The organism is Pseudomonas sp. GW456-12-10-14-LB2 (assembly GCF_002884345.1).
GTDB lineage: Bacteria > Pseudomonadota > Gammaproteobacteria > Pseudomonadales > Pseudomonadaceae > Aquipseudomonas > Aquipseudomonas paraglycinae.
Map to the genome: position 1 here is coordinate 1 of NZ_POHV01000014.1, position 110959 is coordinate 110959.

The window sequence follows — 110959 nt, forward strand, 5'->3', positions numbered from 1 at the left end:
GGCAGTTTCGGCGGGGGCGGGTCCTCCGGCGGCTGGTGATAACAATAATGAGCAGGCACTTCACGACATGGCATTACTGACTGAACACGAACAACGCAAGGTCGCCGAGGCCATCGCCCGGGTCGAGCGCGACACCGACGCCGAACTGGTGACGGTGCTCGCGGCCCGCGCCGACGACTACGCGTACATCCCGCTGCTGTGGGCCAGTCTGCTGGCGCTGGTGGTGCCGGGGATCGTGCATTACCTGACGGGCTGGCTGACGATGCACAGCCTGTTGCTGGTGCAGTGGGTCAGTTTTGTCGTGCTGTGCCTGGTGTTTCGCCTGCCCAAGGTCACCACTCATCTGATCCCGCGCCACGTTCGGCACTGGCGCGCCTCGAACCTGGCGCGTCGGCAGTTTCTCGAACAGAACCTGCATCACACGGTGGGCAGCACCGGCATGCTGATTTTTGTCTGCGAGGCGGAGCGCTACGTGGAAATTCTGGTGGATGAAGGGATTTCCAAAAAGCTGGATAACAAGAGCTGGGACTCGATTGTCGCGGCGTTTACCGAGCAGGTACGGCAGGGGCAGACGTTGCAGGGCTTCGTCACTTGTATCGAGGCGTGCGGCGAGTTGCTCAAGGTGCATGTGCCAGTGACGCAGGTCAGGAATGAGTTGCCCAATCGCTTGGTGGTGTTGGGGTAGTTTCGGCAGTGTTGTAAGACTTGATATCGCAGCCCTCACCCCAGCCCTCCCGAAACGTCGGACCGCCCGGAGGGAGAGGGAGCCGATTGGGGGATATTGAGGAGATACACCGACTTGAACGATTGGCGTTGAATCCATAATCGACTCGATATTTCAGGTCGATGGATAGCGAAAGACATCTCGGTCGGCTCCCTCTCCCTCCGGGAGAGGGCTGGGGTGAGGGCCGCTTTTAAACGCCGTTCGGTAAATAAGAGCGTGTCCCCAACCCCCATCCCCCCTAAACTAGCGTCCATTCCCGATTTGCCCGTCCGAGGCCGCTTTTTCCCATGTCCGTTACCGCTCCTTCCGCATCTGCCAAACCGGCGCCCGATCACCACGCCCGGTTCATCGAGCTGCTGCAAACCAGCCTCGAACAGAACGGCTTCATCAAACTGGTGCTGGCCAAGTACGTCGGCGAAGAAGCGGATCTGCAGCGGATCATCATCAAGCCTGTGACGGTCAAGGCGCAGCCGTGCCTGTCGTTCGTTTATCGCTACAAGACCCGCGACATCACCAAGAACCTGCCGCTGGACGAAGCGGTGGCGACGATTGCCGGGCTGCTGCCGGCGGCGTTCAAAAATGCGCATTTGCTGGCGTTGACTGACGAAGCCCAGCTCGAATACAGCAAAAAGGGCAAGAGCTCGCTGTTCATGAGCAAACCCCAGCAATTGCGCGAAGTGCCGTCCGCCGAGCACAACCGCGAGAAAAATCGCTTCCTCGATCTGAACCGGCCGTTCCTCAAGGATCTGGGCGTGACCAACGCCCAGCACGAGCTGATTCCGGCGATGTCGCGCAAGTGGAAGCAGATCAACAAGTTCATCGAAGTCTTCAGCCACGCGCTGACCTCGTCGCCGCTGGCCCTGGACAAACCGGTGCGGGTGGCGGATTTCGGTTCGGGCAAGGGTTATCTGACGTTCGCCATCCATGACTATCTGCGCAACACGTTGAAGGCCGAGGGCGAAGTCACTGGCGTCGAGCTGCGCGAAGAAATGGTCAACCTGTGCAACACCGCCGCCGCGAAGCTGGAACACCCGGGGCTGGTGTTCAAATGCGGTGATGTGCGCAGCGTGGCGCCGAGCGAGCTGGACGTGATGATCGCCCTGCATGCCTGCGACATCGCCACCGACTACGCGATCCACACCGGCATCCGTTCCGGCGCCTCGATCATCATGTGCTCGCCGTGCTGCCACAAACAGATCCGCTTGCAGATCCAGAGCCCGGCGCTGCTCAAGCCGATGCTGCAATACGGCTTGCACCTGGGCCAGCAGGCGGAAATGGTTACCGACAGCTTGCGTGCGCTGTTCCTTGAAGCCTGCGGTTACGAGACCAAGGTGTTCGAGTTCATCTCGCTGGACCACACCAACAAGAACAAGATGATCCTCGCCGTGAAGCGCGCCGAGCCGGTGGACCCGACTCAGCTGCTGGTGAAGATTCAGGAATTGAAAGCGTTCTACCAGATCAGCGAGCACTGCCTCGAAACCCTGCTGCTCGCCGATGGCCTGCTGAAGCTCAAGGCTTGAGCTGAACCCCCGCCGGTAACGTGCCCGGTTGAGCCGGGCGCACCGCGGTCTTGCGCCCGAGCATCACCGTCGCGATCACCCCGCAGGCGAACAGCCAGGTGATCGGCTCCACGTGTTCCCCAAAGAACAGTGCGGAAAACGCGATGGTGAAGAAGATCTGCAGCAACTGGATCTGACTGACCCGGGCAATGCCCCCCATGGCCAGCCCGGCGTACCAGGCGAAGAACCCCAGGAACTGCGAAAACAGCGCGACGTAGCCGAAGGCCCACCAGGTTTTCGCCGACACCGCGCCCTGATGCTGGAAAGCCAGATACAGCACCGGGCCGATCAGCAGCGGCGTCGACAGCACCAGCGCCCAGCAGATCACTTGCCAGCCGCCCATCTGGCGGGCAAGACGCCCGCCCTCGGCATAACCCAGACCGCCTACCGCGATCGCACCCAACATCAACAAATCCCCGGCCTGAATGCTGCCGGCACCGGTGTACAACGCATAACCCAGCACCAGCGCACTGCCCAACGCGGCGCAGGCCCAGAAGGCTTTCGACGGACGTTCATGGGACAGCCACGCGGCGTACAGCGCCACGCACAGCGGCTGCAAACCGTTGACCAGCGCGCCATGGGACGCCGGCAAGGTCTGCATGGCCCACGCCGACAGCACCGGGAAACCGAGAATCACCCCGGCGATCACCAGACTCAGGCCTTTGACTTGCTTCCAGGTCGGCCACTTTTCCCGTCGCCACAACAGTAGCGCCGCCGCCGGAATCGCCGCGAACAACGCACGGCCCAGGCCGTTGAGCAGCGGGTGCAGTTCCTGCACCACGATGCGGGTGAAGGGCAGGGTAAGGCTGAAAATCACCACGCCGAGCAGGCCGAGGGCCATGCCGGTGTTTTCGCGCGAAGACATGAGGGCAACCAGATTCGAGGGTGGCAGGGAGGTGTCTTCATCTAGCCACAAACCACGGCAATCGGCCTGTTACAGCTGAGCGCAGAGTTATCCATACAGTTTGCGAACGCCATCGCGGTCCTTGGGCTACTGTGAATATTCCTGCGCATTCACCAGAGGAGTCCTGTCCATGGCCGCGAAAAAGATTCTGATGCTGGTCGGCGATTACGTCGAAGACTACGAAGTGATGGTGCCGTTCCAGGCCCTGCAAATGGTCGGTCACACCGTGCACGCCGTGTGCCCGGATAAAGCCGCCGGCAAGACCGTGCGCACCGCGATCCACGATTTCGAAGGCGACCAGACCTACAGCGAAAAGCCCGGTCACCAGTTCGCCCTGAACTTCGATTTCGCCAAGGTCGATGCCAAGGATTACGACGCACTGCTGGTGCCCGGTGGGCGTGCGCCGGAATACCTGCGGCTGAATGAAAAAGTCCTCGAACTGGTGCGAGCTTTCGATAAGGCCGGCAAGCCGATTGCCGCTGTCTGTCACGGCGCGCAACTGCTGGCGGCGGCGGGGATTCTCGAAGGTCGCGAGTGCAGCGCCTATCCGGCCTGCGCCCCGGAAGTCCGGCTGGCTGGCGGCACCTACATCGACATCCCGGTCACGGACGGCCATGTCCAGGGCAACCTGGCCACCGCGCCCGCCTGGCCGGCGCACCCGAAATGGCTGGCCGGTTTCCTTGGTTTGCTTGGGACTAAAATCACCCTGTGACACCTCGAAAAGGAGAAAAACAGCATGTCCGGATGGTACGAAATCAGTAAAAGCAGCAACGGCCAGTACAGGTTCGTGCTGAAAGCGGCGAATGCAGAAACCATTCTGACCAGCGAGCTGTACACCACCCGCACGGCCGCCGAAAACGGCATTGCCTCGGTGCAGACCAACAGCCTGCTGGATGACCGCTACGAGAAAAAATCGACGAAGGACGGCCATCCTTACTTCAACCTCAAGGCGGCCAATCACCAGATCATCGGCAGCAGCGAATCCTATTCATCGGACGCGGCGTGTGCCAAAGGCATCGCCAGCGTCAAGACCAACGGGCCGTCCAAAGTGATCAAGGACAAGACACTGCCGGTGCTTTGAATCCAACACAAAACCCTGTGGGAGCAAGCTCGCTCCCACAGGGTTGGTATGTACCTTGAAATCAGCTCAGGCTTTTGAGAATGGCCTGCAACTGATTACGCCCGGCTTCGCTCAGCGGGAACACCGGCAAGCGTGGATCGCCGACTTCCAGGTCGGTCAGTCGCAGACCGGCCTTGATCGTCGCCGGCAAACCGCCCTTGAGGATGAAGTCCAGCAGCGGCAACTGGCGGTAGAACAGCTCCCGCGCCTTGCCGAGATCCCCTGCCAGTGTGGCTTCGTACAAATCCAGGTTGAGCTGCGGGATCAGGTTCGGTGCCGCCGTGCACCAGCCTTTGGCCCCAGCAGCGAAGGCTTCCAGCGCCAGCGGGTTGCAGCCGTTGTAGAACGGCACCCGGCCTTCGCCCAGCAGTTGCAGCTTGTGCATGCGCTGGATGTCGCCGGTGCTCTCCTTGACCATGGTCACGTTTTCCACGCCGTTGACGATACGCAGGATCAGCTCCACCGACATGTCGGTGCCGCTGGTGGCCGGGTTGTTGTAGAGCATGATCGGCACGCCGATGCTGTCGCCGATGGCGCGGTAGTGGGCGAGGATTTCCGCCTCGGTGAGTTTCCAGTAGGACGTCGGCAGCACCATCACCACGTCGGCGCCGTGGGCTTCGGCGAAGCGTGCGCGGCGCACCGCTTTGGCGGTGGTCAGGTCGGACACGCTGACCACGGTCGGCACGCGTTTGGCGACGTGCTTGATGCTGAATTCGGCGACCTGGTCCCACTCCGCATCGCTCAGGTAGGCGCCTTCGCCGGTGCTGCCCAGTGGCGCAATGGCGTGGACGCCGCCGGCGATCAGACGGTCGATGGAGCGGCTGAGGGCCGGCAGGTCAACGCCTTCGCCGTTGGCGCCGAACGGGGTGATGGTGTAGCCGATGATGCCGTGAATATTGGACATGAGAGTGCTCCGCAAGGATGAGGTGTTCAGTTCAGGCAATCGGCGTGCTGACGCAGGTTCTGCCGGGCGTAGTAGTTGAAGGCTGCGGCGTGGCGCTTGGGTTTCGACACCCAGTCATGCGCCTCGCGACCCAGCTCGGGGATGATCGGCTTGATCGTCCCGGCGGCCATTGCCAGCAATTGCAGTTTGGCGGCGCGCTCGATCAGTTGCGCGATGACGCAGGCTTCCTCGATGGTCGTGCCGGTGGACAGTTGACCGTGATGGGAAAGCAGGATCGCCCGTTTGTCGCCCAAGGCCCCGGCAATCAACTCGCCTTCTTCGTTGCCCACCGGCACACCCGGCCAGCCTTCAAGGAACGCGCAATCGTCGTACAGCGGGCACAGGTCCATGTGGGAAATCTGCAGCGGCACTTCCAGCATCGACAGCGCGGCAATGTGCGTCGGGTGAGTGTGGATGATGCAGTTCACGTCCGGCCGGGCGCGGTACACCCAGCTGTGGAAACGGTTGGCCGGGTTGGCCATGCCGTGGCCTTCGAGCACTTCCAGGTCTTCGTTGACCAGCAGCAGATTGCTCGCGGTGATTTCGTCGAAACCCAGGCCCAGTTGCTGAGTGTAGTAAGTGCCCGGCTGCGGGCCACGGGCGGTGATCTGCCCGGCGAGGCCCGAATCGTGGCCGTTCTCGAACAGGATCCGGCAGGTCAGGGCCAGCTTTTGCCGGTCTGTCCACGTATTATCCGCCAGGCTTTTTTGCATCTGGGTCAGCGCTTGCTTGACCAGTTCGTCTTTGGGTAGTGCTAATGTCTTCGCCATATCCGTGTCCTGTGATGGTTGCCATGGATGACACTTAAGAGGCTATATGACACTTTGTGTCATTGGCAAGGACAAATCGTCTTTCCTTTGCTGGATTAATCGCTTCGCATGTCTATCCGTTTGAAATTATTGAGAAAAAAACTTGGCGTAACCCTTGAGGCGCTGGCCGAGAAATCCGGCATGACCAAGAGTTACCTGTCGAAGGTCGAGCGCGGGTTGAACACGCCGTCGATTGCCGCCGCGCTGAAACTGGCCAAGGCGCTGAACGTGAAAGTCGAGGAGCTGTTCTCCGAAGACAACGTCAGCCTCGACAGCTACAGCCTGGTGCGCAGCCACGAACGCCAGTCGCTGGCGGCCAACGACCACAGCCCAGGCTACGCGGTGCTGGCTCATCAGGTCAGCGAGCGCAGCCTGCTGCCGTTTATCATTTACCCGCCGAGCGAATTCACCGACAAAACCTTCAAGGAACACTTGGGCGAGGAGTTTCTGTTCGTCCACGAAGGTCGAGTCGAAGTGGACTTCGTGAACGAACGGGTGCTGCTGGAGCGGGGCGATGCGCTGCACTTCAATGCGCAGAAACCCCATCGCATCCGCTCAGTGGGCGAGGTGCAGGCGCAGTTGCTGGTGGTGGTGCACAGCAGCGAGGAGTGATCAGACCTCGACCGGCACCGACAGCTTCGGATTCCCTAGCGCATGGCTCTTGGAATCAAAGAACCGCAATTCGACACCCGTGCCCTCGAACAGCTTCGCGTAGTGCCGCTTCTGGTGCTGGATGAACGCCGCGCTGCGCGGGTAGATCGAGATCGCCACGGTCTTCGGTTTCGCCAGACGCAGGGCGCGCACGAGGTGGTTGTCCTGCTCGCTGAGGGCGTGGCCGAAGATGCACAGGTTGTCGCCGTGACCGAGTAACTGGTCGTAGCAGAACGACAGGTAATCGGAACTGCGGATGGTCTTGAGCTTGTCGGCGCTCGGCCCTTCGTTGACGAACAGCGGCACGTCGTCGAGCGTCTTGATCGTGTTGTTGATCGCGAAACTGCCGAGCAGCGTGCCCTCGGTGGCGGTCAGTTTGCGCGCGGTGCCGTCCTGATTGCGCACCAGGTGCAGACCGCCGTGCAGGTACAGCAGACGCGGTTTTTCCGTGCTGCTTTCGCACAAATCGAAACTCGCATCGGGGCCGTTGAACAGGTCGTCGATCACCTCGCCCTGATGTTGCAGGGCCCAGTAATTGAGCAGGTCGTAGTTGGTGGTGAACACCGTGCGATAACGCGCCAGTTCGCTGTTCAGGGTCGCCAAAGTCGAGGCTTCGATCAGCCGCCACGGGATGTGCACCGCGTGCACGGTGTTGATCAGCGCTTCCTTGATCGCGTAGTAGCGGTTGCGCGGCGCGGCCGAGCTGACGGCCAAAGCCTTGTTGACCCGGCTGGTGGTTTTCAGCGCGCCGAGCACCTGCTCGAAGCTGCGCGTCTGCATCGCGTCGAACACGCTCAGTTCCGACGGGCTCAGGGGCTTCTCTTCCACCGTGCGGGCGTTTTCGAACAGCGAGTCGTAGCCGAAATCGTCCCACACCGCGCGACTGGCGCCGTTGCCCAGCAGCAGACCGCTGAAGTCGGTAGTGGCGCGCAACGCGTTCCAGTCTTCGAGGGTGGCGTCGACATCCAGAAAATCGCTCATTGCAGGGCACGTCTCAAAACAAAGGGGCAGATGGACGGCGACTTTATCACGAGCGGGCATTGAGCCAGATCAACATCCGCCGTGACCGATCGGTCGATCCTTTGCGCACCCGCCGAATTGCAAGCGTCGATTCGGCCCCAGCCAGGAGACGCGCCATGAGCAGCACCTTTTTCATTCCCGCGGTAAACATCATGGGCAGCGGCTGCCTCGACGAAGCAATGAATGCGATCCGCAACTACGGTTTTCGCAAGGCGCTGATCGTCACCGACGCCGGTCTGGCCAGGGCTGGCGTGGCGACCATGATTGCCGAGAAACTGGCGATGCAGGACATCGATTCAGTGATCTTCGACGGCGCCAAACCGAACCCGAGCATCGCCAACGTTGAGGCCGGGCTGGCGCTGCTCAAGGACAGCCACTGTGATTTCGTGGTGTCCCTCGGCGGCGGCTCGCCACACGACTGCGCCAAGGGCATCGCGTTGTGCGCCACCAACGGCGGGCAGATCCGTGACTACGAAGGCGTCGATCAATCGACCAAGCCGCAACTGCCGCTGATCGCCATCAACACCACCGCCGGCACGGCCAGCGAGATGACCCGGTTCTGCATCATCACCGACGAAACCCGCCACGTGAAAATGGCCATCGTCGACCGCAACGTCACGCCGCTGCTGTCGGTCAACGACCCGGCGCTGATGGTCGCCATGCCGAAAGGCCTGACCGCCGCCACCGGCATGGACGCACTGACCCATGCAATCGAAGCCTACGTTTCCACCGCCGCCAACCCGATCACCGACGCCTGCGCGCTGAAGGCCATGACCCTGATCAGCAACAACCTGCGTCTGGCCGTGCGCGACGGCAGCGACCTGGCCGCGCGGGAAAACATGGCGTACGCGCAGTTCCTCGCGGGCATGGCGTTCAACAATGCGTCCCTTGGCTACGTGCACGCGATGGCGCACCAGTTGGGCGGTTTCTACGATCTGCCTCACGGGGTGTGCAACGCGGTGTTGTTGCCGCATGTGCAGACGTTCAACGCGCTGGTCTGCGCCGACCGCCTCACTGACGTGGCCCACGCCATGGGCGCCGATATTCGCGGGTTCAGTCCGGAGGAGGGCGCAAAAGCCGCGATTGATGCGATCCGTTGTTTGGCTAGAGACGTGGAGATTCCCGGCGGCCTGCGTGATCTGGGCGCCAAGTGCACCGACATCCCGGTGCTCGCCGCCAACGCCCTGAAAGACGCCTGCGGCTTCACCAATCCGCGGGCGGCGGATCAGCGGCAGATCGAGGAGATTTTTCGCAGCGCGTTTTAAGCGGGCAGGCGAACGGGCGTGCCTCTCGTACAGAGCAGCGCGCCCATCGCCAGAATGCAGCACAGCAACGATAGCGGCCACGCTTGCGGACTGGCGAACAGGCTGGCCGCGGCGCCGATCAGCGCCGCCATCAATTGGTGGATAAACCCGCTCAGGGCCATTGCGTAGGCGCCGGCAATCGGCGCGCCATCGTTCGCCCGTGACAGGCTGATCGGATAGTTCAGCGACTGACCGAACACGGCGACGCAGTAAGGCAGCCAAAGCAGCCAGGCCATCGAGCTGGCCAACAGGCTGCCAGCCAGCATCACGCCAGTGCCGGCCATCACCAGCCCAACCCCCAGTGTCATCAACCGGTGCTGACCGGTACGCAGCACAAAGCGATTGACCGCCAGCGCCCCCAGAAAATATGCGGCGCTGATCGGCCAGCCCAGCAACCCATATTCAGTCGTCGACCAGTTGAACGGGCCTTGCAGAATCAACGGCACAGCGCTGTTGAACGCGATGATCACCCCATAACCCAGACCGCCCGCGAGCGCCGGCAGAAGAAACGCCCGATGGATCAGGATCGTTCGGTAGACCGCCCAGGGCGAAGCGGTTGTGGACGCTTCGACGAGTTTCGGAAAATTCAGGCGCGAGACAATCGCGGCCATCAACAGGCTGACCGCACCCAGCAGATAAAAGATCGCCTGCCAGCCCAGCGTCACCTGAATGAGCGAACCGGCGTATTGCCCGATCCCCAGCGCGACAACGAACGAAATCGAAATCCACGACAACGCCTTTGCCAGCAGATCCCCCCGAAAGCTGTCACGAATCAGCACCCGCGCCATCACCGAAATGCCGCTGGCGCCAATCCCCTGAATCAGTCGCAGCAGCAGGAACGATTCCAGCGTCGCACCCAGTGGCAGCGCCAGATTCGCCAGACCATAAATCCCCAGCGCCGCCAGCAGCACCGGTTTGCGGCCGATGCGCTGGGCCAGACTGCCCCAGAGCAGCATCGGCAGCGCCATGCCGATCAGGTACAGCGACAAGCCCCAGGCCACCTGCCGAGCATCGACCTGCAAATGTCCGGCGATCTGCGGCAGCGCCGGCAGGTAAATGCTCATGCCCAACTGGGCGAGGAACACGGTGGAGCAGGTGATAAGCAGAATGAGGCCGGGGTTCATAAGTCGTCCGTGAAGGTTCAGCGGTGGCGATCGCTACCGTGAGTCATTAACAGGTCGGTGATCAAATCACAGAAGTGGTGGATCAGTGTCGATTCCATGTCGGCGCGCAGCGTAACGCGGATCGCGGCTTTGCCCTGGGCTACCACCGGGAAAAACACGGCGCTGGTGAAAAAACCGTGTTCGGCCAGTTCAATGGCGATTCGATTGGCCAGGGCGGCGTCGCCACAGTTGATCAAGCGGATGGCCATGGAGCTGCCGTGCTGTTCGGTGCTCAAGAGGCTGTCGAACAGGCGAATATTGGCCTGGAGCCGAACCTGCAAGGCCCTCAGTTCTGCACTGCGATGCAGCTCGATCGACGCGAGGCCCGCACCAATGGCCGCGCAATTGAGGCTTTGCGACCAGTTGCTCGGCCCGCCGTAACGCTGGATCAATGTCTTCTGCCGCTGATTGCCGAGCATCACCAGACCGCCGCTCGCCCCGAACGATTTGGCCAGCGAAGCGACGATCAGGCAGTCCTCTTCCAGTGCCGGCATTCTTGGCCGTACAAGGCCGGCACCGTTGCTGCCCACCGCCGACAATGCGTGGGAGTCGTCCAGATAAAGAAACAGGCCATAACGTTCTTTCAGATACAGCAGGCCGTCCAGGTTGGCGACGCCGCCCATGCTGTAGGCACCGTCGGCGATATAGGCGACGGTTGTGTGGCGCTGGCACACCGATTCGAGAAAATCCATGTCGTTGTGAGGGCCGGTCAGTACCTGGGTTTCGTCGGCGCAACTGGCTTTCAGGTGATTCATCGAATAGTGGGCCAAGCGGTCGAACACCATCACCGGCGGACGGTTGTGCGTGAACACGCCACTGGCCAGCAGCGGCAGGATCCCGGCGCTCGCGGCGCTGCAGGACAGACTGCTCAGACACACCGCGCCAAACAATTGCGACAGCTCGTTTTCGTACTGATCGAGCAGTGCCAGCTTGCAGCGGTTTTTCGAATTGGCAACGCGCAGTGTCCCGGTTTCACGCAGCGCCGCGATGGCGCCTTCAAGCAGGGCAGGGTGGTGGTCGAGACCCAGATAGGAGGTGGTGCAGAAATGATGAAGTTGGCGCCCGTGCTGATCAAGCAAGTGATTGCAGCCTTTGACCTCGACGTTGAGTGCGGCGATTTTTCCGGCTTCGGCGGCCTCCCAATCGTGGTCTGCCAAAGCGATGACTTTGCGGTAATTGGAGAAAGTGTTGGCGGATTCCGTCAGGTGATTCATAGGCAGCTCTCCTTGAGCAGGGCAATCCATTGGGTGTTGCAAATTGTGTGTGTTGCCAGACTTTTCAGAGAGCTATGCAAGGTCAGAATCGGCTGCGTCCGATAGCATTGACGGCTGTTGGAGATTTACTTGTAGGGCGAAGCCTTGCCGGGCTGTGAAGCGATGAAATGCCCGACAAGTCCGGTGCTAGAGAGCCTACGCTTGAACCCTTATCCAACGGCTGTGGCGCTCTTTTCCAGCGTCGGGGAGAACTGGATCAACGCCACCCCCGCCATCAACAACACCGCGCCGAACAGGCGCGGCAACGTCAGATGTTTCTCCATCAGCCCGAACAGGCCGAAGTGATCCAGCACGATTGACGTGATCATTTGCCCGGCCAAAGCCAGCGCCAGAAATCCCGAAGCCCCCAGCTTCGGCAGCAACACCACCGCCAATGCGACGAAGCACACCCCGAACGCGCCGCCGGTCCACATCCACAACGGCAGCTTGCCGGCGAGGGCCAGCGACGGCAACGGTAGACGCAAGGCGACAATCACCGGCAACAGCACCAGCACGCTCACCACCAGCGAGGTCAGCGTCGCCCACAGCGGATGGCCCAACCCCCGCGCCAGATTGATGTTGATCGGACTCTGAAACGGCACCACCGCCCCGGCGAATACCGCCAGCAGCAGCAAACCGACCCACTGCATCGTTCCCATGATCGTTCTCCGGCAAGGTTTTGCTGGACTCTAGGGTATTCGTCGCGCAGATTTAAATTCTGTTTTGGTATCCGGAACATGCATCGAATGAATGATCTGCGCCGCATCGACCTCAACCTGCTGGTGATCCTCGACGCCTTGCTAAGCGAGCAGCACGTGACCCGCGCCGCCGAGCGCCTGCACCTGAGTCAACCGGCGGTCAGCCACGCGTTGGCGCGTCTGCGCGACTTGCTCGGTGATCCATTGTTGGTGCGTGCCGGTTCCGGGCTGGTGCCCACCGCGCGGGCGCTGGAGCTGGCGGCGCCGCTGGCCGAAATTCTGGCCCAGGTGCAATCGCTGCTGGCGCCGAACACCTTCGATCCGGCCAGTGCCCGTCGGACCTTTCGCCTCGCGATGTCGGACTACGGCGCGGCGATCATACTGCCCGGGCTGATTCGCACCTTGCGCGCGGAAGCGCCGGGCATCGATCTGCAGATCAGCCATGCGAGCCGCGAAGGCATGGTCGAAGGGCTGCTCAACGGCGACATCGACCTCGCCGCCGGCGTACTCCCCGAATTGCCGGGTGAACTGCGCAGCATGCCGCTGTTCAAGGAACGCTACGTGTGTTTGCTCGATCGCCACAGCCTGCCGGCCGACGGCCAGCTCGACCTGCCAACCTATCTCTCCCGTCCCCATGTCTTGCTGGAAATGCGCGGCAGCGGCACCCCGGAAATCGAACGCACCCTGACCGCCTTGCGCGAACGCCGTCGCGTCGCCATCAGCCTGCCGCACTGGAGCGTTGCGCCGCAGTTCATCAGTGGCACGGATCTGATCCTGACCGTCGCTTCGCGGGCGTTGAATGAGGTGGATGACCAATCGCTGATCGTCGTGCCGCCTCCGTTTGAAATTGCACCGTTCACGTTTGTATCGGCGTGGCACAAACGGCGGGGCGGGGATCAGGCGTTGAACTGGTTGAATCGACGGATTGAGCAGGGGATAGTGCGCGGCTGAAAAACATCAAGGAGCGGGGCGTGACAGTGAAGTCTGGGGTCGTTGGTTGGGTGGCGCTGTGTGGGGCGTTGATGGCGGGGCAGGTGTTGGCTGATTGTGTGCCTGCGCCGGTGATCGGTGATCTGGATTTCTCCGTGTGCAAGCAGTGGCCGGCGTATCCGGGGTTGAACATCAGCGCGGATGCGAAATTTGAACGCAGCTCCGTGCCGGGTGGCACCGGCACGAGCGGCACTTATGATTTCAATTTATCGGTCATTAAAAGCGACCAAACGGAACCGGTTGCCACTTATCACCAAGCCTCCGCTTTCTTCTCGGGTGGGGTGGCATTGCGAGATATCTCGCTCGATACCGCACGCTACAAACTCACCCCCGAGGCACGGGCCTTTGGCGTTCGCGTGCAATTCACCAATGCCTCTCGCCTCAACCCGCTTGAGGAAACGCACCTCTCTCTTTATGTGAGAGAGGGCGTTAAATTACGTCCCGTGCTCAGTCAATTAGTGGTTTATGAGTACGGCGGCGAATGGGACGGTGATTGCGCCGGCGAGCGATATGAGACGACCAGAACGGTAGAAATCGCCAAGACCAGCTCCCATGGTTATGCCGATCTGATCATCAAAACCAAGACGACAGGGACGACCAATGTCGTCGAAGGCGATACTTGTGAAGACAAAATCAGTGTCAGTAGTCCTGAACTGACAACCCTTCGCTACGACGGAAAATCGTACGTCTTGCCTAAAGGTTTCAAAGCCATCGAGTGATACAGAGCCAACGCGACTTATTTCAAGGAAGAACAATGCTCACTCCAACTCGACTTTTCATCGCTCTCGGATTGCTGGCCATCACCGGTCCAGCCCAGGCCCAGGTTTCCTGCGTCACCAAGGATTTCAGCGACCAGTCAATGGCACGTTGCAAGGCATGGCCGGCGTTCAAGGATCAGGCGATTGCCCTCAAATCCACCTACGTGCCGGATGCAGGTAGTGACGATGCCGGTGTGTTTGATCTGGATCTGGCGATCATCGACACCAGGAACTGGAAGACGCTGGCGACGTATGCGAAACCCGGTGCCTACAATTCCGATGCCATTCGTTTCACCGATCTGCTGGTCGATACCGCTCGCTATCGCCTGGCCCCGGATGTTCGCGCGTTCGGGCTGCGGTCAAAGTTCTCGCACAATTCAAGCGCCATCCCCTACGAAAAAACCGACCTGACACTCTATGTGCGCGAGGGTAATAAACTGCGCCCGGTACTTGATGGCCTGGTGGTCTACAAGAATAACGGTGAGTGGCTGGAAAACTGTGTGGGTGAAGGTCTGCAAATTCGCCGAACCGTGGAAATAGGCCCGGTCAGCCACAACGGCTATTCCGACCTGATCGTCACCTCAAGCGGCACGGCGATGAAAACCGTCAAGGCCGGCAAGGAATGCGTTTCTCAGGATTCCCCGCTGAAGAAAACCCAAATCACCCTGACCTACGACGGCAAGCAATACACCGTCCCCGAAGACCTCAGAGGTTACTGACCCGATGCTCACCGGCCTCAACCATCTGACCCTCGCCGTCACCGATCTGGATCGCAGCCTCGCGTTCTACCGCGACGTGCTGAAGCTGCGAGTCGAAGCCACGTGGGACGCCGGTGCCTATCTGTCGCTCCCGGGCCTGTGGTTGTGCCTGTCGCTCGATGCGCAACGCCAACCCGAGTCCGCCGCCGATTACACCCACTACGCCTTCAGCCTTGGCGCAGCGGATTTCCCGCTGTTTGTGCAACAGCTTCGCGCCGCCAACGTGGAGGAATGGCGTGACAACCGCAGCGAAGGCGCGTCGTTCTACTTCCTCGACCCGGACGGGCACAAACTCGAAGCCCACGTCGGCGATCTCGCCTCGCGACTGTCCGCGTGTCGGCAAAAGCCTTATGCGGGGATGCGTTTTTTCAACGAGTCGTGAATATTCACAAACCGCTGGGATAGACTGGCGGCCACGTTTTCCGGGACTTGCAGGTTTTCATGACTCCATCGTTGCTAATGGCCGTGCTGGCCTCGGGTTTCATTTACGGCATCACGCCGGGGCCGGGTGTGCTGGCGGTGTTCGGTATCGGCGCTGCGCGAGGACGACGGGCCGGGGCGGGGTTTCTGTGCGGGCATCTGCTGGGCGATGTGATCTGGTGCAGCACCGCGCTGATCGCGATTGTCGGCGCCCGGGAAATCGGCAGTACCGCGTTCGATGTGCTCGGCGTACTCAGCGGCCTGTACCTGTTCTGGCTCGGCTGGCGTGCGGTGCGGGCCAAGCGCAGTAATGGCGAGCAGCCGCAGGGTGCGGCGCGTCAGCCGTTCTGGCACGGTATCCTGTTCGGCCTGACCAACCCCAAGGCTTACCCGGTGGCGGTGGCGACCTTCACTGCGCTGCTGTCGAGCCGCGCCGAACTGCTCAACTGGTCGATGCTGCCGATGCTGATCGCTTTGAGTTTCCTCGGCGGATTGCTCGCCTACGCTATCCTCATTGGCATCGTCGGGGCGCGCCAGGTGCGTACGTTGTACCAGCGCCATGAACTGGCGATCACCCGATTGTGCGGGATCATGTTCATCGGTTTTGCCATCAACGCGCTGGTGCATGCGCTGCCGGGGTTGATGCCGAACAAGGCTTGAAATCGATCGCAGGATGCGAGGTCGGGGTCAGGGACGGTGGATAAGTGCTGCATTGTCCGGACACCTTTTCTGAACCATGAAAAGCCGAAATTCCGCGCCGCTGGCGAGTTACATCGATCTGTTGCTGGACGCCGTTTGCGCGGTCGACAGGCAAGGTCGTTTCGTTTTTGTCAGCGCGGCCTGCGAGCGGATTCTCGGCTACACGCCTGACGAACTGATCGGCCAGTCGATGATTGACTACGTCTACCCGGCCGACCGTGAGCGCACCCTGGCCGCCGCGAGCGACATCATGGGCGGCGAGCCCAAGCACAATTTCGAAAACCGCTACGTACGCAAGGACGGCAGCGTCGTGCACATTCTGTGGTCGGCGCGCTGGTCGGAGGTCGATCAACTGCGCATCGCCGTGGCCCGGGACATCACCGAACGCAAACTCGCCGAATCCCGTCAGGCGGCGTTGTACGCGATCTCCGAAGCGGCGCACGCGGCGGAGGATCTGCTGGCGCTGTTCAAGCGCATCCACCTGATCATCGGCGAGTGGCTGCCGGCGCTGAACTTCTCCGTGGCGCTGTACGACGAACATTGCGCGCAGCTGAATTTTCCCTATCACGTCGACGATGACGAGTTGCAACCGGAACAACCCGGCACCGTCACCGGGCGCCTGTGTGCGGAAGTAATCCGCAGCGGCCAGCCAATCCTGCTGACCCCGGATTGCCCCCACGCGCCGCCGGAGTTCGCCGCGCTGGTGGCCGGACAGCAATCGCCGTGCTGGCTCGGCGTGCCGCTGAGTTCGAAAGACCGCACGATTGGCGCGCTGATCGTCAAAAGCCTGCCCGGCGGCGAGCGTTATACCGAGCGCGACAAGGAACTGCTGCAATACGTCTGCGCCCAGGTCGCCACTGCCATCGAACGCCAGCAACTGCACGCCCGTCTTCGACGCATGGCGCAGTATGACCAACTGACCCAGTTGCCCAACCGCGAACTGCTGCGCGACCGGCTCAAGGCTGCGCTGAACCATGCGCGGGAACGGGCCGGGCACATGGCGCTGCTATACGTCGATCTGGATCGTTTCAAACAGGTCAACGACACCTTTGGCCATGGGGTCGGCGACATGCTGTTGCAGGCGGTGGCCAACCGGCTCAAGGGCTGCGTGCGCGAGACCGACACCGTGGCGCGGATCGGCGGCGACGAGTTCGTGGTGCTGTTGCACAGCGTCCACGCCGCCGACGATGCCGACAGTGTCGCGGAAAAAATCCGACAGGTACTGGTGCAACCCATGCGCCTGGACGGGCACAACCTGCACATCGAGCCGAGCATCGGCGTGGCCCGTTATCCCGAGCATGGCGATGAGGAACAGCAACTGTTTCGTCACGCCGATCAAGTGATGTACGCCGTCAAACGGCAGAATCATAAAAGGCTGGACAGCTGATTGGCGGTTCACCGTTCGTCGCGGCGACGGCAACTTTTCTAAACCTTTGGCAGTCAGGAAATTCTCAATCTAGGCGGGCACCTGCTCGCTTACGATCAATGCCAAGAGGTAGAGAATCATGCCTAACTCAAGAAACTCGAACTCGGGAAACTTCGCCAACGATCGAACGAAGGCGTCTGAAGCCGGTCGCAAAGGTGGGAAAACCACCACCACGACTGTCGACAAAGAGCCAAAAACCGACATGGGCCGCAAGCCTGCTCAGAAATCGAAGTAGTCGGCGAAGGTTGTTTTGATTGAGAGGCGGGGGCGCAAGCTCCCGCTTGAATCTGCACAGAAGGAGGGCGCGACCATGAGCCGGATGGCCACCCGAGTACGCCACATCAGTTTTGTCAGCCTGCTGGGGTTGTTCGCCAGCAGCGCTTTTGCCCAGTCGCCCGCCGACTTCATCAACGAGGCCTCGGCCAAAGGCATGGCCGACATCGAGGCCAGTCGTCTGGCGCACAGCAAGGCTGAATCCAAAGAGGTCAAGGATTACACCATCGTCGTCATCAACGACCGCACCACCGCCAACCAGCACCTGGCGAAAATCGCCAAGAAACTGGATCTCCCGGTGGCGCCACGCGAAGAAGTCGCCGACAAGGCCAAGGCGTTGATGCCGGAAGTCAAAGAAGGCGCCAGTTTCGATCAGGCCTACGCCGCCAGCCAGGTCAAAGCCACGGAAGAAGCCATCGAACAGATCCAGCAGGAAGCCCAGACCACCGACGTGCCGGAGATCAAGGCGTTTGCCGACGAGACCCTTCCGAAACTGCAGAGTCATCTGGAAATGGCCAAGGCCCTGGCCAGTCGCTAAATCCGCAGCAATAAAAAAACGGCGCTCATGGCGCCGTTTTTGCGTTCTTCAACAGTCGTTCAGATCCTGTTTCGGCTTGCTCTTGTCCCCAAGGCCTTCCAGGTCGAACACCTCGTTCTCGCCCATCGCCCGGTAATGCCGGCGCAGCGCTTCCAGCTGCTTGAGATCCAGCGACTCCAGCCCGAGCATCGCGTTCTGCGCCTCCTTGTTCACCCGCAGCAACTCATCGAGTTTCAAATGCAGGATATCGGTGTCGCGGTTCTGGGTGTTCTGGATCAGGAACACCATCAGGAACGTGATGATCGTGGTCGAGGTGTTGATGATCAGTTGCCAGGTGTCGTTGTAATCGAAAATCGGCCCGCTCAACCCCCAGAGCCCGATCAGAATCAACGCCCCCATGAACGTCTTGGGGCTGCCGGCCCAGAGGGCGAGCGTCTGGGAGATTTTTGCGAATTTCATGGCTGTGTTCCTTGTGGGGGCGCTTGAAATTCAGACATCGGAGGGGGGCGGAAAATTCTACTTACAGAGACTTGCTGTCTTTGAAACTTGATTGTTCCAGGTCACGGTTTTGAACGCTTTTGGAAGTGGGAACTTTCTTTGTGTGGGTTTGCGTCTAGGATCAAATGGCAGTCAATTTGCCAGCATGCGAGTGCACGGATAGAAACCCAGTCAGAGGCCGCTCATGGAATTCTTCGAAAAGTTAACCAGTCTTGCCGCCAAAGTCCGGTTGCAGAGCGCTGCAATCCAGACAGAAGAGGCGACAAAAAACGCGTTTGTCATGCCCTTCATCAGTACTGTTCTGGGTTACGACGTATTCGACCCGACAGAGGTGACGCCGGAATTTGTTTGCGATATCGGCACGAAGAAGGGCGAAAAAATCGATTACGCCATCATGAAAGAGGGCGAAGTGCAGATCCTCATCGAGTGCAAGAAAATCGGCGAGCCACTGCACATCAATCACGCCTCGCAGCTGTTCCGTTATTTCCACGTAACCAGCGCTCGAATCTCCATCCTCACCAACGGCCAGGTCTACAAGTTCTTCACTGACCTGGATGCGCCGAACAAGATGGATGAAAAACCCTTCCTTGAACTGGACCTTCTGGACATTGATGAATATTCGGTGCCAGAACTTATCAAGCTCACCAAGTCTGCGTTCGACGTTGATTCGATCATCAACGCGGCGGGTGAGCTGAAGTACGTAAGCCAGATCAAAAAAGTTATCGCCTCGCAAGTCAGCAAGCCGGATGACGATTTCGTCAAAGTGTTTGCTTCGCGAGTCTACGACGGAGTCATTACGCAGAAGGTGCGGGATCAGTTTCACGAACTGACGAGAAAAGCGGTCGTTCAATTTCTCAATGACCAGATCAATGACCGCCTCAAGTCAGCCATGAGTGGTGCGATCCAGCCTGCTCTGGCGTCTATTCCCGCTGCATCTGGTGGGACGGATCCGGTGGATCCCCGTGACGAGTCCGACGATAAGGTTTTGACCACTCTGGAGGAACTGGAGGGGTATCACATTGTTCGGGCGGTCGTTCGATCGATTGTCGATGCCAAACGAATCGTTCAGCGTGACACGCAGAGCTACTTTGGGATCCTGCTCGATGACAACAACCGAAAACCGATCTGTCGTCTGCACTTCAATCGTTCGCAGAAGTACATCGGCATTTTCGACGAGGAGAAAAACGAAACCCGCCATCCTATTAACTCCGTGGATGATATCTACGAGTATTCAGATCAGTTGAAAAAGACCGTGGGCTATTACGACTAGTGTGGGATTTTCCAAAGAACCGGCCATCGGCCGGTTTTTTTATGCAAGCGAAGTCCGCGAAAAAGGTGCTTGCCGCCGTCACGTCTTAAGTCGGATAGGGGATGCGCAGGGAGTCGATGTATCGTAGCGAACCACTGCAAAAGTCCTGACAGGAGAGCGCAATGACCTGGTCCGCCAAGCAATACGTCACTTTCGAAGATGAACGCACCCGCCCGGCCCGCGACCTGCTGGCGGCGATTCCCACGGCCGAGGCGCGTTCCGTGGTTGATATCGGGTGTGGCCCCGGCAACTCGACCGAGTTGTTGGTGGAGCGTTTTCCGGGGGCGAAAGTGCAGGGGCTCGACAGTTCGCCGGACATGATCGACGCCGCGCGCAAGCGTCTGCCGCAGTTGCAGTTCGAGGTGGCGGACATCGATAAATGGGCCGATGAAGGGCCGTTCGATGTGATCTTTGCCAACGCTGTTTTGCAGTGGGTGCCGGATCACGCGACGTTGTTGCCGGCACTGGCGGGCAAGTTGGCGCAGGGTGGCAGTCTGGCGATTCAGATGCCGGACAACCTCAACGAGCCGTCCCATCGGTTGATGCGTGAGGTGGCTGCCAACAGGCCGTGGGCCAGCAAACTGGCCGGTGCGGCGGGGCAGCGGACGGAAATGGCGGATGCCAGTGCTTATTTCTCGATGCTGCGGCCGCATTGCGCGCGGGTCGATGTGTGGCGCACCACCTATCACCATCAGTTGGCGGGCGGGGCTTCCGGCGTTGTCGAGTGGTTCAAGGGTAGCGGTCTGATTCCGTTTCTCAGTCCGTTGACGGAAGCCGAGCGGGCGGACTATCTGGCGCAATATCTGGCGGAGGTTGCGAAGGCTTATCCGGCGCTGGCGGATGGTTCGGTGTTGTTGCCGTTTCCGCGGTTGTTCATTGTCGCCACACGTTGAAATGAAAAAGGGCCGACTTGATCGGCCCTTTCTTTTGGAGTCAGCGTTGTACGGCGACCAGCATCATCATCGGCCGCTCACGCTCTTCAGCGAGCGCCGGTTGCGCGGCCACTTCGGCATCGCTCGGGCCCCATTCATTGACGTGTTGAATCGTGAATCCGGCGCCTATCAACGCGTTGAGTAGCGTGCCGACCGTGCGATGCTGCTTGATCACGCCATCGGCCAGCCAGTTGGTCACCCGCTCGCCCTCCATCTGATAACTGTCCAGCGGCCAGCGCTTGTGGCCCTCGCTGTCGATCAGCCAGCCCGGATTGCGCGGCGCCATGAAGATCGGGTGCTCGATGGAAAACACAAAATGCGCACCGGGTTTAAGCGCCGCGTGCAGTTTGTTAAACAGCCCCGAGAGATCCTTGATGTAGTGCAGGGCCAGTGAGCTGTAGGCCAGATCGTAAGTGCACGCAGGCAAGTCGAGGTGTTCCAGGTCGGCACGTTCGTAGCGGATGTTCGCGGCCGAGGTGGTTTCCTTCGCACGTTCGAGCATTTTCTCCGAAACATCCAGGCCCAGCACTTGGGCAGCGCCGTTTTCGCTGGCCCAGCGGCAGAACCAGCCATAGCCGCAGCCCAGATCCACTACCTGCAAACCGTGCAGGGAGGGCAACAAGGCTTTCAGCACCGGCCATTCCGGCGCGGCATCGAGGCCGCCGATGGAGCGGTTCATCTGGCTGTAGCCCTGGAAAAACTCGGGGTCGTCGTAGATGTTCTGGGTCATGGATTTGATGCTCTTTTGAATTTGATTTGGGTGGCTCGGAGGCCACGGTTTTGAATCCCTCGAAACGTGATGGCGCGTATTCGTCGATGGCCGCGCAGGGGGAGGGTGGTGGGCGATGGGGAAATGCTAGCGGGTCGTGGCGAGTGTGAGAACCGGGGGAGTGTTGGGGATCTGTAAACGCGGTTTTTCGATACGGGATGTTTAAAGAGTTGGCCCTGTTTACTGAACCTTCCCACAAGGTTTTCAGGTTGTCCGTCGGAAGTGCGGACTCTAGCCTGTGAGGGTCGCTGATGAATCGGCGATCGGGATTGGAACCCCGGCGACTTCCCAAAAAAGCAAAAGCAGCTTTCATGACGTATGCTTGCCCGCCTTCATGGTGTGCACTCTTGTTATGGCGGCTGTGCGCGAGAGACTTCGAGTCTGTCGGGTTTTTGGCTTTTTTCGCCCGGGTTCCAACTCGCGTACAGCTGCCACCTCTTCGATTGGAACCGAGTAGGTCAGCTCCACCTATCGACTAGAAAGAAGCCATTATGAAGAAGCCAACCCCGAATCCCCCAGAAGTCGAAACCGACCCAACGTCCCCCTACAGCTCAATCGACTGCAGAAAACTCCACGACGCCGCCAACCGCGCCCTCGATCATTACCTCTGCCCCGGCGCCCATGTCATGGGCACGACCAAACAACCCGAACCGATGTACTTCGCCAACCCGGCCTACGACACCGAATCCCTGCTGGCCAACGCCAGCGAGTCCCTGGGCTCGGCCTGCGAGATGCTCAACAACTTCGCCGCCACCCTCGACCCCACCTACCGCAGAACCGCGATAGGCATTGCGCAGTTGGTGATGCTGGGGGAATTGGCGGTGAATCAGGCGCTGGATCATGTTGAGGTGAAAGGCTGATGCTTTGTTTTGGTGAAAAGGCTGAGCCGGATAAGAGCAAAATATAGTGAAACCTAACGGTATATAGGGACACCCGTTATACGTCGGTAGATTTATGTAGAAACAAGCAATTGTGAAGCTGTCTTAAATCCCGGCGTCGCTGAATCGAACAAGTAACTACGCCGATGCGACGTTTCAGCGGGCAAGAAAAAACCGGTCTTCAAGACCGGTTTTTATTCGCTTCAACGTTGCTGCAAAACCTTGAGCGCCGCCGAGGCCAGGAATCCGGAGCGGCTTTTCTCTTCCGGATGGTGCAACACGTATTCATCGATACGGTTGAGCAAATAGCCGGGCAATGTGATGTTGAGTTTCTGAGCTTTGCCCAGGTATTTGGTCACATCGATATCAACCACCGCCCACGTGCAGCCAGCGTATTTGGGGTTGGCTGCATGCAGTGTGACCTTGTTGGCCGGCGGGATGGGCGAGCCGTCTTCGGCCAGAATCTCGAAATGGCCTTCGATGGCTTCGCGGGCCATCGCCATCGCGTCATCCAGATCATCTCCAGCGGAGAAGCAGCCCGGAATATCCGGCACCTCCACTCCCCAGGCATGTCCTTCATCACCCACTGAAATCGCGATCGGGTAAAGCATGTGTCGTCCTCCACGGCGCAATTGACCTGATGAGTCAGAGCAGCGCCTGCTGCAAAATACTGATGGCCGTTTTCTTGAGCAGATCCTTCTTCGGGTGAGGCACTGTGACCAGACCAGGTTTGGTCGGATGCTTGAAGTGATGATGACTGCCCCTGACCCGCACCAGATACCAACCGTCTGCGACGAGCTGGCCAATTAGAAAACGGCTATTCACAACACCTCCCTGTGGTGCGCTTGGTGGGTACTATACCCACGATTTCTTATCGATCAACACTATAACCACCGAGCGGTCATCATCCTTTGATGGGGGCGGCGGTCACGAAGAAGTCTAGGCGGGGATACTTCAGCAGGATGGGGAGTGTATTGCAGGCCGTTTCCATGAAATCCAATGGGTTGGCGTTAAGGCTCAACAGGTGTGGGTTCTTGGCCAAAGTAAATTTCTGAGGCGGCCTCTAATTCCAATATTTTGTGGTTTATCTCGATTTTGGCGTGATAACCCACAATGAAATGGAGTTAAGAAGTGCAATTAATGTCCGCTCTCGGCGTAGTGAACGGGATTTTCCCTAAATCCCGGACACAAAAAAACCGGCCATCAAGGACGGTTTTTTTGTGTCCGCATCCCCCGTCAAACCACGACGCAGGACGTAAATTCGATTGGAGCGGGTGAAGGGAATCGAACCTTTACTTCGGTCTATTCACTTAGTGTTGTGTAGTTGAGTGAAAACTTGATTAAATATTTTACGATATAAATCAGTACGTTACAGAATCTGTATCGCCCGGCGGAGGCCGTATTGAATGCGCACCTAGGTTCGGATTGAGTTGCGGGCAAAGGGCCGAATATGGTGCTTTGGTATTGGCCTACCCTGATGCAGACCAAGTGATCAATGCGTAACTGGAATCCCTAGCTTTAGGTCAGTGGAGGTCGATTCAGTGAAGGGTTTCGTTACTAGCGTTAGCTGAAAGGCTGCTGGTATAGGCTAACTTGCCAAGAAAGAGGCGTTGTGGCGTGTGTAGAGGAATCGAACGTTTGGGAAAAGGTGTGTGGGTAGGTGGAGGGGATGCGCGATATCCCTCGTATCCGTAACGGCCCGGAGGAATGAGCTATGAAATGGCCACTACATTGATATAGTTTGGTAGCAAATTGACAATCACCTGCCAATGGAATGCTCGATGATTAATAAAATTTCAATAAAAAGCGTTACCAGCTATCCCGATGATAAGTTTGCCGATCTTGGCCCGTTGAAACGTATCAACCTTGTTTACGGCCTCAATGGATCCGGTAAGTCAACCGTTGGGGATTATTTGCAGAATCTTACAGGCAATCAATATCAGAAGTGCCAAGTTGATCCGCCAATCAAGCAAGAGCAAGTTTTTGTATACAATCAAAAGTTTGTCGAGAAGAACTTTCACCAGGAAAGTCATCCTGGTATTTTTACGTTGAATGAAGGAAATATTGACGCAAAAGAAAAAATCGCTGAACTGCAACAGAGCTATGACGTAGCTGCTGACGAAATCGAACGCATAAATAAGAAGCGGACGGGAATCGACGAAGGCAATACTAAAGCTGCTATGGCATATAAGGACGCGCTCTGGGAGATCAGACTTGAATTCGAAAAAGGGGATCTAGGCGCTTGTTTTAAGGGGGCGAGGCAGAAGGAAAACTTCAAGGATCAGTTGGAGAAGATACCGCTGCCGACAGGCGCGATCCGTTCGAAGAAGGAACTGTCTGAAGCGGCAAAGTCAATTAGTTCATCCGATGAACAGTCATTGCCGGCGCTACCTTATATAAATTTCAATGCGGAAGAGTTTGAAGATGATGAGATTCTTGCGAAAATCATTACGCCTTCAGGTGATTCCTATTTGGCTGGCTTGATCCAAAAGCTGGGAAATTCTGATTGGATTAAAAATGCCTTGCCCTATTTGGAACAGTCCGAGAATACATGCCCACTTTGCCAGCAGAAGCTTCCTCATGAGTTTCAAAGCCATGTAAAGTCGTTATTCGACAAAAGCTACGATGAGGAAGTTGATAAGGTCGTTCAGTTAAAAAGTCGATATACCAAAGCGGCTGATGTGTTAGAGCTTGATTTGGAGTCAGCGACTTATCGCGCCTCGGCTATCCAGTCGGATGCCGATTTCATCAAAGCTAAGGGTGAGTTGAAGCGGTTACTCACTATCAATCGAACAAGGCTGGCTGATAAGCTCGGGTCAGTATCTAAATCTGTTTCGTTAGAGTCGACTAATGATGCGCTAGATCGCTTGAATTCTGCAATCAAGGCGCAGAAAGTCAAAGACGACGAATATAATCTCAGATTGACCAAGAAGGATCAGCTGTTTGCTGAGATAACTTCAGAGGTCTGGCAGCTAATGCGTAAGCAGGCTGAAAAAATTATCACAGCCCATAAAGGCGCAGAAAAAATATACTTGAAAAGCGCCGCGGATTTGGATGCCAAGAAAAAAGAGTTAAGCGATCAAAAAGATAAAGATTTCGAGGCCATAGCTGAATGCCAGAATCAGATGACCAATGTTGAGGAGTCGGTTAAGAAAATCAATTCCGCTATTGCGAGTATCGGTATCAGTGGATTTACTCTTAAAAAGATTGATGGGGAAGGAACTAGCTATCGTCTGGTTCGTGAGAGAAGCTCCAACGACGTATATAAGTCCCTGAGTGAAGGTGAGAAGACGCTCATAACCTTTTTGTATTTTCTGGAGCTCTGCGCCGGTAGTGTCGACGCTGACAAGCCTGTGGTGCTCAGCGACAGGGTAATTGTGATCGACGACCCTATTTCCAGCCTGTCGCACAATTATGTCTACGAGGTTGCAGCGCATATTTATCACCGCGTTCTGTGTTCCACTGTAGGATTCAAACAAGTCATCGTTCTTACCCATAATTTGTTTTTCTTCCATGAACTGTTAAAAAATGCACCCAAGGGGGTGACCAAAAAATACGCCTGTTTTAGGATTTCAAAAGGAGCCCATAGTGCGTTTGCCCAGCTAGGGCATGAAGAGATCAAAAATGATTACGAAACCTATTGGCAGGTGATCAGGGACGCACGCGATTCGAAAGTGCATGCTGCGGTGCTTCCCAATATGATGCGTAATATTTTGGAGCACTATTTCGGCTTCATACACAAAAGCGATGACCTGTTGAAAGCGCTTGAGGCACTGGAAAAAGATGATCTCGAATTCAAACCACTCTATCGGTACATAAATAGGCAGTCACATGGCGGCGCGATTAATGTCACTGACTTCGGTGGTTGGGGGGCAGACAAAATGATTGAGAAATTTGAAGGCGTCTTTGCGAAATCCGGATATCCCGAGCATTACGCCGTCATGATGGGCGGCACACCTGTCGAAGAAGACGGCCTTAATGCTGGGGACGCATGACCGCCAATAAGACTGAAACAGCTTCAAGCCCGGCCCAGGCATGTGTGATGGCAATGCGCTGCCAAACTATTCCATTCACTATGGGTCGCTGCTAGGATAGCTTGGCAGCTACCACCAGCGACTCCTTTCCATCCTGCCCGACCCTCCAAACCGCATGAGCTTTGCGCAAGGGGCGCAAAGGCTATCAGCGGCAGTGCTGAGAAAAAATGGAGGGTTTGTCCATGAGCAATCATGAGAAAGTCGTACCTGTACGACAATACGAACGTTTCCGCTTTGGTCGTTGGGAGCAGGTGCGTAAGCACCTTCGTTCCCTGCCACAGCGGTAATGGATGAGTTTGGTGGTAGCTGCTCTATTTCTCGCCTCCCTCTGTGCAACCCCGCCGTATCATGCTCACACATCTGAATGCGGTACTGGCTCACCTTCGACTTTGAAGCCCCAGAGCGCGCCTCACCTCAGTCTGAGTTTTCCCTTCGGCTTTCAGCTTCAGCACTGTAGCCAAGTTCTCCCTAATTGCCGGATTGCCCTTGGATCGGGCCACCAAGCCACCGTCCTACATCTGCTCCTGGAGCAAATCCATTCCGCCTGAAACTTTGAATTGATCCAGTTCCTGCTGTGCAGTTGCAAGGACTTCATCCGCACCACAATCCTTGTTGATCCTGCGCAGCCACTCCAGAGCCTTGTCCGCTTCGCAGCCCTTAGGGGGATCGCCAGGCGCATGGGCATACATGAAGACGCTGTCTAGGCTTGCGTGTGTCTCGTAACAGGAAACGGTGTCAGCAATCGCAGAGTTCACGTATTAGGGGATCGCCTCGGTTTGCATTTGCCTTACTGACATGTAAGTTGAAATTGCACTGGGATTTAAAGGGGACTGACCCTAAAAATATTAAAAAACCGGTCCAAGACCGGTTGGATTCAGGGAGATACTACTGCGGCACAGCAAACACCGCACTGGCACGGGCAACCATTCGATCACCGACATGCAACCCAACAGTGGCAAACGCCAGCTGCCGTCCTTTTTTGGAGTGCTCAACGCGTACCTCAAGCCACTCATTGATCTGCACCGCGCTGAGATAGTCCAGGGTCATACTCGCCGTGATCAATGGCAGGGGAGGGTCGCTGGAGAATGCCATGGCGTAACCCATGCCGACATCCGCCAAAGTCGCCAATACACCGCCATGCAACGTGCCCCGTCCGTTGGCATGTCGTGAGTCTGTCCGCAGACCGATTTCAAGTTGCAAGCCACTGCCTCTGGTATAGATCGGGCCAAGCAAGTCGAGCAGCGGACTGCTGCGGGTCAGCGGAGTGAAGCCCTCGGGGATAGCGGTGTCGTTCATGGTCGATCCCTCTTCCGGTTGGTTACCAGCTTATTTAGCCTGGATACGGAGCGTAGCTTAGAGGGTTTAATCCTGATTTCGCCGTCGGAGAAGGATCATGCGTATGGGGAATTTGCAGCGATAAGCTGATCACGATGGAGCAGTAGGGGCAGGGTTGTTTCGACGGTAGCGATCTTTGGATTTACTAATGAAAACTCAAATCCCGGACACAAAAAAACCGGCCATCAAGGCCGGTTTTTTCTGTTTGCGCATCCCCCGTCAAACCACGACGCAGGACATAAATTCGATTGGAGCGGGTGAAGGGAATCGAACCCTCGTTATCAGCTTGGGAAGCTGGAGTAATGCCATTATACGACACCCGCTCAGAGCGGCTGACTTTGTACCAGACTCGGCCACGGATTTGAAGTTTTCTTTGCACGCGAACTACGGAAAGTCTTGAAACAGAGCCGAAATCGGTCAATCGCGGGCAAGCGCTGCGGGCTGGAGGACGGCTTAATCTCAGCCTCGCAGGCTTACTCGCGACGACACTGTTTCAAATGGCCAATGCATGGTGATCCTGGACAAACTGGTAACGCGTTCGGCTGACCTGTTGCGTCGGTTTCAGGAAACCGAGCAGGGCGTTCTGGCTGTCCCGGCAGGCGGATTTGTGTTCCATGTCGAGGAAGTGCCCGGTGGCCTGCAGGGTGGTGAAGGTGCTCTGCGCGACGTGGTTGCCGAACAGTCGGGCGTCTTCGGCGGCGGTGTATTCGTCCCATTCGCCGTTCAGGAACAGCACCGGTACGTTGATTTTCTTCGCCGCGTTCAAATAGCACTGACGGTCGCTGTGCAGCACGTCGTTGATGTGGAAATGCATCTGCCCGTATTCGTGCTCGGCCAGGCTGCTGACGTGGCGATAGTTGAAGCGCTTGAACAGCGACGGCAGGTGTTTGCCGATGGTGTCGTTGACGAGGTGGCCGACCCGGTCGCCGTCACATTGACCGAGGCATTCGACGCCGCGTTCGAGGTAATCAAGCATGTGCGCGTTGATCACCGGGGAGAACGAGCTGATCACGGCTTTTTCGATGCGCCGAGGCTGATGGGCGAGGGCGACCATGGTCGCGGCGCCACCCCAGGAGAACGACAAAACGTGCTCGGCGGCGAAGTGATCGATCAGCTCCAGCAGGATCAGACCTTCGACTTCTTTCGTCAGATGTTTCTCGTGGCGGTTGTGGACTTTCGACTTGCCCGCGTAGGGCTGGTCGTAGCAGACCACGTTGAATTGCGGGTGCAGATTTTTCACGGTTTGTGCAAACGACGCAGTCGTGGCCATCGAGCCGTTGACCAGGATGATGGTCTTTTCTGCGGCGTCTGCGCGATAGAACTCCGTGTAAACCCGATACTGACCCTGTATATCCAGCACAGCGATTTCTGGCCTCATGTCATAAGACTCCTGGCAAGCAAGCGGGTATGCGCGCAAATGAGATTGCACGAGCTTTGTGACAGGTAGGCATATGCCTGGAATTTTGTGGCCCATGTCGATCCGGTACGGCAGGTCGACGGGTGTTGTTATTGGCGGGCAGTCTGCCGGCTGAGGCGCAGCCCTGATGGGCTGTCTACCGACAAAAAGTTTCTTGGATGTTATGTGTGACTTATCGGTCACAATTTGGCCGACGACCTGATTCAAGCAGGGGGACCCGGATCGCGCAAGTGCCGTTGGTAAATTGTTCGACAACTTCTGCTGAGCGGTCGGCTGCTTAGAACAAATGAATCTCTTCGGTGCGCAAGGCGCGGTACTCGCCCGGTTTTAGCGCGTGATCCAGCGGCAGCGGGCCCATGGATTCGCGGTGCAGGCGCAACACTTTGTTGTTGAAGTGACCGAACATGCGCTTCACCTGATGGTAACGACCTTCGACGATGCTCAGCCGCGCCGTTCGTGGGCCGAGCACTTGCAGCTGCGCCGGTTGGGTGGTCAGGTCTTCGAAGGCGAAGTAGATCCCTTCAGCGAACTTGATCGCATATTCCGGGCCGATCTCCTGTTCGGTCTCGACGTAATAGACCTTCGGCAATTTGGTCTGCGGCTGGGTCAGGCGCCGCGACCAGTTGCCGTCGTTGGTGATCAGCATCAATCCGGTGGTGTTGAAGTCCAGGCGCCCGGCGATGTGCAGGTCGTCCTTGTCCGGCTCGTGGATCAGGTCGAGCACGGTTGGATGTTCGGGATCGCGGGTGGCGCTGACGCAGCCCTGCGGTTTGTTCAGCATGAAGTAGCGCGCCGGTTTGCCGGGTTGCAGTACTTCGTCGTCGACCTCCACGCGGCTGAACTCCAGGACTTCGCTGTGGGGATCGCTGACGACTTTTCCGTCAATGCGCACGCGCTTTTCCGCCAGCAACAGGCGAACCTGCTTGCGGTTGTAGCGGGGCAGGTTACTGAGGAAACGGTCGACACGCATGATCAGCAATCGGCAGGTAGCGGGGCGCGCATCTTACGGGATCGACGGCTTGGCCGCTTGCAGTTGCGCCTCGACTTGGGCGCAACGCGGGCACAGGCAGGACTTGTCACGCAGTTCCGGCGGCAGGGCTTCGAGCACTGCCGGATCGATGGAAACGCCGTAGCACCAGCAGGCACGGTCGGCGGTGCGCGGGTCGGCCAGGGTGCAGTCGTTGCGGGCGCCGCAGGCCGGGCAGAGGTCAGGTGTGTTCTTGGCGTCAGGCATAGGTCGAGTGAGGCATTTCCACGCAGGTGCGGTTACGGCCGGTCTGTTTGGCCCGGTACATCGCATGATCGGCCCGGGACAGCAGACTGTGCAAGGTGTCATCCGGTTGCAGGGTGGTGGCGCCGATGCTGACGGTCAGATTCAGGGTGTGACCGTTGTAGGCATATTCATGCTGTTCGACGTGCTGGCGGATCTTCTCGGCAATCTTCTGACCGGTCTCGCCGTCGGTGTCCTTCAGCAGCACGATAAATTCCTCACCGCCCCAACGGCAGACGATGTCGGAATGTCGCAGGCAGCTTTGTAGGTCCCGGGCGAACCCGATCAACACCTGATCGCCGGCCATGTGCCCGTAGGTGTCGTTCAAGACTTTGAAGTGATCCAGATCCAGCAGCAGCGCGGTCAGCGGTTTCGGCTCACGGTGCGCTTCGTGCAGCGCTTGCACGGCGAGCAGGTCGAAGCCGCGGCGGTTGGGCAGTTCGGTGAGGCTGTCGAGGGTGGCCTGGGCGTGGATTTTTTCCTGATAGCGGCGGATCAAGCGGTTGACCAGGGCCAGCACGATCAGCGTCACCAGCAGGCAGATCAGCAGGTTGAGGTACAGCGACTGGCGGATTTCGCTCAGTGCGCCGTCTTCGCGTTTGTCGACAAACAGGTACCAGTTCAGCTCCGGAATGAACCGCACGTTGAGGAAATGTCCTTGGCCGTGGGTGGAATATTCGTAGCTGCCGCTGTGGGGTTTGGGCAGCTGGCTGACCAGGCTTTTCATGCTCTCGAGGTCGGTCAGGCTTTTCCCAACCCGCGCCCCTTCCGGTCCGCCCTCGGCGCCGGTCAAGACCAGTCGGCCGAAGGTATCGACGAAGTAAACGCTGCGTTGATAGCGCTGTTGATATTTGTCGATCAGCTTGATCACTGCATCCACCGTCAGCCCTACGCCGGCGGCGCCGATGAAGCGATTGTTGTAGTCGTAGACCTTGTAGTTGATGAAGAAGGTCATGTTGTCTTTGTTGGCCAGATCCGGGTCGACGTTGATCTCGTACGGATCCTTCATGTCGCGTACGCGGAAGTACCAGGCGTCGCGCGGTTCGTCGATCTTCACCTGCTTGAGCACACCCTTGGCGTGGTAATAGGTCTGGGTGCTGTTGGAGACGAAAAACGCGGTGTAGGCGCCGTAGTGGGTCATGACCTCGTCGAGGTAGCGGGTCATCTGGTCGCTGTCTTTCTCGCCGTTCACCACCCAGTCGCGCATGAAGGTGTCGCGGGACATCATCGAGGAAATCAGGATCGGTCTGACGAGGTCTTTCTGGATTTCCGAGTACACCGTGTCGGAGGTCAGCGGCAGTTCGGTGTTGACGATGTTGTCGCGGATCGACGCCCGCGAGGCGTAGTAGCTGAGCAGCGAAGTAGCAAGGAAACCTGCGCCGAGCAGGGCGACGAGGGTCAGTACCAGCGAACGTTGGGAGTGAAACGCAGATCTGAGCGGCATTGGCAATTCCGTTGACAGTGACCCGATGGGCAGCATTCTAGTGGCACGGCGGGGAAAAGACTGCGGGATTTGTGCCTGAAATGCGGGGGGATCAGCCGGGCAGGGGTGTCTGGAGAATGGCTTGCTCATCCAGCCCCCTCCCGGAACGAAAGGGGGCCGCTGTTCGGATCAGTTTCCGGTTTGCAGATATGCTCGCCACCCACCCAAATGGCTGATGTCGGTTGCACCCTCCAGGCCGTAGGGTTCGCAGATGAATCCGCTTTCCCAACGGTCATCCGCCAGTTGCACCTTGCCCAGTCCCAGCGGTGCCGGGATGCCGGTCAGGAACGAGCCCAGTTCACTGCTCGGCAACTCCCAGACTTCCACTGCAATGGCCACGCCACCTTCGGCCACGCGCAGCATCCCCGGACGCAACGGTGGGCCGCCGGCCAAGGCATAGAGTTTGTAGTCCTTCGAGCTGTAGGTGGTCTCGATCAGGCGTGCGCCGCGCTGGCGCAGTTGCCAGTTCAGGGCCAGTCCGTCCAGATGCGCGCCGCAGACCACCAGTCGCGCACGGTCATGGCGCGCCGGGTTGTTCGGCGTCGGCAGCGCGGGATCCTGCTGGCGCTGCAAGGCATCGGCAACACCCAGCAAGTACTGATCGGTGAACACCCGGCCAAACAGCGTCACGCCCCACGGCAGCCCGTTGGCCATGAAACCGCTGGGCACGGCGACGGCGGCGTAATCGAGCAGGTTCATGAAGTTGGTGTAGTAGCCCAGTTCGGAATTGCGCAGCACCGTTTCGGCGTCCAGTTCCTCCAGCGTCACCGGACGACCGATGGTGGGCGTGAGCACGCAGTCGAGTTCTTCCAGTGCTTTATCGCAAACGGCTTTCAGCGCTTGCAGGCGATATTGCGCGCGGAACGTCTGCACGCCGCTGACGGCCGGTGCTTTGGCCAGCACCGCGCGGATCACCGGCAGCACTGCTTCGGGATTTTCTTCCATCAACTCGCCGGCCACGCTGTAGCGCTCGGCCACCCACGGCCCTTCATAGAGCAACCGCGCCGCTTCGAGGAACGGCGACAAGTCCAGCTCGACCGCTTCACCGCCCAGAGCTTTCAGACGGTCGATGGCATCGCCGAACAGCCGCGGGCCTTCCTCACAGCCGAAAAACGCCAGGTCTTGCGCACGCGGTACACCGAAGCGAAACGGCCGTGGCGCGCCGAACGCGGTGCCGTCGTTCCATGACGGATTGCTGCGGTTGTATTCGTCCCTCGGATCGAGGCGCGCGGTCAGCGCCAGCAGCTCACTGGCTTCCCGCGCCGTTGCGGTGAACGTGGTGACGCAGTCCAGCGTGCGACAGGCCGGCAGCACGCCGGCGGTGGAAATCAGCCCTTTGCTGGCCTTCAGCCCCACCAGATTGTTCAACGCCGCCGGCACCCGGCCGGAGCCGGCAGTGTCGGTGCCCAACGCGAAACTGGCCACGCCGAGCGCCACGGCCAGCGACGAACCGGCACTCGAACCGCCGGACGGATACTCCGGCAACACGCTGTTCGGGCACACGCCATAGGGCGAACGGCCGCCGTTGAGACCGGTGGCGAACTGGTCGAGATTGGTCTTGCCCAGCGGAATCGCGCCCAGCGCCAGCAGCTGCTCGACGATGGTCGCCGAACGCTCCGGTACGTAGGCGAACGCCGGGCATGCAGCGGTGGTCGGGACACCGGCCAGATCAATGTTGTCCTTGATCGCAAACGGCACGCCATACAACGGCAGGCTGTCGAGGTCGCGATCGTCGAGGGCGGCCAGATACGGTTCCAGTTCTTCGACGCTGAGCAAGTGGATGAACAGGTGAAAGTCCGGGTTCAGCGCGGCGGCTTTTTCCCGCAACGCCAACAGCAATTGCCGGGGTGTGGTGTCGCCATTGCGGTAGGCCTGGCGCAGGGCATCGAGTTGCAGATTCATGGGTTGATCCTTTGGCAAATGGTTTCAGTCGAGTTCCAGCACCACGACCCGTTGTCCGGCACGTACCGCCGATCCCGGCTGCACGCGAATGTCCTGCACCACCCCGGCCATGGGCGCGAGCACGGGGATTTCCATCTTCATCGACTCCAGAATCACCAGCACATCACCGGCCGCCACGCGGCTGCCGACCTCGACCTGCACCTGCCAGAGGTTGCCGGCAATGTGGCTGTCGATACTTTGCTGGCCGCTGGTCAGCGGTGTGTCTTCGCTGCTGTCCGGCACGGCTTCTTCGCTGTCGAAGTGCGCCTGGCCGCTGGCGATCCAGCGTTCGCGCTCCGCCTGGAAGGCGACCTGTTGCTGCGTTCGGAAGGCGTCGATAGTCTCGGCTTCGCGTTGCAGAAAGGCCTGGTAGTCGGCGAGGTTGAGCTGGCTATGTTCGATGTCGAGATCGAAGCGCCCGAGGGGAAAATCCCGGCGGATGCGCAGCAGTTCTTCGGCGCTGACCGGGTAGAAACGGATCTGGTCGAAAAACCGCAGCAGCCACGGTTTGCCGTCGAACGCCGCGACCTCGCGATAGCGGTTCCACATCTGCAAAGTGCGCCCGACAAACTGATAACCGCCCGGGCCTTCCATGCCGTAGACGCACATGTAGGCGCCGCCGATGCCCACCGAGTTCTCGGCGGTCCAGGTGCGCGCCGGGTTGTACTTGGTGGTCACCAGCCGATGGCGCGGGTCGAGCGGCGTGGCGACCGGTGCGCCGAGATACACATCACCGAGGCCCATCACCAGATAGCTCGCGTCGAACACCGTGCGCTGCACCTCGTCGAGGTTCGGCAGGTCGTTGATGCGGCGGATGAACTCCAGATTGCTCGGGCACCACGGCGCGTCCTTGCGCACGGTGGTCATGTATTTCTCGATCGCCAACTGGCAGGCCGGATCGTCCCAGGACAGCGGCAGATGAACGATGCGCGACGGTACTTGCAAGTCCTGGGCGGCGCACACCGCATCCCATTCACCGGCGACGATGCCGAGCAGATCGGCCAGCGGCAATTGTTCGGGCTGGTAGTGGATCTGCAAAGAACGAATGCCCGGTGTCAGGTCGATCACGCCGTGCAGGTTTTTGCCTTCCAGCGCCTGCATCAGGGCATGGGCGCGAAAGCGCAGGACCAGATCCAGTTCCGGCGCGCCGATTTCCAGCAGCAGATGGGTATCGCCGGACACACGCCCGACCAGCCGCTTGTCGTACTGACCCAATTCCAGAACCACAGGCGAAACCAGGGCCTGTGGGAGCTGGCTTGCCAGCGATGAAGTTGACTCGGTGTCTGCTCGGGCCCCATCGCTGGCAAGCCAGCTCCCACAGGTGTCCCAATTGAGGGCGAGATCGCGTGCGGTCTTGAGATCGACGGGCACGAACTGCACTTTGTCCCCGGCCTTGAGTTGACCCAGTTGCCAGAGATCGGCCTCGATCACCGTCACCGGGCACACGAAACCGCCAAGGCTCGGGCCGTCCGGGCCGAGGATCACCGGCATGTCGCCGGTGAAGTCCACGGCGCCAATGGCGTAGGGGTTGTCGTGGATGTTCGAGGGATGCAGCCCGGCCTCGCCGCCGTCGGCGCGCACCCACTCTGGTTTCGGCCCGATCAGGCGCACGCCGGTGCGGCTGGAGTTGAAATGCACTTCCCATTGCGTGGCGAAAAAGGTGCCGATGTAGTTTTCAGTGAAATATTCAGGCGCGCCATGAGGGCCGTAGATGACGCGGATCCGGCGCACGGCAGGTAATTCGCTGACGTGATGGGGCGCCAATGTCTGCCCGGCGCTGCGCTCACTCAAGGCCGGCACATGCAGCACGTCACCGGCGCGCAAGGCCCGCCCGCCATGACCACCGAACTGACCGAGCGTGAAGGTGCTTTTGCTGCCCAGATAATCCGGCACTTGCACGCCGCCGCGCAGGCACAGGTAGCTGCGGGCTCCGGCGCCCGGCAGATTGCCCAGGTGCAATTGACTGCCCGCCGGGATCAGCAGGGCGGTGTTCATCGCCTGCGGCTGGCCGTCGAGCGTCAGGGCAATCGGTGCGCCGGTCACGGCCACCACCGCATCGCAATTGAAGCGCAGCAACGGCCCGCTCATGGTGATCTCCAGCGCCGCCACGCCTTCATCGTTGCCCAGTAAACGATTGCCCAGACGCAACGCGCGACTGTCCATCGGCCCCGAAGGTGGCACGCCGACCGCCCAGTAGCCGAGGCGACCGGGATAGTCCTGGACGCTGGTCTGGGTGCCGGCGCTCAGCACTTCAAACGTGTTGGCCCGGTACACCAGGTCTTCCAGGCAACGGGTCCAGGGCTGACCGCTGGCAAACGGCGTATCGAGCAGAATCTGCCGCAAGTAGTCGCGGTTGGTTTCCACGCCGTACAGCAGGCTGTCGCCGAGGGCCTGATGCAGATCGGCACGCGCCTGTTCGCGGGTCGGCGCCCAGCTGATGAGCTTGGCGATCATCGGATCGAAGTACGGCGGGATCTCACAACCGGCCTCGACCCAAGTGTCGATGCGCAGATGCCGGCCATCGGCGACGGGGAAATCGACCGCTGTCAGCAAGCCTGGGCTGGGCTGGAAATCGCGCCCCGGATCCTCGGCATACAGCCGCGCCTGAATCGCATGCCCCTGCGGTTGCAGGCCTGCGAACAACTCGGCCAGCGGCGGCAAGTCACCGGCCGCCAACTCGATCATCCAGCGCACCAGATCGACGCCCCACACCTGTTCGGTAACGCCGTGTTCGACCTGCAACCGGGTGTTCACTTCGAGAAAATAGAAGCGCTGGGCATCGCTGTCGAAGACGAATTCGACGGTGCCCGCGCTGCGGTAATTCACCGCTTTGGCCAGTTTGATCGCCGCGGCGCACAGCTCATCCGCCATGCCTTCGGGCAGGTTCGGCGCCGGGGTTTCCTCGAGGACTTTCTGGTTGCGCCGCTGCACCGAGCAGTCGCGCACACCGAGGGCGATCACCGCGCCGTGGCCGTCGCCGAACACCTGGACTTCCAGATGCCGCGCACGCTGGATGTACTTCTCGATGAACACCCCGGCGTCGCTGAAGTTGTTCTGGCCGAGGCGCTTCACTGCCTCGAACGACTCGCTCAGTTCGCTGGCGTTACGGCACACACGCATGCCGATGCCGCCGCCACCGGCAGTGCTTTTGAGCATCACCGGATAACCGACCTGCGCGCCGGCAATCAGTGCAGCATCGAGGCTGTCGAGCAGTTCGGTGCCTTCGAGCATCGGCACGCCGTGCTGTTTGGCCAGGGCCCGTGCGGTGTGCTTGAGGCCGAACACTCGCAGTTGCTCCGGTGTCGGGCCGATGAAGGCAATGCCATGGTTTGCGCAGGCTTCGGCGAACGCGGCGTTTTCCGAGAGGAAGCCGTAGCCGGGGTGGATCGCAGTGGCGCCACTGGCTTTGGCGATGGCGAGAATCTTGTCCACGGCCAGATAGGTGCCGGCCGCTGCGCCTTCGCCGAGGCTGTGGGCTTCTTCGGCTTGCAGGATGTGCAGGCTGGCTGCATCGGCTTCGGAGTACACCGCGACGCCTTCGACGTGCAGTTCATGCAAGGTTCGCAGAATGCGGCAGGCAATCGCGCCACGGTTGGCAATCAGGACTTTTTTGAACATGGAGAAACCCCCGGAGCCCGCACAGGGTGCGGGCTCGACTGGGAGGCGGGCCGTCCCGCCGTTTTTGTTCAGACGCCAGGGTCGTCCCCGACGGCGAAATCACTTCACTTTTTCAGGCACTGGCCCGAGCGCGCCTGGCACAGGGCAAACAACCAGCGGCGCAGATGGACGAATTTCAGTTCCATACCAGTAGCTCCGCAGGTGTCGGGTTGTAGGCGTTGCACGGGTTGTTCAGTTGCGGGCAGTTGGAGATCAGCACGATCACGTCCATCTCCGCGCGCAGGTCGACGTATTTGCCGGGGGCGGAAATCCCGTCTTCGAAGGTCAGGCCACCCTCGGCAGTCACCGGCACGTTCATGAAGAAATTGATGTTCGGCCCGATGTCACCTTTGCCCAGACGCCCGTCATGGGCGCAGGCGCGCAGGTAATTGTCGCGGCAGCTGTGCATGTAGCGTTTTTCCAGGGCGTAGCGCACGGTGTTGCTCTCTTGCGCGCAGGCGCCGCCGAGAGTGTCGTGGCGGCCGCAGGTGTCGGCGATTATGGTCAGCATCGGTTTGCCGAGGTTGGAATACAAAACGCTGCCGGTGCTCAGGTAGACGTTGTTTTGTCGGCGCAATGTGCGTTGTACGTCGTAGCGCTCACGGGGATTGGCGGCGCTGTAAAACAAGGTGTCGACCGCCTGATTGCCTTCCAGGTCGAGGATGCGCAGGGTCTGGCCGGCCTTGACCTCCATCAGCCAGGGTTCGCCGGCGGGAATGGTGGCGCGGTACACCGCAGCGTCGGGTTGTTTTTGCGAAGTGGCGATAGCAACTGACATGGCGACGATCCTCAGGCGAACAAACGGTCGGTGTTGATAAAGCCGCGCTCGTTTTCCGGGCGCGAGGTACGGCAGTGCTCGGCGACGCTCGGGTCGGCGTTCATCCAACTCAGCTTCAGCGGTTTGGGGGCGTATTGCGGCGACCGATCCAGCGGATGTTGCAGGGCGGTGAGCACAACCAGGGTGTCCATCGGTGCATACAGTTCGATGTAGTCACCGGCCTGCGAGTGGTCTTCGACGAAGTGCAAACGCCCGCTGTCATCGACGTTGACCCGGCTGAACAGGTTGAGGGTCATCAGCAGGTCGGACAGGCCCAGCCCCCACTTGCCGAGCTCCACTAGCAGGTTGTCGGTGCCGTTGCGAAAGAAGCCGTTGCGCAGTTCCTGATAGCGGCCCTGGCCGTATTTTTCCGCGACTTCCTCGGCGCACAGCACGCCGCCGAGGCTGTCGCTCCAGCCGCAGGTATCCGCCGTGATTGCCGCCAGCACGCGGCCCATGTCCGAGTACAGGCAGTGGCCTGCGGTCAGCTTGGCGGTGTGTTGGCATTTGAGGCTGTCGGGCAGGTTCAGGCGTTCGGTTTTTTCGTTGGCGTTGAGCAAGGTCAGGCTGACGTTGGCACCGCCGCGCAGGTCGGTCAGGCGCAGCAACTGGCCGCGTTTAAGGACGAAGGAACGGTGGCCGCCGCCGGGCAGGGTTTCTTCGGCGAAGGGTGGAAACAGTTGGGTCGAATCAGTCATGGGAGCAGTCCTCTCAGGCAATACGAAGCGTGCCGGCCAACGCGGCGGGCAGGGCGTCGACGGCGGCGCGTTGGGCGCGACGGTCGCTGTTCAAAGGGATGTCGTAGGTGATGCGGGCGCCATAGGCGCCGGGGGCGTGCGGGTCGAGGCGGACCTTGTCGAACACCAGCAGGCGGGTACCGAGGCTGAAACCTTCGGACAGATCATGGGTGACCATGAACACGGTCAGTTGCGTTTCGCGCCACAGCGCCAGCAGCAGCGCGTGCATGTCCTTGCGAATGCCCGGATCGAGCGCGCCGAACGGTTCGTCGAGCAGCAACACCCGCGGTTTCATGATCAGCGCCTGGGCGATCGCCAGCCGCTGTTGCATGCCGCCGGACAGTTGCGCCGGGTACTTGTCCAGCGCATGGCCGAGACCGACTTTTTGCAGCAGCGCCGAGGCCTGCTCGCGGGCGTCTTTTTTCGCGCTGCCGAACAAGCGCCCGAGCAGCGGCGCGCGCGGCAATTCCAGGCCGATCGCAACGTTGTCCAGCACGCTCAGATGCGGGAATACCGAGTAGCGCTGGAACACCACGCCACGGCTGGCATCCGGTTCGCGGGCGAGCGGTTGGCCATCGAGCAGGATTGTGCCGCGACTGGCGGTTTCCTGCCCCAGCAGCAGGCGCAGGAAGGTCGATTTGCCGCAACCCGAAGCACCGACCAGCGTGCAGAACTCGCCCTCGTTGACGTTGAGGTTCAAGCCTTCGAGCACCACTTGGTCGGCGTATTGCTGCCAGACGTTTTTGACCGTGATGAAGCTCATTTGGCCGCCCCCTCATACCAGGGGAATGCGCGCCGGGTCAGGCGCTTGAGGCCCCAATCCATCAGCCAGGCAAGCAGGGTGATCCAGACCACGTACGGCAGGATCACGTCCATCGCCAGGTAACGGCGCACAAGGAAAATCCGGTAGCCCAGACCGTCGGTGGAGGCGATGGCTTCGGCGGCGATCAGGAACAGCCACGCCGAACCGAGCATCAGCCGCAGCGAGATCAGCAGGCGCGGCAACAGTTGTGGCAGAACCACGCGCAGCATCAGGGTCCAGGTCGAGGCGCCGAGGGTCTGCGCCTTGATCAGCAGTTCGACCGGAATGTCCCGCGCGCGCTGCTCCAGATCACGGGCGAGCGCCGGGGTGATACCGATCACGATCAGCATTACCTTCGACAGCTCGCCGAGGCCGAAGACGATGAACAGAATCGGCAGGATCGCCAGCGGCGGCACCATCGACAGCACCGTCAGCATCGGCGACAACGGTGCGCCGAACAGCGGCAGGGTGCCGGCCGCCATGCCCAGGCACAACCCGGCCAGCGCCGCGATGCCGAGGCCGATGGCCAGGCGTCCGAGACTCGATGCGGTGTCCTGCCAGAGCAGGTATTCGCCGGTTCGACTATCGGCATTGAATGCCAGGCGTTTGACCGCATCGCTCATCTGCACCGCACTGGGCAGCAGTTTGTCGTTGGGGTTGTCCGCCAGTCGCTCGGCCGAGCCCATGAAGTAGGCGAACAGCACCAGGGCGAAGGGCAGGATCACCAGCAACAGGCGACTCGGTCGATCCGGGTGACGATTGATCAGGCGCATGGCCAAATCCTCCGTGGCTTACAGCTTGGCGTCGGCGGCCAGCTGCACGTAAGTCGGATCGAAACGCAGCTTGAGATTGCCTGTGTCACCGCTGGTCACGCCGTTGGCGAAGGACATGCCGACGGCACTGGTGTCTTTGGCGCCTTCGCCGAGCAAGCCGTGCTGGAACGAGAACTCGGCAACTTTGCGCATGGTTTCCGGCAGTTGCTTGCTGGTGGCGAACGCCAGGGCTTCTTTCGGCGTGGCGAACAGTTTGGTGGTGTCCAGTTGCGCCTGGAATCCGGCCAGATCGGTGCCCGAAGCTTTGGCCATGTGCTCAAGCGCGGCTTTGCCGGCGGCGTTTCTGGCGTTCATCAAATCGACCACTTCGAACCAGGCGCCGGTCAACGCCTTGCCCAGCGCCGGGTTGTCTTTGAGGGTGGCGCTGTTGACCACCATCATGTCCATGATTTCGCCGGGGATCTGGCTGGAATTGAAGACTTCGGTCACGCCGGGTTTGGCCTTGATGTCCGAGAGCATCGGGTTCCAGGTGGTGACGGCGTTGACCTGCTCGGTGTTGAAGGCGGCGGAAATGTCGGCGTCGGAGGTGTTGACCACTTTCAGGTCTTTCTCGGTCAGGTCCACCGAGTCCAGCGCGCGGGCCAGCAGGTAATGCGAGACCGACAGTTCGACCAGGTTGACGTCCATGCCCTTCAGGTCGGCAACTTTTTTGCCTTCGCCCTTGAGGACGATGCCGTCATTGCCGTTGGAGAAATCGCTCACGATCAGCGCAGTGCTGTCGACGCCACCGGCGGCCGGAATGGTCAGCGCATCCATGTTGGTCATGGTGCAGCCATCGAACTGACCGGCGGTGTATTGATTGATCGATTCGACGTAGTCGTTGAGCTGGACCACGTCGATCTTGATCCCGTATTTCTTCGCCCATTTGTCGACGATGCCCTGGCTGCCGGCGTATTCCCATGGCATCCAGCCGGCATAGATCGTCCAGCAGACGCTGAAGTGGTCTTTCTGCGCGGCGGGGGATTGAGTGCTGATGAGCGCGGCGAACGCGGCGGCGAGCAGGGCGGGCAAACGTAGTCGGGACATGGTGGCTTCTCCAGTTGATCGAGGGCGGACAGGAAGGCAACGCGGCACCGCGAACGGTGGCTTGTCTCCCGGGCTTTTGTCCCGCCGTGTAACCTCAACTGGAGGTCGCCAACTCTCGGACCAGCCACTCGCAGATGCGAGCCGGAACCCTAGTCAGCCATTGCAAATTGTGGTGCCGCGAACCTGTGATGACTCCTGCACGGGTTTGCTAAAGCGAGAGGCGTGCCAAGTCGGGTCGGGCGCTCTGTTACGGGCTTCGTGACGTTGCGGCGGATGGCAAACGCCTGTGGGCGCTTTGTGTTGGTGCGCGGTTGCACCGTCATGCAGCGTCCGCTGCCGCTGATCCGATGCCCCTGAGGGTTGGGCACTCGGTAGCGGTCAGCCAGTCAAATCTGATGTCAGCCGGTCTGTGCCGACTGCTGTCATAGGTCTTTCAGGAGGCCGCCATGCGTATTTCAAAATTGCTGCGTCGGGTGCTGCTGGGAGCAGTGCTCGGTCTAGGGCTGTCCGGTTGTTACTACTACGCCGGCGGCTACGATGTTTACTCCACGCCCTATTACTATCCCGGCTATTACTCGCCCTATTACTACGGTGGTTATTACGGTCCGCGCTACTACGGTGGCGCCCGCTATTACTACGGTGGTCATGGCTATCGCGGCGGCTACGGACGGGGTTATCACGGCGGCGGATACCACGGTGGGCACCACTAATCAGCGGCTGAATGACGGAGTTTCTGCATGAACAAGGTTTCATGAATCACTTGTTTCAAGTTGTTGCAGAAACGCACCGGATGCCGAAAACGCTGTCAGATATTTCGTCAGTCGCCGAATGAAAGACTGACGCCTGCCAGCGTCGCTGGTGTGGCTACCCGCGGTCCAGGAGGCCGCCATGTATCGCCGAATTCTTCTGTTTACCGTGATGCTTTTTTCCCTTGGCGGATGCGTCCCTTATTCCTACGGAGATGGCTACTACAGCTCAGAGGTCTACACATCGCAGGCACCTTCGTATTACAGCGGTGGCACCTATTACAGCGGCGGCAGCACGTATTATTCGGCGCCGCGCTACTACCAGCCAGCACCACGCTATTACCAACCGGCTCCACGCTATTACTCGGCGCCTCGTTACTACCAACCGGCTCCGCGTTACTACGAGAACCGTCGCTGGCACGGTCATGATCGCGGACGCTGGGACGACCACCGTCGCGGCGGCTGGGATGATCGCCGGGGTCGTGGCAACTACGACCGTCACAGTGGACGCGGCGATTACAACCGACACGGCAACCGCTGGTAACCCCCCCCGCAAAAAAGCGGCGCATTGAGCGCCGCTTTTTTTGTGCCCGGATTTCAGTAGCTGGAGAGATCCGCCAACGGATGCCGCCCCTCCCACACCTTGTGAAAGTGCGCCTCGACCACCGCGTCCGGCACCCGGGCGATGTCCGGCCAGTGCCAGTGCGGTTTGTGATCCTTGTCGATCAGCCGCGCCCGAACCCCTTCGCTGAACTCCGGATGCCGGCAGCAATTGAGGCTCAGGGTGTATTCCATCTGAAAGACTTCGGCCAGCGACAAGTGGCGGGCACGAATGATCTGTTCCCAGACCAGATGCGCCGTCAATGGCGAGCCTTCACTCATGGTCTTCGCCGCACGGGCAAACAACAGGTCGCTGCTGTCCCGATGCAGGCTGATGGCTTTCCACGCGCAGGTCACGTCGCTGACATCCAACAGCTCATCAATCTGCCGACGGCGCGGTAACCATTGCGCTTCCGGCATCTGCGCCACGGCTTCCTGCTGCAATGCCTTGAGCAGGCTGTTGAGCTGCATGGCGGTCTGTTCCTGCCAATTCAACTGCAACAAGCCGTCGATCAGTTCCTGCTGCTGTTCGTCGAGCAGGAAGCGGTCGGCCAGATCCAGATCGATCGCATCGCGACCGTTCATGTGCGCGCCGGTCAAGCCAAGGAACAAACCGAGCTTGCCCGGCAGCCGCGACAGAAACCAACTGGCGCCGACATCCGGGTACAGGCCGATGCTGATTTCCGGCATCGCCAGACAACTGCTCGGCGTGACGATCCGGATGCTCGCGCCTTGCAGCAGGCCCATACCTCCGCCGAGCACATATCCATGGCCCCAGCAGATCAACGGTTTCGGGTAAGTGTGCAGGCTGTAATCCAGCCGATATTCAGCGTTGAAGAACTGTGCGGCCAGCGGTGGCACTTCGCCGGGATGGGCTCGGCAGGCTTCCACCAGGCTGCGCACTTCGCCGCCGGCGCAGAAGGCCTTGGCGCCGTTGCCGCGCAGCAGCACGCAGACGATTTGCGGATCCTTGGCCCAGGCGTTCAATTTGTCACTCAGGGCGTGGATCATCGGCAGGGACAGCGCATTGAGCGACTTTTCGGCATCCAGCGTGGCCACGCCGATGCGCGCGCCGTCGGTGCCGGTGAGTTCTTCGAAGTGCAGATTCATCGTGACCTCGATCGGGAATTTGAACGATCAGTATGATCGCTGTGTGGGAAAGTGCCGGATCTGCGTCAGATCAATTGACAAGCGTGGTCGGCTTTCCTAGGGTTCGCCCCATTGTTTTTGCCGGGTATGACCATGACTGCTGACGACCGTATCAAACTCGAACCGAGCTGGAAGGAGGCACTGCGTGCCGAATTCGACCAGCCCTACATGGCAGAGTTGCGCACTTTTCTGCAGCAGGAGCGGGCGGCCGGCAAGGAAATCTATCCGCCGGGCCCGATGATCTTCAATGCGCTGAACTCGACGCCGCTGGACAAGGTGAAAGTGGTCATCCTCGGCCAGGATCCGTACCATGGCCCGGGCCAGGCTCATGGCTTGTGCTTCTCGGTGCAACCGGGCGTGCCGGCGCCGCCGTCGCTGGTCAACATCTATAAAGAGCTGAAGCGCGACCTGAACATCGACATCCCCAACCACGGCTACTTGCAGAGCTGGGCCGATCAGGGCGTGTTGATGCTCAACACCACCATGACCGTCGAACGCGCCAATGCCAACGCGCACAAGGACAAGGGCTGGCAGTTCTTTACGGACCGGATCATTGAGGTGGTCAGCCAGCAGCAACCGCATCTGGTGTTCATGCTTTGGGGCGCTCATGCGCAGAGCAAACAGAAGCTGATCGACGCCACCAAGCATCTGGTGCTGACGTCGGTACATCCGTCGCCGCTGTCGGCCTATCGTGGCTTTCTCGGTTGCGGGCACTTCAGCCGCACCAACAAATTCCTGGAGCAGAACGGCGAAGCGCCGATCGAGTGGCGCCTGCCGTCGGTTGTTTAATTAATCTTCTGAAGTCTCTCGGGTGGTGAGAGCCGCCCGTCGGATTGCTTCATCGACCTGTTATTTCTGACAGTAGATATAAAAGCGAAACCCGCGTTTAGTTATGCAGTCGGCGTCCACAGTCGAGTGCGCTGGTAAACATTGGAGCGGGAGATCGTCATGACAGATTTGAGAATCAAGAATGTAAAGTCCTTTCCGAAGGCGTCGGGAAGTCTTTTTGCAAGAACTACGCGGTTTGATCAAGATGACCCACGAAACGTTATCGACACTCAAGATGTTTTTCTCCACGATGACGACAACTATTTCGCTGCAGGTGGTCGTATCGATATCGATAGATATTTTACGTCGCTTATTTTTAAGCTTCCAAAAGGCCTCGCGAGTGGCAAGCACGCTCTCGGGCCCGGCAGTATTGACGTAGATTTCTTCGTTGATGTGGGTGATGGCGAAGAGCACTACCGAGCGATTAGTGGAGAGATCACGCTCACTGAAGTCGTCGAAGGTACCCGTTATAAAGCCTTGGAGTTTCGATTGACAGGCCGCATCGGCGCGTCTGGTAAAACGGTAGAAGTGATGATGGGGAAATTCGATATTTCCTGATTAGGCTAAGAATACGCTTCAAGTCATGCTCCTCCGGTCTTGAAGCGTATTGGGCGTCTACATGACTTACGGACATTCCCCGTTTCTATTCCAATACTTGAACAACGGTTCCGCCAGAAACAACACGAACAACAACCGCATCACCTGCATCGCCGTCACCAACGGCACTGACAGTTGCAGGGTTTCCGCCGTCAGGCTCATCTCGGCGATCCCGCCGGGCATCATGCCCAGGGTCAGCGATCGCAGATCCAGATGCGTCATTGTGCTCAGCCCCAACGCCGCCAGGGTCGCGATCAACATGGTCAGCGCCGTGCCGATCAACGTGCGTCCCATGAACGATGGTGCGCGGCGGAAGAACTGGCGGTTGAAGTGACATCCCAGGCCGCTGCCGATCAACCACTGGCCAATCTGACTGCCGCCATTGGGCAAACCGATGTGCAGATCCCAGCCGATGCTCACCGCCGCGCTGACCAGCAGCGGGCCGAACAGCCATGGGTTGGGTTGACGCAAACGTTGCCAGAGCCAGGCGAGCAGGCCACCCGCCGGAAAAAGAATCGCCAGCCAGCGCCAGTCGACGCTGCCGGCGTGTGAAATCGGGGTACCGTCACCCAGCAGATACTTGAACGCCGCCGGAACACACAACACCACCACCAGCACCCGTAGACTCTGCCCGGCCGCGACATGGCTGAGCAGCGCGCCGTTGCGGGCGCCGAGGTTGACCATCTCGCCGGAGCCGCCGGGCATGCTGGAGAAAAATGCCGTGGCGCGATCCTCGCCGGTGCGGCGCATCAGCCACACGCCGACCACCGCCGAGAGGCTGGTGACCAGTGCGCCGAAGAAGATCAGGCCGAAGTGGCCGAGTACCTGCTCCATCACCAGCGGGGTGAAGTGCAGGCCGATACCGATGCCGACGATCCACTGGCCGCACTTGCGGCCGCCAGGGATTTCTGTCAATTGCCACGGGGTCAGGCAGCGCACCAGGATGATCGCCAGCAACGAGCCGACCATCCACGGCAGCGGCCAGCCGATCTGGCTGGCGATGTAACCGCCAAGCAGACCGACCAGCGGGGTTCCCCACCATTGCTTCAACGAGGAGCGATCAAACATCGGCAATCGCGTTCCGGGCAGCGGAGCGACGGCGCCAGATGCGCAGCAGCGGGAACGCCAGCATCAGCGCGGTCAGCACCCAGACACCGAAGGTGATCGGGCTCGACCAGAGAATCTCCAGCGCACCGTTGGAAATCGACAGCGCCCGGCGCAGGTTCTGCTCCATCAGGCCGCCGAGGATGAACCCCAGCAGGACTGGCGACAGCGGGAAATCCAGTTTGCGCAGGATGTAGCCGAAGATGCCGATGCCGACCATCAGGAACAGGTCGAACGTGGTTGCATGCACGGCGTACACGCCGATCCCGGTGATGATCGCGATCACCGGCACCAGTGCCCAGTTCGGCACGGCGAGGATGCGGGTGAAGATGCGGATCATCGGGATGTTCAGGATCACCAGCATGATGTTGGCGATGAACAGCGAGGCGATCAGGCCCCAGACGATGTCTGGCTGTTGCTGGAACAGCAGCGGGCCGGGGGTGATGTTGTACAGCGACAGAGCGCCGATCATCACCGCCGTGGTGCCCGAACCCGGAACGCCGAGGGTCAGCATCGGCACCAGCGCGCCGCAAGCGGAGGCGCCGATGGCGGTTTCCGGTGCGGCGAGGCCGCGGGCGTCGCCCTGACCAAACTTGCCGCTGGCGCCGGCGATGCGTTTCTCGGTCATGTAGGCCACGGCGCTGGCGAGGGTCGCACCGGCACCCGGCAACACGCCCATGATGAAACCGAGCAGGCCGCAACGGATGTTCACCACGAACACCGACGCCGCTTCCTTGAAGTTGAACATCATCCGCCCGGTGGCTTTCACCGCTTCCTGGCCGCGATGGGTTTTCTCCAGCAGCAGAAGGATTTCGCTGATCGAGAACAGGCCCAGCACCAGCACCACAAACTGAATGCCGTCAGTCAGGTGAATGTTGTCGCCGGTAAAACGGTACACACCGCTGTTGGCGTCGATGCCGACGCTGGAAAGGAACAGACCGATCAACGCCGCGATAAAGGTTTTCACCGGTCGGTCACCGGCCATGCCGCCGAGACAGACAATCGCGAACACCATCAACACGAAGTATTCCGCCGGACCGAAGGCAATCGCCCATTTCGCCAGTAGCGGGGCGAACAGCACCATGCCGCAGGTGGCGATAAAGGCGCCGATGAACGAACTCCACGCCGACAACGACAACGCCACACCGGCCAGGCCTTTGCGGGCCATCGGGTAACCGTCGAGCGTGGTCATCACGGTGGAGGCTTCGCCCGGAATGTTCAGCAGGATCGAGCTGATCCGGCCGCCGTATTCGCAGCCCAGATACACCGCCGCCAACAGAATCAATGCCGATTCCGGCGGCAGGCCGAGGGCGAATGCGATCGGGATCAGCAACGCCACGCCATTGATCGGGCCCAGGCCCGGCAACAAGCCGACCACGGTGCCGATCAGCGTGCCGGTCAGGGCCGTGACCAGGTTGTACGGACTCAGCGCGACGCCGAAGCCCTGACCCAAATAACCGAGAGTATCCATATCAGTTCTCCAGAACGTCGAGCAGGCCGAGGGGCAGCGGAACGTCCATCACGCGGTCGAACAACACGTACAAACCAATCGCCATCAGCGTCGTGACAATGACGCTGGGCACCCAGCGCCCGCCGTACAGGCGCGCCATCGGGATGCCGATCAGAATGCTGCTGAGGATGAAGCCCAGTGGTTCGAACAAGCCGGCGAACACCAGCAGCAAGGCGACGCAGATTGCGATCTTGGTCAGGGTTTCGCGATCCAGCGGCGGCTCGTCATCGCTGTGTTTGATCGGCGCCGGGCGAAACACCATGTACAGCAGCGCCAGGCTCATCAGGCCCAACATCAACAGAGGGAATGCCCGAGGACCGACCGGTTCGTAGGAAAAAGCCGCCTGATACGGCCACGCCATCAGCGCCAGGCCGGCGCAGGCCAGCAACAGCACTGAGGCAAAAATGCGTTGAATAAGCATGAGGGAACTCCTGCCATGGCCCCGGCGAGAGGGCCATGGACGCTAGACCGAGACGATCACTGAATCAGGCCGAACTCTTTGGCCAGCACCTTGTAGTCCGCCACTTGCTTCTTGACGTAGGTGTCCAGCTCGGGACCGGTCATGGCGAACGGGAAGAGTTCACGCTGATCGCGCAGCTTGGCGAAGTCTTCCGAGGCCAGCAGTTTGTCGAAGGAGTTTTTCCACCAGGCGTAGTCTTCATCGCTGACTTTTGGCCCGAGGTAGAAGCCGCGCACCACCGGCCAGACGATGTCGTAGCCTTGTTCACGCGCGGTAGGAATGTCCTTCATTTCCGGCTCATCCAGGCGTTTTTCGGCAAACACGGCCAGCAGGCGCATGTCGCCGCTCTGGATATGCGGCATGGAGTCGGAGATGTCGGTACTGCCGACCTGAATGTGGCCGCCGAGCAGGGCGGTGGCGATCTCGCCGCCCCCTTCGAGGGCGACGTAACGCAGGTCGCGCGGGTTGATCCCGGCGGCTTTGGCGATCAGTGCCGTCTGCATCCAGTCCTGGCTGCCGACGGTGCCGCCGGAACCGATCACCACAGCGCTCGGATCTTTCTTCAGCGCCTGCACGAGATCATCGAGCGTTTTGTAGGGCGAATCGTTTTTCACCGCGATGGCGCCATAGCTGGTGCCGACCGCCGCCAGCCAGCGCACGTTGGTTTCATCGAACCGACCGAACTTGCCCTGGGCCAGGTTCAACAGCGAACCGCTGGACCACGCCACCAGCGTGCCGGCATCGGCCGGACGCTGCGCCACAACGGCGTTGTACGCCACCGCGCCGACACCGCCGGGCATGTAGGTCACGCGCATCGGTTTGGTCAGCAGTTTTTCGTTGACCAGTGCGCTTTGCGCCAGTTTGCAGGTCAGGTCGAAACCGCCGCCGGGGGAGGCGGGGGCGATGCATTCCGGACGTTTCGGTTCGGCCATCAGTTGGCCGGCGAACAGCACGCAACCGGCGGCGAGGGCGAAACGGCGCAGGGATCGGTTCATGAGTGTCTCCACGGGAGTTGTTGTTTTTGGGGATGTTTCAGGTGCGGCGGTTTCGCGCGCGCAGGCTAACAGGCTCAGACCCGGATGGGTTGAACGCCGCGCAGCCGACGATGGCGCTGACAAGCGAAAACGGGGAAATTCGAGAGGAAGAATGAAACGGGTCAACCTGAAGCTGTGTGGACAGCATGGTGCAGTACCTCGTTATTGTTCTTATTGGCGAAAACGCATCGAGGCGTTTTTCGAGAGCTACGTTTTGAAGCTACGGTGCAAGTACAGGCAAAACGGCGAAGGTCGGCAGTTGGGACCTTCGGTGAAACGACTCTAACGGCCCAACCTTTCGCTAACCTTTCAGTATTCTTTCGCGTGTTTTCGGGCTTCACAGTGGCGGTTGCGGCTGTAAACTCCGCCGCAAAGAATGGCGTCGGCCATCCCTGAATGAGGTAGAGATCCATGCGTGTCCTGCTCGTCGAAGACCATTTGCCGCTGGCCGAAAGCGTCGCCCAGGCGCTCAAGAGCACCGGTCTGACTGTGGATGTCTTGCACGATGGCGTGGCTGCCGACCTTGCCCTGGGTAGCGAGGAGTACGCGGTGGCGATCCTTGATGTCGGCCTGCCGCGCATGGACGGTTTTGAAGTGCTGGCGCGCCTGCGGGCCCGGGGCAAGAACCTGCCGGTGCTGATGCTGACGGCTCGCAGCGATGTCAAGGATCGGGTTCATGGGCTCAATCTCGGTGCTGACGATTATCTGGCCAAACCGTTCGAACTCACCGAACTCGAAGCGCGGGTCAAAGCACTGTTGCGCCGTAGCGTGCTCGGCGGCGAACGCCAGCAGCGTTGCGGCGTGCTGGCCTACGATCTCGATACCCGACGCTTCACCCTCGGTGATGAATTGCTGACGCTGACCTCCCGCGAACAGGCAGTGCTCGAAGCGTTGATTGCCCGTCCGGGTCGGGTGATGAGCAAGGAACAACTGGCTGCGCAGGTGTTCGGTCTCGACGAAGAGGCCAGCCCGGATGCCATCGAAATCTACGTGCACCGCCTGCGCAAGAAACTCGACGGCCATTCGGTGGCCATCGTGACTTTCCGCGGTCTGGGTTATCTGCTGGAAAGCCGCGATGCATAAGCCCAGCAGCCTGCGCTGGCGGTTGTTGTGGAACCTCGCGCTGTTGCTGGTGGTGTTGATGCTCGCCAGCGGATTGAGCGCGTACTGGAACGGTCGCGAAGCTGCCGACACCGCCTACGACCGAACGCTGCTGGCGTCGGCTCGGACCATTGCCGCCGGCCTGTCGCAGCGCGACGGCAGTCTCAGTGCCGACGTGCCTTATGTGGCGCTGGATACCTTCGCTTACGACAGCGCGGGGCGCATCTATTACCAGGTTAACGACATCAACCAGAAGTTGATTTCCGGCTACGAAAACCTGCCGGGCCCGCCGCCGGGCACCCCGAGGACCGACAGCTATCCCGCCCTCGCGCGCTTTTACGACGCGAAGTATCAGGGGCAGAACGTACGTGTGGTGAGTCTGCTCAAGGCGGTCAGTGAGCCGAACATGAACGGCATGGCGGAAATCCGCGTCGCCGAAACCGACGAGGCACGCGTCAGCATGGCCCGCAGTCTGGCCGCCGACACCTTGCTGCGGCTGGGCATGCTGGCGATTGGCGCGTTGTTGCTGGTGTGGTTTGCGGTGAGTGCGGCGCTGCGGCCGATCGAGCGTTTGCGCACGGCAGTGGAAGAGCGTCAGCCCGATGACCTGCGGCCGTTGCCGCTGGTCGAGGTGCAACACGAGTTGTGGCCGCTGGTGCGGGCGCTCAATCACTTTACCGAACGCCTGCGCGGGCAATTCGAGCGGCAGGCGCAATTCATCGCCGATGCGGCCCATGAACTGCGCACGCCACTGGCGGCGCTCAAGGCGCGGCTTGAACTGGGTTTGCGCTCGAACGAGCCGCAGACCTGGCGCGATACGTTGGAGTCTTCAGCGCAAAGCACGGATCGCCTGACCCATCTGGCCAATCAGTTGCTGTCGCTGGCCCGGGTGGAAAACGGCGCCCGGGCGATCGCCGAGGGCGGGGCGCAGTTGCTCGATCTGAGTCAGTTGGCGCGGGAACTGGGCATGGCCATGGCACCGCTGGCTCATGCTCGCGGCGTTGCCTTGGCGCTGGAAGCGGACGAGCCGGTCTGGCTGCGTGGCGAACCGACATTGCTCAACGAGTTGCTGAGCAATCTGGTGGACAACGCGCTGGCGCACACGCCGCCGGGCGGCAACGTGATTCTGCGGGTCACGGCGCCAGCGGTGCTGGAGGTTGAAGACGATGGCCCGGGCATTCCGCTGGAAGAGCGGGATCGGGTGTTCGAACGCTTTTACCGGCGCAACCAGCAGGTGGCCGGTTCCGGGCTGGGGTTGGCGATTGTCGGGGAAATCTGCCGCGCGCATCTGGCGCAGATCAGTCTGCACGATGGCGAGCAGGCAGGTTTGAAAGTGCGGGTGAGTTTTGTCGCCGGTTGATCAGTAGAACATCGACCGCGATTCTTCCAGATCGGCGCACAGCGCCTTGTTTTCCGGATCGATGCCAAGCTTGCGGAATGCCGGCACGCTGAACGGATCGATGCGGGCCAGCGGATGGTCGGTGTCCTTGTGGCAATACAGGCTGGCCACTTGCACGATGTCGACGTAATCGATCTGCTGCGATTCGCGCTTGAGGTCCTGATACAGCCCCGGCAGCTCCACCAGACGCTCCGGAAACTCCCAGACCCGCAGCAGCTTGTCGCCGAGCAACGGATGAATGTGGTCGATCACATGGTTGAGGCTGACCGGATCGGACAGCAACTCGTAGTGGTCTTCGGCATAGGTCAGGATCGGCAGCACGCCGATCTGATGAACCAGTCCACCGAGCGCGGCCTGATCGGGTTTGAGCTGGGTATAGCGACGGCACAGGGCGTAGCTGACCCCCGCGATCTCCAGACTCTTGCGCCAGACTTCGCGCATCTTCTGTTCGACCACGTCGGAGCGGGCGTGGAAGATCTGCTCCATCACCAGACCGATCGCCAGGTTGCTGCTGTAATTGACGCCGAGCCGGGTGATGGCGGTGTGCAGGTCGGTGACTTCCTGGGTGGCACGCAGAAGCGGGCTGTTGACCACTTTGATCAGGCGCGCCGACAGCGCCGTGTCGCGGCCGATCACTTTGCTCAGGTCGCTGACGCTGATATCCGGGTCTTCAGCGGCCTTGCGAATCTGCAGGGCCACTTCCGGTAACGTTGGCAGAACCAGGTCATCGTTATCGATGGCCTCAACCAAATCCTGTTGGACCTTATCCGCCAGCTCACTCATGTCGTTTCTCTAGGGTGTTGCAACAAATGCTGCGATCAACGCTGGATTTCGCGGTCGCGATCCAGTTCGTAAGGCAGGTCGAGCAAGTGCAGCGCCGGACCTTCGGCCGTGCCCAGATGCAAATCGCCTGCGTCGGCAGCTTCGGCCTGCAACACCGCCAGCAGTTCAATATTCTTTTCGGCACGGGCGGCCAGCACCACTTCGCCGATGGAACTGCCGTGGCTCGGGGCGAACAGCGGGGTGCCCGGCTCCGGCAATTCACTGGCGTCCAGTTGCACGCGGTACAGGCGACGCTTGAGCTTGCCCAGATACTGCATGCGCGCGACGATTTCCTGACCGGTGTAGCAGCCTTTCTTGAAGCTCACGCCGCCGACGGCTTGCAGGTTGAGCATCTGCGGGATGAACAGCTCGCGGGTGCTCGGCATGACCTGACCGATGCCGGCGCGGATCTGGCCCAGCAGCCACTGATTGAGTTCGCCTTCGATCAATTGTGCGGACAGCTTGCCTTTGATGCCGTCGGCCTGATCGGCAGGCACCCAGAGTTCGGCACGGTTCGGGGAGACGCGAATCGCGATCAGCCCTTCGTGGCGAGCCACGCTGTCGGTATTCGCCGGCAGTTCCAGACCCAGGCTGCTCAGGGCAGCATCGCCATGATCCAGACCGAAGCGCACCCAGGAGGCGCTTTCGTCGGTCAGTTTCGATTTGGAGAACACCGCGTACTTTTTCAGATCCGCCAGTTGCAGCTCCAGCAGCTCGCCGGCCATCGCCAGCAGTACGCCATCGCCTTCAAGCACGATGCGGAAACTCGACTGCATCCGGCCTTTCTGCGTGCAACGGGCACCAAGGCTGGCCTGGGTATCACTCAGGTAATTGATGTTGCAGGTCAGCTGGCCTTGCAGGAATTTGCCGGCATCCGCGCCGCGAACCGCGAGAACGCCTTCATGAGAGAGGGTGCAGAAAAAAGCAGAATCGGCCATGGGTCATCGCAGGGTAAATAGACTGGGGCACATCATAAGGGGGTGGTGTTGAAATGGGTAGTTGATAAAGGATCGGTGGTGCCCGACCAAAGCCGACTGTTCGGCCCGCTTCGGGCCTGTATACTTGCGGCCTATTTGAGGAGGGCTCCATGGTCGAACAAGTTGAACTGAATCGCCTCTTTTGGCACAGCCGTCGCGGCATGCTTGAGCTTGACGTGTTGCTGGTGCCGTTCGTGAAAGAGGTCTACGCCAATCTGAACGAGGTGGATCGCGCGCTGTATGTCCGCCTGCTCGAGTGCGAGGATCAGGACATGTTCGGCTGGTTCATGGAGCGCAGCGAATCGGAAGATCCCGAACTGCAACGCATGGTTCGCATGATTCTGGATCGTGTCCAGCCCAAGTAACACGTTTGAATGCCGCTGGCATGCCTCACGGCAGTTGCTGGCGGCATATCTGCTGGCCCAGGCATTCGCGCTGGGTTCTCTGTTTCTGTTATCGATTCCATTCTGGGTTTTTCTGCTTGGGGCTTTCGCGTGTCTCGCCAATGCTGCCTGGGTGTTGCCGCGGCACATCCTGCTGAGTCATCCCAAGGCATTCTGCGGATTGCGCCGGGACGCCGATGGCTGGCAACTGTGGAACCGGGCCGATGGCTGGCAGGCGGTGCAATTGCGCCCGGACAGTCTGGCGCTGCCACTGATCGTGGTGCTGCGCTTTCGATTGCGCGGTGAGTGGCGGGTCAGGTCGATCTGCGTGCCCCGGGATTCGCAGGCGGCGGATCTGCACCGACGCCTGCGGGTACGCCTCAAGCTTAGCCGACGTAGGTGGGCGGCACCAGAATAGTGTCGAGTGCTTCGGGCAGCAGGTCCGGGTAGTCGAGGGTGTAATGCAGACCACGGCTTTCCTTGCGCTCCATGGCCGAGCGGATCATCAGTTCCGCTACCTGCGCCAGGTTGCGCAGCTCGATCAGGTCACGGCTGACTTTATAGTTGCTGTAGAACTCGTCGATTTCGTCCAGCAGCAAACGCACGCGATGCTGGGCCCGTTGCAGGCGCTTGTTGGTGCGCACGATGCCCACGTAGTCCCACATGAAGCGCCGCAATTCGTCCCAGTTGTGGGCGATGATCACGTCTTCATCGGAGTCGGTCACCTGGCTGGCGTCCCAGGCGGGCAGGGCGCGCGGGATCGCGACGTCGGGCAGTTGCTCGAGAATGTCCGCCGCCGCCGATCGGGCGTAGACGAAGCATTCGAGCAGCGAGTTGCTAGCCATGCGGTTGGCGCCGTGCAGGCCGGTGAAGCTGGTTTCGCCGATGGCGTACAAACCGGGCACGTCGGTGCGGCCCTGTTGATCGACCATCACGCCGCCGCAGGTGTAATGCGCCGCCGGCACGACCGGGATCGGTTGCTTGGTGATGTCGATGCCGAATCCGAGGCAGCGCTCGTAGACGGTCGGGAAGTGCGATTTGATGAAGGCTTCGGGTTTGTGGCTGATATCGAGGTAGACGCAGTCGACACCCAGACGCTTCATTTCGTGGTCGATGGCGCGGGCGACGATGTCCCGTGGCGCCAGTTCTGCACGTGAGTCGAAGCGCTGCATGAAGCGTTCGCCGTTCGGCAGCTTCAAATGGGCGCCTTCACCGCGCAGGGCTTCGGTTACCAGAAAGCTCTTGGCTTGCGGGTGATAAAGGCAGGTGGGGTGGAACTGGTTGAACTCCAGGTTCGCCACCCGGCAACCCGAACGCCAGGCCATGGCGATGCCATCACCGCAGGCACCGTCGGGGTTGCTTGTATAGAGATAGACTTTGGCAGCGCCGCCGGACGCCAGGATCACGAAGCGTGCCCCGAAGGTATCGACTTCCCCGGTTTTGCGGTTTAGCACGTAGGCGCCCAGGCAGCGTTCGCCTTCCAGCCCCAGCCGACGCTCGGTGATCAGATCGACCGCTACCCGCTGTTCGAGCAATTCGATGTTCGGCCGTTCTTTGGCCTGGGCCAGCAGGGTCGTGAAGATCGCAGCGCCAGTGGCATCGGCGGCATGGATGATCCGTCGATGGCTGTGGCCGCCTTCGCGGGTGAGGTGGAATTCAAAGCCGCCATCTTCTGTACCGGACTGTTCGTCACGAGTGAAGGGCACGCCCTGGTCGATCAGCCACTGGATCGCTTCCTTGCTGTGCTCGACGGTGAAACGCACGGCGTCTTCATGGCACAGGCCGCCGCCGGCATTCAGGGTGTCATCGACGTGGGATTCGACGGTGTCGGTATCATCCAGCACGGCCGCGACGCCACCCTGGGCCCAATAGGTCGAGCCGTTGGCGAGGTCGCCTTTGCTCAGTACGGCGATGCGCAAGTGACCGGGCAGGGTCAGCGCGAGACTCAAACCGGCAGCGCCGCTGCCAATCACCAGAACATCGTGTTGAAACTGTTGGCTCATTTCAGGATTCCGCTCAAAGCGACCCGGGTCGGGGTTGGCGCAGGACAGGCGGATGGGCGAGTCGAGACAGCCACACAGCCCACTAGTATATAGAGGGGTGGAGCGGCACAATAGCCGGGCCGATATGGCATTGTGAAACTACCGTGACGGAAAAATACCGACGCTTTGTCGGAAGTTTTTTTCAGCAGTTTTGGGAAAAAGCGACTGTATCGCAGATGAAACACGCTTTTTCCGCTCACGGTTGCACAATGTCGGCGCGGCACGTCTATAAATATTTGGAACTTTTGCCAGAGGCTCAAGATCAATAGACAGTTGCCCGAAACAAGGGACAGTGTCGGCTTCAATGCGGAACCTGCGATTGGGTTCTTGCCGGCGAGCCGATGACAAGATTATTCGCGCAGCCGGTTCATCCCGCGCTGCGTTTTTCGTGCGTGCCAAATCAGAGCCCGCAGGAAACTTGCTTGGAGGGGGAGAACTTTTGCGAAAAGCCCGAGTCTATGTTTGCAAGTCCGGTCGTTTGGTCATGCAAGCCTCCTCCGAGTTTATCGAGGAGTGTTCATGCTAACCCAGGAAGAGGATCAGCAGCTGGTCGAACGCGTTCAGCGTGGCGACAAGCGAGCTTTCGATCTGTTGGTGCTGAAGTATCAGCACAAAATTCTCGGGTTGATCGTGCGTTTTGTGCACGACACCCATGAAGCCCAGGACGTCGCACAAGAAGCCTTTATCAAGGCGTATCGAGCGCTTGGAAATTTCCGCGGCGACAGTGCGTTTTATACGTGGCTGTACCGCATCGCCATTAACACGGCGAAGAACTATCTGGTTTCACGCGGCCGTCGGCCGCCGGATAGCGATGTAAGTTCCGAGGATGCAGAGTTCTACGATGGCGATCACGGCCTGAAAGATCTCGAGTCTCCTGAACGTGCATTGCTGCGGGATGAGATCGAAGGCACCGTCCATCGAACCATTCAGCAACTGCCAGAGGATTTGCGCACGGCGTTAACTTTGCGCGAATTCGATGGTCTGAGTTACGAGGACATTGCGAGCGTCATGCAATGTCCGGTTGGTACCGTGCGCTCCCGGATTTTCCGCGCCCGGGAGGCCATCGATAAAGCCCTGCAACCGTTGTTGCAGGAAAACTAAAGACAGCGGCGACAGCCAAGAGAGGAACGCCATGAGTCGTGAAGCCCTGCAGGAATCGCTGTCCGCAGTGATGGATAACGAAGCGGACGAACTGGAATTGCGTCGAGTGCTCAATGCACTGGACGACGTTGAAACCCGTGAAACCTGGGCTCGTTACCAGATCGCTCGGGCAGCCATGCACAAGGATCTGTTGCTTCCACGTCTGGATCTCGCTGCGGCGGTTTCAGCTGCGCTGGAAGACGAAGCGACCCCTGCCAAAGTGACACGCGGCCCATGGCGCAGCCTCGGTCGTCTGGCTGTAGCCGCTTCGGTGACCGTTGCTGTATTGGCAGGTGTTCGTCTGTACAACCAGGACGAAATCGCCGGCGTCGAACTCGCTCAGCAATCCAATCAGCCAGTGCTGGCTACCCCTCAGGTAAAAGGCCCGGCGGTATTGGCAGGCTATAATGAGAGTTCGGAAGCTACTGGCCCAATGGCCAATGGCGTACTGCAAGGTCAGCCAGGCTGGCACGATCAGCGTCTGCCAGGTTACCTGCGTCAACATGCTCAACAGGCTGCCTTGAAAGGCACCGAGAGCGCGCTGCCATATGCACGTGCAGCAAGCCTGGAAAACCGTTAAGGGGGATCATGCGCGCCATACCTCTACTTTCGCTTCTGCTCAGCGGCTGGTTCATTGTCCCAGCCCACGCCGACGAGGCTCAGGACTGGTTGACCCGCCTGGGCCAGGCCGAGCAGCAGCAAAGCTTTCACGGCACATTCGTTTACGAGCGTAACGGTAGCTTTTCTACCCACAACATCTGGCATCGCGTCCAGAATGGCCAGGTCCGAGAGCGTTTGCTTCAGCTCGACGGTTCGGCTCAGGAAGTCGTGCGCATTGATGGGCATACTCAATGCGTCAGCGGCACCCTGATTGCGGGTCTGGGGGATTCTCCCAATTCCGCCGCTCGCCCTCTCGATCCCCAAAAGCTGAAGAACTGGTATGAGCTTGCCGTCATTGGCAAGTCGCGCGTGGCCGGGCGTGAAGCGGTGATCGTATCGCTGACGCCGCGTGATCAGCACCGCTACGGTTTCGAACTGCATCTGGACAAGGAAACGGGCCTGCCGCTCAAGTCTCTGCTGTTGAACGACAAGGGGCAGTTGCTTGAGAGATTCCAGTTTACGCGGCTGGATACCTCTGAAGTCCCATCCGATAAAGACCTGCAAGCCAACTCCGATTGCAAGACAGTCACGCTCGACAGCGACAAGGCGTCTGCGGTCAAAACCGCACAGGTCTGGCGTTCCGACTGGCTGCCTCCTGGCTTTGAACTGACCAGCAGTTCCTCGCACAAGGATCCGGAAACCAAGACCCAGGTCAACAGCCTGATGTATGACGATGGTCTTGCCCGCTTCTCCGTGTTTCTCGAGCCGCTGAACGGCGCAACTGTCACCGATACCCGGACTCAACTGGGCCCGACCGTTGCCGTATCCCGCCGTCTGACAACGCCTCAAGGCGAAATGATGGTGACGGTGGTTGGCGAGATTCCAATCGGGACCGCCGAACGGATTGCCCTGTCGATGCGCAATGATGGCGCTGCAACCAGCAAGCAGTGAGCTGATTCCAGCTATCTCCACTTCGTCGTCGAGACGTGAAATGTTTGCTGAGCATTTTCATTTGCAAAACACCCGAAAATTTTTTATAGGTCAGAGCCTCTCGGCTCTGGCCTTGTTTGTTGTTCCCGGAACAAAAATGCCGGCCTGTGGTTTCCGGTGTTCCTTGCTCCATATCGCTTAACCCTGCTCGTCGTAACGGGAGCTGTATGTCGATACCAAGCTTGAAGTCTTATCTCTCCATTTTCGCCACTGTGCTGGTGCTCGGTCAGGCTGTTCCTGCAGTCCAAGCGGCTGAAGCGGCCAGTCCGGCCAACCTGCCTGATTTCACCCAACTGGTCGAACAGGCCTCGCCTGCGGTGGTGAACATCAGTACCACGCAAAAGCTGCCGGATCGCAAAGTGAACCAGCAGATGCCTGACCTGGAAGGCTTGCCACCGATGCTGCGCGAGTTCTTCGAGCGGGGCATGCCGCCGCAACAGCGTTCTCCGCGTGGTGATCGTCAGCGCGAAGCGCAATCGTTGGGTTCGGGCTTCATCATTTCGCCGGATGGCTACATCCTGACCAACAACCACGTAATCGCCGATGCCGATGAAATTCTCGTCCGTCTGGCTGATCGCAGTGAAATGAAAGCCAAGCTGATCGGCACCGACCCACGCTCCGACGTAGCGCTGCTGAAAATCGAAGGCAAGGATCTGCCAGTGCTGAAACTCGGCAAATCCCAGGACCTGAAAGCCGGTCAATGGGTGGTCGCAATCGGTTCGCCATTCGGCTTTGACCACACCGTGACCCAAGGCATCGTCAGTGCCGTCGGCCGCAGTCTGCCGAACGAAAACTACGTGCCATTCATCCAGACCGACGTGCCGATCAACCCGGGTAACTCCGGTGGCCCACTGTTCAACCTGAACGGTGAAGTGGTCGGGATCAACTCGCAGATCTATACCCGTTCCGGTGGCTTCATGGGCGTGTCGTTCGCCATTCCGATCGACGTGGCCATGGACGTTTCAAATCAGCTGAAAAGCGGCGGCAAAGTCAGCCGTGGCTGGTTGGGCGTCGTCATCCAGGAAGTGAACAAGGATCTGGCCGAGTCGTTCGGTCTGGATAAACCGGCCGGTGCGCTGGTTGCACAGATTCAGGATGACGGCCCGGCTGCCAAGGGCGGTCTGCAAGTGGGTGACGTGATTCTGAGCATGAACGGTCAACCGATCGTCATGTCCGCTGACTTGCCACATCTGGTGGGTGCTTTGAAGGCTGGCGCCAAAGCCAATCTCGAAGTGATTCGCGACGGCAAGCGCAAGAATGTCGAGCTGACTGTCGGCGCCATTCCAGATGAAGACAAGGAACTGGATGCTCTGCCAAAATCTGGTGCTGAAACCAACAGCAATCGTCTGGGTGTATCGGTTGCCGAGCTGAGCGCCGAGCAGAAGAAAACCTACGATCTGAAGGGCGGTGTGGTGATCAAGGAAGTGCAGGACGGTCCTGCAGCCCTGATCGGTCTGCAACCGGGCGACATCATCACGCACCTGAACAATCAGGCCATTGGTTCTTCCAAGGAGTTCGCCGAGATCGCCAAGGCGCTGCCGAAAAACCGTTCGGTGTCGATGCGCGTTCTGCGTCAGGGCCGTGCCAGCTTCATCACCTTCAAACTGGCTGAATGATCCAGTTATCGAAGAAGTAAAAAAACCGCCTCGAAAGAGGCGGTTTTTTTGTGTCCGGAATTTGTCGCAGCGCGGGCTTAACCCATCATGTCCTTGACCATGCGCTCCTGCTCCATCAGTTCGCGCTGGCGGGCATCGATGCGTGAGGACAGCGGGAAGTTGCTGCCTGCCTTGCGCTTGGCGAAGTCCAGTTGCTGGATGGCCTGGCGGTAATCGCCGACCAGCGCGAAATATTCGGCACGGGCCTGATGCAGGCCAATGATGTTGCCGGACAGTCCGCGTGTTTCTGCAACCTGATACCAGACGTCCGGATCGTCCGGACGCGATTTCAACAAACCTTCCAGCGCCTTCTCCGCATCGGCGGTACGATTTTGTTTCAGCAGCAGATCGACGCGTACCTGGTTCAGCGGGTAGTTGCCTGGATACTGACTGAGCATCCGGTCAACGCGTGACTGGGCATCGGCCAACTTATTGTTGGTGATGTCCAGATCGACCTGCGCCAGGTTGTAGATGATCTCGTTCGGCGATTTCTCCAGCAGTTGCTTGAGATTCTCCCGTGCTTCGTTCAACTGACCGCCCTTGATCTGGGCGATCGCCAGACCATAGCGAGCCACGTCGTTTTTAGGGTTCTCATCCAGTTGCGCGCGGAAGCGCTTGGCACCAAGGCCCGGTGTTTCTTCGTAGGTCAACTGCACCCGCGCGCGGATCAGTTGGTAGCGCTTGCTGTCTTCGATGCCGCCGGGTTTAGCCTGTTCGGCGCGGTTGCGGGTGTCGGCGATACGCGATTCGGTGACAGGGTGAGTCAGCAGGAATTCCGGCGGCTTGGCGTCGAAACGATACTGGCGCATCAAACGCTCGAACATGGTCGGCATCGAGCGCGGATCGTAGCCTGCCTTCTCCAGATTGAGGATGCCGATGCGGTCGGCTTCCTGCTCGTTCTGGCGCGAGAAGCGCCGTTGTTCCTGAATCGCCGCCGCCTGGGTGCCGGCAATCGCTGCAATCCCGGCATCGCCTGCGCCGGCAGCAGCGATCACGATACCGGCCAGCAGCGCCGCCATCATCGGCACCTGCATCCGCTGCGAAGCCTCGACGCCTCGGGCGAAGTGGCGTTGGGACAAGTGAGCCAGTTCGTGAGCCAGTACCGAGGCATATTCGCCCTCGGTCTGGGCATTGAGGAACAGACCGCCGTTGACCCCGACAATCCCGCCCGGCGCCGCAAAGGCGTTGAGCTGCGGGCTGTTGATCAGGATGAATTCCAGGCGTCGGTCATTGACCTGGCTGGTTTCCACCAGCTTATAGACGCTGGACTCGACGTAGTCCTTGAGCTGTGGATCGTTGAGCTGCGAAACCTGGCTGCGCAGCAAGGCCAGCCAGGCGCGACCCAGTTGATATTCCTGTTGTGGCGAGACGATGGCAGAGCTGGCGTCACCGAGTGACGGCAGGTCGTCGGCGAAGCCCGGTGAGGCGAGCAGGCAAGCGAGCGTCAGCAGGGTAGGGCGCAGAAATGTCATGCACAAAGCCTTAGTCGACAAAGACCTTACTGTAGCCGGACACCGGGCCTGCGACCAGATATTCTAGGCAGCCTGACCACCTGATCCGGAGTGACGCATGACCGACGCTGTAGCCCATGACTGTGAACTGGACGCCAGTGGCCTGAATTGTCCGTTGCCGTTGCTCAAGGCCAAGATGGAGCTGAACAAGCTGCCTAGTGGCGCGGTACTCAAGGTAATTGCCACGGATGCAGGCTCGCAGCGCGACTTTCGCACCTTTGCCAAGTTGGCCGGTCATACGCTGCTGCGTGAAGAAGACGAGGCGGGTGTCTACCGTTACTGGCTGAAAAAAGCCTGAAACCGACCGCGTAAATGACCTAAGGAAAATTGATGTTCAAAGTGTTGCGCGACTGGATTCAGCGCTACTTCTCCGATGAGGAAGCGGTGGTGCTGGCGGTTTTGCTGTTTCTCGCCTTCACCGCGGTGCTGACGCTGGGCGGAATGCTCGCGCCGGTGCTGGCCGGGATGGTGCTGGCGTACCTGATGCAGGGGCTGGTGGTCACGCTCGAACGCCTGCGCGTACCCGGCGGCGCGGCGGTCGGTCTGGTGTTTGCGCTGTTCATGGGCGTGCTGATGGTGTTCATCGTCGTGGTGCTGCCGTTGCTCTGGCATCAGTTGATCACCCTGTTCAACGAATTGCCTGGGATGCTCGCCAAGTGGCAATCGCTGCTGTTGTTGCTGCCCGAGCGCTATCCGCATCTGGTCTCCGACGAGCAGGTACTGCAAGCCATCGAAGCAGCGCGAGGCGAGATCGGCAAGTTCGGCCAGTGGGCGCTGACATTCTCGTTGTCGAGCCTGCCGCTGCTGGTGAACATCATGATCTATCTGGTGCTGGTGCCGATCCTGGTGTTCTTCTTCCTCAAGGATCGGGCAATGATCGGCGAGTGGGTGCGCGGCTATTTGCCGCGTGAGCGGGCGCTGATCACCCGGGTCGCCGAGGAAATGAACCGGCAGATCGCCAACTACATTCGCGGCAAGGTCATCGAAATCGTGATCTGTGGCGGCGTGACCTATATCGCTTTCGTCGCACTGGGTCTCAACTACGCGGCGCTGCTGGCCCTGTTGGTCGGCGTATCGGTGGTGGTGCCGTATGTCGGCGCCGTGGTGGTGACCGTGCCGGTGCTGCTAATTGCGCTGTTCCAGTGGGGCTGGAGTGATCAGTTCATCTATCTGATGGCGGTTTACGGGATCATCCAGACGCTGGATGGCAACGTGCTGGTGCCGTTGCTGTTTTCCGAAGCGGTCAACCTGCACCCGGTGGCAATCATCTGCGCGGTGCTGTTGTTCGGCGGGTTGTGGGGATTCTGGGGCGTGTTCTTCGCGATTCCGCTGGCAACGCTGTTCAAGGCTGTGCTTGATGCCTGGCCGCGCAAGGAGCCGGTGGTGGCGCCGCTGCTTTGAGAATGAATCGGCGCCCGCAAGGGCGCCGACAACATCAGGCCTTGTTCAGCGCCTGAGCAGCAGCCAGCACTGCATCGACATGTCCTGGTACCTTCACACCGCGCCATTCCTGACGCAGTACACCGTTCTTGTCGATCAGGAAGGTGCTGCGATCAACGCCCAGGTATTCCTTGCCGTAGAGTTTTTTCAGCTTGATCACGTCGAACAGCTGGCAGACGGCTTCGTCCTTGTCGCTGATCAGCTCGAACGGAAACTCCTGCTTGCACTTGAAGTTCTCGTGGGACTTCAGGCTGTCGCGGGAAATCCCGAAGATTTCCGTGTTGGCAGCCTTGAATGCTGCGTATTGATCGCGAAATCCCTGGCCTTCGGTCGTGCAGCCCGGGGTGCTGTCCTTCGGATAGAAGTAGATCACCACTTGCTTGTCCTTGAGGGCCGACAGGCTGACAGTCTGCCCGCTGGTGGCAGGTGCTTCGAAATCCGTAACCGGTTGGTCGATGACAACGGCCATGAAAGCTTCCTTACATTGGGTTCTGTGGGCGCCACGGTTCGATCAGTGCATCCAGGTTCATGGCGTCGGCGAAATCCAGGAACTGGTCGCGCAGCCAGCTGATCTGGGTGCCGGCGGGCAGGGTCACGGTGAACGTGGCGTTGAGCATGGTGCCGCCGGTCTGCGGTGCCTGATAGGTATCGCACGTCAGGTTTTCCAGCTCGACGTTGTGATCCATGAAGAACTGGCACAGCTCGTTGATGATGTCCGGACGGTACGCCGAAGACACGTAAGCCACGTACGGCAGGGCTTGCGGACGGTTTTCCAGGGCGGCGCTGCGCACCACGTTGACGGTGAACGCATGACGCTTGGCCAGCACCGGCAGGCTGCCTTCAAGGCGAGCCAGGGCGTCCCAGCTGCCGGAGACTTCGAGCACCAGCGCGCTGCACTCGCCGTGGCGGGTCAGGCGCGAGGTGACCACCGCGCAGCGGTTTTCATGGCTGGCGCGGCACAGGACGTTGGTCAGCTCCATGGGATTGGCGCCGAGGGCACTGATGACAAGGAATTGTTCGCGAACTGTGGGGGTGGACATGCAGCATTCCTAAAGCGATGAGCGGTCGGTAGGGAGAGGGCGTTGATTGCCGGGGCAATGACTGTCCGGAAGGCCCGATTCGTGTGGCGTTACGGCTCCATCAACAAGGAAGCGTACGGCAACGACACTGGAACGGGGCCCGGGAGGCCGAAACGGGAGACTGGAACCCGGCGTACAAGCTGATCAGTACCGATCAAAGTCTGAAGGGTAGCGAAAAGCGGCGCCAAGGGGAATGGCGGCACAGTACTTCGCTTGTGCAAGCATCTTGGCGCCAGTACCATTACCGCTCTCTTTTTCCGGCAGGAGCGGTTTCATGATTGCGGGCAGTATGGTGGCACTGGTCACACCCATGGATGCACAAGGGCGTCTTGACTGGGACAGCCTCAGCAAACTCGTGGACTTCCATCTCAAGAACGGCACTCATGCCATTGTCGCGGTCGGCACCACCGGCGAGTCGGCAACCCTTGATGTAGAAGAACACATCGCCGTCATCAAAGCCGTGGTCAAACAGGTTGCCGGTCGCATTCCGGTGATCGCCGGTACCGGCGCCAACTCGACCCGCGAAGCTGTCGAGCTGACCCGCAATGCCAAAGAAGCCGGCGCCGATGCCTGCCTGCTGGTCGTCCCGTACTACAACAAGCCGACCCAGGAAGGCCTGTACCAGCACTTCAAGCACATCGCCGAAGCGGTCGACATCCCGCAGATTCTCTACAACGTTCCCGGCCGCACCTCCTGCGACATGCAGGCCGAGACCGTGATCCGCCTGTCCACCGTGCCGAACATCATCGGCATCAAGGAAGCGACCGGCGACCTGAAACGCGCCAAGGCGATCATCGACGGCGTGAGCAAGGACTTCATCGTGCTGTCCGGCGATGATCCGACCGCAGTCGAGCTGATTCTGCTGGGCGGCAAGGGCAACATCTCCGTCACCGCCAACGTCGCCCCGCGCGAAATGGCCGACCTGTGCGAGGCCGCGCTCAAGGGCGACGCCGAGACCGCACGGGCCATCAACGAAAAACTGATGCCGCTGCACAAGGACCTGTTCATCGAAGCCAACCCGATTCCTGTGAAGTGGGCTTTGGTCGAAATGGGCCTGATGCACGAAGGCATCCGCCTGCCGCTGACCTGGCTGAGCACACCTTGTCATGAAACGTTGCGCTCGGCCCTGCGCCAGTGCAGCGTCCTGGTTTAATTGAGGAAGTACAACGCATGAAGCGAATGGCCGGACTTTCCGCACTTGCCTTGATTATCTCCAGCACCAGTGGCTGCGGATGGGTCTGGGGCCCGGAAGGTTATTTCCGTGACCGTGGTAGCGATTACCTGGAAGCGCAACAGACTGCACCGATGCAACTGCCACCGGATGTCAGCACCTCCAAGCGCCTGGATCCGCTGCTGCCGATCCCGCGCAACGTGGCCGACGACACCGCCAAGGGTGAATACATCGTTCCGCGCCCTCAACCGCTGTCGACCGTTGCCGACGCCAGCGACTACTCGCTGCAGAAGAGCGGTGATTCGCGTTGGGTCATGGCCCAGCACCCACCGGCCGAAGTCTGGCCAGTGGCGGTGCAGTACTTCCAGGACAACGGTTTCCGTCTGGATGAACAGCGCCCGCAAACCGGTGAATTCACCACTACCTGGCAGCATTCCGACGAACTGTCCGCCGCCATGGCCAAGCGCCTGAGCGCCGCCGGCGTCAGCAACGACAGCGAAACCCGCGTGCGGGTGCGCATCGAGCCAGGCGTGCAGCGCAACACCAGTGAAGTCTATGTGGTCAGCGCCGAGCGTCCTGCCGGCAGCACCGCCAATGTCGATTTCACCAACCGTTCGGTCAACACTGGCCTGGACGCTGCGCTGGTCGACGACATGCTCGCAAGCATGAGCCGTACCTCCGAGAAGGGTGGTTCGGTGTCGATGCTGGCTTCGCGTGATTTCGATACCCCGAGCCGTGTCAGCCTGAGTGAAGACGGCAGCGGCAACCCGGTACTGAACGTCGGTACGGACCTGGATCGTGCCTGGTCGAGCGTCGGTCGTGCGCTGGAGCAGGGCGAATGGCGCGTTGAAGACATCAACCGCAGCTTGGGTCTCTACTACATCAACTTGTCCGAAAAGGCCGAGAAGAAAGACGAGAAGCCTGGTTTCTTCAGCAGCCTGTTCGGCAGCGCGCCGACCAAGGAAGAAGTTGAAGCCCGCGCCGAGCGCTATCAGGTTCGCCTGAGCAAGGTCGGCGAGAACGTTCAGGTGACCGTCGAGAAAAACATCAACACCGTTGCGCCGGCCGATGTGGCTCGCAAAGTGTTGAGCGTGATTCAGGACAACCTGGGCTGATCCAATGCGTTTTGCCGTTCTCGGCAGCGGTAGCCAAGGGAACGGCACGCTGATCGCCAGTGCTGATACGTATGTGCTGGTGGATTGTGGTTTTTCCCTGCGGGAAACCGAAAAACGCCTGTTGCGCCTGGGTGTGAACCCGGCGCAACTGAGCGCGATACTCGTAACCCACGAACATGCCGACCACGTGCATGGCGTGGGTTTGCTGTCTCGGCGCTACAATCTGCCTGTCTACCTCAGTCGCGGCACACTGCGCGGGATGCGCAAACCGATTGAACCTGCCGGTTTCGTGACTGGTGGCGAGCAACTGCAGATCGGTGCTCTGAACATCGGGGTCATTGCCGTGGCCCATGATGCGCAGGAACCGACCCAGTACGTGTTCAGTGACGGTGAGCGGCGCTTCGGCCTGCTGACTGACCTGGGCTCTTACTGCGAGCGGGTGCTGGACGGTTATCGGGACCTTGATGCGTTGATGATCGAGTCCAATCACTGTCGCGACATGCTGGCCCGTGGTCATTACCCGTACTTTCTCAAGCAGCGGGTGGGCGGCGAGCTGGGACATTTGAACAACCATCAGGCGGCATTCCTGGTGGCCGAGTTGGGCTGGCAAGGCCTGCAACACCTGGTCCTGGCCCATCTGAGCAGCAAGAACAACCTGCCGCAGCTGGCCCGGCAATGTTTTGTCGACACCCTCGGGTGCGACCCGGACTGGCTGCAACTGGCCGATCAAGATTCAGGGCTCGACTGGCGCCACATCGCCTAGCCCATCTACTTAGCAAGCGGAGCCCATCATGGAAAAACGTGAAGAACTCTACCGCGGCAAAGCCAAATCGGTTTACAAGACCGACGACGCTGACCGCTTGATCCTGCTGTTTCGCAACGACACTTCGGCGTTCGACGGCAAGCGCATCGAGCAGCTCGACCGCAAAGGCATGGTGAACAACAAGTTCAACGCCTTCATCATGCAGAAACTCGAAGCGGCTGGCATTCCGACCCAGTTCGACAAGCTGCTGGCCGACAACGAAGTGCTGGTGAAAAAACTCAACATGATCCCGGTCGAGTGCGTCGTGCGTAACTACGCCGCCGGCAGCCTGGTCAAGCGTCTGGGCGTCGAGGAGGGCATGAAGCTCAACCCGTACACCTTCGAACTGTTCCTGAAGGACGACGCCAAGGGCGACCCGTTCATCAACGAATCCCACGTCGTGGCGTTCGGCTGGGGCACCGCCGAGCAACTGGCGCGCATGAAAGAACTGTCGCTCAAGGTCAACGAAGTCCTGAGCAAACTGTTCGACGACGCAGGCCTGCTGCTGGTGGACTTCAAGCTTGAATTCGGCGTGTTCAGCGACGGCTCCATCGTCCTGGGCGACGAGTTCAGCCCGGACGGCTGCCGTCTGTGGGACAAGGACACCAAGAAGAAGATGGACAAGGACCGCTTCCGCCAGGGCCTCGGTGACGTCATCGAAGCCTACGAAGAAGTCGCCAACCGTCTGGGCGTACCGCTTTAATCGACGCAAGCATCTGATAGCACGGAGAAATTTTCGAAAGAGGGTTTGCTTTCGCTAAAAGTGTTGTTATGATGCGCGCCGTTGGAGAGATGCCAGAGTGGCCGAATGGGACGGATTCGAAATCCGTTGTACCTTCACCGGTACCTAGGGTTCGAATCCCTATCTCTCCGCCATACATAGAAAAAGCCCCGTAGCTGAGAAGCTACGGGGCTTTTTCGTTTCTGATCCAACGCAATTCGATACCCCCAACTACTTCTGCCCCAAATCCACCACCTCCCAACTATCATCCGGATCAAACCGCTTCATTGCCTTCGCCACTTTCTCCCCATCCGGCCCGAGGTCCTTCTGAAACACCTGGCCCTCATGGCTGATCATGAAGCTCATCACCCCGGTGTCGGCATACTTCGCAGGCCAGGCGATCAAGGCGAATCCGCGGCTCATCTTGTCTCCAATCAGATAGCTATAGGCGCCGCCCGGGGCTGACGGGCCTTGGGCGTCGAGGATGCGGAAGTGGTAGCCGTGCCAGTCTTCGTCGTTGATGGCCTGGCCAAAGGCAGGGCCGAGGGGGCTGATCTGGTTGGTGTCGTCTTCTGGCCAATAGAGGCCGTCGTGTTTGCCGGGGGAGCTGAAGATTTTCTGTGCGTATTCGAGGGCGCCGTCGCCGTCGCGGTCTTCCGAGGCGTAGTCCATTTGCGCATCGTGGTAGGCCAGCGCCGATTGCACTGCCGCCAGTTCGTTGCGGCCGATGCGGCGGGCACGGATTTCGGCCTTTGCGGCGTTCATGTCGAAGCGCCAGCCGGTTTTGTCTTTGATGAGCGGGATGGGCAGCGTCCAGTGATCGGGCCCGACGGAGAGCACGGCCTTGCTGTCGCCGGTCTTTTCCAGCGTGTGCTGTTCGCGGTATTGCTGCAGGAAGGCATCGACATCGCTGCGCTGCACGCCTTCACGGGGAATGAAGCTGTGCCATTCCTCGCCCAGCAGTTCGGTCAGGCGTTTTTGGTCGGCGTGTTGCGTACCGAGGGCTTCGACGAAGGCGTCAGCGGCTTTTTCCGGGGTTGGAAATACTTGCTGGGCCGAGACGAAGGTCGAGAATGCGAGGCCGGCAGCGAGGGTCAGGCAGCTCCTGACCAGAGAATGAATGTTCATCGGCGGCCACCTCCTCTCTGGCGCATGCCTCCGCCGGACGGCCGGCTGATCTGATGTCCGGCGGCGCGGGAGGTGTTGGGACGTTGCGCAGAAATCTGGCTGGCCCGGCCGCGATCAGCCTGCACTCGGGTCTGTGACGGAGCGCGCGCACCGGCAAAGGCGTTGTTTCGCGCACTGCCCGCGGCGGGTCGGGCCTGAGACGCACGGTTGTCACGTTGATTAACGCCCGGCTGGCGCGCCTCCCGCGTGTTGGCTTGAGCGCGGTCGGCGGCTCTGGGTCTGTCCGCACCACCTTGCAGGCGGTTGCCGACATTGGCGGATTGCGCTTCGCGGACTTGATTGCGGGCTTCCCGATTGCTGGTGGCGGGGCGTTCAAAACCGGCTCTGTCCATCGAACTGCGCGCCTGTTCCCGAGCCTGCGCCCGCTGCGCGTTGTCGCCGCGATAGGCGTCACGCTGAGCCGCACCGTCCAGCTGCCGGCCATACTGGGCGCGGCTGCGGTTGTCACGATAGGGCACGCCATCGCGATGCACGGTGTTGTGCTGCCACTTGTTCTGGTTGTTGGTGATGCGGTTGTTGGCGTTGATGTTGTTGTAACGGTTCACATCGATGTCGATGTCGTTATTGCCCCAGTCGCAGTCGCCCCACAACGACGCGACGACCGCCACGCCCGTACCGAAAGCCAATCCTGCCACCAGTGCCTGACCCGGGTAGTAAGCGGGCGGCGGGTAATACACCGGCGGCGAGGCCGGATAAGGCCAGGTGCCGTAAGTGGTCGTCGGGTTATAGGTCGGGACGTAGACCACCTGCGGATCGGCGGGCTGAATGATGATGGTCGTGTTGTCGGCAGGCTTGGTTGTCCCGGCAGAGATGGGCGGCGTTACGTTTTGCACTGTCACATTCTGATATTGATTGCTCTGCAGATTGCCCGCCGCCTGGGCCTGACGCCGCAAGCGCTGAACGCCCGCCATGAGTTCGTCAGGCTGGGCCAGAAAGGCATCCCCCAGACGTTGCACCCAGACCGGATCCTGCCCCAGTGTCGCCAAAACCTGCGGAAACGCCACCAACGCCTGCACGCTCGGATCCCACGTCTGGCTGGCTACTCGCTTGACTGCGTCATCGCCCTTGGCGTCCGGATGGGCCTTGGACCAGGCTGCGGCTTCGGCGACTTCTCCCGGATAGGTGGTGGCCATCAGCACTTGAGCGAGCAGTGGATCGGGATACAGGGCAATCGACGCGAGCATCTGATCGAGCTGTTCCGTGGTAAACACGGCATCTTTGGTCGCAGCGCTGGCAGCCGCCGGGGCCGCAGGTGCATCGGCGGCCTGCAACAAGAGCGGTGCAGCGCTCAAGGCGAGCAGGAGCGACGCGGCACGCAAGAGCGAACTGTGCATGACCTCTTCCCCACATCCAAATGGCAGGTTTGCATCCAGCGAGACATCCACGGCCAACATCGGACGCTGCGCCGTGAAGGAGGATGGTTGGCGATTGGCGTTCCGTCAAAAACTGCACAGGCTTTTTCGAAATAAGCACGTTGTCTGTGACTTACTGCACGTTTGCTTGCGTTTTGCGATAAATGACTAAACTTTCCGGTTCCAGGTCATGCATTGCCAACGAGCCTGGCTGTCGTTCCAACCCGAGAGGTCTGGTCATGGCAAAGGGAAAGAAGAAAGACTCGCCCCGAGAAAAAACTGACGAACATACAAAACTGTCGAATAAGGACTACCTTGCGGAACTGCGCCGCCTGCATGTCGAACTGGTAAAAATGCAGGAATGGGTGAAGGCCGAAGGCATCAAGATCTGCATCATCTTCGAAGGCCGTGACGGTGCGGGAAAGGGCGGCACCATCAAGGCGCTGACCGAGCGGGTCAGCCCGCGAGTCTTTCGCGTCATCGCGTTACCGGCGCCGACCGATCGCGAGAAGAGCCAGATGTACATGCAGCGCTACCTGCCACATTTGCCGGCGGCCGGCGAAGTGGTGATCTTCGACCGCAGTTGGTACAACCGCGCCGGCGTCGAACGGGTTATGGGCTTTTGCACGGACAAACAGGTCGACAAGTTTCTCAAGACCGTGCCGCTGGTGGAGCGCGCAGTTGTCGGTTCGGGGGTGATCCTGCTCAAGTACTGGCTGAATGTCAGCCAGGAAGAACAGACCCGGCGCCTGGAGGCGCGCATTGTCGACGGACGCAAGATCTGGAAACTGTCGCCGATGGACCTCAAGTCCTACAGCCGCTGGTATGACTACTCCCGGGCACGGGACGACATGATCGAAGCGACCGACACCGATTACGCACCGTGGCTGGTGGCCAACTCGAACGACAAGCGTCGGGCGCGGCTCAATATCATCTCCGACCTGCTCAGTCGCATCCCCTACAAAGAGGTGCCGCGAGAGAAGGTGACATTGCCCAAGCGGCAGAAACCGGGGGGATACAAGGAGTCGGATTATCCGTTCCGGAACATTCCTGAGAGATTCTGAAGCAACTTCAGAAGTCGCCGGAGCTGCCAACTCAGGCAGCCCGGCGTCCTGGACAGTCCTCAGATCTCCTTGACCGGAGTCTCTCCCTGCACACTCTTGATCAACTCGATCACATGCAGACAATCCGCCTTGTTCACATACGATTCGCCACTGGCGACCGTCTCGTGGTTGCCCGCGCGTAGCCGCCAGCGCCATTGGCCCTTGCCGGTGCTCGGGGTGCCTTTGGATTGCCTGTAAATCTCGAAATACATTCAGTTCGCTCCATGCGATTTATGTGCGACAGCCTGTGTGACGCCTCGACGCAAGCCTAGCGGAGCGCGGTTTTTTGGCTATCGGGGATTTGTTTCCAATCGTTCGTGAATGTTTCTGGAAGGCGCGGGCCAGAGCGCAGGGATCGCCCTCCGGATTGGCCGGAACGCCGTCGTTTCACCCTTGCATGACATTTCGGGCTGCTGCTTAATACGGTGCGGCTCATGGCGTCGAACAGCGTTCGGCGACCGACAATCACTATAAAAAAAGAGCAGTCCATTGACCCACTCGAATGGAACGCAGCACGCGGGCCCGGTGAAGTTGTCGCTGGTGGTTCCCGTGTTCAACGAAGAGGACAGCCTCGACGGCTTCCTCCTGCGCATTCGTCACGTATTCGAGCAAGAGGCGCTAATCAACCTGGAACTGGTGTTCGTCAACGACGGCAGTTCCGATACGACGCTGGAGCGTCTCCTGAACTGCCAGCAGAGCGATTCACGCATCCGCATCGTTGATCTGAGCCGCAATTTCGGCAAGGAAGCGGCGCTGTCCGCCGGTTTGCAGATCGTCACCGGGCAGATCGTGGTGCCGATCGATGTCGATCTTCAAGACCCTCCCGAGGTGATCTTGCAGATGATCGAGCGTTGGCGAGAAGGCTTCGAAGTGGTACTGGGGCATCGTCTCAGCCGGCGCAACGACACCTGGGCCAAGCAGACCTCCGCCAACTGGTTCTATCGCCTGCACAACCGGATTGCCGATCAGCCGTTGCCGGAGAATGTCGGCGATTTTCGCTTGATGGATCGCTGTGTGGTCGATGCATTGCTGACCTTGCCGGAATCGCGGCGTTTCATGAAGGGCCTGTTCGCCTGGGTCGGTTTCCGCACCACGCAAGTCGAATACGAGCGCCCGGAGCGGGCGGCGGGGCAGACCAAGTTCAATGGCTGGCGACTGTGGAATTTTGCGCTGGAAGGCATCACCAGTTTCAGCACCGAACCGCTGCGGATCTGGACATATCTGGGAGCGATGGTGTCGCTGGTGTCGTTCGCCTTTGCCATGTTCATCGTGGTGCGCACGCTACTGTACGGTGTCGATCTGCCGGGTTATGCGTCGCTGATGGTGGCCGTGACATTCCTCGGTGGCCTGCAACTGATCGGCATTGGCGTACTCGGTGAATACCTGGGGCGCACTTACATTGAAGCCAAGCGCCGACCGGTCTTTCTGGTGCGCCGCGTTTACGATCCCAAGGACTGACCGATGGACCTCAAGGAAACCGACATCCTCGGCGACAGCATCGGCGAGCATTGGTATTACTGCTCCAAAGCGGCTGCGACCCGGCGCTTGCTGGGTGAAGCGCCGATCAAGCGAATCCTCGATGTCGGTGCCGGTTCAGGCTTCTTTTCCCATCATTTATTGACCCACACGGCGGCGCGCGAAGCGTGGTGCGTGGACATCAGTTACCCGGCCGACTCGAGCGCCACCACTGCCAGCAAACCCGTGCATTACCGTCGCTCGATCGACAGCGTGGACGCTGATCTGGTGTTACTGATGGATGTGCTGGAACACGTCGATGACGACCTCGGCCTGCTCAAGTCCTACGTCGACAAAGTGCCGTCCGGCAGCCGTTTTTTGATGACCGTGCCGGCGTTCCAGTTCATGTGGAGCGGGCATGATGATTTTCTCGAACACAAACGTCGCTATACCCTGGGGCAATTCGAGGCTCTGGCGGGTAAGGCCGGATTGGCGGTAGAGCGGGGCGCTTATTACTTCGGAGCGGTGTTCCCGATTGCGCTGGCGTCGCGCCTGATACCCGGCGGCGCTCGGGGTTCGGCACCGCGTTCGCAGCTGAAAAAACATCATCCGCTGGTCAATACGCTGCTGAAAACCCTGTGCAGTCTCGAGCTGCCGTTGATGGGCATGAATCGCCTCGCCGGTTTGAGCGTGTTCGTGCTGGCGCGCAAACCGTGACGGCCGCCGAAAAGTCCCCGTTGATCCAGCGCGGTCTGCGTTTCGCCGTGACCGGTCTGTTCGTCACCGCGCTGCATGCGCTGGTGGCGGTGCTGTTCATCAATTTCGTCAGCCACCAGCCGCCTCTGGCGAACGGCGTGGCCTTTATCGTGGCGACGGTGGTGTCCTATGTGATCAACACCACCTGGAGTTTTTCTGCCCGACTGCACGGCAAAACCCTGCTGCGTTTCATGCTGGTTTCGGCGGGCGGCTTTCTGTTGGCGATGTTCGTGGCCTGGGCGGCGCAGATGGCCGGGCTGCACTATCTCGCCGGAATCGTTGCCGTGGCGCTGACGATTCCGGCATTCACCTTTGTACTGCACAACTTCTGGACATATCGATGACGGATTCACGGGAGCACCCGGCACTTTCCCTGCTGCCATTGTTCTTGGGTGTTCTGGTGTTTTTTCTGGTGGTCGGACCGCAAGCGCTGAACCCGCAAAACATTGGCTGGCTGGAGCAGGGCGATCCGGCCACGCATTATCTGGGCTGGGCGTTTTTCCGGCATGCGCCCTGGACATTTCCGCTCGGGCTCAATCCGTCTTACGGCCTGGAACTGGGCAGCGCAATCATTTTTTCCGACTCCAACCCACTGCTGGCGCTGTTGTTCAAGCCGTTCAGTGGCTGGTTGCCGGAGACCTTCCAGTATTTTGGTTTGTGGCTGCTGACCTGTTGTGTCCTGCAAGCCTGGTTTGGCTGGAAACTGCTGGGGCTGATGACGCCCCACCCCGTGATTCGCCTTCTGGGTGCAGGGTTGCTGGCGTTTTCGCCGGTGATGTTTTTTCGCCTGGTGGGGCACCTTTCCCTGGCGGGCCATTTCCTGATTCTGGCGGCGCTGTACCTGGTGTTGCTGCCGGATCTGCAACGTCGTCGCCTGGCGTGGGGCACGTTGCTGGCGGTGACGGCCTGGGTGCACGCCTACCTGCTGGCCATGGTTGCGCTGATCTGGCTGGCGGACCTGCTGGGCAAGACATTCAGTCGGTCATTGACCCGGGGGCAAGGGCTGATCGAGGGCGGCGTGCTTTTCGCCTTGGTGAGTGTGTGCTGCTGGCAGGCCGGTTACTTCAGCATTGCCGATGGCGCGGCAGCCAGTGGTTTTGGTTTGTACCGGATGAATCTGCTGTCGCCCGCCGACCCGGCAGGCTGGTCCCGTCTCCTTCCCGGTCTGCCGAAAGAGGAGGGGGATTACGAAGGTTTCAACTACTTCGGCCTGGGTGTTCTGTTGCTGGTGCCGCCGGCTTTTTTTGCCTGGCTGCGAAACCGGCGACTCTTGAACGATGAATTGCGTGCTCGTCCATGGCTGCTGGTGGCCATGCTCGGTTTATGGCTGTTCGCGCTGTCGAACCGAATAGGCATAGGCTCGTTGACGTTCGAGTATCCGCTACCCGATCGAATCATCGCCTTGGCCAGTATTTTTCGTGCCTCGGGTCGGATGTTCTGGCCGGTGTTGTATGCCTGCGTCCTGACCATGATTTTTCTAGTGGTACGCGGTTACCGGCCACGCATCGCCATCGGTTTGCTTGCGGTCGCGCTGTTGATCCAGGTGGCCGACACCCACGGCGGCTGGATGGGCATCAGGCAGGGGAAAATGCTGACCCCGTCATCGTACTGGACCAGTCCGATGACTGATCCCTTCTGGGCCAGTGCTGCTGCGCGTTACGCCAATGTGCGCAGCCTGATGCCGCAGAATCAGAGCGATCGCTGGCAGATGATCGCCGGTTTCGCAGCGACCCACGGGATGAAAACCGATGCAGTGTATCTGGGACGCATGAGCACTTCGGCGCTGGCGCAAGCACAGCAGAAAGCACGCGCGATGCTCGATTCGGGGCAATACGACGCTGACTCTTTGTACCTGCTGGACGACGATGCTCTGGTCGATGCCGCACGGAGCATCAACAGTGAAACCGATCTGCTGACGCGCGTGGACGGGGTGGCGGTGCTGGCGCCGGGCTGGAAGCGCTGCAGTGAGTGCCTGCAGGTGCCCGATGAAGGGCGGCAGATTTTGCTCACGCCCCTCACTCGTCCAGGGCAAACACTGACCTTCAATTATCGCAATCGACAACTGGCCAGCGGCTGGTCGAAGCCGGAAAACTGGGGGACGTGGACAGAAGGGCGACAGGCGAAAATCCAATTGCGGGTGCAGCCGCCGGCGCGTTCGATCGTGATCGACGCGCTGGCGTTCATCTCGCCTGGGCACCCCGGCCAGCGGGTGATCGTCAGCCTGAATGACCAACAGGTACTGGAGACCCGTTTGACGCAGTTTCAAGGCAATCGCCTGGAAATCCCGATCAGCGCCCAGCTCAGCCAGCGCCTCGGGAACGATGGCCGGGTCGATATCGAATTGCACTTGCCGGATGCCGTCAGCCCCCGACAGCTGGGTATCAACGACGATTCGCGGATCATGGGCCTGGGGCTGAAGACGTTGACGGTGCAATGACACGCCGTTTCGATGGACGCCGCCCCCGCGGCCTTTCTACACTGCCGCAATCTGGGGATCGGGGGGCAATGGATGAACCGCAATGAATTACGCAAGGCCGACATCAACCTGATGGTGGTGTTCGAGACCTTGATGCTCGAACGCAACGTGACCCGGGCCGCCGAGAAGCTGTTTCTCGGCCAGCCGACCATCAGTTCGGCGCTCAACCGTCTGCGCACCATGCTTAACGATCCGTTGTTCATTCGCGTCGGCCATCGCATGGAGCCGACCGCCCGCGCCGAAGACATTTATCGCCACCTGAAACCCGCGCTCGACTCGCTGTCGGTGGCGCTCAGCCTGACCCGGGATTTCGATCCCGCCGTCAGCACCATGACCTTTCGCATCGGTCTGTCGGATGACGTCGAATTCGGTCTTTTACCGCCGCTGTTGCGCGCCTTGCGCCAGGAAGCACCGAGCGTGGTATTCGTGGTGCAACACGTCGATTACTGGCGGATTCCCGATCTTCTGGCGGCGGGCGACATCACCGTCGGCATCAGCCAGACCCGCGGCCTGCCGGCCAATGCCAAGCGCAAGCTATTGCGACACATCCAACCGAGCATCCTGCGTGCCGACAAGTCCGACACGCCGCTGACCCTCGATGAATATTGCGCACGACCCCACGTGCTGGTTTCCCACACTGCCAATGTCAGTGGCTACGCCGATGAATGGCTGGCGGACATCGGTCGTACCCGTCAGGTGGTGTTGTCGGTGCCGCAGTACAGTTCGTTGCCAGCGCTGCTGGCCGGCACTGACCTGATTGCCAGCCTGCCGGATTACACCGCCGACGCCATGGCCGCTTCCGGGTTCTTGTTCAAGGAGCCGTTTCCGTTCAAGACCCCGACCCTCGACCTGTCGATGGTCTGGCTCAGCCACGTCGACAGCGACCCGGCCGAGCGCTGGTTGCGTTCGCGGCTGGAGCAGTTCATGAGCGAGCGTCCGGTGATGTCGTCGCTGGCGTGAGTCAGGCGTTGCTGTGTTATATGTACGACCTTTCCGCCGAACCACTGGAGCACCGAGATGCCACACCTGCACCTGGAATACACCGCCAACCTGCCGCAACTGAACGCCGACGTGGCGTTGATCCGGCTCAATAACACGCTGGTGGGTTCCGGTCAGTTCGCGGCGGAGTTCGATATCAAGAGCCGTGCGCTCAAGGTTGAAACCTTCAAGGTCGGCACTGCCATGAACGAGCGCGCCTTTGTCGCGGTGAGGCTGGCGCTGCTCAGCGGTCGTTCCCCGGAGATCAAGAAACAACTCTCGCAAAACCTGTTGGCGGTGCTGCAGGACCTGTGCGAATGGCCGGTCGGTGTCGAAGTGCAGTTGAGCGTGGAACTGCTCGATATCGACCGCGAGTCCTACAGCAAAGTCGCCATCGGCGTGTAGGACTCAGGCTGCCTCCAGCTCCGCGCAGGTCTTGATGACCTGCTCGCGCAGCCAGAGGTTGGCGCTGTCCTGATCGACGTTGTGGCACCACTGCATGTCAAGGGTGAAACCCGGCAAGCCGTTCGGCGCCTCGCAGTGATTGAACACGGCGTCGTTGGTCAGCAAACGCTGGATCCGCCGGGGCAGGGTCAGGATGAAATCGGTGCCGGTGATCATCTTCAACGCTGCGCTGTAACTGTTGGAGCGGGCGACGATCTGGCGTTTCTGCGCCTGCCGCGCCAGCCAGCCATCGACCATGTTGGTGGTCGACGTCCACGGCGTCGGGAACACATGCCGGCGTTCGGTGAAGGCTTGCAGGCTCAGGCGCGGCTCCAGCGGCGTGGCGCGTTTGTCGAAGACGCAGACCAGGTCATCTTCCAGCAACATCCTTGATTTCAGGTCGGCGTGGCTGCGATGGAAGTGCGGGCCGAAGCAGATCACCAGATCGAGACTGCCATCGCGCAATTCTTCGACCGGCACGTCGGTTTCGAACTTGTGCATGTTGACCATCACCGGCAAGTCATCGAAGTCAAAGCGCTTCAACATCCGTGGCAGGATCAGTTGCTCGAAGTATTCCGGGGCGCAGATGTTGAAGGTCACCGGTTGCGCCATCGGGTCGAAGGTCGGAGCGCCGGCGTGGCAGAGGTTGATGCTTTCGAGGATTTTCTGCACATGGCCGTACATGCTGCTGGCCTTGTAGGTCGGGCGCATGCCCGTGCGGGTGTTGACGAACAATTCGTCTTCGAAGCTGGTGCGCAGTTTTTTCAGGCAGTAACTGACGGTGGACTGGCTGACGAACAGCGCCTCCGACACGTCGGTGACGCTGCTTTGCTCATACACGGCGACAAACACCATGAGATCCTGCATGTCGAGCTTTCTAAGCAAGTTACTGTTCAGCATCCGTTCTGTCTCGCTGTGCTCCTTGCGCCGAATCCGCGCAAACGTGTGCGCATGATCGTAACGGAACGATGGTGCCAGGAGAAAGCCCTGTAGGACTTTTCACGGTCAGTTGTGGGACAGAAAGTTTTAGTAACACGACGTACACCATCAAACCCGGAAAAGGTGGCCAGAAGCCTTTATCCAGACGGGTCGGCCTGCCATTCGCCCGATCAGCCCATGTGCCGGGCGTAATGCCGTGGGTTGAAGCGCAGCACCATCAGCAGCATGAGCGCCATCACTGCTGTCAGGGACCACCAGGCCCACTCGAAGCTGCCCAGTCGATCTCGAACGATGCCGGCCATGAGTGGCGAGAACCCGGCAATCAGGTAGCCGATCCCTTGTACGAATGCGGTCAATCCGCCGGCACGTTGTGGTTCGTCGAGGTGATCGAGGGACACGATCAGGCTCATCGGGAACAGCCCGCCGATGCCGAGTCCGAGCAGGCAGGGCCACAACAGGCTCAGATGCTGCGGGCTGAGAATCAGGCCAAGGAATCCGGCGATGATCAGGCCGAGCAGGGCGCCAAGCACCAGACGTCGGTCACGGCTGCGATTGGCAATGGCCGGCACCACCAGCCCGGAAATCACCTCCATGGCCGTCAGAAAACCCAGCATCAGGCCGGCGTTTTGTTCGCTCCAGCCCTTTTCCACGTAGTACGGCGCCAGCCAGGCGAGCACGCAGGTGTAGGACGCGGTGCCGAGACCGAAGAAGATCGCGAGCAGCCAGGCGCGGGAATTCGTGAAGAAGGATTCTTTTCTGACGACGGTCCGGATGGTGTCCGGTGAGGTGGCGCGGGTTGTCCACCACACAGGAATGGCGAGCAGTGCCAAAACCGCCCAGACCGCCAGCCCCACCCGCCAGTTGCCGGTCTGTGTCAGCACCCACGGTGCGAACGAAGCGGCCAGCGCCGCGCCGCCCATGATCGAGGTGACGTAAAGGCCCATGCACAGCGCCACATTGTCGGGAAACCGCGATTTGATCAGCGCTGGCATCAAGGCCTGGATCAGTGCAATGCCGATCCCGGCCAGCACGGCGCTGGCGATCAATCCGCCCGCCGAGTCGAGAAACAACCGCGACAGCGTTGCCACGCCAATGATCAGCAACGACAGCAGCACCGTGCGTTGTTCACCAAGGCGCTGGCTGACCGCCATGCCGAAAAACATCGCCAGCCCCATCGCCATCACCGGCAGCAGGGTCAGCAACGCTGCGAGACTGAAACTGAGCGCCATATCGCCGCGAATGGCCGAGAGCAAGGGCCCGACCGCCGCCATCGACGGGCGCAGGTTGAGGGCGACCAGGATAATGCCGAGCATCAGCCAGACAGCGGGGCGGGTGGTGGCGCGAACGTTTTCCATCTTCAGACCTTTGAACCAGAGACGGTCGATTAGGCGGGCAGGCGAGCGGGGCGGCAAATCAGAAAGTCAGGGTCGCTATCGAGAAAATCGATACGGCACCTCGTCGACTGCGACTGAACCACAGCTGAACCATTCTCAAATACACCGAAAGTTTCATGGTTATTTCATGGGCCAACTAATCGTTGGCTTCTTTTTCACAAAAAATTGATGGTTGCCTGCTTAAAGTTTGTGTTGTCTGAGTCAATGAAATTTTCACAATTGACGACGGCACTTCTTTCAAGGAAATAGCCCCTCGCCATGTTCAAGTTAAAAGCCGTGCGCCCGGAATGGGTGACGTTGTTTGCCAGCGCCTTTCTTTTGACCGGATTCAATTTCGTTCTCTGGCAGCACCTGTTCGATATCACCGCTGCGGACGGCAAAGGCATTGCCATGCGCATTGCGTTCTGGGTGATGATCTTCGCGGCGTATAACATCGTTCTGACGTTGCTGGCGTTTCGACCCGTGTTGAAACCCGTGTTGACGTTGTTGTTTATGGTCAGCGCTGGCGTGGCTTATTTCATGAGCCAATACGGTGTAATGATCGATGCCGGCATGTTTCGCAACTTTGCCGAAACCAATGCCACTGAAGTGCGCGATCTGCTGTCTTTGAAGTTGCTGGCTTATATCGTTTTTCTGGGTGTCTTGCCGTCCTGGTTGTTGTGGAAAGTTCCAGTCAACTATCGTCGCTGGCATCGCGAGTTATTAAGCAAAGTTGTGGTGAGTGTCGCGTCGGTCGCGGTCATTGGCGGCGTTGCGCTGGCCAATTATCAAGGGCTGTCGTCGCTGTTTCGCAATCACCACGAAATTCGCTTGATGCTGGTGCCGAGCAACTACATCGGCGCTTCGGCCGGTTATCTGCGTGAACAGGTGGCTTCGGCGCAGCAACCGTTCGTCACGATCGGCGATGACGCCCAGCGCAACGTCGCCGTGCAGAATCATCCGCGCAAATCCCTGACGGTGCTGGTGGTGGGGGAAAGTGCCCGGGCGGAAAACTTCGGCATCCTCGGTTATGGCCGCGACACCACGCCGAAACTGGACAAGGAAGCCGGCCTGATCGCCTTTACCGACGTGCATTCCTGCGGCACGGAAACCGCCGTGTCGGTGCCGTGCATGTTCTCCAACATGGGCCGCAAGGATTACGACGCCAGCAAGGCGAAGAATGAGGAAGGGCTGCTGGACGTGCTCAAACGTGCCGGGATCGACGTGGTCTGGCGCGACAACCAGTCCGGCTGCAAGGGCACCTGCGATCGCGTCACCCTGCAGGATGTCAGCAATCTGAAAGACCCGGCACTGTGCGCCAACAGCGAATGCCGCGACGAAATCCTGTTGCAGGGCCTGCAAAGCTTTATCGATCACCTCGACAAGGACACCGTGCTGGTCCTGCACCAGATGGGCAGCCACGGCCCGGAATACTTCAAGCGCTATCCGAAGGAATACGAGCGCTTCACCCCGGTGTGTGAAAGCAACGCGCTGAACAATTGCAGCCGCGAAAGCATCGTCAACGGCTACGACAACACGCTGGTGTACACCGACCATGTGCTGTCGAGCCTGATCGATGTGCTGCGCAGCAATCAGGACAAGGTCGATACCGCCATGCTGTACCTGTCCGATCACGGCGAATCCCTGGGCGAGTACAACCTGTTCCTCCACGGCACGCCGTACATGCTGGCACCGGAGCAGCAGAAACACGTGGCGATGCTGGCCTGGTTCTCCGACAGCTATCAGAAGTCCTACTCGGTCGACACCCATTGCCTGCAAATGAGCCGCGACAAGCCATTGAGTCAGGACAACCTGTTTCACTCGATGCTCGGTCTGCTGGAAGTGCAGAGCAAGGTCTACCAGCCGGATCTGGACATGTTTGCCGGCTGCCGGGGCGCGGTGATCGACGGGGTGCTGGCCAAGGACTGAGCCGGCAGACTCACTCTGTAAGACTATTCTTTCCCTCAGGCAGGAGATTTCATCAAGCTCTTGCCCTGTAAAGGCGCGGAAAGCGCCGGTGGCGATATATACTGCGCGCCATTCTTGAAGGGAGAGCCGTGTGGCCATCGATATTCACTGGATTCGCGACAACGATAGCCTCGCGCAGTTTTGCGCCGAGTGGCAGCAGCTGCCGTTCGTTGCCCTCGACACCGAATTCATGCGGGTCGACACCTTCTACCCGATTGCCGGCCTGTTGCAGGTCGGCGACGGCAAACGCGCCTACCTGATCGACCCGCTGACCATAAACGCCTGGCAACCCTTGGCCGCGCTGCTGGAAAACCCTGCGGTGCTCAAAGTCCTGCACGCCTGCAGCGAAGACCTCGAAGTCCTGCTGCGCCTGACCGGCAGCCTGCCGGCGCCGCTGTTCGATACCCAACTGGCCGCTGCCTACCTGAACCTCGGGTTCTCGATGGGTTATTCGCGTCTGGTGCAGGAAGTGCTCGGCATCGAACTGCCGAAGGGCGAAACCCGTTCCGACTGGTTGCAGCGTCCGTTGTCCGACACGCAAATCAGCTATGCCGCCGAAGACGCCGTGCATCTGGCGGAGGTTTTCGTACAACTGCGTCCGAAACTGTCCGACGACAAATTCGCCTGGGTGCTGGAGGACGGCGCCGAACTGGTCGCCAACCTGCGCCGCGAAACCGATCCGTACGAGGTGTATCGCGAGGCCAAACTGGCGTGGAAACTGTCCCGCGCCCAACTGGCCGTGCTGCGTGAGCTGTGTGCCTGGCGTGAACGCGAAGCCCGCGCCCGCGACTTGCCGCGCAACCGCATCGTCCGTGAACACTCGCTGTGGCCGCTGGCCCGGACCCAACCGGACAACCTCAGCGCGCTGGGCAAGATCGAAGACATGCACCCGCGTACCGTGCGTCAGGACGGCGAGTTTCTGCTTGATCTGATCAAGCGCTCTGGCAGTGTGGGGCCTGATCAATGGCCGCCAGCCGTGCCGGAGCCGTTGCCGATCGAAGCCGCCGCGCTGATCAAACAGCTGCGGGCGCTCGGTCAGGCCGAAGCTGAACGTCTGGGCATCGCGCCGGAACTGATGCTGCGCAAGAAAACCCTCGAAGCGCTGGTCAAAAGCGGCTTCCCCGAGGGCCCATACCAATTGCCTGATTCGCTGCGTGGCTGGCGCCGCGAATTGATGGGCCAGAAGCTGCTCGACAGCCTGGCCACCGCCGGAGAACAGCCTTGAAACGTATTTGTTCCATTTATCAAAGTTCGAAGAAAAGCGGCATGTACCTGTACGTGCTCAAGAGCGATGCGCTGGAGCGTGTGCCGGAAGGCCTGATGGCGGCGTTCGGCAAGGCGAAGCATTCCTTTGATCTGGTGCTGAGCCCCGAGCGCAAGCTGGCCAGCGAAGACATTGCCGTGGTTCTGGAAAACCTCGAAAAGCAGGGCTATCACCTGCAAATGCCACCGGCCGAGGAAGAGTACATCGAGCACTTGCCCGAAGAGTTGCTGCGACGCAACGACCCGGTCTGATCCGCGAGGCCCTGTCCTGGGCCTCTTGTAACCCCTGGAACGGTTTTTACGGCGACGGCTGCCACGAAGTTGGCGGCCGCCTGCACGGTTTGCGAAAGGTTTGAAGATGCGCGTTCTGATTGCTGAACACGACCACGCGATATACGCCCGACTGCTGCGTCAGGCGGCTCCGGAGCTTGAAGTGCTGACCAGCGGCGACTCCGCCGAACTGGCCCGCCAGGCCGTCGATTGCCCGGTGTGGCTGGGCCAGCCGGATCTGCTGGCGACCCTGTTGCGTCAGGGCCACCAGCCACAATGGCTGCAATCGACCTGGGCCGGCATCACGCCGCTGCTGGCCGACGGCCTGCGCCGGGATTACCGCCTGACCCGGGCGGTCGGCATTTTCGGTCAGGTGATGGCTGAATATGTGCTGACCTACATGCTCGGCCACGAGCGCGAAGTGCTGGCGCGGCTGGTCAGCCAGGTCGAGCGCAAGTGGGACAACCGCACCGGCCAGAGTCTGGTCGGACGCAAGGTGTTGATCGTCGGCACCGGTGACATCGGCCAGAGCGTGGCGCAGTTCCTGCTGCCGTTCGGCGTCGAGTTGTACGGCATCGCCAGCAGCGCCCGCGAGCAGGCGCCGTTTGTCGAAGTCGGTTCGATGGCGGACTTGCCGCGGCTGGTGGGCGAAGCGGATTACGTGGTCAACCTGCTGCCCAACACCGAGCACACCCACGATATCTACGACGCGGCGCTGTTCAAGCAATTCAAACCGACCGGTTTGTTCATCAACGCCGGGCGCGGTGTGGCGGTGGTCGATGCGGATCTGGTCGAAGCGTTGAAGGAAGGCCATCTGGCCGGCGCGGTGATCGACGTCTGCCGTCAGGAACCGCTGCCACAACGGCATCCGTTCTGGACCGCATGGGGCTTGCTGCTGACCGGGCACAGCTCGGCGCCGACATCGCCGCCGATGATGGTGCAGTTGTTTCTGGATAACTTGCGGGCGTATCAGGCGGGAGAGGCGTTGCGCGGGGAAGTGGATTTCGCACGCGGTTACTGAGCTCTTCAAGATCGTTCCCACGCTCCGCGTGGGAATGCAGCCCGTGACGCTCCGCGTCACTGGACGCGGAGCGTCCCTTGAGGCATTCCCACGCAGAGCGTGGGAACGATCAAACGAGGTTTAGAGGGTGAAATCGCCTTCAGCCGCCAGTTCGCTCAGCGGGCGACGCGGGCTCGGCGTTTCCCGTGCTTGCAGGTAATCCGCCAGGGTTGCCTTGTCACCCAGCTTGCCCACCGCAACGGCGGCGTGCAGCGCATAACCTTGCGGAATGTTCAGCTCCTTGCGGGTCAGCTCCTGATCGAAGCCCGCCATGCCGTGGGTGTGCCAGCCGCTCAGGCTCGCTTGCAGCGCCAGATGGCCCCACGCGGAGCCGGTGTCGAAGGTGTGCCACAGCGCAGGCGTTTCCTCGGTCGCGCCCGGTGCGGTGAAGGTGGTTTTCGAAATCACGATCACCAGCGCCGACGCGTGCTGGGCCCAGCTGCGGTTGAACTCATTGAGCAGGCCCAGGTAACGCTCCCAGTTCGGCGTGTCGCGACGGGCGTAGAGAAAACGCCACGGCTGCGAGTTGTACGCCGACGGCGCCCAGCGCGCGGCTTCGAAGAAGCTCAGCAGGGTTTCTTCCGGGATCGCTTCGCCGGTGAAGGCGCGGGGCGACCAGCGATCGGTGAACTGCGGGTGAATGGCGTATTCGGCAACGCGAGGGTTGGCACTCATCGAAAGATTCCTTGCTACGTTTGAGGACAGGTTGGAAGCGAAACCCGGCGGGATCAGTTGGGCTGAACGATGGGGTTGTGGCGCAAGCCAGCAGTTCACCGGATGCAACGTGGTCGAGCGTTTATGGCATCCGGCAAAGGCCTGGTGAGACCGGCAAAGCTACTTGGCCGCGCAAAAACTGACAAGCCCCGCACAACCGGCAGTCGCCAGCGCTTGGCCCACGGGGCCTTGGGCACTAGACTGGCGGCCTTTTCACCACCTGATGTTGATGCTTGAGCCATGGCCGCCAAAGTCGAACCGTTCTGGATACGCAAAACCCTCGATCAACTCGATCACGAGGAATGGGAATCGCTGTGCGACGGTTGTGGCCTGTGCTGCCTGCAGAAGCTCGAGGATGAAGAAGACAACAGCGTTTATTACACGCGCATCGCCTGCAAACTGCTGGACCTGAAAACCTGTCAGTGCAGCGATTACCCGAACCGCATGCAGTTTGTCCCGGACTGCATCCAGCTCACCCCGGGCCAGGCCGAAGAATTCAAATGGCTGCCGCCGACCTGCGGTTATCGGCTGGTCAGCGAAGGCAAGGATCTGCCGCTGTGGCATCACCTGGTCTGCGGTGATCGCGACGCGGTGCACCACGAACGGATTTCCCAGTCCGGGCGCATGCTCGCCGAAGGCAGCGTGCCGGAAGACGACTGGGAAGATCACCTGATTTTCCGCGCAGGTTAACGATTGACCAAGGAGCAGGTATGGCGACGGGATTGCGCCGGGCGCTGATCGTCACGTTGCTGGCGCTGAGTGCGCCGGTGTGGGCGGCCAAGAAAGTCGATCTGGATTATCAGGTACGCCTGCTGCCGCAGAGCGATCAGGCCGAAGTGCGCCTGACCCTCGCCAAAGGCGAAGCGGTGCGCAGTCTGGATTTCGATCTGGGCGATGGCAGCCATTACAGCGACTTCAAGGCCGACGGCCAATGGCAACTGACGCCGGGCCAACACGCACGCGGCGTATGGCGCCCGACGGCGGACAAGGCCAGCCTGACCTACCGCGTGCGCATCAGCCACGGCCGCAAGAACGGCAGCTTCGACACGCGCATGACCCCGACCTGGGCGCTGATGCGCGGTGATGAACTGGTACCGCCGGCCAAGCTCGACCAACAGGACGGCATCGAGCTTGTCGCGCGCCTGCACTTCGAATTGCCCGACGGCTGGAAAAGCGTCGAAACCGCCTGGCCGCGCATCGGCAAGAACAAATTCCGCATCGACAATCCGTCACGCCTGTTCGACCGCCCGACCGGCTGGATGCTCGCCGGCCACCTTGGCAGCCGCCGCACCCGGCTGGGGGAGACCGAAGTCACCGTGGCCTCGCCGCAAGGGCAGGGCATGCGCCGGATGGACGTGCTGACGCTGCTGACGTTCGTCTGGCCGCAGGTGCAGGCGGTGTTTCCGCGCCATCCGAGCAAACTGTTGATTGTCGGTGCCAACGACCCGATGTGGCGCGGCAGCCTGGCGGCACGGGAGTCGATCTACCTCAACACGCGGTTGCCACTGGTCAGCGAAAGCGGCAGCAGCGCCCTGGTGCGCGAGCTGGCGCAGGTGTTCGGACGGATCAACGACGAACAGCGCAGCGACTGGATCAGCGAGGGTTTTGCCGAGTATTACGCCATCGAACTGGTACGCCGTGCCGGGGGCATGAGCGACGAGCGTTATCAGGCGTTGCAGGCGAAACTGGTCAAGGAAAGCCAGAAAGTCACGACCCTGCGCGGCGAGCAGATCAGCCCGGCGCAGCTGTCGAAAGCGGTGCTGTTGTTACAGGAGCTGGACGGCGAGATTCGCCTGAAGACCCGCAACAAGCGCTCGCTGGATGACGTGCTGCGCGGGGCGATGCACCTGGGGACGGTGGATACCAAAGAGTTCGTCCAACTCGCCGAAAGCATTCTCGGCGAGTCGTCCAAAGTCCTTGATACCGGGTTACTGCAGTAATACCGCCATCGCTGGCAAGCCAGCTCCCACAGGTTTGTGCGGTGACCACCGATTGGTCTCCAGCTCAAAACATTGTGGGAGCTGGCTTGCCAGCGATGAGGCCATCAGCCTCAAGGCAAATCCAGAATCAAACCCCGGCTTTCGGCGATTTCACCGAGTCGTTGCCGGTCACGGTGGCGGTGTTGGTCGCCGCCTCGGCATTGGACTTGAGCTTGCTCAGTTCTTCACCGGCCCGTTCGATCTTCGCCCGCACGTTGTTCATGTCCTGACGGCTTTTCTCCAGCAGGCTTTTCACCGAACTGTGGCCGGTGATGCCGCGGGCCATGGCCACGCCGCCAATCGCCACCTGAATCAGCCCGAATACACCGCCACGGCGCAGGCCCTTGCCGACCATGATCACGCCGCCGGCCAGCGAGCCGATGCGCTCCCAGCCTTCGACGTTCTGCTCGGAACGGCTCTGGAACGGGGTGGATTCGATACGCTCGACGCGTTTGAGCTCGGTCATGATCTTTCTCCAGGCAATGAGTAATCGATAAACAAGCTGACTGCGCAGGCGGTCAGCTCGTTCCATCTAATGTGCGGCGTTTCAGCGGAATTTCGGCCCGGAGCGGGTGTTCAGGCCTTTGGCCATGCGGTCGTAAAGCACGACGTTGACCGTGGCGGCGAGGTTCATGCAGCCGGTGGTCGGGATGTACACGACGTCTTCGCACCAGTCGCGGATCTCTTGATCCAGCGAACCGTCTTCGGGGCCGAAGATGTACAGGGCGCGATCCGGGTGGGTGTATTCCGGCAGCGGGCGGGCGCCGTCGACCAGTTCCACGGCGACCGGTACGCAGTTGAGCGGCAGGATCTTTTTCAGGTCGTCGATGCCGATCAGCGGGATGTCGTAGTGCACGCGCTTGGTGTCAGTGACGAAGTCGGCGGCGCGCTCATAGCGCTTGCCGGTGTAGAACACGGTCGATACGCCGTAGCAGCCTGCGGCGCGCATCACCGAACCGACGTTTTCCGGTGATTTGGGGTTATACAAACCAATGCAGCTGTACCGTTTGTCTGCCACGAGCGGGGTGCCTTCGGGAAAAAGAGGGCGATTATACGGGGATTGGGGGAGGTCGGGCAGATTCAGGATCTGCGGTGCTGATCGTTCCCACGCTCTGCGTGGGAACGATCGGAGTGGTGGCTCAGTCTTCTTTTTTCATCAGCCCGGCCAGGGCAGCAAACGGGTTGTGCGTAGCCTTGGCGATTTTCGGCGTGCTCAGCGAGCCTTCGCCGAAGTACTGCTGGTCGGTGTAGCGCGAGTGTTCATTGTCGTGGCAGTACAGGCACAGCAGTTCCCAGTTGGAACCGTCCTGCGGGTTGTTGTCGTGGTTGTGGTCGCGGTGATGCACGGTCAGCTCGCTCAGGCGCTTGCCGGAAAACTCACGGGCACAGCGGCCGCACACGTGCGGGTACATCTTCAGGGCCTTGTCGCGGTAGCCCATTTCCTTGTCGCGCTGGTTGTCGGCGAGGATGCGATCCAGCTTCGAAGTGTTGGTCGGGGTGGACGAACTCATGGGTTCACCTTTGTAGAAAGACTAATGACGGTTATGAGGCAAGTTTAGCTCAGCCCTTGAGCTTCTCGGCAATCCAGATCGTGTGGCGCGTGCCCTTGTTGCCGTGGGCGAAGACCTGGACTTCCTCGGCCTTGAAACCGGCCTTCTTCAATTTGTCGGAAAACTGCCGGTCGGCGCTGGCCGACCACACCGCCAGCACGCCTTTGGGGCGCATCGCCTTGGCGCACGCTGCAAGGCCTGCGGCGGAATACAGCCAGCTGTTGGCTTTCTGGGTCAGGCCTTCGGGGCCGTTGTCGACGTCGAGCATGATCGCGTCGAAGCCGTCGGGCTCGCTTTGCAGCACCTTGGCCACGTCTTCCTGGCGAATCACCGTGCGCGGATCGAGCAGCGGGCGTCCGGACTTTTCACCGAGCGGGCCGCGGTTCCACTCGATCACGCCGGGCACCAGTTCGGCGACCACCACTTCGGCGCTCTTGCCCAGATGCTTGAGCGCGGAGGCGAGGGTGAAGCCCATGCCCAGGCCGCCGATCAACACCCGCGAGTTCGGCCGGCCGGCGACCTTGCGGCACGGAATCTCGGCCAGCGCGTCTTCGGAACCGTGCATGCGGGTGTTCATCAATTGGCCGCCGTCGCCGCCCTGGATCTTGATGACGAAATCCTCGCCATACTCGAACAGGCACAGGGCGCCACCGTTATCAGGGATCGGCGTGGTGTCGAGCAGAACGAAACGTTTCATGGAAATCTCTACAGGGGGGAAGGCAAGCCGGCGCGTTGGGAGTAGCCTGAAGGCAGACTTCAGGCCAACGGAGCCCTTGATGAAGCGCACCATTCTAACGGTCATTACCCTGGCCGCGCTCTCGATAACTGCCGTACAGGCGCAACAGACGATTCCCGTCAGCCCGACACCGCAACCGGGCTCGCCCGGCACGGCGACGCCAACCCCGTATCCGCAGATCAGCCCGGTGCCGATTCCCAAGGCCGGCCCCGGCAGTGGCGGCCCGCCGCTGGTGCCGATCGAAATGCCCAGCCCGCCGACCAAGGATCAGCCGTTGCCGAGCCTGGAACAGAACGACAGCAAACCCAAATCCCCGGGGGGCTAGATCTGCTGGGCGGCGAGCTGGCCGTCGGCCATGCGCAGGCGTTTGGACAGGGAGACGGCGAGGGCGCGGATGATCTTGGCGGCGATCTTCGGTGCGTCGTTGAGCATTTTTTCCAGCGAGTCCTTGCCGAGGTTGAGCAACTGACAGTTGCTCGCCGCCACGCAGGTCGCGGAGCGGCGCTCGCCATCCAGTACGGCCATTTCACCGAACGCCCGGCCACTGCGCAGGGTGGCCATGGTCACGACCTGGCCGTCGCCGCCGGTTTTCTGCACGGCCACCTGGCCGGTGTGGATGATGCACATGAAACTGCCGGCATCGCCTTCGCGAAAGATCGCTTCGCCTTCAGGCACGGTGCTGATGCTGAAGTAGCCCGAAGCGGCGGCAAAATCCGCCAGCTGCAATTGATCGAACAGGCCGCAGTCCATCAGCCAGTCGCGGATTTCGTTGTTCAGTAGAGTGGGTTCTGACATGTCGTGCGGTCTTTTTGTTGTGTCGGGTGGCAGGCTCGCCACCGGGGGCCGATCTGCTTATCGGCTCCCGGTGCCCGGAATTAAGACCTGACTGACCGGCGGAGTTCCTCAGGCAATGCCCAGAACCTTGAAAACAAATGCATATTCGAGCGCTACGTCACGTAATCCCTGATAACGCCCGCTCATGCCGCCGTGGCCGGCGCCCAGTTCGGTCTTGAGCAGCAATGGATTGTCATCGGTCTTGGTCGCGCGCAATTTCGCCACCCACTTGGCCGCTTCCCAATATTGCACGCGACTGTCGTTGTAGCCGGCGATCACCAGTGTTGCGGGATACGCCTGTGCAGTGACGTTTTCGTACGGCGCATAGGCCTTGATCCGCTCGTAGACCTCCGGCTCTTCGGGATTGCCCCACTCGTCGTATTCGGTGACGGTCAGCGGCAGATCCGGGTCGAGCATGGTGTTGAGCACGTCGACGAACGGCACTTCGGCAATCGCCACACCAAACAGATCCGGACGCTGGTTGAGCACCGCGCCGATCAGCAAGCCACCGGCGCTGCCGCCGCTGATCGCCAGTTGCGGCGCGGTGGTGATGCCGTTAAGGATCAGGAATTCGGCGCAGGCAATGAAGTCGCTGAAGGTGTTGTGCTTGTGCTCTTGCTTGCCAGCGCGGTACCACGCTTCGCCCAGCTCGCCGCCGCCACGCACGTGGGCGATGGCGAACGCCATGCCGCGATCCAGCAGGCTCAGGCGAGCGTGGGAGAACCATGGATCGAGGCTCGAACCGTAGGCGCCGTAACCGTACAGGTACAGCGGCACCGCTTTGCCGACCATTTCGCGTTTCATCACCAGACTGATCGGCACCTGGGTGCCGTCCGGTGCGGTCGCCCACAGGCGCTGACTGACGTAGGCGTCGGCGTCGAACGGGCCGAGCACCGGGGTTTCCTTGAGGACGGTCTGTTCACCGGTGGCGAGGATCAATTGCCGAACCTGGGCCGGACGATTCAGCGCTTCATAGCGCAGGCGAATGCGGTCGCTTTCGAATTCCAGGCTGTTTTGCACGTAGAGGCTGTAGGCCGCGTCCGGTAGTTGCACGCGATAAGGCGCCAGACCGTGTGGGCGAACTTCGATGATCGGCAGCCCACCTTCGCGCAGGCTCAGGGTCAGGGCTTCGGCATTGAGTGTCACGCCATCGAGCATCACCGAATCGCTGTGCGGAATCAGGTTCTGCCAGTCGGCTTCGCTCGGTGCGATGCCGGTGTCCGGCGCCTGATACAGGGCGAAGTTGATGCCGTCGCGATTGGTGCGGATGAACCAGGTCCATTCGCCGTCGAGTTTGCCGTGATCGACGTCGTATTCGTGATCCTCGACCCGTGGCGCCAGGCAAGTGAACGGCTGCTGCGGCTGATTGGCGTCCAGCGCCCAGACTTCACTGGTGGTCTTGCTGCCCAGGGACAGCAGCAATTGCTGCTCCGAGCTGGCGCGGTAGCAATGCAGGAAGAAACGCCCGTCCGGCTCGTGGAACACCTCTTCGGCGGCGGTGCCGTCCAGACGGTAGCGGAACAGTTTGTGCGGGCGATGGGTGTCGTCGAGTACACCGAAGAACAGCGTGAGGCTGTCATTGGCCCAGGTCATGCTGCCGTCGCAGTCCTGGAATTCCAGTTCGCTGACACGTTCGCTGGATAATTCCTTTACGAACAGCGTGTAAATCTCGTCGCCCGAGGCATCGACGCTGTAGGCCAGGCGCTGGTGATCCGGGCTGATGCTGAAGGCGCCGAGGGAGAAAAATCCACCGTTGGCCAGCGCGTTCGGGTCGAGCAGCAATTGTTCGCGGCTTTCATCGAGGGTCAGGCTGTCGTCGGCCGGGCGCGGGCAGCGGTAGTGACGGGCGTATTCGTCACCCGCTGTGGTGCGGGTGTAATACAGGTATGGGCCCCATGGCGAGGGGAGGGACAGGTCGGTTTCGAGAATCCGGCCCTTGATCTCTTCGAACAGGGTTTCGCGCAGTTCGGCCTGATCGGCGGTCTGCGCCTGCTGATAGTCGTTTTCAGCCTTGAGGTAGTCGAGCACCGCGTCGGTGTCGCGTTCCTGCAGCCAGGCGTACGGGTCGTGACCGGCGGCCTTGTGGGCAATCGGGGCGCTGCTGACGTTGGCGGATACGGGCATGGAAAGCTCTCGGACATGACAAATAAGGGCCGCACGGACGGCGGGGAAGCCTGACGTGCGAAAAGTCGTTACTATAAGCGCCTCTTTGCCTGCCTTGCCATGGACACCATGACCGAGAACGACTATCTGATCGCCTGGGGCCTTTACGCCTTTGCCGCCGTGGGCTGCCTGCTGGTGTGGATGCGCATGACCCGCTGGATGTGGCGCTGGCTGCGCGAGCCGCTGCGTGTATTGATGGCGGTGTTGCTGTTCAGCCCGACCATCATTGACCCGGTGAAGGAAAAATTCGCCCCGGCCATCGCCATTACCGCGCTGGATCTGGCGTTCAAGGTCGGCAACAACGCCTGGCGCGCGATTTCCGAATTGCTCATGTACGCCATGATCGCGTTCGGCCTGTACCTGATTTTCGTGCTGATCCGCCTGCCGATCGAACGCGCCTCCAAGGCCCGCCGAGAGCAAGCTGAAGCCGCCCGCGCAGCGGCCCGGGCCGATGACGAGCGGGACGCCGATCAACCGTTCGGCGGCGCGGGCGATGACCGCTACGGTCGCCCGCCGGTGCCGAGCAATCCTCAGCGCATGCGGGTCGAGCCGCGTCTGTAATCACGAGAGTCCGCACATGTGTGAATTACTGGGCATGAGTGCCAACGTGCCGACCGACATCGTGTTCAGCTTCACCGGGCTGATGCAGCGCGGTGGTCGCACCGGTCCGCACCGCGACGGCTGGGGCATCGGTTTTTATGAAGGGCGCGGCTTGCGCCTGTTCCAGGACCCGGCGGCCAGCAGCGAGTCGGAAGTGGCCAATCTGGTGCAGCGCTATCCGATCAAGAGCGAAGTGGTCATCGGTCATATCCGTCAGGCCAACGTCGGCAAGGTCTGCCTGTCCAACACCCACCCGTTCGTCCGCGAACTGTGGGGCCGCAACTGGTGCTTCGCGCACAACGGCCAGCTCGCCGACTTCTCGCCGATCAAAAGTTTCTACCGCCCGGTCGGCGATACCGACAGCGAAGCGGCGTTCTGCGATTTGCTCAATCGCGTACGTGCAGCGTTCCCGGAACCGGTCGATATAGAAGTGCTGCTGCCGGATCTGGTCGCGGCCTGCGCCGAATATCGCAGCAAAGGCGTGTTCAACTGCCTGCTCAGCGACGGCGACTGGCTGTTCTGCTATTGCTCAACCAAACTGGCGCAGATCACCCGACGCGCACCGTTTGGTCCGGCACGGCTCAAGGACGTCGATGTGATCGTCGATTTCCAGGCCGAAACCACGCCCAATGACGTGGTCACGGTGATTGCCACCGAACCCTTGACCGAAAACGAAACCTGGACCCGCTACGAACCGGGCCAATGGAGCCTGTGGCGACGCGGCGAATGCGTCAGCCAAGGCACGACCGAATAAGGATTGCACCCCCATGTTGCTCAGTTATCTACGGCTGGTGTTGTTTGCGGCGGGCCTGTTGATCGGTGTCCAGGTGCCGGGCTTCATCAACGATTACGCCAAGCGGGTCGAAGCGCACCTGATCGAGGCGCAGACCGGTCTGCGCGGCTTCCAGGGTACCGCCGAGCAGTTTTTCAAGGGTGATATCCAGGCGCTGGTCGCCCATTACCGTGCCAGCGAAGATCCGGTGTTTCGCAGCGATGCCGACAGCCTGAGCACCTTGCTCAACCGTCAGCTGGCGCTGGACAAGCAATTCCAGGCGATGCAGGGGCCGTGGTACATCCGCTTCCTGCAAGTGGTGCTGGCCGCCGACCCGGACATCCGCAAGGAAACCTGGAACGGCTACAGCTACCAGATCCTGCTGACGCCGGAAGCGATGATCTGGGGGATGAGCGGCGCGCTGCTGTTGTCGTTCGGTCTTGAATGTCTGTTCCGTCTGATCGACTGGGTGGTGCTGGGCGGCAAGCGCCTGCGCCAGAGCCGGCCGATCGAAGACCGGGATGTGCGCGGGTTGTAAGCTCCGATGCATCGTTCCCACGCAGTGGGAACGATCAACTCAGAACGATGTAATCCTTGCCCACCTTGCGCGCATACCCCTCAAGCACCTGCTGACACAGCATCACAATCTCCTCGACCCATTCCACACCGACCCGCCATGACACCACGACTTGCAGGTTCGGTGGACGCTGTTCGATGTCGAGCAAAGTCAATTCCCCCCGCGCCAGTTCCTCGGCCACCAGCACCGGCGGCAACGCGCCAATGCCGAAGCCGTCGCGCAACAGCCGGGTGATCGCCGACACCGAATTCACACAGTTCAACCGTGGCGCCAGCACGCCCTGAGCCTGCATCAACGCCAGGATGTCCTGATGCGGCCGGGAGTTTTTCGAGTAGGTGATTATGCGTTCCTGCGCCAGGTCGGCGAGGCTTTGGTAGTCGCGGTTGTAGATCGAATGGGTGGCGACGATCCAGCCGATGGGGTGGCTGGCCAGTTCGAGGCTGCGCACGCTTTCCTGGCGCACCAGATCGGTTTGCAGGATCAGATCGAGAAAGCCTTTTTGCAGCTGATCGCAGAGGTTCAGCGAGGTATCCGCCACCAGCTCGATTTCCACCCGTGGATACAGATCGGTCATTTGCGCCACCAACGGGCTGAGCCAGGTGTGAATCACCGTGTCCATCACTCCGATGCGCACTCGGCCGACCTTGCTCGATCGGGTCTCGATCGACTGCTTCAGCGCCTGCATCGTGTCGAGCATCTGCTCGGCATAGTCCAGCACTTTCAAACCTTCGGGCGTCAGGCTGACGCCGCGTGAATCACGCAGGAACAGCTTCACCCCGAGCTCACCTTCGAGCACCGCGATCCGGCTGGAGATCGAGGCCTGGGTGGTGAACAGCTTGTCGGCGGTCAGGCGAAAACTTTTCAGCCGGGCGACCCAGACGAAGGTTTCGAGAAACTTCAGGTTCATGGCAACAAATTTTTCTTATGTCTTGGGCGGGTTTTTATTCGTTGGACGCGACCGGGTGACGCACCCAAGAATCGACGCATCCGGTTCCCACGATAGGCGTCGTCGGAGCTTCGAACAAGACCAATAAAAGCCTGCGGAGACATGCCATGAGTGCGCCCGACACCCTCGACCTCCCCAAGACTGCGGCCCGTCCCGGCCCATTCGACTGGTATCGCAACATCAATCAGCAGGAGCGCCGGACCTTCTGGAGCTGCAAGATCGGCTACGGCCTGGACGGCATGGACACCCAGATGCTCAGCTTCGTGGTGCCAACCCTGATCGCGATGTGGGGCATCACCACCGGCGAAGCCGGCCTGATTCATACCAGCACCCTGATCGCGTCGGCCATCGGCGGTTGGGTGGCGGGAATTCTCTCCGACCGCATCGGCCGCGTGCGCACCCTGCAACTGACGGTGCTGTGGTTTGCATTCTTCACTTTCCTTTGCGGCTTCGCCCAGAACTACGAACAGCTGTTGATCGCCCGCACCTTGATGGGCTTCGGTTTCGGCGGTGAATGGACCGCCGGTGCGGTGCTGATCGGTGAAGTGATCCGGGCCAAGGACCGCGGCAAGGCGGTGGGCATGGTGCAATCCGGCTGGGCCTTGGGTTGGGGCCTGACAGCGATTCTGTATGCGCTGCTGTTCTCGGTGCTGCCACCGGAAGACGCCTGGCGCGCACTGTTCATCCTTGGCATCGTGCCGGCGGTGTTCGTGATTTTCGTCCGCCGTCTGGTGAAAGATCCGGAGATCTACCGCGAAGCCAAAGCCAGGCAAACTCCGGACAGTCCGTCGAAGTTCTACGAGATCTTCGCCCCCGGCATGCTCTTCACCACGATCCGCGCCTCGTTGCTGACCACCGGCGCCCTCGGCGGTTACTACGCGATCACCTCTTGGTTGCCGACGTTTCTGAAGAACGAACGCGGCTTGAGCGTACTCGGCACCGGCGGCTATCTGGCGATGGTGATCATCGGTTCCTACGTCGGTTATGTGATCAGCGCCTATTTGACCGACCTGTTGGGCCGCAAGAAGAACTTCATCCTGTTCGCGGTCGGCTCGTTCACCATCGTTCTGCTCTACACCCAATTGCCGGTCAGCAACGGCGTGATGTTGTGGCTGGGCTTCCCGCTGGGCTTCTTTGCGTCGGGGATTTTCAGTGGCATGGGCGCGTTTCTCACCGAACTGTTTCCAACCCGGATTCGCGGCTCGGGGCAGGGCTTCTGCTACAACATTGGCCGGGCGCTGGCGGCATTGTTCCCGCTGCTGATCGGGCTGCTCAGCCAGAAAGTGCCGCTGAGCGTAGGCATCGGTGCCTTTGCGGCGGTGTCCTACGGGGTGGTGATCCTCGCGGCGTTGAGCCTGCCGGAAACCCGTGGCAAACAACTGGACGCGCAGTAACTGATAACCTGCGACAACGCCCTACGATAAAAAAAGACAAAAGCTACAGGAGTGTTCACCGTGAGCCGCCTGGTATTGAACTGTGACATCGGCGAGAGCTTCGGCAGCTGGACCATGGGTCTGGACGCGGAAGTCATGCCCTTCATCGATTGCGCCAACATTGCCTGCGGTTTTCACGCCGGCGACCCGAGCATCATGCGCAAGACCGTCAGCCTGGCCCTGAGCCACGGTGTGCAGATCGGCGCGCATCCGGCCTATCAGGATCTTGTGGGGTTCGGCCGACGTTCCATGGCTTACACCGCCCAGGAACTGCAAGACATCCTGCATTACCAGATCGGCGCCCTCGACGGCATTTGCCGTGCCCAGGGTGGCAAAGTCAGTTACGTCAAACCCCACGGCGCGATGTACAACGACATGATGGCCAACCCGGCGCAGTTGCGGGCGGTGATTCAGGCCGTCGCGGCTTACGATCGCAGCTTGCCACTGATGCTGATGGCCACCCGCGACAATACGGCCGCGCAACAGCTTGGCGACGAATACGGCGTGACCCTGTGGTTCGAAGCCTTCGCCGATCGCGCCTATGACAGCGCCGGCCGACTGGTTTCGCGACAACTGCCGGGCGCGGTGCATCACGATTCCGAAACCATCATCGGGCAAGCGCTGACCATCGCTCGTGGCGACAACCTCACGGCCAGCGACGGCAGCGCGCTGCACCTGCAAGCCAACACGCTGTGCGTGCACGGTGACAACGCCAGTTCAGTGGCGGCCGTGCAACGCATTCGTCAGGCCCTGAACGAGCAGAGCGCGCCATGAATCCGCGGGTGGAAGTGGTAGCGCTGGATTGCCTGATGCTGCGCCTGTTCGATGAAATCGCCGAAGCCAACATGCCGTGGATGCTCGCCGCCAGTGAGCGGTTGCGCACGGTGTTCGGCGCACATCTGATCGATCTGGTGCCGTCGTACACCACGTTGATGGTGCATTACGACCTGACCGAATTGAATCCGGGTCAGGCCCGGGAACTGATCGCCGAAGCGCTGATCGACCTGTCGCCAAATGCGCGAACCGGTGGCCAGTGTCATGTGTTGCCGGTGTGGTACGACCTTAGCGTCGGACCGGAATTGAGCCTGCTGTCACAACGCAGCGGTTTGGCGGTGGAAGAGGTGATCCGCCGCCACAGCGCCCGTGAATATCAGGTGTTCGCGCTTGGCTTCGCACCCGGGTTTGCCTTCATGGGTTTGGTGGAAGAAGTCCTGGCAGCACCGCGTCTGAATACCCCACGCAAGAAAGTCGCCGCCGGCAGCGTCGGCATCGCCGAGCGGCAGACAGCGGCGTATCCGGTGGTGTCTCCCGGTGGCTGGAACCTGATCGGTCGCACACCGGCAAAACTGTTCGACCGTGAACGCGATGGCTACAGCCTCATGCAGCCCGGGGACACCGTGCGTTTCGAAGCGGTGAGCCATGCCGAATTCATCCGCCTCGGCGGTGACGACACGCCTCTGGAGGCCTTCGCATGAGCCGACTGACGATTGAAGCAAGCACGCCGCTGTGCTTGTTGCAGGACGCCGGGCGGTTTGGCGTACGCCATCTGGGCGTGACCCAGGGCGGCGCGGCAGATTGGCGGTCGATGGCCTGGGCCAACTGGCTGCTGGGCAATGGCCTGGACTTGCCGGTGATCGAAATCACCCTCGGCGGGTTCACGGTGGTGGCTGAAGAAGATTGCTTGCTGGCATTGGCTGGCGCCGACCTTGGCGCGCAGATCGACGGCGAGGCGTTGGCGCCGTGGCGCAGTTTCAAGCTGCGCAAAGGGCAGACCTTGAAGATCACCCAGCCGTTGCAGGGGGCGCGGGCCTATCTGGCGGCGCCCGGCGGTTTCAGTGCGCCAAAAGTGCTGGGCAGCAGTGCCGCGGTGGTACGTGAGGAACTCGGCGGTCTCGATGGTTTTGGCTTGCCATTGGCCAAGGGCGCTTCGCTGAGTTATCAGGGCGAAACCTTATTGGTGCGTGAGGTCCCGGCGGAGCATCGACCGGACCTGCGTCTCGACGCGCCGCTCGATCTGGTGCTCGGCGCGCAGATCGGTCAGTTCAGCGGGCAGAGCCTGTTCGATGCATTCAACAGCGCCTGGACGCTGGACAGTCGCGCCGACCGCATGGGTATTCGTCTGTTGGGCACGGCGTTGCAGTATCAGGGCAAGCCGATGATTTCCGAGGGCATCCCGCTGGGCGCGGTGCAGGTGCCGCCGGACGGGCAGCCGATCGTTTTGCTCAATGATCGGCAGACCATTGGCGGTTATCCGCGATTGGGAGCGTTGACGCCGTTGGCGCTGGCTCGACTGGCACAGTGTCTGCCTGGGGCGAAGGTCAGATTGCGCCCGGTGGTACAGGATGTGGCACACCGGGAGCATGTCGAATATCTAAAGCGCTTTACTTGATCGTTCCCACGTCGAATGCGTTTGCGTTTGATCGTTCCCACGCTCCGCGTGGGAATGCCGCCCGGGACGCTCCGCGTCCCAGTGACGCAGAGCGTCACTTGATGCATTCCCACGCAGACGGTTCGACGCCTCGACATGGGAACGATCCGCTTACTTGGACAGAAACCGCATCCCTTCTTCCAGCCCGCGCAATGTCAACGGATACATCTGATCCTCGATCAGATCCCGCACGATATTGGTCGACGAGGTGTAGCCCCACGTATCTTTCGGATATGGGTTGATCCAGATGAGCTTCTTGTATTTCTCCATGAAACGCTGCATCCACACGTAACCCGGCTCTTCGTTCCAGTGCTCGACGCTGCCGCCGGCCTGGGTGATTTCATAAGGCGCCATCGCCGCGTCACCGATGAAGATCACCTTGTAGTCGGCGCCGTACTTGTGCAGCAGGTCCTGGGTCGACGTGCGCTCGGAAGTGCGGCGCATGTTGTTCTTCCACACCGATTCATAAATGAAGTTGTGGAAGTAGAAGTACTCCAGATGCTTGAACTCGGTCTTGCAGGCCGAGAACAGTTCCTCGCAGATCTTCACGTGGGCGTCCATCGAGCCGCCGATGTCGAACAGCAGCAACAGTTTCACCGTGTTGCGCCGTTCCGGGCGCATCTGGATGTTCAGCAGCCCGGCATCCTTGGCGGTGTGGTCGATGGTGCCGTCGATGTCCAGCTCTTCAGCCGCGCCCTGACGAGCGAATTTACGCAGGCGGCGCAGGGCGACCTTGATGTTGCGGGTGCCCAGTTCCACCGAGTCGTCGAGGTTCTTGTACTCGCGCTGATCCCAGACTTTCACCGCTTTGCCCTGGCGCTTGCCAGCATCGCCGACCCGGATGCCTTCCGGGTTGAAACCGCCGGAGCCGAACGGGCTGGTGCCGCCGGTGCCGATCCATTTGTTGCCGCCGGCGTGGCGTTCCTTCTGTTCTTCCAGGCGTTTCTTGAACTCTTCGATCAGCTTGTCCAGGCCGCCGAGGGACTGGATCTGCGCGCGTTCCTCGTCGCTCAGCGAGCGCTCGAACTCCTTGCGCAGCCAGTCTTCGGGAATCAGCGCCTGCAAGTGATCGTCGAGCTTTTCCAGGCCATTGAAGTAGGCGCCGAACGCACGGTCGAACTTGTCGAAATGCCGTTCGTCCTTCACCAGAATCGCCCGCGACAAGTAGTAGAACTCGTCCATGTCGGCGAAGGTCACGCGCTGTTTCAGCGCGTTGATCAGGTCGAGCAGCTCGCGCACCGACACCGGCACCTTGGCTGCACGCATTTCATTGAACAGGTTGAGCAACATGGCATCAGCCTCTTAGCGGGTGCCGCGACGGCTCATGAACGCCAGGCGCTCAAGCAGTTGCACGTCCTGTTCGTTCTTCACCAGCGCACCGGCCAGCGGCGGGATGGCTTTGGTCGGATCGCGTTCGCGCAGCACGGCTTCGCCGATGTTGTCGGCCATCAGCAGTTTCAGCCAGTCGACCAGTTCCGAGGTTGAAGGCTTCTTCTTCAGGCCCGGTACCTTGCGCACGTCGAAGAACACGTCCAGCGCTTCGCTGACCAGGTCCTTTTTGATGTCCGGGTAGTGAACATCGACGATTTTCTGCAGGGTGGTGCGGTCGGGGAAGGCGATGTAGTGGAAGAAGCAGCGGCGCAGGAACGCGTCCGGCAGCTCTTTCTCGTTGTTGGAGGTAATGATGATGATCGGACGCTTCTTGGCCTTGATGGTCTCGTCGATCTCGTAAACGTAGAACTCCATCTTGTCGAGTTCTTGCAGCAGGTCGTTGGGAAACTCGATGTCGGCCTTGTCGATTTCGTCGATCAGCAGGATGACGCGTTCTTCGGACTCGAACGCCTCCCAAAGCTTGCCCTTCTTCAGGTAGTTGCGCACGTCGTGGACTTTTTCATTGCCCAGTTGCGAGTCACGCAAACGGCTGACCGCATCGTACTCGTACAGGCCCTGATGGGCCTTGGTGGTGGACTTGATGTGCCAGGTGATCAGCTTGGCGCCGAACGATTCGGCCAGTTGCTCGGCGAGCATGGTCTTGCCGGTACCCGGTTCGCCCTTGACCAGCAGCGGCCGCTCCAGGGTGATGGCGGCGTTGACCGCCAGCTTCAGGTCATCGGTGGCGACGTAGGCCTGGGTGCCTTCGAACTTCATCTGCTAATCCTCGAACGGTAACGCCGACCTGAACGGGCAGGGCGGGGGCGAAATAATCGGATGCCCGACTATAACGCGCGGCCCGGTCGACTGTGAACGCAGACGGCTTATTCAGTCTCTGAATGGGGCGTCACATGTTGACTCAGTTTCGGCCGAGAGCGAGTTGAGCAAGCGCGCTATCCGGCATCCGGCTTCGGCCGTTCATACCGGGCATTGAAGGCCTGGATAAATCCGTTGCGCAAAATCTGCAAAAACGCTTCGAACGCGTTGATATCCTGCTGGTGCACGCTGCCGCTGAGTTCGACCCGGGTGGCAAACTGGTTCTTGCCCTGGTTTTTCAGCACGGTTTCGGTGCCGCCGACCAGTGCTTCCCAGATCGAGCGGAAGATCCCCTTGTTCTTGTTCTCGACATCCTGCTGCCAGTTGAAGACGTCGACGTCGCGCAGCAGCGGTTTGATATAGCCCTTGAGCTGGCCCTTGTTGGCGGCGGCTTCGATGACCACGTCGCCGTGGCCGGCGTTGAAGTCGAATTTGCCGTAGGCCGAGGCGAAGTCGTTCATGCGCTTGAGTTCGATGTCGCGGGCCCGCAGGCGAAATTCGAAGTCTTCGAAATTGCTCAAGGGGTCGAAGGTGGCTGTGGTTTCCAGCGGCGCATGGCCCAGCAGAAGGGCTTTGCCCTCGAAGCGGGCGTCGCGTTTGCCCTTGGTGTCGACCACGTTGGTCAGGTTGAAGATGCTGGCGTCGACATTGGTCGCATTCATGTTCACCGGTGGTTTGGAGTTGAAGTTGCGAAAGCTGATCCGCCCATCGCTGATCTGCACTTCGTCGAGCGTGATAGGCAACAGTTTGCCCAGTTGCTCACGCCAGTCGGTGCCCTGACCGGTCTGGGAGTTCTGCTTGTTGGCACCACCATCGACGAAGTTCACCTGAGGTTTAAAGAATTTCACCTGTGCCACGACAGCATGGTCGTACCAAAGCGAGTGCCAACTGACAGACAGGTCGATAACCGGCGCATCGACGAATGGCACCGGCACCTTGCCGTCGGCCTTGACGATTTTCAGGCCATTGATCTTGTAGGCTCCGCGCCAGAGCGCCAGGTCCACGTCGGTGATCTGGCCGCGGTAGTCGCCCATGTTGGCCAGCTTGTCATTCAGATATTCGCGCACGAGGTAGGGCAGGGCGATATGCAGGGCGACCAGTAATACAACGAGAGTGGCGAAAATCCACAACGGCCAGCGGTAGCGACGCTTCATGGCAACAAATCCCGAACGGTGTAAAGCGATTGACTGCCGCCTGCCGCAGACGTTCGGCCCGACTGGACTGACACGGGCAACAGGCTTACCTTGGAAGGCTGAATTCAACGCTGCACAAGGACCCAGCCATGAGCCGTATTTTTGCTGACAACGCCCATTCCATCGGCAACACGCCGTTGGTGCAGATCAACCGCATCGCGCCCCGTGGCGTGACCATTCTGGCCAAGATCGAAGGTCGCAACCCGGGCTACTCGGTCAAGTGCCGGATTGGCGCCAACATGATCTGGGACGCCGAAAGCAGCGGCAAACTCAAGCCGGGCATGACCATCGTCGAGCCGACCTCCGGCAACACCGGCATCGGTCTGGCCTTCGTGGCGGCCGCTCGCGGTTACAAATTGCTGCTGACCATGCCGGCCTCGATGAGCATCGAGCGGCGCAAGGTGCTCAAGGCGCTGGGCGCCGAACTGGTGCTGACCGAGCCGGCGAAAGGCATGAAGGGCGCTATTGAAAAGGCCAACGAAATCGTAGCCAGTGACACGGGCAAATACTTCATGCCCGCTCAGTTCGATAACCCGGCCAACCCGGCTATCCACGAAAAAACCACCGGCCCGGAAATCTGGAATGACACCGATGGCGCCATCGATGTGCTGGTGGCGGGCGTCGGCACCGGCGGAACCATTACCGGCGTGTCGCGGTATATCAAGAATACGGCGGGCAAACCGATTCTGTCGGTGGCGGTGGAGCCGGTGTCTTCGCCGGTGATTACCCAAGCGCTGGCAGGTCAAGAAATCAAGCCGAGCCCGCACAAGATTCAGGGGATTGGCGCCGGTTTCGTGCCGAAGAACCTTGATCTGTCGATGGTTGACCGGGTCGAGCTGGTGACGGATGACGAATCCAAGGCCATGGCCCTGCGCCTGATGCAGGAGGAAGGGATCCTGTGCGGTATTTCCTGCGGTGCGGCCATGTCGGTGGCGGTGCGTCTGGCGGAGACGCCGGAAATGCAGGGCAAGACCATTGTGGTGGTGCTGCCCGACTCTGGTGAGCGTTATCTGTCGAGCATGCTGTTCAGTGATCTGTTCACCGATCAGGAGAACCAGCAGTAAGGGCGCGTTGATTCAGGTCAGCCAAGGTTCAGGATCGTTATGTTAAGAAGTGCTTTGTTGCGCAATTCTTAACACTGAATCTTGAGTCGGGCGGGTTTTTCCCGGAGCCGGTAGTGTTTATCATGGCCGGCCGCCATCTCGGGTAAATGGCATGGCGTGGCGTTGTCTTATTTCAAGGAGTTGTTGATGACCTTTCCGTTAGCCGCCAAGGTATCGGTGTTGCTGCTGTTTGTGGGCAGCATCCTCTACGTGCATTTGCGTGGCAAGGCGCGTTTGCCGGTGCTTCGTCAGTTCGTCAACCACTCGGCGCTGTTCGCTCCATATAACGCCTTGATGTACCTGTTCTCCGGCGTGCCGTCCAAGCCGTATCTGGACCGCAGCAAGTTTCCGGAACTGGACGTGTTGCGCGATAACTGGGAAACCATTCGCGACGAGGCGATGCACCTGTTCGACGAGGGTTATATTCGCGCCGCCGAGAAGAACAACGACGCCGGTTTCGGCTCGTTCTTCAAGAAGGGCTGGAAGCGTTTCTACCTCAAGTGGTACGACAAACCGCTGCCTTCGGCCGAAACCCTGTGCCCGAAAACCGTGGCGCTGGTCAGTGCCATCCCCAACGTCAAAGGCGCGATGTTCGCGTTGTTGCCGGGCGGCAGCCATTTGAACCCGCACCGCGATCCGTTCGCCGGTTCCCTGCGTTATCACCTCGGCCTGTCGACGCCGAACTCCGACGACTGCAGGATCTTCGTCGACGGTCAGGTCTACGCCTGGCGCGACGGTGAAGACGTGATGTTCGACGAAACCTACGTTCACTGGGTCAAGAACGAAACCGACAAGACCCGCGTCATCCTGTTCTGCGACATCGAGCGTCCCCTGAGCAATCGCCTCATGACCCGCATCAACCGCTTCATCAGCGCCTGGCTGGGCCGTGCCACGGCACCGCAGAACCTCGACGACGAGCGCGTCGGCGGGATCAACCAGGCTTACGCGTGGAGCAAGAACTTCAGCGACAAGTTCAGCGGTGGGGTCAAACAGTGGAAACGCCGCAATCCGAAGGCCTACCGCGTAATGCGGCCGGTGCTGGCGGTGGTGGTGTTGACGTTGTTGGGGTATTGGCTGTTTGGTTGAGGCTGGAATTAAAAGCATAAAAAACCGCTCGTTTGAGCGGTTTTTTGTTTTCGGAATCAGGGACGGCCAGCAAGTAAGCTTGGTTCATCGATAGCGGTGCCGGTTGCAATGATCTGTAAGAGCCGTCGTTGACTGGCTGTCAGAACCGCCGGATCAGATTCACCCCTTATTGCATGCGCTTTTTTCTTCCTGGGGGATTTTTTTATTTCTTTGCGCATATTCCCACCTTGGTTGATCAATATTTGAGCTTTTTTCACAATACTGCCAATGATGCGGGCGTATTGCTCAATTGCCAGAACGGATAGCGGTGCAACACGGTTTTTCAATGGATGTGTTTCTCTTGGCCGCCCCTCCAGTCGTACGATTCGGATGCGTTGTCGACTTTTATTCGGGTTGGCGAAGCAAAGTCCGCACAGTTCAGATTCAAACCAGATTGCGATGTCGAGAGCGAGAGGTTCGCGCGCTTTCCATCCAATGACTTCTTCCCATGAAAAATGTGGGCTCTCCCAACACTCAAAAGCACTCAGTGCCAACGAGTCGATGGGTTCGAAACGTACTTTCGAAAGGTCAAGCGTTGTGGGGCCAGCCATCTCCAGGTCAATCTGGAGTTGAGTCGTGGCAAGGCGGGCAAGCTTCCTGGCTTGCGATTTGTACAACTGATACCGCAGATGATTCCGTTCCCTTGGCATTTGATCTCGCGCATTCCATGTCCCCCATCAATGGTCGTTGCAATTGCAAACGAGCCTATGCGCCTGCCTCCTGCCTGTCGCTACTGGCCCTTTGTCCAAGTCGTTGCAATCCATGTCCCGCGCTGGTTATAGTCGGCGCTCGTGAGTCCCACGACTCACCTTTCAACCCTTCAAAAAAGATCAGCCCAGATGCCTGCATCCTTCATCAACGCGGTACTCGATTCAGCGGTCAACGCTGGCGTCGTGCCGTGCGGGAATCAGCAGCCTGTGCAGATCAGTCATTACCCTCCACCTGTCAGTAGCACGCCGGTGTGCGCAGTCGTATCACCGCCGGGCGTTGGTGTTTCGGGCTGATCAGCGTTATCTGCTGACCCCTGTGCCCGCCTGAAAAACCTACTGAATTTCAGCTTCGGCTGAGTTGGCTATTTGCCTGACTACAGGTGGTATTCATGTTTGTCCTTTCGAAAAAGTCCGCGCTCGCGGCGGCGTCCACGAGCCTGTTCGTTCTGCTGTGGAGCAGCGGGGCGATATTCTCCAAGTGGGGGCTGGCCCACGCTTCGCCCTTTGCCTTTCTGCTGATCCGTTTTGTCATTGCCCTGTGCGGGCTGGTGCTGCTGGTGCCGTTGCTCAAGCTGAAACTGCCCAAGGGCGGCAAGCCGATGCTGTACGCGATGGCCACCGGCGTGGTGCTGTTGGGGGCTTATCAGATCTTCTATCTGCTGGCGCTGGATCTAAAAGTCACGCCCGGAGTGATGGCGACCATCATGGGCGTGCAACCGATCCTTACGGTGGTGATCATGGAGCGGCAACGCTCGGCGAGCCGGATGTTTGGGCTGGCGTTGGGATTGGCCGGGTTGATCATGGTCGTTTACCAGGGCATCGGTCTGGCCGGGATGTCGCTGGCGGGAATGTTGTTCGGGCTGCTGGCGCTGGCAAGCATGACCTTCGGTTCGATCATGCAGAAGCGCATCACCGACAACCCTCTCGGCACGCTACCGGTGCAGTATCTGGCGGGGCTGTTGCTGTGCGGGATCTTCGTGCCGTTTCAGCCGTTCCACTTCGAGCACAGCGCCGGTTTCATCGTGCCGGTGTTGTGGATGGGACTGGTGGTTTCCGTGCTGGCGACGTTGCTGCTGTATCGACTGATCGCCCGGGGCAATCTGGTGAATGTCACCAGCCTGTTTTATCTGGTGCCGGCCGTGACGGCGGTGATGGACTATCTGATCTTCGGCAATCGCTTGGCCGCGTTGAGCGTGCTGGGGATGCTGTTGATCATCGTCGGTCTGGTGTTCGTGTTCCGTAAATCGGCGTAACCGCCGCGCATGAAAAAGGCCCGGTAGGAAACTCCCGGGCCTTTGTGCATCTGCGAATCAGCGGGCGGTGATTTCTGCCGGTTTCACCACAGCGGGTTTCAGCACCAGCCACAGCGCAATCGCGATCAAGACCCCGCCATACACGTGCGCCATCGACAGCGGCTCGTCGAGAAACAGCGCCCCCCATAACACGCCGAACGGCGGAATCATGAAGGTCACGGTCATCGACTTCACCGGCCCGATGGAGCTCAGCAGGCGGAAGTAAATGATGTAGGCAAACGCGGTGCAGCCCAGACCCAGGCCCAGCAGCGACAGCCAGACATTCCAGCCACCCCAGCTCACCGGCGGCTGAGTGATGACGCTGTAACCGAACAGCGGCAACAGGAACAGGGTCGCACCGAGCATGCTGCCCAGCGCCGACAGACGACTGTCGAGCCCGCCGGCCTGATCCAGCCAGCGTCGGGCGAGGAACCCGGCGAAGCCATAGCAAGTGGTTGCGAGCAGGCAGGCCACCGCGCCCATCAGCAGGTGCAGATCGAACGCGACCGGGCCGGCGCGAGTCAGCACGCCCACCCCGAGCAGGCCGAGGAACACCCCGGCGAGTTTGGCCAGCGTCAGTTTTTCACTGAAGAACAACCCGCCGATCAACACGCCCATCAACGGCGTGGTGGCGTTGAAGATCGCCGAATAACCGGCCGGCAGCACCTGGGCGGCGACTGAATACAAGGTGGCCGGCACGCCGGAGTTGATCACGCCCAGCATCATGACGGTCTTGAGTTTGCCTTTGAAGTCCCAGCTGATGCGCATCAGCCCGAGGATTACCAGCAGGCCGACGGCGGCAATTGAAACGCGGAAGAAACCGGTCGGAACCGTCCCGATCGCGGGCGCGATGATGCGCATGAACAGGAAGCTCGCGCCCCAGATGGCAGCCAGCGACAACATGCGGAAAATATCGACAGGGCTCACGGGCCACTCCTTCCTTGATCGGGACGAGAGTGTTGCCGAGGGCCCCGGCGATGGCAACCGCTATTCGGGCATTTAATTGTCTGATCAGATCACGAAGCGCGTCACCAATCCGTTCAGGTCGACGGCCAGCCGTGACAGTTCCTGGCTGGCGGCAGACGTCTGGGTGGCGCCGGCAGCGGTCTGGGTCGACAGATCGCGGATGGTCACCAGGTTTTCGTCGACTTCCCGGGCCACCAACGCCTGTTGCTCGGCGGCGCTGGCGATCACCAGGTTGCGCTGGTTGATCTGCGAGATCGACGCGGTGATTTTCTCCAGAGCCTGGCCGGCGCTGTTGGCCCGGCGCAGGGTGTGGCTGGCCTGCTCGGCGCTGGTTTGCAAAGCGCCGACGGTGGCGCTGGTGCCTTGCTGAATGCTGCTGATCATCAGCTCGATTTCTTCGGTGGAGTTCTGCGTGCGCTGGGCCAGCGAGCGGACTTCATCGGCAACCACCGCAAAACCACGTCCAGCCTCGCCGGCCCGCGCGGCTTCAATGGCGGCGTTCAGGGCAAGCAGGTTGGTCTGCCCAGCGATGCCGCGAATCACTTCCAGAACCTTGCTGATGTCCTGGGCCTGGGTCGCAAGGCCCTCGGCCTGTTCGGATGCACCGAGCACCGCGCTGACCAGTTCCTGAATCGAACTGATGGTTTCGCTGACCTGCACATGCCCATGCTTGCTGTCCTCGTTCGAGGCTTCGGAGGCTTCGGCACTGGACACCGCATTGGCGGCCACTTCATCGACCGCCGTGCTCATCTCGGTAACCGCAGTGGCAGCCTGTTCGATCTGGTCATTCTGCTGTTGCAGGCCGCGGGTGCTTTGCTCCATCACCGAACTCATTTCCTCGGCAGCGGAGGCCAGTTGCTGGGCCGACTCGCTGATGCCGCGAATGGTCGAGCGCAGGTTGCCCTGCATCTCGGCCAGCGCCGTGAGCAACTGCGCGGCTTCATCGCGACCCTCGCTGTCGATGCGACCGCTGAGGTCTCCCGAAGCAATTCGCCGAGCCACGTTCAGCGCCTGATTGATCGGCGCGGTGATGCTGCGGGTCAGCAACCAGGCCAGCAACAACGTGGCAATCAGGGCGATGACGATGATTGTGGCGACGATCCAAAGCGCCTGCTGATACATCGCCGCTGCAGACTTGGCGGCGGTATCCGCACCTTGCTGATTGAGGCTGATCATTTGCTCCAGCGTTTTGTCGAGTACCCTGCCTTGGGGCGCCAGTTCATTGTTGAGGCGCGTGTAGGCCTGTTCGTTTTGTCCGGCGTCGAGCTGTTTGATGATCTGGTCGAGGATGCTCAGGTACTTGGCCGTATCGGCGCTCAGGCTATCCAGCATTGCCCGTTCCTGATCGTTGGCGATCAGGGCTTTGTGGTCGTCGAGGCGTTTGAGCAATTCCTGGCGTTGCGCGGTGAGAAGGCCCTTGCTGCGTTCGCGAACGGCAGCCTGGGTGCTGGTGATCAGGCGCAGGGATTCGAGGCGGATGCTGGCGATGTTCGCCGCCGCGTCATGGATGCTTTCTATGCTGGGCATCCACGATTCTTCGATCACCGCCGCGCTCTCGCGCAGGGTTTTCATCTGGCCCAGGCCGAACAGGCCGACCACCACCAGCAGACTGGCCAGAACGGCAAAACACAAACTGGCGCGCAAACCGATGCGCAGATTCCGGATAGTCATCAATGTGCTCCTTGGGCTTTGGGGGGAGAGGTCGTCCTCGTGGGCCGAGGATCTTGTTGTGAGGCGGGTGATGGCGGGCTGTATATCAAAGTGCCACTATCTTGGTAAGGCCAATTGCTGTAGGGAATGGACAGGCATGAACAAGTCGGGCAGAAGCGCAGGCTAGCGATGTCGCTGCTGAATTGGATCCGAAACCCAGACAACACGCGGGCTGGCGCCCAGTGTAGGGAGAACCGAAGTGGGCGTTTACTGACCGAACGGTCGATTAAAAAAACTTTGATAAAAACTGTGTCGTTGTACAAGCCGCAAGAGGATTTGGCAGAAATTGCGCTTCTCCTGCGCCCGCTTCCGTGGCTAAGCTCAGGCCTTCGAGCACAGATTCTCCAATTCCCGCAGAGGTCTCATCTATGCCGCAGCAATGGCCAGCCACCGACATCGCCCGCCTGATCCTCGATGGCTTTGACGATTACCGCGAGCATTTCCGGCGAATCACCGACGGCGCCCGGGAGCGCTTCGAGCAGGCCCGCTGGCAGGACACGCAAACCGCGTCGGCGGCACGGATCAACCTCTA

At 60.2% G+C, this 110959-nt stretch carries 115 protein-coding genes, 2 tRNA genes and 1 riboswitch (1 of these 118 cut by a window edge); of the genes, 62 read left to right on the forward strand and 55 right to left on the reverse strand.

What is annotated here, in order from left to right:
- Positions 1–67 precede the first annotated feature (67 nt).
- Both C1X29_RS11630 and C1X29_RS11635 read left to right on the forward strand, forming a co-directional pair.
- A complete protein-coding gene (locus C1X29_RS11630; RefSeq protein ID WP_085605448.1) occupies positions 68–685 on the forward strand; it encodes a TPM domain-containing protein in 618 nt (205 codons plus the stop codon).
- A 326-nt stretch (positions 686–1011) separates the two neighbouring features.
- Entirely contained in the window at positions 1012–2244 is a 1233-nt protein-coding gene (locus C1X29_RS11635; protein ID WP_102685893.1) for an SAM-dependent methyltransferase, read from the forward strand.
- Here the strand turns inward: C1X29_RS11635 and C1X29_RS11640 are convergent.
- Positions 2234–3148, reverse strand: a complete 915-nt coding sequence (locus C1X29_RS11640; protein WP_085747260.1) for a DMT family transporter — start codon at positions 3146–3148, stop codon at positions 2234–2236. The genes C1X29_RS11635 and C1X29_RS11640 overlap by 11 nt on opposite strands.
- A 169-nt stretch (positions 3149–3317) precedes the next feature.
- Here C1X29_RS11640 and C1X29_RS11645 point away from each other — a divergent pair, with 169 nt between their 5' ends.
- A complete protein-coding gene (locus C1X29_RS11645) occupies positions 3318–3899 on the forward strand; it encodes a DJ-1/PfpI family protein (protein ID WP_007957909.1) in 582 nt (193 codons plus the stop codon).
- A 24-nt stretch (positions 3900–3923) separates the two neighbouring features.
- Positions 3924–4268 carry a YegP family protein gene (locus C1X29_RS11650; RefSeq protein WP_102717488.1) on the forward strand — a complete coding sequence of 115 codons (345 nt, stop codon included), beginning with the start codon at positions 3924–3926 and terminating at the stop codon, positions 4266–4268.
- Positions 4269–4329: 61 nt separating this feature from the next.
- Here the strand turns inward: C1X29_RS11650 and C1X29_RS11655 are convergent, their stop codons facing one another.
- Together C1X29_RS11655 and C1X29_RS11660 are read right to left on the reverse strand one after the other, a co-directional pair.
- The gene (locus C1X29_RS11655; RefSeq protein WP_102717489.1) at positions 4330–5211 is read right to left on the reverse strand and encodes a dihydrodipicolinate synthase family protein; all 882 of its coding nucleotides are present in this window, start codon (positions 5209–5211) and stop codon (positions 4330–4332) included.
- A 26-nt stretch (positions 5212–5237) separates the two neighbouring features.
- The gene (locus tag C1X29_RS11660) at positions 5238–6020 is read right to left on the reverse strand and encodes an aldolase (protein WP_007957912.1); all 783 of its coding nucleotides are present in this window, start codon (positions 6018–6020) and stop codon (positions 5238–5240) included.
- A 108-nt stretch (positions 6021–6128) separates the two neighbouring features.
- On the opposite strand from C1X29_RS11660, the gene C1X29_RS11665 reads away from it, so the two are divergent.
- Entirely contained in the window at positions 6129–6671 is a 543-nt protein-coding gene (locus tag C1X29_RS11665) for a helix-turn-helix domain-containing protein (RefSeq protein WP_085747256.1), read from the forward strand.
- Here the strand turns inward: C1X29_RS11665 and C1X29_RS11670 are convergent, their stop codons facing one another.
- Positions 6672–7691 (reverse strand): DUF4917 family protein, encoded by a 1020-nt coding sequence (locus tag C1X29_RS11670; RefSeq protein WP_102717490.1) that lies wholly within the window; start codon positions 7689–7691, stop codon positions 6672–6674. It abuts the gene before it with no gap.
- A gap of 155 nt (positions 7692–7846) precedes the next feature.
- Between C1X29_RS11670 and yiaY the strand changes: the two genes are divergently transcribed.
- Entirely contained in the window at positions 7847–8995 is a 1149-nt protein-coding gene (gene yiaY, locus C1X29_RS11675) for an L-threonine dehydrogenase (protein ID WP_102685897.1), read from the forward strand.
- On the opposite strand, the gene C1X29_RS11680 is transcribed toward yiaY, so the two are convergent.
- The 3 genes from C1X29_RS11680 to C1X29_RS11690 all read right to left on the reverse strand — a co-directional run bounded on the left by C1X29_RS11680 (position 8992) and on the right by C1X29_RS11690 (position 12109).
- The gene (locus C1X29_RS11680) at positions 8992–10158 is read right to left on the reverse strand and encodes an MFS transporter (protein WP_102717491.1); all 1167 of its coding nucleotides are present in this window, start codon (positions 10156–10158) and stop codon (positions 8992–8994) included. The genes yiaY and C1X29_RS11680 overlap by 4 nt on opposite strands.
- A gap of 17 nt (positions 10159–10175) precedes the next feature.
- Positions 10176–11411 carry an aminotransferase class I/II-fold pyridoxal phosphate-dependent enzyme gene (locus C1X29_RS11685; protein ID WP_102717492.1) on the reverse strand — a complete coding sequence of 412 codons (1236 nt, stop codon included), beginning with the start codon at positions 11409–11411 and terminating at the stop codon, positions 10176–10178.
- A gap of 209 nt (positions 11412–11620) precedes the next feature.
- Positions 11621–12109: a DMT family transporter gene (locus C1X29_RS11690; RefSeq protein ID WP_102717493.1), complete on the reverse strand. Its 489-nt coding sequence runs from the start codon at positions 12107–12109 to the stop codon at positions 11621–11623.
- A 78-nt stretch (positions 12110–12187) separates the two neighbouring features.
- On the opposite strand from C1X29_RS11690, the gene C1X29_RS11695 reads away from it, so the two are divergent.
- From C1X29_RS11695 to C1X29_RS11730, 8 genes are all read left to right on the forward strand, one after another.
- Complete coding sequence (locus C1X29_RS11695) at positions 12188–13099, forward strand: LysR family transcriptional regulator (RefSeq protein ID WP_173940187.1); 912 nt, start codon at positions 12188–12190, stop codon at positions 13097–13099.
- Positions 13100–13119: 20 nt separating this feature from the next.
- Positions 13120–13857: a hypothetical protein gene (locus C1X29_RS11700; protein WP_102717495.1), complete on the forward strand. Its 738-nt coding sequence runs from the start codon at positions 13120–13122 to the stop codon at positions 13855–13857.
- A gap of 35 nt (positions 13858–13892) precedes the next feature.
- Entirely contained in the window at positions 13893–14615 is a 723-nt protein-coding gene (locus C1X29_RS11705) for a hypothetical protein (protein WP_102717496.1), read from the forward strand.
- A gap of 4 nt (positions 14616–14619) precedes the next feature.
- The gene (fos, locus tag C1X29_RS11710) at positions 14620–15036 is read left to right on the forward strand and encodes a fosfomycin resistance glutathione transferase (RefSeq protein ID WP_102717497.1); all 417 of its coding nucleotides are present in this window, start codon (positions 14620–14622) and stop codon (positions 15034–15036) included.
- Between the two features lie 59 nt (positions 15037–15095).
- Positions 15096–15734 carry a LysE family translocator gene (locus tag C1X29_RS11715; RefSeq protein ID WP_007957940.1) on the forward strand — a complete coding sequence of 213 codons (639 nt, stop codon included), beginning with the start codon at positions 15096–15098 and terminating at the stop codon, positions 15732–15734.
- Positions 15735–15810: 76 nt separating this feature from the next.
- A complete protein-coding gene (locus tag C1X29_RS11720; protein ID WP_102717498.1) occupies positions 15811–17160 on the forward strand; it encodes a bifunctional diguanylate cyclase/phosphodiesterase in 1350 nt (449 codons plus the stop codon).
- Positions 17161–17278: 118 nt separating this feature from the next.
- Positions 17279–17434: a KGG domain-containing protein gene (locus tag C1X29_RS11725; protein WP_077045875.1), complete on the forward strand. Its 156-nt coding sequence runs from the start codon at positions 17279–17281 to the stop codon at positions 17432–17434.
- A gap of 75 nt (positions 17435–17509) precedes the next feature.
- Entirely contained in the window at positions 17510–18010 is a 501-nt protein-coding gene (locus C1X29_RS11730) for a DUF4142 domain-containing protein (RefSeq protein WP_102685906.1), read from the forward strand.
- Between the two features lie 48 nt (positions 18011–18058).
- On the opposite strand, the gene C1X29_RS11735 is transcribed toward C1X29_RS11730, so the two are convergent.
- A complete protein-coding gene (locus C1X29_RS11735) occupies positions 18059–18469 on the reverse strand; it encodes a low affinity iron permease family protein (protein WP_007957945.1) in 411 nt (136 codons plus the stop codon).
- 223 nt (positions 18470–18692) lie between these two features.
- Here C1X29_RS11735 and C1X29_RS11740 point away from each other — a divergent pair, with 223 nt between their 5' ends.
- Positions 18693–19778 carry a type I restriction endonuclease gene (locus C1X29_RS11740; RefSeq protein ID WP_102717499.1) on the forward strand — a complete coding sequence of 362 codons (1086 nt, stop codon included), beginning with the start codon at positions 18693–18695 and terminating at the stop codon, positions 19776–19778.
- Between the two features lie 161 nt (positions 19779–19939).
- The gene (tam, locus tag C1X29_RS11745) at positions 19940–20710 is read left to right on the forward strand and encodes a trans-aconitate 2-methyltransferase (RefSeq protein ID WP_102717500.1); all 771 of its coding nucleotides are present in this window, start codon (positions 19940–19942) and stop codon (positions 20708–20710) included.
- A gap of 40 nt (positions 20711–20750) precedes the next feature.
- On the opposite strand, the gene C1X29_RS11750 is transcribed toward tam, so the two are convergent.
- Positions 20751–21479 carry a bifunctional 2-polyprenyl-6-hydroxyphenol methylase/3-demethylubiquinol 3-O-methyltransferase UbiG gene (locus C1X29_RS11750; protein WP_102717501.1) on the reverse strand — a complete coding sequence of 243 codons (729 nt, stop codon included), beginning with the start codon at positions 21477–21479 and terminating at the stop codon, positions 20751–20753.
- A 530-nt stretch (positions 21480–22009) separates the two neighbouring features.
- Between C1X29_RS11750 and C1X29_RS11755 the strand changes: the two genes are divergently transcribed.
- Complete coding sequence (locus C1X29_RS11755) at positions 22010–22378, forward strand: hypothetical protein (RefSeq protein ID WP_102717502.1); 369 nt, start codon at positions 22010–22012, stop codon at positions 22376–22378.
- A gap of 221 nt (positions 22379–22599) precedes the next feature.
- On the opposite strand, the gene C1X29_RS11760 is transcribed toward C1X29_RS11755, so the two are convergent.
- Both C1X29_RS11760 and C1X29_RS11765 read right to left on the reverse strand, forming a co-directional pair.
- Positions 22600–23007 carry a type II toxin-antitoxin system HicB family antitoxin gene (locus C1X29_RS11760; RefSeq protein ID WP_007957951.1) on the reverse strand — a complete coding sequence of 136 codons (408 nt, stop codon included), beginning with the start codon at positions 23005–23007 and terminating at the stop codon, positions 22600–22602.
- A gap of 34 nt (positions 23008–23041) precedes the next feature.
- Positions 23042–23221, reverse strand: a complete 180-nt coding sequence (locus C1X29_RS11765; protein ID WP_007957952.1) for a type II toxin-antitoxin system HicA family toxin — start codon at positions 23219–23221, stop codon at positions 23042–23044.
- Between the two features lie 956 nt (positions 23222–24177).
- Here C1X29_RS11765 and C1X29_RS11770 point away from each other — a divergent pair.
- Entirely contained in the window at positions 24178–26391 is a 2214-nt protein-coding gene (locus C1X29_RS11770) for an AAA family ATPase (protein WP_158247900.1), read from the forward strand.
- Between the two features lie 551 nt (positions 26392–26942).
- On the opposite strand, the gene C1X29_RS11775 is transcribed toward C1X29_RS11770, so the two are convergent.
- From C1X29_RS11775 to C1X29_RS11840, 14 genes are all read right to left on the reverse strand, one after another.
- A complete protein-coding gene (locus tag C1X29_RS11775; RefSeq protein WP_102717504.1) occupies positions 26943–27185 on the reverse strand; it encodes a hypothetical protein in 243 nt (80 codons plus the stop codon).
- Positions 27186–27315: 130 nt separating this feature from the next.
- Positions 27316–27726 carry a PaaI family thioesterase gene (locus tag C1X29_RS11780; RefSeq protein WP_039772722.1) on the reverse strand — a complete coding sequence of 137 codons (411 nt, stop codon included), beginning with the start codon at positions 27724–27726 and terminating at the stop codon, positions 27316–27318.
- A 288-nt stretch (positions 27727–28014) separates the two neighbouring features.
- Positions 28015–28088: transfer RNA gene (locus C1X29_RS11785), tRNA-Gly, on the reverse strand.
- Between the two features lie 170 nt (positions 28089–28258).
- Positions 28259–29143 carry an alpha/beta fold hydrolase gene (locus C1X29_RS11790; protein WP_102717505.1) on the reverse strand — a complete coding sequence of 295 codons (885 nt, stop codon included), beginning with the start codon at positions 29141–29143 and terminating at the stop codon, positions 28259–28261.
- A 316-nt stretch (positions 29144–29459) separates the two neighbouring features.
- The gene (locus tag C1X29_RS11795) at positions 29460–30152 is read right to left on the reverse strand and encodes a pseudouridine synthase (protein ID WP_102717552.1); all 693 of its coding nucleotides are present in this window, start codon (positions 30150–30152) and stop codon (positions 29460–29462) included.
- A 33-nt stretch (positions 30153–30185) separates the two neighbouring features.
- Complete coding sequence (locus C1X29_RS11800) at positions 30186–30416, reverse strand: cysteine-rich CWC family protein (RefSeq protein WP_102717506.1); 231 nt, start codon at positions 30414–30416, stop codon at positions 30186–30188.
- Positions 30409–31896, reverse strand: a complete 1488-nt coding sequence (locus C1X29_RS11805) for a sensor domain-containing diguanylate cyclase (protein WP_102717507.1) — start codon at positions 31894–31896, stop codon at positions 30409–30411. Before C1X29_RS11805 ends, C1X29_RS11800 begins: the two co-directional genes overlap by 8 nt.
- A 168-nt stretch (positions 31897–32064) precedes the next feature.
- Positions 32065–33837: an allophanate hydrolase gene (gene atzF, locus C1X29_RS11810; protein WP_102717508.1), complete on the reverse strand. Its 1773-nt coding sequence runs from the start codon at positions 33835–33837 to the stop codon at positions 32065–32067.
- Positions 33838–33861: 24 nt separating this feature from the next.
- A complete protein-coding gene (uca, locus tag C1X29_RS11815) occupies positions 33862–37494 on the reverse strand; it encodes an urea carboxylase (protein ID WP_102717509.1) in 3633 nt (1210 codons plus the stop codon).
- A 175-nt stretch (positions 37495–37669) separates the two neighbouring features.
- Complete coding sequence (locus C1X29_RS11820; protein ID WP_085729988.1) at positions 37670–38311, reverse strand: urea amidolyase associated protein UAAP2; 642 nt, start codon at positions 38309–38311, stop codon at positions 37670–37672.
- Between the two features lie 11 nt (positions 38312–38322).
- Positions 38323–39048 (reverse strand): urea amidolyase associated protein UAAP1, encoded by a 726-nt coding sequence (locus C1X29_RS11825; protein WP_102717510.1) that lies wholly within the window; start codon positions 39046–39048, stop codon positions 38323–38325.
- 13 nt (positions 39049–39061) lie between these two features.
- Positions 39062–39850 (reverse strand): ABC transporter ATP-binding protein, encoded by a 789-nt coding sequence (locus C1X29_RS11830; RefSeq protein ID WP_102717511.1) that lies wholly within the window; start codon positions 39848–39850, stop codon positions 39062–39064.
- The gene (locus tag C1X29_RS11835) at positions 39847–40662 is read right to left on the reverse strand and encodes an ABC transporter permease (protein ID WP_102717512.1); all 816 of its coding nucleotides are present in this window, start codon (positions 40660–40662) and stop codon (positions 39847–39849) included. The genes C1X29_RS11830 and C1X29_RS11835 overlap by 4 nt, the downstream gene beginning before the upstream one ends.
- Positions 40663–40680: 18 nt before the next feature.
- Positions 40681–41748 carry a putative urea ABC transporter substrate-binding protein gene (locus tag C1X29_RS11840; protein ID WP_102685957.1) on the reverse strand — a complete coding sequence of 356 codons (1068 nt, stop codon included), beginning with the start codon at positions 41746–41748 and terminating at the stop codon, positions 40681–40683.
- Between the two features lie 63 nt (positions 41749–41811).
- Positions 41812–41912: riboswitch (guanidine-I (ykkC/yxkD leader) on the reverse strand.
- A 282-nt stretch (positions 41913–42194) separates the two neighbouring features.
- Between C1X29_RS11840 and C1X29_RS11845 the strand changes: the two genes are divergently transcribed.
- A complete protein-coding gene (locus C1X29_RS11845; RefSeq protein WP_064383076.1) occupies positions 42195–42458 on the forward strand; it encodes a hypothetical protein in 264 nt (87 codons plus the stop codon).
- A gap of 178 nt (positions 42459–42636) precedes the next feature.
- The gene (locus C1X29_RS11850) at positions 42637–43038 is read left to right on the forward strand and encodes a hypothetical protein (protein ID WP_074691080.1); all 402 of its coding nucleotides are present in this window, start codon (positions 42637–42639) and stop codon (positions 43036–43038) included.
- A gap of 53 nt (positions 43039–43091) precedes the next feature.
- Here the strand turns inward: C1X29_RS11850 and C1X29_RS11855 are convergent, their stop codons facing one another.
- Positions 43092–44204: an enoyl-CoA hydratase/isomerase family protein gene (locus C1X29_RS11855; protein WP_102717513.1), complete on the reverse strand. Its 1113-nt coding sequence runs from the start codon at positions 44202–44204 to the stop codon at positions 43092–43094.
- 132 nt (positions 44205–44336) lie between these two features.
- Here C1X29_RS11855 and ung point away from each other — a divergent pair, with 132 nt between their 5' ends.
- Both ung and C1X29_RS11865 read left to right on the forward strand, forming a co-directional pair.
- Positions 44337–45032 (forward strand): uracil-DNA glycosylase, encoded by a 696-nt coding sequence (gene ung, locus C1X29_RS11860; protein ID WP_085605867.1) that lies wholly within the window; start codon positions 44337–44339, stop codon positions 45030–45032.
- A gap of 159 nt (positions 45033–45191) precedes the next feature.
- Complete coding sequence (locus tag C1X29_RS11865) at positions 45192–45629, forward strand: hypothetical protein (RefSeq protein WP_102717514.1); 438 nt, start codon at positions 45192–45194, stop codon at positions 45627–45629.
- Between the two features lie 66 nt (positions 45630–45695).
- Here C1X29_RS11865 and C1X29_RS11870 read toward each other — a convergent pair whose 3' ends face one another.
- From C1X29_RS11870 to C1X29_RS11885, 4 genes are read right to left on the reverse strand one after another with little or no spacing between them, the layout of a single operon-like run.
- Entirely contained in the window at positions 45696–46736 is a 1041-nt protein-coding gene (locus C1X29_RS11870) for an AbrB family transcriptional regulator (protein ID WP_102717515.1), read from the reverse strand.
- Entirely contained in the window at positions 46729–48243 is a 1515-nt protein-coding gene (locus C1X29_RS11875) for a tripartite tricarboxylate transporter permease (RefSeq protein WP_102717516.1), read from the reverse strand. The genes C1X29_RS11870 and C1X29_RS11875 overlap by 8 nt, the downstream gene beginning before the upstream one ends.
- Position 48244: 1 nt before the next feature.
- Positions 48245–48703, reverse strand: coding sequence for a tripartite tricarboxylate transporter TctB family protein (locus C1X29_RS11880; protein ID WP_102685961.1), 459 nt, complete (start codon positions 48701–48703; stop codon positions 48245–48247).
- A gap of 56 nt (positions 48704–48759) precedes the next feature.
- Entirely contained in the window at positions 48760–49737 is a 978-nt protein-coding gene (locus tag C1X29_RS11885; protein ID WP_102717517.1) for a tripartite tricarboxylate transporter substrate binding protein, read from the reverse strand.
- Positions 49738–50187: 450 nt separating this feature from the next.
- On the opposite strand from C1X29_RS11885, the gene C1X29_RS11895 reads away from it, so the two are divergent.
- Complete coding sequence (locus C1X29_RS11895) at positions 50188–50859, forward strand: response regulator (RefSeq protein ID WP_007957980.1); 672 nt, start codon at positions 50188–50190, stop codon at positions 50857–50859.
- On the forward strand, positions 50852–52237 hold the full coding sequence (locus C1X29_RS11900; protein ID WP_011332897.1) for a sensor histidine kinase: 1386 nt from the start codon (positions 50852–50854) through the stop codon (positions 52235–52237). The genes C1X29_RS11895 and C1X29_RS11900 overlap by 8 nt, the downstream gene beginning before the upstream one ends.
- On the opposite strand, the gene C1X29_RS11905 is transcribed toward C1X29_RS11900, so the two are convergent.
- Together C1X29_RS11905 and C1X29_RS11910 are read right to left on the reverse strand one after the other, a co-directional pair.
- Complete coding sequence (locus C1X29_RS11905; protein ID WP_039772686.1) at positions 52238–53059, reverse strand: HDOD domain-containing protein; 822 nt, start codon at positions 53057–53059, stop codon at positions 52238–52240.
- A gap of 35 nt (positions 53060–53094) precedes the next feature.
- Complete coding sequence (locus C1X29_RS11910; protein ID WP_102717519.1) at positions 53095–54036, reverse strand: folate-binding protein YgfZ; 942 nt, start codon at positions 54034–54036, stop codon at positions 53095–53097.
- A 149-nt stretch (positions 54037–54185) separates the two neighbouring features.
- Here C1X29_RS11910 and C1X29_RS11915 point away from each other — a divergent pair, with 149 nt between their 5' ends.
- Together C1X29_RS11915 and C1X29_RS11920 are read left to right on the forward strand one after the other, a co-directional pair.
- The gene (locus tag C1X29_RS11915; protein ID WP_007957989.1) at positions 54186–54440 is read left to right on the forward strand and encodes a succinate dehydrogenase assembly factor 2; all 255 of its coding nucleotides are present in this window, start codon (positions 54186–54188) and stop codon (positions 54438–54440) included.
- On the forward strand, positions 54424–54876 hold the full coding sequence (locus C1X29_RS11920; protein WP_102717520.1) for a protein YgfX: 453 nt from the start codon (positions 54424–54426) through the stop codon (positions 54874–54876). Before C1X29_RS11915 ends, C1X29_RS11920 begins: the two co-directional genes overlap by 17 nt.
- Here C1X29_RS11920 and nadB read toward each other — a convergent pair.
- On the reverse strand, positions 54845–56461 hold the full coding sequence (gene nadB, locus C1X29_RS11925) for an L-aspartate oxidase (RefSeq protein ID WP_007957994.1): 1617 nt from the start codon (positions 56459–56461) through the stop codon (positions 54845–54847). The two genes, C1X29_RS11920 and nadB, sit on opposite strands and share 32 nt — an antisense overlap.
- A 558-nt stretch (positions 56462–57019) precedes the next feature.
- On the opposite strand from nadB, the gene rpoE reads away from it, so the two are divergent.
- From rpoE to C1X29_RS11945, 4 genes are all read left to right on the forward strand, one after another.
- Positions 57020–57601 (forward strand): RNA polymerase sigma factor RpoE, encoded by a 582-nt coding sequence (gene rpoE / locus C1X29_RS11930; RefSeq protein WP_003172477.1) that lies wholly within the window; start codon positions 57020–57022, stop codon positions 57599–57601.
- 31 nt (positions 57602–57632) lie between these two features.
- The gene (locus C1X29_RS11935) at positions 57633–58220 is read left to right on the forward strand and encodes a sigma-E factor negative regulatory protein (protein ID WP_085747223.1); all 588 of its coding nucleotides are present in this window, start codon (positions 57633–57635) and stop codon (positions 58218–58220) included.
- An 8-nt stretch (positions 58221–58228) separates the two neighbouring features.
- Entirely contained in the window at positions 58229–59191 is a 963-nt protein-coding gene (locus C1X29_RS11940) for a MucB/RseB C-terminal domain-containing protein (protein ID WP_007958001.1), read from the forward strand.
- A gap of 206 nt (positions 59192–59397) precedes the next feature.
- Positions 59398–60846, forward strand: coding sequence for a DegQ family serine endoprotease (locus C1X29_RS11945; protein WP_085747221.1), 1449 nt, complete (start codon positions 59398–59400; stop codon positions 60844–60846).
- A gap of 77 nt (positions 60847–60923) precedes the next feature.
- Here the strand turns inward: C1X29_RS11945 and C1X29_RS11950 are convergent, their stop codons facing one another.
- The gene (locus C1X29_RS11950) at positions 60924–62357 is read right to left on the reverse strand and encodes a M48 family metalloprotease (protein ID WP_011332906.1); all 1434 of its coding nucleotides are present in this window, start codon (positions 62355–62357) and stop codon (positions 60924–60926) included.
- Positions 62358–62454: 97 nt separating this feature from the next.
- Here C1X29_RS11950 and C1X29_RS11955 point away from each other — a divergent pair, with 97 nt between their 5' ends.
- Complete coding sequence (locus C1X29_RS11955) at positions 62455–62694, forward strand: sulfurtransferase TusA family protein (protein ID WP_007958011.1); 240 nt, start codon at positions 62455–62457, stop codon at positions 62692–62694.
- Between the two features lie 32 nt (positions 62695–62726).
- Positions 62727–63797 carry an AI-2E family transporter gene (locus tag C1X29_RS11960; protein ID WP_007958012.1) on the forward strand — a complete coding sequence of 357 codons (1071 nt, stop codon included), beginning with the start codon at positions 62727–62729 and terminating at the stop codon, positions 63795–63797.
- Positions 63798–63831: 34 nt separating this feature from the next.
- Here the strand turns inward: C1X29_RS11960 and C1X29_RS11965 are convergent, their stop codons facing one another.
- Positions 63832–64305, reverse strand: a complete 474-nt coding sequence (locus C1X29_RS11965; RefSeq protein ID WP_102685968.1) for a peroxiredoxin — start codon at positions 64303–64305, stop codon at positions 63832–63834.
- Positions 64306–64315: 10 nt separating this feature from the next.
- The gene (locus C1X29_RS11970; RefSeq protein WP_007958014.1) at positions 64316–64876 is read right to left on the reverse strand and encodes a glycine cleavage system protein R; all 561 of its coding nucleotides are present in this window, start codon (positions 64874–64876) and stop codon (positions 64316–64318) included.
- Between the two features lie 313 nt (positions 64877–65189).
- On the opposite strand from C1X29_RS11970, the gene dapA reads away from it, so the two are divergent.
- The 5 genes from dapA (at position 65190) to C1X29_RS12000 (ending at position 68879) form a co-directional block, all read left to right on the forward strand.
- Complete coding sequence (dapA, locus tag C1X29_RS11980; protein WP_085747220.1) at positions 65190–66068, forward strand: 4-hydroxy-tetrahydrodipicolinate synthase; 879 nt, start codon at positions 65190–65192, stop codon at positions 66066–66068.
- 17 nt (positions 66069–66085) lie between these two features.
- Positions 66086–67201 (forward strand): outer membrane protein assembly factor BamC, encoded by a 1116-nt coding sequence (gene bamC / locus C1X29_RS11985; RefSeq protein WP_102685969.1) that lies wholly within the window; start codon positions 66086–66088, stop codon positions 67199–67201.
- 4 nt (positions 67202–67205) lie between these two features.
- Positions 67206–67964, forward strand: coding sequence for an MBL fold metallo-hydrolase (locus C1X29_RS11990; protein ID WP_007958017.1), 759 nt, complete (start codon positions 67206–67208; stop codon positions 67962–67964).
- Between the two features lie 28 nt (positions 67965–67992).
- Complete coding sequence (purC, locus tag C1X29_RS11995) at positions 67993–68706, forward strand: phosphoribosylaminoimidazolesuccinocarboxamide synthase (RefSeq protein WP_102685970.1); 714 nt, start codon at positions 67993–67995, stop codon at positions 68704–68706.
- Between the two features lie 83 nt (positions 68707–68789).
- A tRNA-Ser gene (locus C1X29_RS12000) sits at positions 68790–68879 on the forward strand.
- Positions 68880–68955: 76 nt separating this feature from the next.
- On the opposite strand, the gene C1X29_RS12005 is transcribed toward C1X29_RS12000, so the two are convergent.
- Together C1X29_RS12005 and C1X29_RS12010 are read right to left on the reverse strand one after the other, a co-directional pair.
- A complete protein-coding gene (locus tag C1X29_RS12005; protein WP_085747217.1) occupies positions 68956–69852 on the reverse strand; it encodes a DUF2950 domain-containing protein in 897 nt (298 codons plus the stop codon).
- Positions 69849–71246 (reverse strand): DUF3300 domain-containing protein, encoded by a 1398-nt coding sequence (locus C1X29_RS12010; protein ID WP_102717521.1) that lies wholly within the window; start codon positions 71244–71246, stop codon positions 69849–69851. Before C1X29_RS12010 ends, C1X29_RS12005 begins: the two co-directional genes overlap by 4 nt.
- A 257-nt stretch (positions 71247–71503) precedes the next feature.
- On the opposite strand from C1X29_RS12010, the gene ppk2 reads away from it, so the two are divergent.
- Entirely contained in the window at positions 71504–72328 is an 825-nt protein-coding gene (ppk2, locus tag C1X29_RS12015) for a polyphosphate kinase 2 (protein WP_085747215.1), read from the forward strand.
- A 59-nt stretch (positions 72329–72387) separates the two neighbouring features.
- Here the strand turns inward: ppk2 and C1X29_RS12020 are convergent, their stop codons facing one another.
- A complete protein-coding gene (locus C1X29_RS12020) occupies positions 72388–72579 on the reverse strand; it encodes a DUF1508 domain-containing protein (protein WP_011332915.1) in 192 nt (63 codons plus the stop codon).
- Between the two features lie 277 nt (positions 72580–72856).
- Between C1X29_RS12020 and C1X29_RS12025 the strand changes: the two genes are divergently transcribed.
- The 6 genes from C1X29_RS12025 to C1X29_RS12050 all read left to right on the forward strand — a co-directional run bounded on the left by C1X29_RS12025 (position 72857) and on the right by C1X29_RS12050 (position 78437).
- Positions 72857–73825 (forward strand): glycosyltransferase family 2 protein, encoded by a 969-nt coding sequence (locus C1X29_RS12025; RefSeq protein WP_085747214.1) that lies wholly within the window; start codon positions 72857–72859, stop codon positions 73823–73825.
- Positions 73826–73828: 3 nt separating this feature from the next.
- Positions 73829–74539, forward strand: a complete 711-nt coding sequence (locus C1X29_RS12030; RefSeq protein ID WP_102717522.1) for a bifunctional 2-polyprenyl-6-hydroxyphenol methylase/3-demethylubiquinol 3-O-methyltransferase UbiG — start codon at positions 73829–73831, stop codon at positions 74537–74539.
- On the forward strand, positions 74536–74922 hold the full coding sequence (locus C1X29_RS12035; protein WP_085747212.1) for a GtrA family protein: 387 nt from the start codon (positions 74536–74538) through the stop codon (positions 74920–74922). Before C1X29_RS12030 ends, C1X29_RS12035 begins: the two co-directional genes overlap by 4 nt.
- Complete coding sequence (locus C1X29_RS12040) at positions 74919–77015, forward strand: DUF6311 domain-containing protein (RefSeq protein WP_102717523.1); 2097 nt, start codon at positions 74919–74921, stop codon at positions 77013–77015. The genes C1X29_RS12035 and C1X29_RS12040 overlap by 4 nt, the downstream gene beginning before the upstream one ends.
- Positions 77016–77087: 72 nt before the next feature.
- Positions 77088–78014: a LysR substrate-binding domain-containing protein gene (locus C1X29_RS12045; RefSeq protein WP_045121852.1), complete on the forward strand. Its 927-nt coding sequence runs from the start codon at positions 77088–77090 to the stop codon at positions 78012–78014.
- A 57-nt stretch (positions 78015–78071) separates the two neighbouring features.
- The gene (locus tag C1X29_RS12050; protein WP_085683117.1) at positions 78072–78437 is read left to right on the forward strand and encodes a 5-carboxymethyl-2-hydroxymuconate Delta-isomerase; all 366 of its coding nucleotides are present in this window, start codon (positions 78072–78074) and stop codon (positions 78435–78437) included.
- Between the two features lie 3 nt (positions 78438–78440).
- Here the strand turns inward: C1X29_RS12050 and C1X29_RS12055 are convergent, their stop codons facing one another.
- A complete protein-coding gene (locus tag C1X29_RS12055; protein ID WP_085747210.1) occupies positions 78441–79376 on the reverse strand; it encodes a LysR family transcriptional regulator in 936 nt (311 codons plus the stop codon).
- Positions 79377–79585: 209 nt separating this feature from the next.
- Positions 79586–80770: a cyanate transporter gene (locus C1X29_RS12060; protein ID WP_102717524.1), complete on the reverse strand. Its 1185-nt coding sequence runs from the start codon at positions 80768–80770 to the stop codon at positions 79586–79588.
- Between the two features lie 297 nt (positions 80771–81067).
- On the opposite strand from C1X29_RS12060, the gene C1X29_RS12065 reads away from it, so the two are divergent.
- The 4 genes from C1X29_RS12065 to C1X29_RS12080 all read left to right on the forward strand — a co-directional run bounded on the left by C1X29_RS12065 (position 81068) and on the right by C1X29_RS12080 (position 85310).
- On the forward strand, positions 81068–82717 hold the full coding sequence (locus C1X29_RS12065) for a phosphoethanolamine transferase (protein WP_102717525.1): 1650 nt from the start codon (positions 81068–81070) through the stop codon (positions 82715–82717).
- 130 nt (positions 82718–82847) lie between these two features.
- Positions 82848–83981, forward strand: coding sequence for a ribonuclease D (rnd, locus tag C1X29_RS12070; RefSeq protein WP_007958043.1), 1134 nt, complete (start codon positions 82848–82850; stop codon positions 83979–83981).
- A complete protein-coding gene (locus C1X29_RS12075; RefSeq protein ID WP_102717526.1) occupies positions 83978–84271 on the forward strand; it encodes a YcgL domain-containing protein in 294 nt (97 codons plus the stop codon). Before rnd ends, C1X29_RS12075 begins: the two co-directional genes overlap by 4 nt.
- Positions 84272–84377: 106 nt before the next feature.
- The gene (locus tag C1X29_RS12080) at positions 84378–85310 is read left to right on the forward strand and encodes a D-2-hydroxyacid dehydrogenase (protein ID WP_007958054.1); all 933 of its coding nucleotides are present in this window, start codon (positions 84378–84380) and stop codon (positions 85308–85310) included.
- A gap of 120 nt (positions 85311–85430) precedes the next feature.
- Here the strand turns inward: C1X29_RS12080 and C1X29_RS12085 are convergent, their stop codons facing one another.
- Complete coding sequence (locus C1X29_RS12085; protein WP_102717527.1) at positions 85431–86024, reverse strand: nitroreductase family protein; 594 nt, start codon at positions 86022–86024, stop codon at positions 85431–85433.
- A gap of 279 nt (positions 86025–86303) precedes the next feature.
- Here C1X29_RS12085 and C1X29_RS12090 point away from each other — a divergent pair, with 279 nt between their 5' ends.
- Together C1X29_RS12090 and C1X29_RS12095 are read left to right on the forward strand one after the other, a co-directional pair.
- On the forward strand, positions 86304–86753 hold the full coding sequence (locus C1X29_RS12090; RefSeq protein WP_064594159.1) for a YcgN family cysteine cluster protein: 450 nt from the start codon (positions 86304–86306) through the stop codon (positions 86751–86753).
- A gap of 20 nt (positions 86754–86773) precedes the next feature.
- On the forward strand, positions 86774–88003 hold the full coding sequence (locus tag C1X29_RS12095; protein ID WP_102717528.1) for a hypothetical protein: 1230 nt from the start codon (positions 86774–86776) through the stop codon (positions 88001–88003).
- A gap of 127 nt (positions 88004–88130) precedes the next feature.
- Here the strand turns inward: C1X29_RS12095 and C1X29_RS12100 are convergent, their stop codons facing one another.
- From C1X29_RS12100 to C1X29_RS12115, 4 genes are all read right to left on the reverse strand, one after another.
- On the reverse strand, positions 88131–88508 hold the full coding sequence (locus C1X29_RS12100; RefSeq protein WP_102717529.1) for a DUF2892 domain-containing protein: 378 nt from the start codon (positions 88506–88508) through the stop codon (positions 88131–88133).
- An 81-nt stretch (positions 88509–88589) separates the two neighbouring features.
- Positions 88590–89060, reverse strand: coding sequence for an RNA methyltransferase (locus C1X29_RS12105; RefSeq protein ID WP_007958066.1), 471 nt, complete (start codon positions 89058–89060; stop codon positions 88590–88592).
- 121 nt (positions 89061–89181) lie between these two features.
- Positions 89182–89553 carry a YajD family HNH nuclease gene (locus C1X29_RS12110; RefSeq protein ID WP_007944009.1) on the reverse strand — a complete coding sequence of 124 codons (372 nt, stop codon included), beginning with the start codon at positions 89551–89553 and terminating at the stop codon, positions 89182–89184.
- 49 nt (positions 89554–89602) lie between these two features.
- A complete protein-coding gene (locus C1X29_RS12115; RefSeq protein WP_102685979.1) occupies positions 89603–90289 on the reverse strand; it encodes a hypothetical protein in 687 nt (228 codons plus the stop codon).
- Between the two features lie 79 nt (positions 90290–90368).
- Here C1X29_RS12115 and C1X29_RS12120 point away from each other — a divergent pair, with 79 nt between their 5' ends.
- A complete protein-coding gene (locus tag C1X29_RS12120) occupies positions 90369–90653 on the forward strand; it encodes a hypothetical protein (RefSeq protein WP_102717530.1) in 285 nt (94 codons plus the stop codon).
- Here C1X29_RS12120 and C1X29_RS12125 read toward each other — a convergent pair.
- Positions 90650–91123 carry a cyclic nucleotide-binding domain-containing protein gene (locus C1X29_RS12125; protein ID WP_102717531.1) on the reverse strand — a complete coding sequence of 158 codons (474 nt, stop codon included), beginning with the start codon at positions 91121–91123 and terminating at the stop codon, positions 90650–90652. The genes C1X29_RS12120 and C1X29_RS12125 overlap by 4 nt on opposite strands.
- Positions 91124–91231: 108 nt before the next feature.
- Entirely contained in the window at positions 91232–93286 is a 2055-nt protein-coding gene (locus C1X29_RS12130) for a S9 family peptidase (protein WP_102685980.1), read from the reverse strand.
- 99 nt (positions 93287–93385) lie between these two features.
- On the opposite strand from C1X29_RS12130, the gene C1X29_RS12135 reads away from it, so the two are divergent.
- The 3 genes from C1X29_RS12135 to C1X29_RS12145 are packed head-to-tail and all read left to right on the forward strand — an operon-like array spanning position 93386 to position 95235.
- Positions 93386–93886, forward strand: coding sequence for a hypothetical protein (locus C1X29_RS12135; RefSeq protein WP_039772625.1), 501 nt, complete (start codon positions 93386–93388; stop codon positions 93884–93886).
- A gap of 16 nt (positions 93887–93902) precedes the next feature.
- A complete protein-coding gene (locus tag C1X29_RS12140; RefSeq protein ID WP_007956486.1) occupies positions 93903–94679 on the forward strand; it encodes a class II glutamine amidotransferase in 777 nt (258 codons plus the stop codon).
- Between the two features lie 13 nt (positions 94680–94692).
- Positions 94693–95235, forward strand: coding sequence for a DUF2937 family protein (locus tag C1X29_RS12145; protein ID WP_007956487.1), 543 nt, complete (start codon positions 94693–94695; stop codon positions 95233–95235).
- Positions 95236–95269: 34 nt separating this feature from the next.
- On the opposite strand, the gene C1X29_RS12150 is transcribed toward C1X29_RS12145, so the two are convergent.
- Positions 95270–96181: a LysR family transcriptional regulator gene (locus C1X29_RS12150; RefSeq protein WP_102685982.1), complete on the reverse strand. Its 912-nt coding sequence runs from the start codon at positions 96179–96181 to the stop codon at positions 95270–95272.
- A 146-nt stretch (positions 96182–96327) separates the two neighbouring features.
- On the opposite strand from C1X29_RS12150, the gene C1X29_RS12155 reads away from it, so the two are divergent.
- The 4 genes from C1X29_RS12155 to C1X29_RS12170 are packed head-to-tail and all read left to right on the forward strand — an operon-like array spanning position 96328 to position 100042.
- Positions 96328–97614 carry an MFS transporter gene (locus tag C1X29_RS12155; RefSeq protein WP_102717532.1) on the forward strand — a complete coding sequence of 429 codons (1287 nt, stop codon included), beginning with the start codon at positions 96328–96330 and terminating at the stop codon, positions 97612–97614.
- A gap of 60 nt (positions 97615–97674) precedes the next feature.
- Positions 97675–98427: a 5-oxoprolinase subunit PxpA gene (locus C1X29_RS12160; RefSeq protein ID WP_102717533.1), complete on the forward strand. Its 753-nt coding sequence runs from the start codon at positions 97675–97677 to the stop codon at positions 98425–98427.
- Positions 98424–99128, forward strand: coding sequence for an allophanate hydrolase subunit 1 (locus C1X29_RS12165; RefSeq protein WP_102685984.1), 705 nt, complete (start codon positions 98424–98426; stop codon positions 99126–99128). Before C1X29_RS12160 ends, C1X29_RS12165 begins: the two co-directional genes overlap by 4 nt.
- On the forward strand, positions 99125–100042 hold the full coding sequence (locus tag C1X29_RS12170) for a biotin-dependent carboxyltransferase family protein (protein ID WP_102717534.1): 918 nt from the start codon (positions 99125–99127) through the stop codon (positions 100040–100042). Before C1X29_RS12165 ends, C1X29_RS12170 begins: the two co-directional genes overlap by 4 nt.
- A 150-nt stretch (positions 100043–100192) precedes the next feature.
- Here C1X29_RS12170 and C1X29_RS12175 read toward each other — a convergent pair whose 3' ends face one another.
- The 3 genes from C1X29_RS12175 to C1X29_RS12185 form a co-directional block, all read right to left on the reverse strand.
- The gene (locus tag C1X29_RS12175; protein ID WP_016771218.1) at positions 100193–101371 is read right to left on the reverse strand and encodes a VWA domain-containing protein; all 1179 of its coding nucleotides are present in this window, start codon (positions 101369–101371) and stop codon (positions 100193–100195) included.
- Between the two features lie 12 nt (positions 101372–101383).
- Positions 101384–102229, reverse strand: coding sequence for a MoxR family ATPase (locus C1X29_RS12180; RefSeq protein WP_007911294.1), 846 nt, complete (start codon positions 102227–102229; stop codon positions 101384–101386).
- Positions 102230–102405: 176 nt separating this feature from the next.
- Positions 102406–103482 (reverse strand): DUF748 domain-containing protein, encoded by a 1077-nt coding sequence (locus C1X29_RS12185; RefSeq protein ID WP_102717535.1) that lies wholly within the window; start codon positions 103480–103482, stop codon positions 102406–102408.
- 128 nt (positions 103483–103610) lie between these two features.
- On the opposite strand from C1X29_RS12185, the gene cysK reads away from it, so the two are divergent.
- Entirely contained in the window at positions 103611–104585 is a 975-nt protein-coding gene (gene cysK, locus C1X29_RS12190) for a cysteine synthase A (protein WP_085747195.1), read from the forward strand.
- A gap of 186 nt (positions 104586–104771) precedes the next feature.
- Complete coding sequence (locus C1X29_RS12195) at positions 104772–105710, forward strand: aspartyl/asparaginyl beta-hydroxylase domain-containing protein (RefSeq protein WP_102717536.1); 939 nt, start codon at positions 104772–104774, stop codon at positions 105708–105710.
- Between the two features lie 56 nt (positions 105711–105766).
- Here C1X29_RS12195 and C1X29_RS12200 read toward each other — a convergent pair whose 3' ends face one another.
- Complete coding sequence (locus C1X29_RS12200) at positions 105767–106366, reverse strand: hypothetical protein (RefSeq protein ID WP_256584351.1); 600 nt, start codon at positions 106364–106366, stop codon at positions 105767–105769.
- Positions 106367–106848: 482 nt separating this feature from the next.
- Here C1X29_RS12200 and C1X29_RS12205 point away from each other — a divergent pair, with 482 nt between their 5' ends.
- Positions 106849–107712 carry a DMT family transporter gene (locus C1X29_RS12205; RefSeq protein WP_007956520.1) on the forward strand — a complete coding sequence of 288 codons (864 nt, stop codon included), beginning with the start codon at positions 106849–106851 and terminating at the stop codon, positions 107710–107712.
- A 57-nt stretch (positions 107713–107769) separates the two neighbouring features.
- On the opposite strand, the gene C1X29_RS12210 is transcribed toward C1X29_RS12205, so the two are convergent.
- The gene (locus tag C1X29_RS12210; protein ID WP_102717537.1) at positions 107770–108678 is read right to left on the reverse strand and encodes a DMT family transporter; all 909 of its coding nucleotides are present in this window, start codon (positions 108676–108678) and stop codon (positions 107770–107772) included.
- A gap of 84 nt (positions 108679–108762) precedes the next feature.
- Positions 108763–110388, reverse strand: a complete 1626-nt coding sequence (locus C1X29_RS12215; RefSeq protein ID WP_102717538.1) for a methyl-accepting chemotaxis protein — start codon at positions 110386–110388, stop codon at positions 108763–108765.
- A gap of 407 nt (positions 110389–110795) precedes the next feature.
- Here C1X29_RS12215 and aceK point away from each other — a divergent pair, with 407 nt between their 5' ends.
- Positions 110796–110959 carry the start of a bifunctional isocitrate dehydrogenase kinase/phosphatase gene (gene aceK, locus C1X29_RS12220; RefSeq protein ID WP_102717539.1) on the forward strand. 1558 nt of this gene lie beyond the right edge of the window, so only the first 164 of its 1722 coding nucleotides appear in the window; the start codon lies at positions 110796–110798; its stop codon lies beyond the right edge, outside the window.

Coding starts and splice junctions, on each gene's coding strand:
- C1X29_RS11965 (WP_102685968.1), bottom strand. CDS start 64,305: ATGGCCGTTGTCATCGACCAACCGGTTACGGATTTCGAAGCACCTGCC.
- C1X29_RS12215 (WP_102717538.1), bottom strand. CDS start 110,388: ATGACTATCCGGAATCTGCGCATCGGTTTGCGCGCCAGTTTGTGTTTT.
- C1X29_RS11655 (WP_102717489.1), bottom strand. CDS start 5,211: ATGTCCAATATTCACGGCATCATCGGCTACACCATCACCCCGTTCGGC.
- C1X29_RS11990 (WP_007958017.1), top strand. CDS start 67,206: ATGCGTTTTGCCGTTCTCGGCAGCGGTAGCCAAGGGAACGGCACGCTG.
- C1X29_RS11805 (WP_102717507.1), bottom strand. CDS start 31,896: ATGCCGCTCAGATCTGCGTTTCACTCCCAACGTTCGCTGGTACTGACC.
- C1X29_RS11845 (WP_064383076.1), top strand. CDS start 42,195: ATGCGTATTTCAAAATTGCTGCGTCGGGTGCTGCTGGGAGCAGTGCTC.
- C1X29_RS11910 (WP_102717519.1), bottom strand. CDS start 54,036: ATGGCCGATTCTGCTTTTTTCTGCACCCTCTCTCATGAAGGCGTTCTC.
- C1X29_RS11660 (WP_007957912.1), bottom strand. CDS start 6,020: ATGGCGAAGACATTAGCACTACCCAAAGACGAACTGGTCAAGCAAGCG.
- C1X29_RS11750 (WP_102717501.1), bottom strand. CDS start 21,479: ATGACCCAGAACATCTACGACGACCCCGAGTTTTTCCAGGGCTACAGC.
- C1X29_RS12065 (WP_102717525.1), top strand. CDS start 81,068: ATGTTCAAGTTAAAAGCCGTGCGCCCGGAATGGGTGACGTTGTTTGCC.
- C1X29_RS12140 (WP_007956486.1), top strand. CDS start 93,903: ATGTGTGAATTACTGGGCATGAGTGCCAACGTGCCGACCGACATCGTG.
- C1X29_RS11650 (WP_102717488.1), top strand. CDS start 3,924: ATGTCCGGATGGTACGAAATCAGTAAAAGCAGCAACGGCCAGTACAGG.
- ung (WP_085605867.1), top strand. CDS start 44,337: ATGACTGCTGACGACCGTATCAAACTCGAACCGAGCTGGAAGGAGGCA.
- rpoE (WP_003172477.1), top strand. CDS start 57,020: ATGCTAACCCAGGAAGAGGATCAGCAGCTGGTCGAACGCGTTCAGCGT.
- C1X29_RS11960 (WP_007958012.1), top strand. CDS start 62,727: ATGTTCAAAGTGTTGCGCGACTGGATTCAGCGCTACTTCTCCGATGAG.
- C1X29_RS11970 (WP_007958014.1), bottom strand. CDS start 64,876: ATGTCCACCCCCACAGTTCGCGAACAATTCCTTGTCATCAGTGCCCTC.
- C1X29_RS12120 (WP_102717530.1), top strand. CDS start 90,369: ATGAAGCGCACCATTCTAACGGTCATTACCCTGGCCGCGCTCTCGATA.
- C1X29_RS11755 (WP_102717502.1), top strand. CDS start 22,010: ATGAAGAAGCCAACCCCGAATCCCCCAGAAGTCGAAACCGACCCAACG.
- C1X29_RS12045 (WP_045121852.1), top strand. CDS start 77,088: ATGAACCGCAATGAATTACGCAAGGCCGACATCAACCTGATGGTGGTG.
- C1X29_RS11880 (WP_102685961.1), bottom strand. CDS start 48,703: ATGCTTATTCAACGCATTTTTGCCTCAGTGCTGTTGCTGGCCTGCGCC.
- fos (WP_102717497.1), top strand. CDS start 14,620: ATGCTCACCGGCCTCAACCATCTGACCCTCGCCGTCACCGATCTGGAT.
- C1X29_RS12180 (WP_007911294.1), bottom strand. CDS start 102,229: ATGAAGTTCGAAGGCACCCAGGCCTACGTCGCCACCGATGACCTGAAG.
- C1X29_RS11780 (WP_039772722.1), bottom strand. CDS start 27,726: ATGAACGACACCGCTATCCCCGAGGGCTTCACTCCGCTGACCCGCAGC.
- C1X29_RS11825 (WP_102717510.1), bottom strand. CDS start 39,048: ATGACTGATTCGACCCAACTGTTTCCACCCTTCGCCGAAGAAACCCTG.
- C1X29_RS11835 (WP_102717512.1), bottom strand. CDS start 40,662: ATGCGCCTGATCAATCGTCACCCGGATCGACCGAGTCGCCTGTTGCTG.
- C1X29_RS12085 (WP_102717527.1), bottom strand. CDS start 86,024: ATGAGTGCCAACCCTCGCGTTGCCGAATACGCCATTCACCCGCAGTTC.
- tam (WP_102717500.1), top strand. CDS start 19,940: ATGACCTGGTCCGCCAAGCAATACGTCACTTTCGAAGATGAACGCACC.
- C1X29_RS12050 (WP_085683117.1), top strand. CDS start 78,072: ATGCCACACCTGCACCTGGAATACACCGCCAACCTGCCGCAACTGAAC.
- uca (WP_102717509.1), bottom strand. CDS start 37,494: ATGTTCAAAAAAGTCCTGATTGCCAACCGTGGCGCGATTGCCTGCCGC.
- C1X29_RS11635 (WP_102685893.1), top strand. CDS start 1,012: ATGTCCGTTACCGCTCCTTCCGCATCTGCCAAACCGGCGCCCGATCAC.
- C1X29_RS12135 (WP_039772625.1), top strand. CDS start 93,386: ATGGACACCATGACCGAGAACGACTATCTGATCGCCTGGGGCCTTTAC.
- C1X29_RS12195 (WP_102717536.1), top strand. CDS start 104,772: ATGACCTTTCCGTTAGCCGCCAAGGTATCGGTGTTGCTGCTGTTTGTG.
- C1X29_RS11730 (WP_102685906.1), top strand. CDS start 17,510: ATGAGCCGGATGGCCACCCGAGTACGCCACATCAGTTTTGTCAGCCTG.
- C1X29_RS11740 (WP_102717499.1), top strand. CDS start 18,693: ATGGAATTCTTCGAAAAGTTAACCAGTCTTGCCGCCAAAGTCCGGTTG.
- C1X29_RS12175 (WP_016771218.1), bottom strand. CDS start 101,371: ATGTTGCTCAACCTGTTCAATGAAATGCGTGCAGCCAAGGTGCCGGTG.
- atzF (WP_102717508.1), bottom strand. CDS start 33,837: ATGAATCTGCAACTCGATGCCCTGCGCCAGGCCTACCGCAATGGCGAC.
- C1X29_RS11900 (WP_011332897.1), top strand. CDS start 50,852: ATGCATAAGCCCAGCAGCCTGCGCTGGCGGTTGTTGTGGAACCTCGCG.
- yiaY (WP_102685897.1), top strand. CDS start 7,847: ATGAGCAGCACCTTTTTCATTCCCGCGGTAAACATCATGGGCAGCGGC.
- C1X29_RS12010 (WP_102717521.1), bottom strand. CDS start 71,246: ATGCACAGTTCGCTCTTGCGTGCCGCGTCGCTCCTGCTCGCCTTGAGC.
- C1X29_RS12095 (WP_102717528.1), top strand. CDS start 86,774: ATGGCGACGGGATTGCGCCGGGCGCTGATCGTCACGTTGCTGGCGCTG.
- C1X29_RS12005 (WP_085747217.1), bottom strand. CDS start 69,852: ATGAACATTCATTCTCTGGTCAGGAGCTGCCTGACCCTCGCTGCCGGC.
- C1X29_RS12100 (WP_102717529.1), bottom strand. CDS start 88,508: ATGACCGAGCTCAAACGCGTCGAGCGTATCGAATCCACCCCGTTCCAG.
- C1X29_RS12110 (WP_007944009.1), bottom strand. CDS start 89,553: ATGAGTTCGTCCACCCCGACCAACACTTCGAAGCTGGATCGCATCCTC.
- C1X29_RS11945 (WP_085747221.1), top strand. CDS start 59,398: ATGTCGATACCAAGCTTGAAGTCTTATCTCTCCATTTTCGCCACTGTG.
- C1X29_RS11855 (WP_102717513.1), bottom strand. CDS start 44,204: ATGAATCTGCACTTCGAAGAACTCACCGGCACCGACGGCGCGCGCATC.
- C1X29_RS11790 (WP_102717505.1), bottom strand. CDS start 29,143: ATGAGGCCAGAAATCGCTGTGCTGGATATACAGGGTCAGTATCGGGTT.
- C1X29_RS12145 (WP_007956487.1), top strand. CDS start 94,693: ATGTTGCTCAGTTATCTACGGCTGGTGTTGTTTGCGGCGGGCCTGTTG.
- C1X29_RS11850 (WP_074691080.1), top strand. CDS start 42,637: ATGTATCGCCGAATTCTTCTGTTTACCGTGATGCTTTTTTCCCTTGGC.
- dapA (WP_085747220.1), top strand. CDS start 65,190: ATGATTGCGGGCAGTATGGTGGCACTGGTCACACCCATGGATGCACAA.
- nadB (WP_007957994.1), bottom strand. CDS start 56,461: ATGAGCCAACAGTTTCAACACGATGTTCTGGTGATTGGCAGCGGCGCT.
- C1X29_RS11935 (WP_085747223.1), top strand. CDS start 57,633: ATGAGTCGTGAAGCCCTGCAGGAATCGCTGTCCGCAGTGATGGATAAC.
- C1X29_RS11760 (WP_007957951.1), bottom strand. CDS start 23,007: ATGCTTTACCCGATCGCGATTTCAGTGGGTGATGAAGGACATGCCTGG.
- C1X29_RS12205 (WP_007956520.1), top strand. CDS start 106,849: ATGTTTGTCCTTTCGAAAAAGTCCGCGCTCGCGGCGGCGTCCACGAGC.
- C1X29_RS12130 (WP_102685980.1), bottom strand. CDS start 93,286: ATGCCCGTATCCGCCAACGTCAGCAGCGCCCCGATTGCCCACAAGGCC.
- C1X29_RS12165 (WP_102685984.1), top strand. CDS start 98,424: ATGAATCCGCGGGTGGAAGTGGTAGCGCTGGATTGCCTGATGCTGCGC.
- C1X29_RS12090 (WP_064594159.1), top strand. CDS start 86,304: ATGGCCGCCAAAGTCGAACCGTTCTGGATACGCAAAACCCTCGATCAA.
- C1X29_RS11715 (WP_007957940.1), top strand. CDS start 15,096: ATGACTCCATCGTTGCTAATGGCCGTGCTGGCCTCGGGTTTCATTTAC.
- C1X29_RS12125 (WP_102717531.1), bottom strand. CDS start 91,123: ATGTCAGAACCCACTCTACTGAACAACGAAATCCGCGACTGGCTGATG.
- C1X29_RS11885 (WP_102717517.1), bottom strand. CDS start 49,737: ATGAACCGATCCCTGCGCCGTTTCGCCCTCGCCGCCGGTTGCGTGCTG.
- C1X29_RS11840 (WP_102685957.1), bottom strand. CDS start 41,748: ATGTCCCGACTACGTTTGCCCGCCCTGCTCGCCGCCGCGTTCGCCGCG.
- C1X29_RS12170 (WP_102717534.1), top strand. CDS start 99,125: ATGAGCCGACTGACGATTGAAGCAAGCACGCCGCTGTGCTTGTTGCAG.
- C1X29_RS11645 (WP_007957909.1), top strand. CDS start 3,318: ATGGCCGCGAAAAAGATTCTGATGCTGGTCGGCGATTACGTCGAAGAC.
- C1X29_RS11630 (WP_085605448.1), top strand. CDS start 68: ATGGCATTACTGACTGAACACGAACAACGCAAGGTCGCCGAGGCCATC.
- C1X29_RS11830 (WP_102717511.1), bottom strand. CDS start 39,850: ATGAGCTTCATCACGGTCAAAAACGTCTGGCAGCAATACGCCGACCAA.
- C1X29_RS11915 (WP_007957989.1), top strand. CDS start 54,186: ATGGTCGAACAAGTTGAACTGAATCGCCTCTTTTGGCACAGCCGTCGC.
- C1X29_RS11670 (WP_102717490.1), bottom strand. CDS start 7,691: ATGAGCGATTTTCTGGATGTCGACGCCACCCTCGAAGACTGGAACGCG.
- C1X29_RS11685 (WP_102717492.1), bottom strand. CDS start 11,411: ATGAATCACCTGACGGAATCCGCCAACACTTTCTCCAATTACCGCAAA.
- C1X29_RS11905 (WP_039772686.1), bottom strand. CDS start 53,059: ATGAGTGAGCTGGCGGATAAGGTCCAACAGGATTTGGTTGAGGCCATC.
- C1X29_RS11725 (WP_077045875.1), top strand. CDS start 17,279: ATGCCTAACTCAAGAAACTCGAACTCGGGAAACTTCGCCAACGATCGA.
- C1X29_RS11895 (WP_007957980.1), top strand. CDS start 50,188: ATGCGTGTCCTGCTCGTCGAAGACCATTTGCCGCTGGCCGAAAGCGTC.
- C1X29_RS12150 (WP_102685982.1), bottom strand. CDS start 96,181: ATGAACCTGAAGTTTCTCGAAACCTTCGTCTGGGTCGCCCGGCTGAAA.
- C1X29_RS12185 (WP_102717535.1), bottom strand. CDS start 103,482: ATGAAGCGTCGCTACCGCTGGCCGTTGTGGATTTTCGCCACTCTCGTT.
- C1X29_RS12155 (WP_102717532.1), top strand. CDS start 96,328: ATGAGTGCGCCCGACACCCTCGACCTCCCCAAGACTGCGGCCCGTCCC.
- C1X29_RS12080 (WP_007958054.1), top strand. CDS start 84,378: ATGCGCGTTCTGATTGCTGAACACGACCACGCGATATACGCCCGACTG.
- C1X29_RS11795 (WP_102717552.1), bottom strand. CDS start 30,152: ATGCGTGTCGACCGTTTCCTCAGTAACCTGCCCCGCTACAACCGCAAG.
- C1X29_RS11720 (WP_102717498.1), top strand. CDS start 15,811: ATGAAAAGCCGAAATTCCGCGCCGCTGGCGAGTTACATCGATCTGTTG.
- C1X29_RS11690 (WP_102717493.1), bottom strand. CDS start 12,109: ATGGGAACGATGCAGTGGGTCGGTTTGCTGCTGCTGGCGGTATTCGCC.
- C1X29_RS11950 (WP_011332906.1), bottom strand. CDS start 62,357: ATGACATTTCTGCGCCCTACCCTGCTGACGCTCGCTTGCCTGCTCGCC.
- C1X29_RS11770 (WP_158247900.1), top strand. CDS start 24,178: ATGATTAATAAAATTTCAATAAAAAGCGTTACCAGCTATCCCGATGAT.
- C1X29_RS11680 (WP_102717491.1), bottom strand. CDS start 10,158: ATGAACCCCGGCCTCATTCTGCTTATCACCTGCTCCACCGTGTTCCTC.
- C1X29_RS11875 (WP_102717516.1), bottom strand. CDS start 48,243: ATGGATACTCTCGGTTATTTGGGTCAGGGCTTCGGCGTCGCGCTGAGT.
- C1X29_RS11955 (WP_007958011.1), top strand. CDS start 62,455: ATGACCGACGCTGTAGCCCATGACTGTGAACTGGACGCCAGTGGCCTG.
- C1X29_RS11735 (WP_007957945.1), bottom strand. CDS start 18,469: ATGAAATTCGCAAAAATCTCCCAGACGCTCGCCCTCTGGGCCGGCAGC.
- C1X29_RS11695 (WP_173940187.1), top strand. CDS start 12,188: ATGCATCGAATGAATGATCTGCGCCGCATCGACCTCAACCTGCTGGTG.
- C1X29_RS12055 (WP_085747210.1), bottom strand. CDS start 79,376: ATGCTGAACAGTAACTTGCTTAGAAAGCTCGACATGCAGGATCTCATG.
- bamC (WP_102685969.1), top strand. CDS start 66,086: ATGAAGCGAATGGCCGGACTTTCCGCACTTGCCTTGATTATCTCCAGC.
- C1X29_RS11940 (WP_007958001.1), top strand. CDS start 58,229: ATGCGCGCCATACCTCTACTTTCGCTTCTGCTCAGCGGCTGGTTCATT.
- ppk2 (WP_085747215.1), top strand. CDS start 71,504: ATGGCAAAGGGAAAGAAGAAAGACTCGCCCCGAGAAAAAACTGACGAA.
- C1X29_RS11705 (WP_102717496.1), top strand. CDS start 13,893: ATGCTCACTCCAACTCGACTTTTCATCGCTCTCGGATTGCTGGCCATC.
- C1X29_RS12115 (WP_102685979.1), bottom strand. CDS start 90,289: ATGAAACGTTTCGTTCTGCTCGACACCACGCCGATCCCTGATAACGGT.
- C1X29_RS12060 (WP_102717524.1), bottom strand. CDS start 80,770: ATGGAAAACGTTCGCGCCACCACCCGCCCCGCTGTCTGGCTGATGCTC.
- purC (WP_102685970.1), top strand. CDS start 67,993: ATGGAAAAACGTGAAGAACTCTACCGCGGCAAAGCCAAATCGGTTTAC.
- C1X29_RS11820 (WP_085729988.1), bottom strand. CDS start 38,311: ATGTCAGTTGCTATCGCCACTTCGCAAAAACAACCCGACGCTGCGGTG.
- cysK (WP_085747195.1), top strand. CDS start 103,611: ATGAGCCGTATTTTTGCTGACAACGCCCATTCCATCGGCAACACGCCG.
- C1X29_RS12020 (WP_011332915.1), bottom strand. CDS start 72,579: ATGTATTTCGAGATTTACAGGCAATCCAAAGGCACCCCGAGCACCGGC.
- C1X29_RS12030 (WP_102717522.1), top strand. CDS start 73,829: ATGGACCTCAAGGAAACCGACATCCTCGGCGACAGCATCGGCGAGCAT.
- C1X29_RS12040 (WP_102717523.1), top strand. CDS start 74,919: ATGACGGATTCACGGGAGCACCCGGCACTTTCCCTGCTGCCATTGTTC.
- C1X29_RS11870 (WP_102717515.1), bottom strand. CDS start 46,736: ATGTTTGATCGCTCCTCGTTGAAGCAATGGTGGGGAACCCCGCTGGTC.
- C1X29_RS11800 (WP_102717506.1), bottom strand. CDS start 30,416: ATGCCTGACGCCAAGAACACACCTGACCTCTGCCCGGCCTGCGGCGCC.
- C1X29_RS11865 (WP_102717514.1), top strand. CDS start 45,192: ATGACAGATTTGAGAATCAAGAATGTAAAGTCCTTTCCGAAGGCGTCG.
- C1X29_RS11665 (WP_085747256.1), top strand. CDS start 6,129: ATGTCTATCCGTTTGAAATTATTGAGAAAAAAACTTGGCGTAACCCTT.
- C1X29_RS11640 (WP_085747260.1), bottom strand. CDS start 3,148: ATGTCTTCGCGCGAAAACACCGGCATGGCCCTCGGCCTGCTCGGCGTG.